The organism is Pseudomonas citrullilanati, from assembly GCF_030580855.1.
GTDB classification, from domain to species: domain Bacteria; phylum Pseudomonadota; class Gammaproteobacteria; order Pseudomonadales; family Pseudomonadaceae; genus Aquipseudomonas; species Aquipseudomonas citrulli.
Genome location: NZ_JAUQOP010000020.1, coordinates 1 through 97054, shown reverse-complemented (window position 1 = coordinate 97054; position 97054 = coordinate 1). Strand labels below are relative to the sequence as shown.

Sequence of the window (97054 nt, the reverse complement as noted above, 5' to 3'; positions counted from 1 at the left end):
GGAACGCCTGCCGCTGGCGTGCTCAGTGGAAGACTACGAAGCGCTGCTACCGTGGAATTGCACGCCTCGAATATATAGCTGAGTGCTCTGCCCATCATTGGTTAGGTGGGGTTCATGGAGCGCTTACTGAAGAGTGGCATGTTGGCAGATAACAAACACTTCGCCACTATTTGGCCTCAATGCATCATTCAACATGCGTACAACATTCGCTTTGCTTCTAGTGCTCGAATCAATACGAGTAGCTCTAAGCCCCGACGGCAATCGTTGCATAACTACATCGGCCAGCGGAATTGTCGGCAGGAGAATAAAGAATTTTCTTGCCAGAGCTTATAAGGTTTTTTGCTTCGCACAAAAAAATGTGCGTTTTACCGTTACCGGGCAGAGCGAGAGCCAGGTGAACTATCTTTTGTATCAAATATAGGTCCTGATCATTATCGAGCCGCAACATGCCACTCGTTCAGACCCTATGATCCGTCACACGGTAAGCTGGATAAACATTCAGCACAATTTAACTTCAGCTTACAGCGCTACGGCATCGAGCATGCCTTATTATTTTGATGCAATTGTTACAGAGCACATCGTTACTGAGCAAATGCTCCTACACAGACCAACCCAGTCTATTTCTATATAAATGATACAGCCACTATTTAAGATTTTTTGATTTCGCACCCCGAATCGCCTGCTTCTTACCCCATGAACTCCTCTCGCTCCTAGCTGATTCATCCAGATATTGACGTGATCAGCTACCGATCTCACCACCCTACAAGCACATGAACAACGAGTAACTTATCTAGGGGGCTCGATCAAATATATTATTGTTGGCCAGGTGAAGATTTGAGAGTTTTCATATGCCGATGAAATCTCAGACAAATATCTAGGGTGTGCAATGACTTTCTTAATGAAATTCCGGAGCCGGTGTTCGCAAGATGATCTCCGAACATAACATCTCCCCTCCAAATAATCTGCGTCAACACGCTAGACAAAAGATCATTTAGCTTTTTCTAGTCCATCTTTATGGGCTTTCACGTGCTCTATGATCAGCTCCCCTATAACCCGTCCCAGTGTTACGGGGACAGCATTTCCGATCAGCCTTCCAACCTTAGCAAAGCTCACCTTCTCGCCCTCCGGTATGAACGAGTATTCTTTGGGGAACCCCTGCAACATTGCTGCTTCCCTTAGACTAATAGCCCGATCTTGTACTGGGTGTCCAAATCTTCCATTACCGTATCCAAAACACTGTGTAGTGATCGTAGGAGCCGGCGCATCCCATTTCATTCGCCCATATACTGACGGGTACGTAGCACCAGTTTCTTTTGCATGGCATGAAGATCGTAGATCTTCCGGCCAGTCACGCCAGCTACCGCCGGGAACAGAATGCTGTATTCGCAAAAGGTTGGTGGCACTCAGTTTACTAGCTCGGTGAAGACGATCGTTGGGGTCGATTCCTCCCGCAACCAGCGGGGGAAGATCTCCGATTGTTTCCTGCACTGTCTTTTGCTGTAGGGAAAAGTCAGGAATACTTATTGGTCCCAGTTTGGATGCCAGTATCACCAAACGTTTTCTGGTCTGAGGAAGACCAATGGCATCACATTCGACAATGCGCCAGTCAACCCAATACCCCACCAGTCCCGCAAGAAACTCTTTGAATATAGGCTGTTGAGCTAGGGGAGGAACGTTCTCCATCGTCACAACATCAGGCTGAACCTCTCTAATTACCTTTGCGAAATGTTCAACCAACCGCCAATCTTCGTTACGCTTGTCGCCAGCATTTTCGCCATGTTTTTGCTTCGCCGCGCGCGAATATGTAGAAAATGGCTGACAGGGTGCACAGCCTGCGAGCAATTTATACCGTGCACCATTTAGCGACGCTGTGATAACTGCTGAATCAAGCGAAGCCACGTCTGCTTGCAAGAATTTCGCATTAGAATTTCGTTCAATTGGGTACGCGCAGGCCGGGTCAATATCAACGCCTAATTTTACGTCTATTCCAGCAGATTCAAGACCATACGTCAGCCCACCTGCCCCGCAGAAAAGATCAACCGCATGGATTTTTTCAAACTTTGACATCAAACTTGAACCGCCATATATTTTCTTTCATTCACAAATTTTTGAAATGCTTCGATAGCTAACTCCATATAACTGATCGTAATAATTCCAAGCTCTTTTATGTCCCCCAACGAGAGGTCCGCCGCACCATCTTCGAACGTTTTTCTGCCGTGTGCAATTGCATTCCGACGCTCTGCCAAAAATGTCATTGGCGTTTCGTCACCATACTTCGGTGCTTTCTGAAATTTGCGAGCAATATCGCCGGTCAAGCGAAACTGCACCCCTAACCTAGTAGCAAAAGTATATATCACGCTATCGGACCACGTACCCGACGGCTTCTTAAACTTTAAACGTTCGATCGGCGTTTTCTGCAACAACTGCAATGCTGCTTTATGCACAACAGCTAACCTGCTGTCTTCATTACCATCGAGTCCGATAGATGCATTTAAACGCAGCCACTCTTTAAGGGTTTGATGGGCCCAATCGCTCGGCGGGGCGGTTTTGACCGCCCGACCAACCTCGTCAATTGTACGGCTCATGACCGCCTCTACGACATTATAAAGATGAACAATCAAACCAGACTTCATTGTCATCACATGCCGTACGTTCAGCGAAACATCACCTACAGAAATAGACTCGCCGTCGAAAATTCTAAGTTCCAGGGCTTCGGCCAAATTAAGATGATAAAAAAATTCATCTTTACGCTCTGACAGTTCACGAAGTAGGGTAGTCATTGTTCAGTCAAGATCCTTACAACCAAATCAATACGCCCTTCCAACTTTGATCGGACATTTGATCCGTCCGATACAACAACAGCGTCAAAGCCAAGATTCAACATTCGCTCGGTCACGACATTCGGATCTATTTCAAATCCAGGATTTTGACGAAGAACTAATGCGGACCCAATCGCAATGGCTTCGAATCTCACCCGAGGAACGGTATTAGCTCCTGCGACTTTTCGAAATCCGAGTTCGAAGGTCTGAGCAACAAAGTCAAGCATACGGTAAAATTCATTCCGCATACTTTCGATGATGCCTGGGTTCTCCGTAGCAGACACGTTAACGACCTTGAGATAATCGTAAAGAAATTTCTTAGGACGGTCTTTGTAACCTGGGAATCGTCCCTGATCTGTTTCATACGTGTTGAGGTAGGCAAAAAACCTTGTGACCAGTTCTTCACGTTCACGCTGATTAACTGCCTTAGATGAAAGGGGGGTAAGGGCAGCGAATCGTTCATCTTCGGCCAGTTCTAGAATTAAAGTTGTAACAGGGCCTGGTAATGAACCTCTGCGAATTTCCGCTTCGTTGGCAACAGTTCCCATACGGTTGATACGTGCAAACATTTCAGCCCGGGTAGACGGATCTGTGTCAGTGTCCAGGATGATGGTCCGAATCGTAATATCTTCAAGCTTGTTCCGTCGGTCATCTGGCAGATCGTGAAACGCAAAACCGTTCAGTTCTGGAACCAGAACCATGTCACATAGACGCAGCCCTTCTCGAAGGAACGAGCGCATTGCCCGCATCCGTTGGGACCCATCAACGATCTCCATCCTGCCGTTGGAGGTCTGATAGAAAAACATGAAAGGGATCGGCAACCCAATGATCAACGACTCAATGAACTGCGACTTCTGTTCGTCAGACCACGCGAGATTTCGCTGATACTCAGGCACGAAATACCGGTCACTGTTGTCATCACTGAACCGACTGACATACATAGCTACTGGATATTCGGCGACTGTAAATTTGACCTGACGAGCGGCCACCGATACCGCATCCTCCGCCTGCCGTTTCGCTTCTTCCGTGAGTGCAACCTTCCGTGCTCTTGCCATGCAATTCAACCTCTCATCATCAAATCGAGAGCAACGCCGTAGAACCCTTCCTAGGCAACCCCCACAATGAGTCGATTGTACAGTACCCAATGGGATGGCCGACAGGACCGGTGCCCTGGAGGTGAGCCGGAGACATGCCGTGCATCTGTACCGGTTGCTTTGCGCAGCAGATTGGACATATGCGGGTCGATTGCATCCCCAAATATTACGCACCAGATTACGTACAATGGCTACGTACAACGACCAAAATGCAAAAACGAAAAACCCCTGCAAATCAATGATTTGCAGGGGTTTATACGTATGGCGGAGAGATAGGGATTTGAACCCTAGGTACTGTCGCCAGTACAACGGATTTCGAATCCGTCCCGTTCGGCCACTCCGGCATCTCTCCAGTGGCGCGCATCATACCAGCACATTCGCCGGAAGCGAACCCCCGAGCGAAATTTTTTCCGTGCTATCAGATGCTTGCGTCGATTACAGCGGCACGCCCAGGCGCTGGGCGACTTCTTCGTAGGCTTCGATGACGTCACCGAGGCCTTGGCGGAAGCGGTCCTTGTCCATCTTCTTCTTGGTGGCCTTGTCCCAGAGGCGGCAGCCGTCCGGGCTGAATTCGTCACCCAGGACGATGGAGCCGTCGCTGAACACGCCGAATTCGAGCTTGAAGTCCACCAGCAGCAGGCCGGCGTCGTCGAACAGCTTGCTCAGCACGTCGTTGACCTTGAGGGACAACTCCTTCATGCGCGCCAGTTGCTCGGCGGTGCCCCAACCGAACGCCACGACGTGGGATTCGTTGATGAACGGGTCGCCCTTGGCGTCGTCCTTCAGGAACAGTTCGAAGGTGTAGGGGTTGAGCTTCATGCCCTCTTCCACGCCCAGGCGCTTGACCAGGCTGCCGGCGGCGTAGTTACGCACGACGCACTCGACCGGGATCATGTCCAGCTTCTTGACCAGGCATTCGTTGTCGCCCAGCAGCTTGTCGAACTGGGTCGGCACGCCGGCGGCTTCGAGCTTCTGCATGATGAAGGCGTTGAACTTGTTGTTCACCATGCCCTTGCGGTCCAGCTGTTCGATGCGCTTGCCGTCGAACGCCGAGGTGTCGTTGCGAAACAGCAGGATCAAGCGGTCGGCGTCGTCGGTCTTGTAAACCGACTTGGCTTTGCCGCGGTAGAGTTCTTCACGTTTTTCCATGATGGGCTCCGCTTGCTAAGTAGTGGGCTAGGCGATATGTCGCCAGTCGAGCCCTGAATCTTGATCGGCCAGTTGCAGCCAGTCCGGGTCGCACCCGAGGGTGTCGACAAAACATTGCCGGGCCAGCTGCGGCAGGTTGTTCTTGCTGCTCAGATGGGCCAGGACCAGGTGTTGCAGGCCTTGCCAGCCCAACTCGGCCACCAGGAACGCGGCCTGGTGGTTGTTCAAATGTCCGTGCTCCCCGCCAACCCGCTGCTTGAGGAAGTACGGGTAGTACCCGCGCGCGAGCATGTCGCGGCAATGGTTGGACTCGATCATCAAGGCATCGAGGTCCCGGTAACTGTCCATCACCCTGTCGCAATACGAACCCAGGTCGGTCAGCAAGCCGAAACGCCGCTCGCCGTCGCTGAACACATACTGCGTCGGCTCGCGGGCATCATGGGCCACGCTGACCACGCTGATGTCCAGGCAGCCGATGCGCAATTGCTCGCCGCCGGCCACGAAACCTGCCGGCTCGATGGGCTTGCGCAGGCCGCCGAGGGTTCCACGGCTCAGGTACACCGGCAGATTGTAGCGCCGAGACAGCAAACCCACGCCATGCACGTGGTCGGCATGTTCGTGGGTCACGAGTATCGCGCTCAGTTGCGCCGGATGCACCCCCAGGCGCAACAGGCGCTTCTCGGTTTCCCGCAGGGAGAAACCACAATCGACCAGTACATACGTACCGGCGCTGGCTACCAGCGTGCCGTTCCCCTGGCTACCGCTGCCGAGAACGGCAAAACGCATCGGATCAGCCCAGGTTGTCCTGAATCACGCCCAACACCTTGCGGGCCACTTCGGCCGGCGCCACGGTGTTGATGTTCTTCTCGACGGTGACCTGGACGTTGTCGCCCACCTTGCTCAGGCGAACCTGGTAGCGCTCGGCACGGGCCTCGACTTCTTCCTTGTCCGGCTTGCTGCCGAACAGGCCACTGAAGAAGCCCGGCTTCTCGTCTTTCTTCTCGGCTTTTTCGGCCAGGTTGATGTAGTACAGGCCCAGGCTGCGGTTGATGTCCTCAACCCGCCATTCGCCCTGCTCCAACGCACGGCCGACGCTCGACCAGGCGCGGTCCAGGTCGGAGCCGACGTTGAGCACCGGGTTGCCGCTGCCGTCTTCGCTCAGGCTGACGCGGCTCGGGGTGTCGTAGTCGCGGGTGGCCAGCATCGAGACCGAACCACCTTGCTCGGCGGTACGGCTCATGCTGGCAAGCATGTCATCCACCAGGGCGGCATCGAGGCCGGTATTGACCGAACGGTTGGTGAAGGCTACGTCGGCGCTGCTGCCGGCGGGACGCTCGGCGCTGACCACGTAGATTTCACTGGTGTTGCGCTGCACGCCCGGCTCGATACGCACCCGCACCCGGGTTTCGGCGTCGGACGCGACACCGGCGGCGCTCAGACGCTTGCCCATGGCCGCGGACAGTTCGTCGGCACGCTGCCAGGTGGTGGTGAACTCGCCGGTCTGCGGGCGTTGTTCATCCAGGCGGAAACCGTTGTCCTGGAAGAACTGGATGGCCACGGGCCAGACTTCAGCCGGTGGATGCTGGCCCATGACCCAGCTGGAATCGCCACTCTTCTGCAAGGTGTAGTCGCTGGCATCGGCCACGGCCGACAGCGGCTGCGGACGCGGAACGACGTATTCGCCCTTGGCGGTGTCGTCGGCGACGTTGCGCGGGATCGGCAGCAGCGGATCCAGGCGCTTGGCGACATTGACGTCTTGCGGCAGTTGCATCGGTGCAGTCTGTTGCGCTTGCAGGTAATCGCTACCACGGTCGCGGAAGTAACCTTCCGGCCCCCAGATCCATCCGCAGCCGCTGGTGCTGGAGATAATCAAGGCAAGTGCGGAAAGTCCGGCCATTCGCTTCATGCGTTGTACTTCCTCAATTAAACCAGGACGCCGGACTGGCGCATGGCCTGCCGCAGCGGTTCATGACAGGTGTTGCTCAGCCAGGTGAGTGGCAGGCGGATACCTTCGTGCATCAGGCCCATTTCGACCAGGGCCCATTTCACCGGAATCGGGTTGGCCTCGATGAACAGGTCCTTGTGCAGCGGCATCAGTTTTTCGTTGATGGCCCGCGCGGTCTCGGCGTCGCCCTTGAGCGCAGCTTCGCACAGGTCGGCCATTTCCCGCGGGGCGACGTTGGCGGTTACCGAGATATTGCCCTTGCCACCCAGCAGGATCAGCTCGACGGCGGTCGGGTCATCCCCGGACAGCACGACGAAATCCTGGCTGACGCCATCGAGGATGGCCTTGGCGCGCTTCATGTCGCCGGTGGCTTCCTTGATGCCGATGATGTTCGGCACGGTGGACAGGCGGATCACGGTCTCGGCCTGCATGTCGCAGGAGGTGCGGCCGGGAACGTTGTAGAGGATCTGCGGGATGTCGACGGCTTCGGCAATGTGCTTGAAGTGCTGGTACAGGCCTTCCTGGGTCGGCTTGTTGTAGTACGGGACGACCAGCAGGCAGGCGTCGGCGCCGGCTTCCTTGGCATTGCGGGTCAGTTCGACGGCTTCGCGGGTGGAGTTGGCGCCGGTGCCGGCGATGACCGGGATGCGACCATTGACCTGCTTGACCACGGCACGGATGACTTCGATGTGTTCGTTGACGTCGAGGGTGGCGGACTCGCCGGTGGTGCCGACGGCGACGATGGCATGGGTGCCGTTTTCAAGGTGGAAGTCCACGAGTTTGCTGAGGCTGGCCCAGTCAAGATGCCCTTGTGCATCCATGGGTGTGACCAGTGCCACCATACTGCCCGCAATCATGAAACCGCTCCTGCCGGAAAAAGAGAGCGGTAATGGTACTGGCGCCAAGATGCTTGTACAAGCGAACTACCATTCCCCTTGGCGATGGTTTTCGCTACCCTTCAGGCTTTGATCGGTACCGATAAGCTCGTACGCCGGTTTCCAGCCTCCGTTTTCGTCGCCACAAGCCCTGATCCTGCGTCTGTCCCGGTCCGTTCCTGCCATCGTGGAACCCGGCGCAACCGCGGACACAAGGCTTGAGCCGTTCGTTCTCCAGGGCCTGGCACCGAACCCGGGCGACACCGGTACCGACCGCTCATCGCTTTAGGAATGCTGCATGTCCACCCCCACAGTCCGCGAACAATTCCTTGTTATCAGTGCCCTTGGCGCCAACCCCATGGAGCTGACTAACGTCCTGTGCCGCGCCAGCCATGAAAATCGCTGCGCCGTCGTGACCTCACGCCTGACCCGTCACGGCGAATGCAGTGCCCTGGTGCTGGAAATCTCCGGCAGCTGGGACGCCCTCGCCCGCCTGGAGGGCAGCCTGCCGGTGCTGGCGAAGAAACACGCCTTCACCGTCAACGTGGTGCGCAGCGCCGCGCTGGAAAACCGTCCCCAGGCCCTGCCCTATGTGGCCTACGTGAGTTCGGCCTACCGCCCGGACATCATCAACGAGCTGTGCCAGTTCTTCATGGACCACCATGTCGAACTGGAAAACCTGACCTGCGACACCTACCAGGCGCCCCAGACCGGCGGCACCATGCTCAACGCCACGTTCACCGTGACACTGCCGGCCGGCACCCAGATCAGCTGGCTGCGCGATCAGTTCCTGGATTTCGCCGACGCGATGAACCTGGATGCGCTGATCGAACCGTGGCGCCCACAAAACCCAATGTAAGGAAGCGTTCATGGCCGTTGCCGTCGACCAACCGGTTACCGATTTCCAGGCACCCGCCACCAGCGGGCAGACCGTCAGCCTCGCGGCCCTGAAGGGCAAGCAGGTGGTGATCTACTTCTACCCGAAGGACAGCACGCCGGGTTGCACCACCGAGGGCCAGGGCTTTCGTGACCTGTACCCGCAGTTCCAGGCCGCCAACACCGAGGTGTTCGGCGTCTCCCGGGACAGCCTCAAGTCCCACGAGAACTTCAAGTGCAAGCAGCAATTCCCGTTCGAGCTGATCAGCGACAAGGACGAGGCCGTCTGCCAGCTGTTCGACGTGATCAAGCTGAAGAAGCTCTATGGCAAGGAATACCTGGGCGTGGATCGCAGCACGTTCCTGATCGACCAGGACGGCGTGCTGCGCCAGGAATGGCGCGGCGTGAAGGTGCCCGGGCATGTGGACGCGGTGCTGGCGGCAGCTCAGGCCCTCAACAAAGGCTGAAATTTTCACTGCCTGTACTGGCGCCATCGCGAGCAAGCTCGCTCCCACAGGGGATTTATTAACACCACAAATCCCCTGTGGGAAGCTCGCGAGAAGGCCATAATCCTCACCCATCGATCCCGCTACAGCAACGGCGCCACCACCGGCTCCTTGCTCGGCCACGCATCCAGCACCGCTTTGAACAGCGTCGCCAGGGGAATCGCGAAGAATACCCCCCAGAAGCCCCACAACCCGCCGAACAGCAGTACCGCGCAGATGATCGCCACCGGGTGCAGGTTCACCGCTTCGGAAAACAACAGCGGCACCAACACGTTGCCGTCCAGGGTCTGGATGATCCCGTAGACCGCCATCAGGTAGATGAACTGGTCGCTCCAGCCCCATTGGAACAGCGCGATCAGCGCCACCGGCACGGTGACCACGACGGTGCCCACGTAGGGCACCACCACGGAAACGCCCACCAGCAACGCCAACAGCGCGGCATAGTTGAGCCCCAGCGCCACGAAACCGATGTAGGTCACGCCGCCGCAGATGAAGATCTCGATGACTTTGCCGCGAATGTAGTTGGCGATCTGGCGATTCATTTCCTGGGCCACCCGAGTGATCAGCGTCCGCTCCCGAGGCAGGTAGCCGCGGACCCAGCGCCCGATCATTTCCCGGTCCTTGAGAAAGAAAAACACCAGGATCGGCACCAGCACCAGGTAGATCATGATGTTGACCAGCAGCGGCAGGCTGGACAGCGAGAACGTCAGCGCCCATTGGCCGAACTTGCCAATCTGTCCGCGCACCACGTCGATGGTCTGCAGCACCTGCTCATCGGACACCAGGTGTGGATAGCGCTCGGGCAGCAGCAACAGCAGCGACTGCCATTTGGCGAGCATCCCCGGCAACTCGTTGAACAACGTCACCAACTGATGCCAGAGCAGCGGCACGATCACCACGATGAACAGCACCAGCAAGCCCATGAACAGGGCGAACACCAACCCGACCGCCACGGCGCCCGGCAGGCGCAAGCGCTCCAGCGTGGTGACCAGGCCCTGCATCAGGTACGCCAGCACCATCCCCGCCAGCACCGGCGCCAGCATGCCGCCCAGGGTGAGCACGGCGGTGAAGGCCAGGAACAGCAGGACAGCCAGGACCACCGCCTCTTCATCGGAGAAGTAGCGTTGAATCCAGTCGCGTAACACTTTGAACATTAAAAATCCTTAAGAAGCGCCATCGGTTGCTCAGGCTTTTTTCAGCCAGTAACGGTAAACGCCGTTCTCGTCTTCTTCGCGCAGCAGCGTATGACCGGCCAACCGGGCGAAGGTGCGGAAGTCACGCTGGGAACCTGCGTCCGTGGCGATGACCTTGAGCACCGCGCCACTGGCCAGCCGATTGAGTTCCAGCTTGGCCTTGAGCAATGGCAACGGACAGTTCAGGCCGCTGGCGTCCAGTTCGGCATCGTGGGCTACAGCATCGGTCATCGGTTCGCTCCGCGGCAGGGTCGTTGGGCCGCCTAGAATATCTGGTCCCGGGCCCGGTGTCCGGCTACAGTAGGGTCTTTGTCGACTAAGGCTTCGTGCATGACATTTCTGCGCCCTACCCTGCTGACGCTCGCCTGCCTGCTTGCCTCACCGGGCTTCGCCGACGACCTGCCGTCACTTGGCGACGCCAGTTCTGCCATCGTCTCGCCGGAACAGGAACACCAACTGGGTCGTGCCTGGCTGGCCCTGTTGCGCAGCCAGGTGTCCCAACTCAACGATCCGCAGCTCAAGGATTACGTTGAAACCAGCGTCTACAAGCTGGTGGAAACCAGCCAGGTCAATGACCGGCGCCTGGAGTTCATCCTGATCAACAGCCCGCAACTCAACGCCTTCGCCGCCCCGGGCGGGATCGTCGGGGTCAACGGCGGCCTGTTCCTCAACGCCCAGACCGAAGGCGAGTACGCGTCGGTGATGGCCCACGAACTGGCGCATTTGTCCCAACGCCACTTCGCCCGCGGCGTCGAAGCCCAGCAGCGCATGCAAGTGCCGATGATGGCGGCGCTCCTGACCGGCATCGTGATTGCCGCCGCCGGTGGCGGTGACGCCGGCATCGCCGCCATCGCCGGCACCCAGGCAGCCGCCATCCAGGAACAACGGCGCTTCTCCCGCCAGAATGAACAGGAAGCCGACCGCATCGGCATCCTCAACCTGGAGAAGGCCGGCTACGACCCGCGCTCCATGCCGACCATGTTCGAGCGCCTGATGCGCCAGTACCGCTTCGACGCCCGGCCGCCGGAGTTCCTGCTGACTCACCCGGTGACCGAATCCCGCATTGCCGACACCCGCAACCGCGCCGAACAGGCCAAGCCGGGGGGCATCGAGGACAGCGTGCGCTATCAACTGATCCGCGCACGCGTGCAGTTGATCTATGAAGAAACCCCGGGCCTGGGCGCCAAGCGCTTCCGGGCACAACTGGATGAAAACCCGAAGAACGACGTGGCACGCTACGGCCTGGCGATCGCACAAATAAAGGGCGGCCAGTTGAACGAGGCCCGTGAGAACCTCAAGCCGTTGCTGGCCAAGTCCCCCAACGAGATCATCTACAACCTGGCCCAGGTCGACCTGGACATCACCAGCAACAAGCTGGCGGACGCGCAATCGCGGGTCGACCGGATGCTGACGCAGTACCCGGGCAACTACCCCCTCAACCAGGTGCGCGTCGACCTGCTGCTCAAGCAGAACCGCCCCGCCGATGCCGAGAAGGCCCTGGAAACGCTGCTCAAGTCCCGTCCGGACGATCCGGACGTCTGGTACATGGTGGCCGAGACGCGCGGCTTGTCGGGCAATATCATCGGCCTGCACCAGGCGCGCGCCGAGTACTTCGCCCTGGTTGGCGACTACCGCCAGGCCATTCAGCAACTGGACTTCGCCAAACGCCGCGCTGGCACCAATTTCCCGCTGTCGTCACGCATCGACGCCCGGCAACGGGAGCTCATGGAGCAGGAGCGCATGGTCAAGGACATGATGGGCTAAGGGCCTGCGGGACTATTCGCAGACAATAAAAAACCGCCTCTCTCGAGGCGGTTTTTTATTGAGCACCCTAACCGGTCATTCGGCCAGCTTGAAGGTGATGAAGCTGGCGCGCCCCTGGCGCAGGACCCGCATCGACACCGAACGATTCTTCGGCAACGCCTTGGCGATATCGGTGAACTCCTTGGCGGAACCGATGGCCTGGTTGTTCAGGTGGGTGATGATGTCGCCCGGCTGCAAGCCGATCAGGGCCGCAGGACCATCCTGCACTTCCTTGATCACGACGCCGCCCTGGAGCTCCAGGGTGCGCTTTTGCTCTTCGGTCAGCTCGGCCACTGCCACGCCCAGGCGATTGCTGCTGCGCTCGACGCCGGACTTAGGCTGCGAATCCAGCTCCTTGCCTTCCTCGGGAATGGCCCCGACGGTCAGCTCGACATTCTTACGCTTGCCTTCGCGGATGACTTCCAGGTTGGCCTTGGCACCGGCCTTGAGGGCTCCGACCAGGTGCGGCAGGTCGGCGGACATGATGATCGGCTGGCCGTTCATGCTCAGGATCACGTCACCCACTTGCAGGCCACCCTTGGCTGCCGGCCCGCCTTCCTGGATCTGCGCCACCAGCGCGCCGGCGGGTTTCTCCAGCCCGAACGACTCGGCCAGGTCCTTGTTCACTTCCTGGATGACCACGCCCAACCAGCCGCGGCTGACCTTGCCCTCGCTTTTCAGCTGGCTCGACACGTCCATGGCGACGTCGATCGGAATGGCGAAGGACACGCCCATGAAGCCGCCCGAACGGGTGTAGATCTGCGAGTTGATACCCACTACTTCACCGTCGAGGTTGAACAGCGGGCCGCCGGAGTTGCCGGGGTTGATCGGCACGTCGGTCTGGATGAACGGCACGTAGTTCTCGTTCGGCAGGCTGCGCCCGATGGCGCTGACAATGCCTTGGGTCACGGTGTGGTCGAAACCGAACGGCGAACCGATCGCGACGACCCATTGGCCGGCCTTCAGGTCCTGGGATTTGCCCAGCTTGAGCACGGGCAGGTCCTTGCCTTCGATTTTCAGCAACGCCACGTCGGAACGTGGATCAGTGCCGACCAGCTTGGCCTTGAGCTCACTGCGATCGGCCAGGCGCACCAGGATTTCATCGGCATCGGCGATCACGTGGTTGTTGGTCAGGATGTAGCCGTCAGGCGAAATGATGAAGCCTGAGCCCAAGGATTGCGCCTCACGCTGGCGGCCACCACCTGGCGAGCGCGGCTGCGGCGGCATCCCGCGCTCGAAGAACTCGCGCAGCATCGGCGGCAGGCCTTCGAGGTCCGGCATCTGCTGGTCCGATACCCGGCGATCCGGCAGCTTCTGGGTCGTACTGATGTTCACCACCGCGGGCGACGCCTGCTGGACCAACTGCGTGAAATCAGGCAACTCGGCCGCCACGGCAGGGACGGCCTGGCCGAGCACAAGCACGGTGGCAAAGATGGAGAGATAGGTTTTCAAGCGTGGTATCGACATACGGCTCCCGTTACGACGAGCATGGTTAAGCGATATGGAGCAAGCAATACCAGGGAAAGATACGCCGGTATTTTTGTTCCGCAAACAGACAAGGCCAGGGCCCAGCGGCTCTGACCTAATAGAAAAAAAACCGTTTCTTTGCAAATGAAAATGCTGACAGGAAGTTTCGGCATTTCGATCAAACCCCGGCGCCATCAGCCTTGTGCGCATTCGGGCCACCCAGCCAATTCGCTACTGGGTCGCCTTGACATCGGACCGCATGGAGAGCGCGATCCGCTCCGCCGTACCGATGGGAATCTCGCCCACCACCGTGACCATCATTTCGCCCTGGGGCGTGGTGAGTCGACGGGAAACGGCGGCGGTCGGGCCGAGTTGAGTCCGGGTATCGGTGGCGTTGGCCCCGTTCAACGGCTCGAGGAACACCGAGAAGCGTGCCAGGCCATCATCGTACATCAGGCTGTTGACCTGGACATTGGTGTCCGGATCCTTGCGCGCCGTGCTGCTGGTCAGCTCGAAACCCGGCGGAAGCCAGTCCGAATGCCAGGTAGCCTTCACCGCAGCGGCCTTGTCCGGAGCCTGTACGACCACCTTGCAATCGGCCGTGGCCTGCAAGTCGGCCTCGGCCGGCGCGGCCACGTTCAGGCGAGTGAACTGGAAACGCTCGAGCAACTGCCCCTTGTCATTGAGCAGCAACGATTTGAGCGGCAGGCCCGTCTCTTTGTCCAAGTGCAGTTCGAAGCCATAGCGATGCTGGTCCTTGGGCTTCAATTCGACGATCACCGCCGCACGCCCAGCCACGCGCGACTTGCCAATGACGGCAAGGTCGTACCAGTTCTTGAGTTTTTGCGGATCGAGAGTCCGTGCGGAACCGTCGGGCGTGTTGCCCAGCCCCGCGATCAAGGAGCCGCTGACGCATTGGGTACGTCCATCAATGCGCACGACTTCCTGTGCCGAGCCGTCGAGCTGGAGTAGCCGCTCGCGGACCTTGCCATCCTGGACGCGATGCCAGATGTTGTGGGTAGAGAAACTACCGTTGCGCTCATAGACGAAAGTGCCCAGGAAGCTTTGCTGCTGCTCGGCCAGGCCCAGGCGATTCAACCAATCCTGAGCCTCATCGGCGTAGGCTGGAACCGTACACCAGCCTCCCAGCAAAAGCGCGAATAAAGGTATGGCGCGCAATGGTTGTCCTTATTAACGGTTTTCCATACTGGCTGCACGGGCATAAGGCAGCGCGCTTTCAGTACCTTTCAACGCCGCTTGCTGGGCATGCTGGCGCAGGTAGTTGGGCAGGCGCTGGTCATGCCAGCCGGGTTGGCCTTGCAGCACACCGTTGGTCATCGGACCGGTCGCTTCCGAACCTTCGCTGTAGCCGGCCAATACCGCCGGGCCCTTGACCTGCGGAGCGGCCAGGACAGGCTGGTTGGATTGCTGCGCCATTTGCACGCCGGCAATTTCATCCTGGTTGTACAGGCGCACACCGGCCAATACGGCGACGGTGACCGAGGCGGCAACGGCCAGGCGACCCAGGCTGCGCCATGGTCCGCGGGAGGCTTTCGCCGGTACGGCTTCATCAGCCAATGCAGCAGAAACGGCCGCAGCGATGTCCAGACGCGGAAGCAGCAGGTCCTTGTGCATGACAGCCCGGGCGATCTGGTAACGAGCCCAGGTCTCACGGGTTTCAACATCGTCGAAGGCATTCAATACCCGACGCAATTCCAGTTCGTCCGCTTCGTTATCCATCACTGCGGACAGCGATTCCTGCAGGGCTTCACGACTCATGGCGTTCCTCTCTTGGCTGTCGCCGCTGTCTTTAGTTTTCCTGCAACAACGGTTGCAGGGCTTTATCGATGGCCTCCCGAGCGCGGAAGATCCGGGAGCGCACGGTACCCACCGGACACTGCATGACGCTCGCAATGTCCTCGTAACTCAGACCGTCGAACTCGCGTAAAGTTAAGGCCGTACGCAAATCTTCGGGCAGTTGCTGGATGGTTCGATGGACAGTGCCCTCGATCTCATCCCGCAGCAATGCGCGTTCCGGGGATTCGAGGTCCTTGAGGCCGTGATCGCCATCGTAGAACTCTGCATCTTCAGAACTTACATCGCTATCCGGCGGCCGGCGGCCGCGTGAAACCAGATAGTTTTTCGCCGTGTTGATGGCGATGCGGTAAAGCCACGTATAGAACGCGCTGTCGCCGCGAAAGTTACCAAGTGCACGGTAGGCCTTGATGAAGGCCTCCTGCGCAACATCCTGCGCTTCATGGGTGTCGTGCACGAACCGCACGATCAACCCGAGAATTTTGTGCTGGTATTTCAGCACTAGCAGATCGAAAGCTCGCTTGTCGCCACGTTGTACGCGCTCGACCAGCTGCTGATCCTCTTCCTGGGTTAGCATGAACACTCCTCGATAAGCTCGAAGGAGGCTTGCATTACTAATTGTCCGGGCTTGCAAACATAGACTCGGGCTTTTCGCAAAAGTTCTCCCCCTTTCAAGCAAGTTTCCGGCGCGCTCTGATCTCGGCACGGACGAAAAACGCAGCACGAGATTCCCCGGCTGCGCGAATAATCTGTCGCCAGGCCTGCCGGCAAGGATTTCAGCCGAAACCCCGCACACCCAACGCTGCTCCCTTTTGCAGACAACCGTCTATTGAACGTAGGCGGCTGGCAAAAGTTCCCACTATTTTATAGCGCCGTGAAGCGGACATTAGCCCACTGTGACGGGATTAACCGCGCTCTGTCCTCGAAACAGCCGCCTTGTCGCCTTCCCGGCCAAATCGCGATCCGACGAAGCGTAGCGCTTTCCAGCCAGGGCTGGTACCACATTGCCATGATACGCCTGGCTATTGTGCCGGTCCCCCCCTCTATATACTAGTGGGCTGCGCGGCTGTGTGACCCGTTGAAACGGTGTCCTGTGCCAACCCCGACCCGGGTCGCCTTGAGCGGAAACCATTCGAATGAGCCAACAGTTCCAACATGATGTTCTGGTAATCGGCAGCGGTGCCGCCGGATTGAGCCTTGCCCTGACCTTGCCGGAGCACTTGCGCATCGCCGTGCTGAGCAAGGGCGACCTGGCCAACGGCTCGACATTCTGGGCCCAGGGCGGCGTCGCGGCCGTGCTGGACGACACCGACACCATCGAGTCCCATGTCGACGACACCCTTAACGCCGGTGGCGGCCTGTGTCACCCGGACGCGGTGCGCTTTACCGTCGAGCACAGCCGCGAAGCCATCCAGTGGCTGATCGACCAAGGCGTGCCGTTTACCCGTGACGAACAATCCGGCAACGAAGACGGCGGTTTCGAGTTCCACCTGACCCGCGAAGGCGGTCACAGCCATCGACGCATCATCCACGCGGCCGATGCCACCGGAGCGGCGATCTTCAAGACCTTGCTCGCCCAGGCCCGGCAACGGCCTAACATCGAGTTGCTGGAACAGCGCGTCGCGGTCGACCTGATCACCGAGAAGCGCCTGGGCCTGGAGGGCGATCGCTGCCTCGGCGCCTACGTGCTCAATCGCGGTACCGGCGAAGTCGACACCTACGGCGCACGCTTCGTCATCCTCGCCTCCGGTGGCGCCGCGAAGGTCTACCTTTATACCAGCAACCCCGATGGCGCCTGCGGTGACGGCATCGCCATGGCATGGCGCTCGGGCTGCCGAGTGGCGAACCTGGAGTTCAACCAGTTCCATCCCACCTGCCTTTACCACCCCCTGGCCAAGAGCTTCCTGGTGACCGAGGCCCTGCGTGGCGAAGGAGCGCACCTGAAACTGCCCAATGGCGAACGCTTCATGCCACGCTTCGACCCCCGTGCCGAACTGGCGCCACGGGACATCGTCGCCCGGGCCATCGACCATGAAATGAAGCGCCTGGGCATCGACTGCGTCTACCTGGACATCAGCCACAAGCCCGAAGCCTTCATCAAGAGTCATTTCCCGACGGTCTACGAGCGCTGCCTGGAATTCTCCATCGACATCACCAAGCAGCCGATCCCGGTGGTGCCGGCGGCGCACTACACCTGCGGCGGAGTGATGGTCGACCAACAAGGCCGCACCGACGTGCCGGGCCTGTACGCCATCGGCGAAACCAGCTTCACCGGGTTGCACGGCGCCAACCGCATGGCCAGCAATTCGCTGTTGGAATGTTTCGTCTACGCCCGCTCGGCGGCGGCGGACATCCTGCAACAGTTGCCGCAGATCGCCATTCCCGCCGCCCTGCCCTCATGGGATGCCAGCCAGGTCACCGATTCCGACGAAGACGTGATCATCGCCCACAACTGGGACGAACTGCGGCGCTTCATGTGGGACTACGTGGGTATCGTGCGCACCAACAAGCGCCTGCAACGGGCCCAGCACCGGGTGCGACTGTTGCTGGATGAAATCGACGAGTTCTACAGCAACTACAAGGTCAGCCGGGACCTGATCGAGCTGCGCAACCTGGCCCAGGTGGCCGAGCTGATGATTCGCTCGGCCATGGAGCGCAAGGAAAGCCGGGGGCTGCATTACACCCTCGACTACCCGGACCTGCTGCCCGAGGCGCTGGACACTATCCTGGTGCCGCCCACCTACGTCGACTGAACTTGAGCCGCACCCGCAGGCGCCGATGCACATCCGGCGCCAGCGCGTCGCGCGGCACGCACAGCGAGCGAACCCGCCACTCGCCCCGCAAGCGAAAACGCAGCACGACGATCAACGGCAACGCCAGGCTGTCGGGGCGCAACTGCACGGGCTGCCAACCTTCGGCCCTGTTCCACAGGTGCCAACCGGCCGCGTCGCAGCGCAGGCCACTGAAGGCCTGTCGATGGGTCAACAGGACTTGTCGCGGCAGGACCCAGGCACCATGGGCCAGGCACAACGCCATGCCAAGGGCGGCAAACAGGAACGGGACAGCCAGCAGGAGCAACGAACCCAGGGCGACCGCCTGGGCCAGGAGATAGGCCGCCAGCAGTTGCCCGGAGGCCTGCCAGCGGCATTCGAAGCGGTTACTTTGGCTGGACACGGTCCAGGATCATCCGGACCATGCGCTGCAGCTCTGGATCCTCGGATTCGCTGCGCTCCATGAACCAGCCGAACATGTCCTGGTCCTCGCATTCGAGCAGGCGGACATAGCACGCACGGTCCACTTCATTGAGATGGGGGTAGACCTCTTTCACGAATGGCACCAGCAACACGTCCAGCTCAAGCATGCCGCGACGGCTGTGCCAGTAGAGGCGATTCAGTTCAACATCTTCGACCATGGAGCGCTCCTCAAATAGAGCGCAAGTATACAGGCCCCGCCGTGGCGGAACAGACAGCATTGGTCGGCCACCACCGATCCTTTGTGAACTACCCATTTCAAGGGCGCCCCCTTATGATGTCCACCAGACTTTTTACCCTGCGATGACCCATGGCTGATTCCGCTTTTTTCTGCACCCTGTCCCACGAAGGCGTTCTCGCGGTCCGCGGCGTGGATGCCGGCAAATTCCTGCAAGGCCAATTGACCTGCAACCTCAATTACTTGAGCGATAGCCGTGCCAGCCTCGGCGCCCGCTGCACCCAGAAAGGCCGGATGCAATCGAGCTTCCGCATCCTGCTCGAAGGCGACGGCGTGCTGATGGCGATGGCCAGCGAACTGCTCGAGCCGCAACTGGCGGACCTGAAGAAATACGCGGTGTTCTCCAAATCCAAACTCACTGACGAAAGCGCCGCCTGGGTTCGCTTCGGCCTGGAAAACGCCGATGACGTGCTGGCCAGCCTGGGCCTCGCACTGCCGGCTGATACCGACAGCGTGGTGCGCCATGAATCGCTGATCGCCGTGCGGGTTTCCCCCGGCCGGGCCGAACTGTGGGCTCGCGCCGAGCAGGCGCCAGTGCTGAAAAGCCAGTTGGCTGCGGCACTCGCCGAGGCTGACCTGAACGCGTGGCTGCTCGGCCAGGTCCGCGCCGGGATCGGCCAGGTGATGCCGGCCACCCGCGAGCTGTTCATCCCGCAGATGCTCAACCTGCAAGCCGTTGGCGGCGTGAGCTTCAAGAAAGGCTGCTACACCGGCCAGGAAATCGTCGCGCGCATGCAGTACCTGGGCAAGCTCAAGCGGCGCTTGTATCGCCTGCGACTGGACGCCAGCGAACTGCCCGAGCCGGGTACCGCGCTCTTCTCCCCGACCCACGGCAGCACCATCGGCGAAGTGGTGATCGCGGCGCGAGCCGGGCAAGACATTGAACTTCTGGCGGTGTTGCAGGCCGAAGCGGCGGAAGATGGCAACCTGCACCTCGGTGCCCTGGAGGGCCCGGCCTTGCAGCTGCTGGACTTGCCTTACGAGCTGGACCGCGACCGCGAGATCCAGCGCTGATCGCAGCATTTTGTCGCAACACCCTAGAGAACCGAAATGAGCGATTTGGCGGAGAAGGTCCAACGGGATTTGGTGGAGGCCATCGATAACGATGACCTGGTGTTGCCAACATTACCGGAAGTGGCCCTGCAGATTCGCCGGGCCGCCGAGGACCCGGAAATCAGCGTGAGCAACCTGAGCAAAGTGATCGGTCGCGACACGGCGCTCTCGGCTCGCCTGATAAAAGTGGTCAACAGCCCGCTGCTTCGCGCCACCCAGGAAGTCACCGACCTGCACACGGCCATCACCCGGCTGGGGGTCAACTACAGCAGCAACCTGGCCATCGGCCTGGTCATGGAGCAGATTTTCCATGCCCGTTCCGAGGTGGTCGAACAGAAGATGCGCGAAGTCTGGCGCAAGAGCCTGGAGATCGCCGGCGTCAGCTATGCACTGTGCCGCGGCTACACGCAGCTCAAGCCCGACCAGGCGGCATTGGGCGGCTTGGTGCACCAGATCGGCGTGCTGCCGATCCTCACGTATGCCCAGGACAACAATGAATTGCTGTCCGACCCGGTCAGCCTCAACCACGTCATCGAGACGATCCACCCGGTGCTGGGGGACAAGTTGCTCAGTGTCTGGGAGTTTCCGGAGCGGCTGGTGAAGTTGCCGGGGTTGTACCTGGACTTCAGCCGGGATACGAAGCAGGTGGATTACGTCGACCTGGTGCAGGTCGCGGCGCTGTACTGCTACAAGGACACCGATCATCCCCTCAGCAAGATCGATGTGTTTGCCGTGCCAGCCTTCAAGAAGCTGGGCATCGACCCGGATAACAAGGATCGGTGCGCGGATATCGAAGAAGCGCGGTCGATGTTCTATTAAGCAGCCCATGAATTTGGGCCAGGCACGGAACTTGTGGCGAGGGGATTTATCCCCGCTGGGGTGCGAAGCGCCCCCCAGAATTTATCTGTCACCGCAGTGTGCCAACCGAGCTGCAGGGGACGCTTCGCGTCCCAACGGGGATAAATCCCCTCGCCACAACGGTGCTCACACAAATCAATCTGTGCCGGGTATAAAGCTCACCCGCACCTTCAGCCCGCGCGCCTGCCCATCATGCAAAGTGATCTGCGCCAGGTGGGCACGGCAGATTTCGCCGACGATCGCCAACCCCAGGCCGGAACCGGCTACTTGCTGGTTACGCCGATAGAAGCGCTCGAACACCCGATCACGCTCGTGCAGGGGAATGCCCGGACCGTCGTCTTCCACCTCCAGCACCGCCGGCGCGGTGACCCGCAGGATCACGTTGCCACCGGAGGGCGTATGCGCCAGGGCATTGTCCACCAGGTTGCTCAGCAATTCGTTGAGCAAGGTCGGCTCGCCCCGCAGCCACACCGGCTCATCGGCTTCCAGGGCCAGCGCCACGCCCCGGGCGTGGGCCAGCGGCGCCATGGCCATGCCCAGCTCCCGGGCCAACTGGCTCATGTCGAGCAACTGCGCGCCGCCCTCGGCGATGGCCCGGGCGCCGTTTTCGACCCGCGCCATGGACAGCAACTGGTTCGCCAGGTGGGTCAAGCGATCGGTGCCCTGGGCGGCGGTTTCGAGGGTTTCACGCCAGGTCGCCGGCTCACTGGCGCGCAAGCCCAGTTCCAGGCGCGCCTTGAGCGCGGCCAACGGCGTGCGCAGTTCATGGGCGGCATCGGCGATGAACTGCGCCTGGCGTTCGAATTGCCCGCGCAGTCGCTCGGTGAAGTGGTTGAGGGCCCGCACCAATGGCCATAGCTCATGCTGGACTTCCACCAACGGCAGCGGGCGCAGATCATCCGGCTGACGCTCTTCCACCGCCGTGCGCAAGCGTTCCAGCGGGCGCAGTGCGGCACTGACGGCAAACCACACCAGCAACAACGCCCCCACCGCCAGCATGCCAAGGCGCAACAGGGTGTCGGCCATCAGGCTGCGGGCCATGCTGACCCGTGCCTCTTCGGTCTCCGCCACGCGAATCTCCGCCATGCCGTTCATGTTCGGCTCGCTCACGGCTTTGAGCAGGCTCACCACCCGCACGTTCTGGCCCTGGTAACGGGCGTTATAGAAACGCGCCAGGGCCGGGTAATCATCGGTGCGTGGCGTACCGGGCGGCGGGCCGGGAAGGTTTTCGTAGCCGGAGATCAACTGCTTGTTGATGTCATTGACCTGGTAGTAAATGCGCCCGGCACTGTCGTAGGCGAAGGTGTCCAGCGCCACATAGGGCACGTCCGCGCTGAGACTGCCGTCGCGCTGCGAGAGCCCGGCGGCGATGGTCCGGGCCGATGCCAGCAACGTGCGGTCATAGGCGGTGTCCGCGGCTTCGCGACCGTTCCAGTAGGCGCTCAGGCCGCTGGCGAGCATCAGCACCACCAGCAGCAATGCGAGGTTCCAGAGCAGCCGCCAGCGCAGGCTGTCGGGCTTATGCATCGCGGTTTTCCAATAGGTAGCCCAGGCCCCGGAACGTCACGATGGCGACGGCGTGGCCGTCGAGTTTCTTGCGCAAGCGATGGACATAGATTTCGATGGCATCCGCGCTGGCCTCCTCGTCCAGGCCGAACACCTGGGCGGCCAACTGCTCCTTGCTCATCACCCGGCCCGGCCGGGCGATCAAAGCCTCCAGCACCGCCTGCTCGCGGGATGTCAGCGTCAGCAACTCGTCGTCGAGGGTGAAGCGACGGGTGTCCAGGTCATACACCAGTCCGCCACAGCGCTGCTGGCGTTCGCCGCCCAGAACGCTGCGCCGCAGCAACGCCTTGACCCGCGCTTCCAGTTCGGTGAGTTCGAAGGGCTTGGCCAGGTAATCGTCGGCCCCCAGGTTCAGGCCATGGACCCGGTCCTTGACGTCGCTGCGGGCGGTCAGCATCAACACCGGCAGGGTCTTGCCGCGGGCCCGCAGGCGTGCCAGCACTTCGAAACCGTCCATGCGCGGCAGCCCGACATCAAGGACGGCCACCGCGTACTCCTCGCTGCCCAGGGCCAGGTCCGCAGCCACGCCATCATGCAGCACATCCACGGTCAAACCGGTGCTCTTGAGCGCCTGGGCGACGCTCTCGGCGAGCTGCAGATGGTCTTCGACGAGCAGAACACGCATGGGTTATTCCTCGATTCAGGGATGGCCGGCGCCATTCTTTGGCGCGGAGTTTACAGCCGCAACGCCCACTGTGAAGCCCAAAAACCGCTTGAAAGCTATTGAAAGGTTAGCGAAAGGTTCGGCCGTTAGAGTCCTGGGACGGACAGTTTCGACTGCCGGTCGCGATGCCCATTTGCGAACGAAAAACGCCTCGAAGCGTTTTCGCCGATAAGAACAATAAAAGCGGAGTGTTCACCATGCTGTCCCTGCAGCGCCAGGCCCCAGTGCCTGCCCACCCATGCCGCTTCCAACAGACCGTCCTGGCCAGCATTCGCGCTGCCCGGCCTGCCGTTGTTCCCCCTCGACAATCCCTGCCACGACTTGTGTCCGCCATCGATGGGCACGGCAAGGATCTGGCATCGCCCCATTCGCACCACACACAACAACAACTCCTGTGGAGACAACAATGAGCTTATCACTGCGTAAAGTAGCCCTGGCCGCCGGTTGCCTGATGTTCGCCGGGCAGTTGCTCGCCGAACCGAAGCGCCCCGAATGCATCGCACCGGCCTCCCCCGGCGGCGGTTTCGACCTGACGTGCAAGCTGGCGCAAAGCGCGCTGGTCAACCAGAAGCTGCTGACCAAGCCGATGCGCGTCACCTACATGCCCGGCGGTGTCGGCGCGGTGGCCTACAACGCAGTGGTCGCCCAGCGCCCGGCCGACGCCGGCACGCTGGTGGCCTGGTCCAGCGGTTCGCTGCTGAACCTGGCCCAGGGCAAGTTCGGTCGTTTCGATGAAAGCGCCGTGCGCTGGCTGGCCGCCGTCGGCACCAGCTATGGCGCTATCGCGGTGAAGAGCGATTCGCCCTACAAGACCCTCGACGACCTGGTGCAGGCCCTGAAGAAAGACCCGAGCTCGGTGGTCATCGGTTCCGGCGGCACCGTGGGCAGCCAGGACTGGATGCAGACCGCGCTCATCGCCAAGGCGGCCGGGATCAACCCTCGCGACCTGCGCTATGTCGCCCTCGAAGGCGGCGGCGAGATCGCCACCGCCTTGCTCGGCGGGCACATCCAGGTCGGCAGTACCGACATCTCCGACTCCATGCCCCACATCCAGAGCGGTGACATGCGCCTGCTGGCCGTGTTCGCCGAAAAACGCCTCGACGAGCCGGAAATGAAAGACATCCCGACCGCCAAGGAACAGGGCTACGACATCGTCTGGCCGGTGGTACGCGGCTTCTACCTCGGGCCGAAGGTCAGCGACGAAGACTACGCCTGGTGGAAAGACGCCTTCGACAAGCTGCTGGCTTCCGAGGAGTTCGCCAAGCTGCGTGACCAGCGCGAGCTGTTCCCGTTCGCCATGACCGGCCCGGAACTGGACACCTACGTGAAGAAGCAAGTCGCCGATTACAAGGTGTTGGCCAAAGAGTTCGGCCTGATTCAGTAACCGTCTCTGATCTCGCGGCGGCGTCGGCTCTCCCGGCGCTGCCCAGGAGTTAGTCATGCTCACCCTCCAACGTATTTTTGCCGCGGTGCTGTTGCTGGCCTGTATCGGCCTGGCGCTGATGGCCTGGCCCTACCAGGCGGCCTTTTCCTACGAGCCGGTCGGCCCGCGGGCCTTTCCCTTGTTGATGCTGGGGCTGATGGGCCTGGCGTTGCTGTACATGGTGTTTCGTCCCGCCCCCGTGGTGCACAGTGAAGACGACCCGCAACTGGACCGTGAAACCCTGCAGAAAATCGGCATCTGCGTGGTGTTGCTGCTGGTGTTCGCGGGCACCTTCGAACCTCTGGGCTTCATCCTCTCCAGCATCCTGATCGGGGTGCCGATGGCGCGCCTGTATGGCGGCCGCTGGGTGCCGAGCGTGGTGATCATCAGCCTGATGGCGATCGGTCTCTACCTGTTGTTCGACAAGCTGATGGACGTCCCCCTGCCCCTGGGCCTGCTCGACGTCCTGGAGAATTGATATGGATACCCTGAATTATCTCGGCCAGGGTTTTGGCGTCGCGCTGACGCCTTACAACCTCGTCACCGCCTTGACCGGCACCCTGATCGGCACCGTGGTCGGCTTGTTGCCGGGCCTGGGCCCGATCAACGGCGTAGCGCTGCTGATCCCGATCGCCTTCGCCCTCGGCCTGCCGCCGGAGTCGGCGCTGATCCTGTTGGCCGCCGTGTACCTGGGTTGCGAATACGGCGGGCGTATCAGCTCGATCCTGCTCAACATCCCGGGCGAAGCGTCCACCGTGATGACCACCCTCGACGGCTACCCGATGGCCCGCCAAGGCCTGGCCGGGGTGGCGCTGTCGCTGTCGGCCTGGAGTTCGTTCATCGGTGCGCTCATCGCCACCTGCGGCATGGTGCTGTTTGCCCCGCTGCTGGCGAAATGGGCGATCGCCTTCGGCCCGGCGGAATATTTCGTCCTGATGGTGTTCGCCATCGTCTGCCTGGGCGGCATGGCGGGCGATCGTCCCCTCAAGACATTTATCGCGGCGCTGATCGGCCTGTTCCTGTCCAGTGTGGGGATCGACGCCAACAGCGGCGTGTACCGTTTCACCGGTGACAATATCCACCTGACCGACGGCATCCAGTTCGTGGTGCTGGTGCTCGGCCTGTTCTCCATCAGCGAGATCCTGTTGCTGCTGGAAAAAACCCACCGTGGCCAGGAAGCGGTCAAGGCCACCGGGCGGATGATGTTCAACTTCAAGGAAGCGGCGTCGGTGTTCGTGGTGAACCTGCGTTGCGGCCTGCTCGGCTTCATCATGGGCGTACTGCCAGGCGCGGGCGCGACCCTCGCCAGCGCCGTGGCCTACATGACCGAGAAACGCATCGCCGGGGCCAGCGGCACGTTCGGCCAGGGCGACAAGCGTGGCCTCGCCGCGCCGGAAACCGCCATCGGTGGCGCGGCCTGCGGTGCGCTGGTGCCGATGCTGACCCTTGGCGTTCCCGGTTCGGGCACCACGGCGGTGATGATCGGCGCGCTGTCGCTGTACAACATCACCCCCGGTCCGTTGCTGTTCCAACAACAACCGGACATCGTCTGGGGCCTGATCGCGTCGTTGTTCATCGCCAACGTCATGCTGGTGATTCTCAACATCCCGATGATCCGCGTGTTCACCCGCATCCTGGCCGTGCCGAACTGGGCGCTGGTACCGGTCATCGCGATCATCACCGGCATCGGTGTCTACGCGGTGCACGCCACCACGTTCGACCTGTTCCTGATGATCGGCATCGGCATCTTCGGCTACATCCTGCGCAAGCTGGACTTCCCACTGTCGCCGGTGCTGCTGGGCTTCATCCTTGGCGGGCTGATGGAGCAGAACCTGCGTCGTGCGTTGTCGATTTCCAACGGTGCGCTGGAGATCCTCTGGTCGAGCCCGATCACCTTCGGTTGCTGGATCCTGACGGCGATCATGCTGTTCATGCCACTGCTGCGGATCTGGCGTCGCCGCGCCGCCCAACGACGCGCCGTGGCCAATGTCTGAAGCCACTTTCAGACACTGGTGGGGAACACCGCTGGTCGGCCTGGCCGGCGGTTACCTGGCCAGCCTGATCGGCTGGCCCCTGCCCTGGATGGTCGGCTCGTTGCTGGCGATCATCCTGGTGCGCTGCCTGACCCCTTGGCAGTTGAAAGAAATTCCCGGCGGCCGCAAATGCGGCCAATGGGTGGTGGGCATCGGTATCGGCCTGCACTTCACCCCGCTGGTAATGGAGCAGGTCCTCGGCCATTTCGGCCTGATCTTTTTTGGCGCGCTGATCACCAGCGTGTCCAGCGTGGTGAGTGTCTGGCTGATGCGCCGCACCGGCGAGGACCGCGCCACCGCTTTCTTCTCCAGCATGCCGGGCGGCTCCGGCGAAATGGTCAACCTCGGCGCCCGCAACGGCGCCGACCTCAGTCGCGTCGCCGCCGGCCAGAGCCTGCGGGTGCTGGTGGTCGTGCTGTGCGTACCCGCGGCGTTCAAGTACCTGTTGGGCGAAGGTTCCCCGGCCCAACACGCCACGACAGTGGACTGGCTATGGCTGGCGCTGCTGTTTCCGGCGGGCGCACTGCTTGCCTGGGCCTGGGAGCGCCTGCGCCAACCCAACCCGTGGCTGTTCGGACCACTGCTGGTGAGCGCGGCCGTGAGCATCGGCTGGGACCTGCATATCGGCTTGCCCAATGGCGGCAGCCAGGTGGGCCAGTGGCTGATCGGCAGCGGCCTGGGTTGTCACTTCAACCGGCAATTCTTCCGCCGGGCGCCGTCGTTCATGGGGCGCACCCTGGTCGGCACCGTGTTGACGATGTTGATCGCCACCCTCGCGGCCCTGGGCCTGAGCACGCTGACCCACCTGGACCTGCGTTCACTGACCCTCGGCATGATGCCCGGCGGCATCGCGGAAATGAGCCTGACGGCGGAGACACTGCAACTGTCGGTGCCCTTGGTGACGGCGTTGCAGGTCATGCGGCTGTTGTTCGTGCTGTTCCTGGCGGAGCCGTTGTTTCGGTACTGGATGCGGCGACCGGGTTCGGACTTGTAGACCGAGTGCCTTTCATCGCGAGCAAGCTCGCTCCCACAGTTGATTTTCAGTGGCCACTGGTTAAGTGTTCACAACAGAATCCACTGTGGGAGCGAGCTTGCTCGCGATAGGATCAGCCCGGCTAGCCCATCAAACCGGGGGCAACCGCCAATCGATCGGCTTCTCGCCATGCTGCTGAAGAAATTTATTGGTCCGGCCGAAGTGCCCACAGCCGATGAAGCCTCGGTGGGCCGACAGCGGCGACGGGTGGACCGAAGTCAGCACCAAGTGCTTGGTCGCATCGATCAACTTCTGCTTGCTTTGGGCATGGGCGCCCCACAGCAGGAACACCAGGTGCGGCTGGTGCTCGCTGACCACTTCGATGACCCTGTCGGTAAAGTGCTGCCAACCTTTCTTGGCGTGGGCGTTGGCATTGCCGCGCTCGACGGTCAGGGTGGTATTGAGCAGCAACACACCCTGGTCGGCCCAACTTTGCAGGTAGCCGTGGTTGGGAATGTCGATGTTCAGGTCGCGCTTCAACTCCTTGTAGATGTTCACCAGCGACGGCGGCGTTGGCACGCCCGGCTGTACCGAGAAGCATAGGCCATGGGCCTGGCCCGGGCCGTGGTAAGGGTCCTGGCCGAGGATGACCACCTTGACCTTGTCCAGCGGCGTGGAATTGAGCGCGTTGAAGATCAGCGATGCCGGTGGGTAGATCTCCTTGCCGGCGGCGTATTCCCGGCGCAGGAATTCGCGCAACTCTGCCATGTAGGGCTGGTCGAACTCGGCACGCAGTGCCTGCTTCCAGCTCGGTTCGAGTTTGATACGGTCATCAGCAGTCATGATTGCACCCGGTAAAAACAATGGGCGCACCCTAGGAAAGCCTACATGGCTTGTCAATTGATCTGACACAGAACCGGCACTTTCCCACGCAACGGTCATACTGAACATTCAAATTTCGGATCGAGGTCACGATGAATCTGCACTTCGAAGAACTGACGGGCATCACGGGAGCACGCATCGGCGTCGCCACCCTGGATGCCGAAAAAACCCTCAACGCCCTGTCCCTGCCGATGATCAGCGCCCTGCGCGATCGTCTCGATGCCTGGGCCAGGGAGCCGCAAATCGTCTGCGTGCTGCTGCGTGGCAACGGCGCCAAGGCGTTCTGCGCCGGCGGCGAAGTCCGCAGCCTGGTGGAGGCCTGCCGGGCCAATCCCGGGGAAGTGCCGCCCTTGGCCGCGCAGTTCTTCGCGGCCGAATACCGGCTGGATTTCAACCTGCATACCTACCCCAAGCCTTTGCTGTGCTGGGGACACGGTTATGTACTGGGCGGCGGCATGGGGCTGCTGCAAGGCGCGAGCACACGCATCGTCACCCCCAGCAGCCGCCTGGCGATGCCGGAGATCAGCATCGGCCTGTACCCGGACGTCGGCGCCAGTTGGTTCCTGTCGCGCCTGCCGGGCAAGCTCGGCTTGTTTCTCGGCCTGACCGGCGCCCACATGAACGCCCGGGACGCCATCGACCTGGGCCTGGCCGACCGCTTCCTGCTGGACGAACAGCAGGACGCCCTGATCGAAGGTTTGTTGCAACTCAACTGGCAGGAACAGACCGGGATGCAGCTCAATAGCCTGTTCAAGGCCTTGCAGCAGGAAGCCGTCGCGCAATTGCCCGAAGCCCAGTGGTTGCCGCGTCGGCAGAAAATCGATGAGTGGCTGGATGTCAGCGACGTGCGCTGCGCCTGGAAAGCCCTGGCCCTGTTGGTGGATCACCAGGACCCGCTGATCGCCCGGGCGGCAAAGACCCTGACGGAGGGCTCGCCCCTGACCGCTCATCTGGTCTGGGAACAGATCGCCCGTGCCCGGCACCTGTCCTTGGCCGAGGTGCTGCGGATGGAATACACCTTGAGCCTCAACTGCTGCCGCCATCCGGAATTCAGCGAAGGGGTGCGGGCCCGCTTGATCGACAAGGACCACAAGCCCCATTGGCACTGGCCCGACATCAACCATGTCCCGGAAGCCGTGGTGCAGGCGCACTTTCACAAGGTGTGGGAAGGTCGTCACCCATTGGCGGACTTGTCCAATGAATAACGCCCTTGTGGGAGCGAGCCTGCTCGCGAAGGCTTGATCATTCCAGGCACAAAAAAAACGGCGCTCGATGCGCCGCTTTGCATTGCGGGATCAACGGTGGCCGCCCCTTCCACCATGATCGCCACGCCCGCGATGATCATGCCCACCTCGGTCGTCATTCCAGCCACCCCGGTCATGGCCGCCCCAACCGCCCCGGTTGGGATAAGGCCGGTACGCCGCCCGCGGTGGCGCGTAGTAGCGTGGACCGGCTGGGTAGTAGCGCGGTGCCGAGTAATAGCGCGGTGCCGGTTGGTAATACCGCGGTGCGTAGTAGCCACGCGGAGCCGAATAATAACCCCCGCCACCGTAATAGACCGGTGCCGGTGAAGTGTAGACCTCTGAACGGTAGTAGCTCGAGTCTCCATCGTAGTAAGGCGCGCAGGCCGAAAGAGTCAAACCGAGAAACGCAATGAGCAGCAGTCGTCGATACATGGCGGCCTCCTGGACCGCGAATGGGCCACATCAGCGACGCTGATGGGCGGCAGTCATCTTTGGGTGACTGACGAATATTCAGACAGCAAAATCGGAATCTGGTGCGATATGGCAATAACTAGAAACATGTAGCTTTTTGCCAACCGTCGCCCTGCTTTCTCCGTGTTTACAAACATGCGAATCAAGGCGCCTTTTCCTACAGTGATTACTAAACTGATTACATTGGATCTCTGCCCAGGGAATCGCCATGTCGCTCCGTTCGTCGTTGTATTTCCAGCGCAAACCGCTGCTGGCCGTGATGGCGCTGGTGGGTACAGGCTTCCTGGTCACTTCATCGCTGGGCTATTACGCTGCCCACGCCTCGGCACGAGAAAACCCACTCAAGGCCCTGTACGTGAACCTGTTGATCGGCCTGCTCGTGACGCTGGCCGTGCTGTTTATCCTCGCTCGGTTGATCGACCGCTACCAACACCGCCTCGACGCCCAGGCCATCCTCGACAGCCTGACCGAGTTGCCCAACCGCCGAGGCTTCGACTTGCTGGCCGTGCAGGCCTTGCACGAAGCCCAGCGCGAACCCAGGCCATTGACCGCCGTGTTGTTGGCGCTGGACGACTTCAAGTCACTGGAAAGCATCCACGGCCATGTGGCCTGCGACCAACTGCTGACCGGTTTCGCCCGCGACCTGACACAAAGCCTGCGGCACTCGGACATTGTCTGTCGCTGGAGCGCCGAAGCGTTCGTGGTACTGCTCAAGGACACCGACGGACAGACTGGTCTGAAAATCGCTGAGAAAATTCGCCAGCACATCGAAAAACAGCGCTATTTCTGCAGTGGGAAACAGTTATTGGTCACCGTCAGCATCGGTCTGACCACGGTGCAGGACGAAGACACCTTGCACAACCTGCTGTCCCGGACCGATCATGCACTGCAACGCGCCCGGCAAGCCGGATGCAATCGAACCTGTGTGGAAATGCCTCGCTCCAGCTATGAATAAACCCGACCTTTGCCCCGCCTGCGGCGGCGCCAACGACTGCTCCCTGGCCGATCCGGGAACCGCCGACCGGGCCTGCTGGTGTTTTAGCGTGAACATTGACCCGGCCATACTCGAAGCATTGCCGGCAGAGGTGCGGGATCAAGCCTGCCTGTGCCCACGCTGCGCCCAGGTCCAGGCCCAATTGCGCGCCAAGCCCCGTCCGATCGCGTAAGCTGCGCGCCTTTTTCCTGGCCTGGACTGCCCATGCGCGTCGACCGTTTTCTCAGCAACCTGCCCCGCTTCAATCGCCAGCAGGCCCGCCTGTTGCTGGTGGCGTGCCGGGTGCGGATCGACGGCCAGACCGTCACCGACCCCCATGCCCAAGTGCGTGAATTCAGCCGCGTCGAGGTCGATGACGAGGTGCTGCAAGCGGGCCGGCCGGCGCGTTATTTCATGCTGCACAAACCCACCGGTTGCGTCAGCGCCACGCGCGACCCGCAACACCCGACGGTGCTCGACCTGCTCGACGAGCCGGACAAGGACGACCTGCACATCGCCGGGCGCCTGGACTTCAATACCACCGGCCTGATGCTGATCACCAATGACGGCAGTTGGTCGCGACGCCTGACCCAACCGCAGACCAAGCTGCCCAAGGTCTATTACGTCGAAACCGAGCGCACCATCACCGCCGAGTACGCCGACACCTTCGCGCGGGGCCTGTATTTCGCCTTCGAAGACCTCACCACCCAACCGGCCGGGTTGACACTGCTGGGGCCGACGTCCGCGCGCTTGAGCATCGTCGAGGGGCGTTATCACCAGGTCAAGCGCATGTTCGGCCACTTCGACAACAAGGTGTTGCGCCTGCACCGCGAGCGCATGGGCCCCTTGGTGCTGGACCCGGCCCTCGAACCGGGCCAGTACCGCGCCCTGGACCCTGGCGAAATCAGCCTGATCTGAATTCGTTGCCGCCCGGCAGACGGGTCGAACAATTTTCCCATCAGTACTTGCGCAACGCTCGCCCCCCTGCTTGAATCAAACCGTCGGCCGAAATGTGACCGATGAGTCACCACATTCTTCCAAGAAACTTTTTGCCGGCGGGAACCCTCAGGTTCCGCCTTGTCCGCCCGGCAAACTGCCCGCCTATAACAACACCCGTCGACCGCTGTCATGGATCGACATGGGCCTTATCTTCCAGGCGTATGCCTACCTGTCACATTGCCCGTGCAATCTCATTGCGCGCATACCCGCTTGCCAGGAGTCTTATGACATGAGGCCAGAAATCGCTGTGCTGGATATACAAGGTCAGTATCGGGTTTACACGGAGTTCTATCGCGCAGACGCGGCACAAAAGACCATCATCCTGGTCAACGGCTCGATGGCCACCACCGCGTCGTTCGCACAAACCGTCAAGAACCTCCACCCGCAATTCAACGTCGTGCTGTACGACCAACCCTACGCGGGCAAGTCCAAGGTCCACAACCGCCACGAGAAAATGCTTACCAAGGAGGTCGAAGGACAGATCCTCCTGGAACTGATCGATCACTTCGCCGCCGAGCACGTGCTGTCGTTTTCCTGGGGTGGCGCCGCTGCATTGACCGCCCTGGCCCAACGCCCGCGGCGGATTGAAAAAGCGGTAATCAGTTCGTTCTCGCCGGTGCTCAACGCACCGATGCGCGACTACCTGGAGCGCGGCGTGGACTACCTGGGCAACCTGGACCGCGATCGCGTCGGCCATCTGGTCAACAGCACCATCGGCAAGCATTTGCCGCCGCTGTTCAAGCGCTTCAATTACCGCCACGTCAGCAGCCTGGCCGAACATGAATACGGCCAGATGCATTTCCACATCACCGACGTGCTCCAGAGCGACCAGCAGTGCTACCTCAACGCGGCGAAGAAAATCAACGTGCCCGTGCTGTTCGTGAACGGCGAATGGGACGAATACACCTCGGCCGACGACGCCAGGCTCTTCGCCAACCACGTGCAGCACAGCACCTTCAGCACGCTGCAAGCCACCGGGCACTTCCTGGACATGGAACACAAGGCCGCCTGCCGCGATAGCCGCAATGCCTTGATGAAGTTCCTCACACCGGGACACCACGAAAGCCGACCGCGTTATAGCTACGTGCAGGGCTACCATGCGGTGGCGATCTGAAACGCAATCGTCGCGAGCAGGTCCCGCACAGCCTTTTTTGGCAGGGGGACTTGCTTGCGAACGATCGCTCTGTTTCGAGGCTTGGGATGGGAGGTAGGCGCGCCGTGGGCAAAGAAAAACTTCTCATGTGCGCTGACATCTGGTACAAAGTCAGCCGCTCTGGGCAGGTGCCACATCGAAGGCACGGCTCCAGCTTCTCCAGCTGCAACGAGGGGTCTGGCAAGACACCCGTTACGAGCGAGACAGGCACGCAAAGCGGGTATAGTTTAGTGGCAAAACGAAAGCTTCCCAAGCTTTAGTTGAGGGTTCGATTCCCTCTACCCGCTCCACTTCATGCTGCCTTTTTCCGTTTGATCCTCCCTCCAAATGAGCCAATGCAGATCATTCGATCCTGCATCCACGGCCTTGGTCCGCCCTGCCTCACCCCCCAGGCAAATGCCCCAGCGGCAACGCCCCCGGCGTCTTCACCGTATGAATCGCGAAATTGCTGCGGATATCACTGACACCCGGCAACTTCAGCAACTGCCCCGTCAGGAAGCGGTCGTAGGCGCGCAGGTCCGGCACGACCACTTGCAGCAGGAAGTCCGATTCGCCTGACACCAGGAACGCCGAGATCACTTCCGGCAACGCCGTCACGGCCTGGCGGAACGCTTCGGCTTGTTCGTCGTTATGCCGCTCGACCTTGACCCCGACGAAGATCGTCAGGCCCAGGCCGACTTCGTCGCGGTCGAGCACTGCCTGGTAGCCGCGAATCACCCCGGCTTCTTCGAGCAGCCGCACGCGGCGCAGGCACGGTGAAGCGGACAGGCCGATTTCGTCGGCCAATTGCACGTTGCTCAGGCGACCGTCGCGTTGCAGGGCGGCGAGGATCTTGCGATCGAAGGCATCCAGTTTCATGAATTGGCAGTTTCCAATGAAATGACTCAAATAACTGGCAGATTATGCCAATTCCATTGGCTTTAGAAGCTGACTTCGCAACCACCTGCCCCACCCATCGGCCCTAGACTGGCCCTGTCAAATCAACGTTGGAAGGGGGGTGCGACATGGTGGAACTCGGGGTGTTCTTGATGGCGTTGACGGTGGTCTTTCTACTACCGGGGCCGGACATGATCCTGTTGCTGCAGACCGGCGCCAGCCAAGGCAGGGGCGCCGCATTGGCGACGGCGGTGGGCCTGGCTATCGCCCGGGGTTGCCACGTTGCATTGGCGGCGCTGGGCCTCGCTGCCTTGTTCAAGACCGCGCCGTGGACGTTCGATGCGGTGCGCATCGCTGGCGCCACCTACTTGTTATGGATTGGCGTGCAGTGCCTGCGCAGCCCCTTGCTGCCGAACCTGGGCGATGACACGCCGCAGGCCGGGGCATCGCGCTGGCCCCAGGCGATCCGGCGCGGCCTGTTGACCAATTTGCTCAACCCCAAGGCCTTGCTGTTCTGTTCGGTCCTGTTGCCGCAGTTCATCGATCCGCAGGACGGGCCGGTGCTGGGCCAGTTCGCGACCCTGGGCGGGGTGCTGGTCGGCGTCGGTCTGTTGTTCGATAGCGCCTATGCGCTGGCGGGTGTGGCGCTGGGCCGCTGGTTGCGGCGCTCGCCTTCGGCCCAGCGCGTGCAGCAGTGGTTGTTTGGCAGTCTCTTGATCGGGTTCGCCGTGCGCCTGACGTTCGTACAACAGTCATAGCCGAGGCTTTTTCGTGGCGAAGGCCCTCCCCTCGCCACGCCATCGGTCGACATGAAAAAAATAATTTCGACGGCCGCAGTCTCCGTAAAAGCCTGGGCGTGAATACCATTGCCCCCGGCAACCACATCCTGGCGCAACGTTCGTTAGCGCCTCGCCCTTCCCCGCTAATACCACTTGCAGCCCACCTTTTCCGGCTGCGCCATACACTACGATAAGTACGCCACTTGCCGCGTTGACATGGTATTTAAGTGGTATTAGCTTCCCACCCCACTCACCGAGCGAAAACACACCAACAACCGCATCGGACACCCCCATGAACGACATCCTGGCCTTGCGCCCTGACGACACCCAACCCACGCCGCTGTACCTGCAACTGGCACGCAACCTGGAGTCGGCCATTCATGCCGGCCAGTGGAAAGCCGAGCAGGCGATGCCGTCCGAGCGCAGCTTGAGCGAGCAACTGGGGATTTCCCGCGTCACCGCTCGCAAGGCCCTGGAGGTGTTGTTCGAACAGGGATTGATCCGCCGCAACCAAGGCTCGGGGACGTTCATCACCCCTCGCCTGGAGCAACCGCTGTCGCGTCTTTCCGGGTTCAGCGAGATGCTGCGACTCAAAGGGTTCGTGCCCGGGTCGCAATGGCTGGAGCGGGAGATCACCCTGCCCACCCATGAAGAACTGATCCGCCTGGGCCTGTCGCCCACCGACAAGGTCGCGCGCCTCAAGCGCCTGCGCAAGGCCGACGACACGGTCATGGCCATCGAGATGAGCACGTTGCCGGCCGCCATCATTCCCAGGCCCGACGCCGTGGGTGATTCGCTCTACGCCTTCCTCGACGGCATCGGCAAACCGGTGGTGCGCGCCTTGCAACACATCCAGGCCATCAACGCCTCGGACGAATTCGCCGCCCTGGTGGGCATCGCGCCCGGCACCGCCATGTTGCTGATGACCCGAGTCGGCTACCTGGAAGACAACACGCCCATTGAAGTCACCGACACCTATTGCCGCAACGACTATTACGACTTCGTCGCAGAACTGCGGCGCTAGCTGAACAGAGAACGCCCATGACCGAAGACAATATCCTCAGCGCCAACGGCTGGGTTCGCGGCCGGCTGGTCCACGCACACGGCAGGATCGTGGCCATCGAAGGCGAGCCTTGCGACCCGGCAAGCAATGACCTGCCCTACCTGTTGCCCGGTTTCATCGACCTGCACGTCCATGGCGGCGGCGGCCGGGACATCATGCAAGGCGCCGCGGCGTTCGAAACCATCGCCCGCACCCACGTGCGCTTCGGCACGACTTCTCTGCTGGCCACCACCATGACGGCGCCCAGCGAGGAGATCGCCGGCGTCCTCACGGCCCTCGGCGAATTCTGCGAACAGCGCCGCGCCGGCTGCGCCCGGGTGCTGGGGGTGCATCTGGAAGGCCCCTATATCAATCCCGGCAAGCTGGGGGCGCAACCGAACTTCGCCCACACCGCCCTGCTGGCCGAGGTCGAGGGCTACCTGGCCCTGGCCCCGATCCGGGTGATCACCATCGCGCCGGAAATCGCCGGTCACGATGCCTTGATCCGCACCCTCAGTGGCCGCGGCGTGCGCATGCAGATCGGTCATACCCTGGGCAGTTACGAAGAAGGCGTCGCGGCGCTGGCTGCCGGCGCCACCAGTTTCACCCATTTGTATAACGCCATGAGCCCGCTGCATCACCGCGAGCCCGGCATCGTCGGCGCGGCGCTGGCCCATGCGCGCTATGCCGAGTTGATTCCCGACCTGCTGCATGTGCACCCCGGCGCCATGCGCGTGGCCCTGCGCGCGATCCCTTGCCTGTACTGCGTCACCGACTCCACGGCGGCCGCCGGCATGCCCGACGGCGAATACCAATTGGGCAGCCACACCGTCACCAAATGCCTGGGCGGCGTACGCCTGGCCGACGGCACCCTGGCCGGCAGCACGCTGACCATGGACCAGGCCCTGCGCAACCTGGTGAAGATCGGCCTGCCCATCGCCGAAGCCTCGCAGCGCCTGTCGCAGTTTCCCGCCGATTACCTCGGCCTGCCCGAGCGCGGTCGCCTGCACACCGGCGCCTGGGCCGATTGCGTGCGCCTGGACCGTGCCCTGAACCTGACCGATGTGATGGTCGAAGGAGAAGCCATTGACTTCAACGATGCTTGAAGAGGCCCTGGCCTCCCATGAAGCGGTCGCCCGCCAGTTGCAGCAATTGGACCCGACCCTGCAGGAACTCGCCGGGCGCCTGCGCCGCCAGCCGCCGCAAGTGGCGATGACGGTGGCCCGGGGCAGCTCCGACCACGCCGCCAGCTACTTCGCCTACCTGACCATGCAGCAGTTGGGCTTGCCAGTGGCGTCGCTGCCGATGTCGGTGGTGACCATGCAGCAGGCGCCGCTCAAGGTCAGCGGCCAGGTGGCGTTCGGTTTTTCCCAGTCGGGGCAGAGCCCGGATCTGGTCAACAGCCTGCGCCTGTTGCGCAAGCGCGGCGCCTTGAGCGTGGCCCTGGTCAACGCGACCGACTCCCCGCTTGAAGCGGCGTGCGAATTCAGCGTGCCGCTGTGCGCGGGCGTCGAAAGCAGTGTCGCCGCCACCAAGAGCTTTATCGCCACCCTCAGCGCCAGCGCCCGGTTGGTGGCCCATTGGAAGGACGATGCCGAGTTGCTGGAAGCCGGCAACGCACTGCCCGACGGCCTGCGCGAAGCGGCCCGCCAGGATTGGCAGCCGGCCATCCAGGGCCTGCGCGACTGCCAGCGGTTGATGGTGATCGGTCGCGGCGCCGGGTTCGCCATCGCCCAGGAAGCGGCGCTCAAGTTCAAGGAAACCTCGGCCATCCAGGCCGAAGCCTTCAGCAGCGCCGAGGTCCGCCACGGCCCCATGGCGCTGATCGATGAAAACTACCCGTTGCTGGTCTTCGCTCCGCGCGGTGCCGAACAGGCCGGGGTGTTGAGCCTGGCCGCGGACATGCGCCAGCGCGGCGCCCGGGTCCTGCTCGCGGCGCCCGATGACATCGCCGAACGCGACCTGACCCTGGTGCGTGCCGAACATCCATCCCTGGATCCGATCCTGGCGATCCAGAGCTTCTACCCCATGGCCGCCCACCTGGCCGTGGCCCGGGGCCTGGACCCCGACCAGCCACGGCACTTGCACAAGGTCACCCGGACCCACTGAGCCGACGGTTTCCTCCAATAACAAGCTATGGAGAGCGCGCCATGCACAACAACAATAATGAACTGACCCTCAGCGCCCCGCTCAGCGGCCCCGTGCTCACCCTCGCCAATGTCCCGGACGCGGTGTTCGCCAGCGGCGCCATGGGCGACGGGATCGCCATCGACCCGCTGAACGACACCCTCTACGCGCCCTGCGACGGCGAAGTCATCCACATCGCCCGCACCGGCCATGCCGTGACCTTGCGGGCCGACAACGGCGCCGAGCTGCTGTTGCACCTGGGGCTGGACACCGTCGAATTGCGGGGCGAGGGATTTTCCATGCTGGTCAAGGAAGGTGCGCGAGTCCACAACGGCCAGGCGCTGATGCGCTACGACGTGGACAAGGTGGCACTGCGTTGCAAGAGCCTGGTCAGCCTGTTGGTCATCATCAACGGTGAACGTTTCCAGGCGCGCCCGATAACCCTCAGGGAGGTGAAAGTCGGCGAGCCGCTGCTGCACATCGTTGCCACCCAACCCGGTGTAGACCCAGACGTGGATCCGGCCCTTGGCAGCGAGGTTTCCGGCCAGGTGCGCATCGTCAATCGCGGCGGCCTGCATGCCCGACCGGCGGCACTGGTGCGCCAGACAGCGCAGAAATTCCAGAGCCATTCGCAACTGCATTTCGGCGGGAAGTCGGCCCCGTGCGAGAGCGTCATGGGACTGATGGGATTGGCCATCACCGAACACGCAGACGTGCGCGTCAGCTGCCGCGGCAGCGACGCCGAAGCGGCATTGCGCGCGCTGCTCGCGGTCTTGTCCACCGTCCCGGCCGGGCAAGCCCATAACCCGCGGGCGGAAGTTGCAACACCGCGCCATGCCCCTGAAGCACGCAGCGCCGAACCGGGCGTGCTGCATGGCGTGTGTGCCGCCCCCGGGCTGGTGGCGGGGCCGCTGGTGCGGTTGCAAGGCATTCAATTGCCCGACGACCCTGGCGGCCACGATGCCCAAGCGCAACGGCAGCGGCTGGACGCGGCCTTGACGCAAGTGCGCCGCGAGATCCACCTCACACTGGAGAACGCCAGGGCCCGACGCAACGCTGACGAAGAGGCGATCTTCGCGGCGCACCTGGCGCTGCTGGAAGATCCGCTCCTGCTGGACGCCGCTTACCTGTCCATCGACCAGGGCCAGGCCGCGACGCACGCCTGGAGCCAATCCATCGACGTGCAATGCCAGGTATTGCAAGAACTGGGCAGCACACTGCTGGCCGAACGCGCCAACGACCTGCGCGACCTGCGCCAGCGCGTCCTGCGGGCGTTGCTGGGGCATGCCTGGCAGTTCGACGTGCCGGCCGGCGCCATCGTCGCCACGCAGGAACTGACCCCTTCGGACCTGCTGCACCTCAGCAACCAGGGCGTGGCCGGCGTGTGCATGGTCGAAGGCGGCGCCACCTCCCATGTGGCGATCCTCGCCCGTGGCCAGGGCCTGCCCTGCCTGGTGGCACTCGGCAGTGAGCTGTTGGCCCGGGAGCAAGGCCAACCGGTGGTGCTGGACGCCGACGAGGGCCGCCTCGAACTGACGCCCACGGCCGAACGCCTGGTCCAGGTGCACGAGAAACGGGCGCGACGACAGGCCCGGCACACCCAACAGCAGGCCCTCGCTCAGACTTCGGCGCACACCCTCGACGGCGTGGAGATTGAAGTGGCCGCCAATGTCGCGTCCAGCCAAGAAGCCACCCAGGCGTTGGCGAATGGCGCCGATGGCGTGGGCCTGTTGCGCACCGAATTCCTGTTCGTCGACCGCCCTACCGCGCCTGACGAGCAGGCCCAGCGCCAGGCCTATCAAGCCGTGCTCGACGCCATGGGCGATAAACCGGTGATCATCCGCACCATCGACGTCGGCGGCGACAAGCAACTGGACTACCTGCCACTGCCCGCCGAAGCCAACCCGGTCCTGGGCCTGCGCGGTATTCGCCTGGCCCAGGTGCAGCCGCACCTGCTGGACCAGCAACTGCACGCCTTGCTGCAAACCCGTCCATTGCAGCGCTGCCGGATCCTGTTGCCGATGGTGACCGAGGTCGACGAACTGCTGCATATCCGCCAGCGCCTCGAAGCCCTCGCCACGGAGCAGGGCCTCGACGAACGCCCGCAACTGGGGGTCATGATCGAAGTACCGGCAGCTGCACTGCTGGCCGGGCAACTGGCCGAACACGCCGACTTCCTGTCGATCGGCACCAATGACCTTTCCCAGTACACCCTGGCCATGGACCGTGACCACGCCGGTCTCGCGGCCCGAGTCGATGCCTTGCACCCGGCCCTGCTGCGATTGATCGAGCAGACCTGCCTCGGCGCCGCGAAACACGGACGCTGGGTCGGCGTATGCGGCGCGTTGGCGTCCGATCCCGTGGCGACGCCGATCCTGGTGGGCCTGGGCATCCGCGAGTTGTCGGTCAGCCCGCCGCAGATCGCTGAAATCAAGGACCGTGTGCGTCACCTCGACGCCGCCCAATGTCGGCGCCTGAGCCGCGAACTGCTGGACCTGGGCAGTGCCACCGCCGTACGCCAGGCCAGCCATCGGCACTGGCCCCTGGACTGAACCTCGTCGAACAACAATAAAGGAAGAGACGCCATGTACCAGCACTTCATCGAAGGACTGCAACGCCTCGGCCGGGCGCTGATGCTACCGATCGCCATCCTGCCCATCGCGGGCCTGTTGCTGCGCCTGGGCGATACCGACCTGCTCGACATCGCGATCATCCACGATGCCGGGCAGGCGATCTTCGCCAACCTGGCGATGATCTTCGCCATCGGCATCGCGGTGGGCTTCGCCCGGGACAACAATGGCACGGCGGGGCTCGCCGGCGCCATCGGCTACCTGGTCATGATTGCGACGCTGAAGGTGCTCGATGCGAGCATCAACATGGGCATGCTCGCCGGGATCATCAGCGGCCTGTTGGCCGGGGCGCTGTACAACCGCTTCAAGGACATCAAGCTGCCGGAGTACCTGGCGTTCTTCGGTGGCCGACGCTTCGTGCCGATTGTCACCGGGTTCAGCGCCGTGGGCCTGGGCGTGGTGTTCGGCCTGGTCTGGCCACCCATCCAGCACGGCATCAACGGCTTCGGCACCCTACTGATGGAAAGCGGCAGCCTCGGCGCCTTCGTGTTCGGCGTGTTCAACCGGCTGCTGATCGTCACCGGCCTGCATCACATCCTCAACAACATGGCCTGGTTCATCTTCGGCAGCTTCACCGACCCACACACCGGCGCGGTGGTCACCGGCGACCTGACCCGCTACTTCGCAGGCGACCCCAACGGCGGCCAATTCATGACCGGCATGTTCCCGGTGATGCTCTTCGGCCTGCCCGCCGCGTGCCTGGCGATGTACCGCAACGCCCTGCCCCAGCGCCGCAAGGTCATGGGCGGGATCCTGTTGTCGATGGCATTTGACCTCGTTCCTGACCGGCGTCACCGAACCGGTGGAATTCGCCTTCATGTTCCTCGCGCCCCTGTTGTTCCTGCTGCATGCCTTGCTCACCGGGTTGTCGATGGCGATCACCAACCTTTTGGATATCCACTTGGGCTTCACCTTCTCTGGCGGCTTCATCGACATGATTCTGGGCTGGGGCAAATCCACTCATGGCTGGCGAGTGCTCCCCGTGGGCCTGGTCTACGCGGTGGTCTACTACGGGGTGTTCGACTTCTGCATCCGACGCTTCGACCTGAAGACGCCAGGCCGCGAAGACGTACCGAGCGGCGACAAGCCGGTCGTCGCCCAAGGCCAACGGGCCAGTGCCTACATCGAGGCCTTGGGCGGCGCAGACAACCTGATCACCATCGGTGCCTGCACCACGCGCCTGCGCCTGGACATGGTCGACCGCAACAAGGCCTCCGACACACAGCTCAAGGCCCTGGGCGCGATGGCCGTGGTCCGTCCCGGCAATGGCGGCAGCCTGCAGGTGGTGGTAGGCCCAATGGCCGACAGCATCGCCGATGAAATCCGCCTGGCGTTGCCTGCCGGCGCCGGTCAACCGAGCGCCGCACCGGTGGCAGAGCTCGAAGCAACGCCTGCCAACCCGGTATCTGCCGCACAAGCGCAGCAATGGCTGGACGCCCTGGGCGGGCATGGCAACGTGCTGCAAGTCGACTGCGTGGCGACGAGCCGGTTGCGCGTACGCCTGGCCGAGGCAAAAGGTATATCGCAAAGCCAGCTCAACGCGCTGGGATGCCTGGGCATCAGTCCGTTGGACGGTGGCGTATGGCACCTGCTGCTGGGCGAAAAGGCCGCCGGCCTATCCCTGGCGCTGCAAGCCGCCACCTTGGATCGCAAGGCCAATGTGAACGCCTGACCTCCACACAAGCCGGCTCGCACCCACCGCAGGTGAAGGCATGTGGGAGCGAGCCCGCCCGCGAAAACACGCCCCTGTGCACGCATTCACCCCACTGCCCATCACATCTCGCAATACAGCCACCGCCCCTTCCCGCCCGCCTTGCCTCGCAAGGCTTCTAGACTTTTTTCTGAATCGACCATGACCTCCCGAGGCGCACCTTGGTAGTTATAGTGTTGATCATTTCTCATTGGTAGGTATAGTAACCATCCAGCACCACACGGAGGTGATGTGAATAGCCGATTCTTGATCAGTCAGATTGTTGCGGACGGTTGGTACCTGGTGCGCGTTCGAGGCAGCCACCACCACTTCAAGCACCCGACCAAACCCGGCCTGGTCACCGTGCCCCATCCCAAGAAGGATCTGCTCAGAAAGACGGCCATCAGTATTCTGCAACAGGCCTTGCTCCAGATGCCCTGTTGCCCCGCAGTCCCGGAGGACGATTGACATGCTTTACCCGATTGCGATTTCCATGGGTGATGAAAACCACGCCTGGGGCGTGGAGGTGCCGGACATTCCCGGTTGCTTTTCCGCTGGCGACGATTTGGACGACGCCATGGCGATGGCCCGCGAGGCCATCGAAGGGCATTTCGAGATCCTCGCCGAAGACGGCTCGCCGATCCCCTCGGCCAACACCGTGACCCTGCACGCGGCCAATCCGAAATACGCCGGCTGTGCCTGGGCGCTGGTGGACATCGACGTGACCCGCTACCTGGGCAAGGCGCAAAAACTCAACATTACCCTGCCCGGCTACCTGCTCAACCGTATCGATGAATACGTGTTGCACCATCCCGAGGAGAAGAGCCGCTCAGGGTTCCTCGCCTCGGCGGCGCTGAAGGTGTTGCAGCAAGGACGTTGAGCGATCGACGAACACCACCCTGAGGTGATGGAGTCATGCCGTCTATTTCTTCTCCGACCCGGACTCCTGCATCTGCACCGAAGACCGGGTGCCGTCGGTGTTGTCCTTGGTCTCGTTGCCGGAGTTGTCGAAGCAGCCTTGCAGGGCGACGAGGCAACAGGTGAGGCAAAAGGTGCGCGCGAGGTTCATGGTTGTACTCCAATGCGAGGGACTTAGGCTCTGTCCGAATGTGCCTGCGCGAAGGCCAGACAAGGCGAAACGGGGCGAGGAAGCGCAGTGCACTGGAGTACATGAGCATTCCGAGCCCCATTTCAACGCAGTATGGGCGAGTGCAGACACATTTCAGACAGGGCCTAAGGAGTGACCTGCCGGCTGGGCAATTGGTTTCGATGGTTTAGGGTCACCGGGGAAAAACCTGTGTCCGCTGACAACGCCTAAATGTAAGCAGAATTTTCACCACGTCATTGCTGTCACATCAGACAGGAGCATTCCATAAGGAACACAGCAATGACCTTCGCAAAAATCGCACAAAAACTGGCCCTCTGGGCAGGGAGTCCAAAGACCTTCCTCGGAGCCATCGTGTTGTTGGTGCTCTGGGCACTCAGCGGCCCGTTCTTTCAGTTCAATGACACTTGGCAACTGATCATCAATACCTCGACAACCATCATTACCTTCCTCATGGTGTTCCTGATCCAGAACACGCAGAACCGCGACACCGACATCCTGCACCTCAAGGTGGACGAGTTATTGCGGGCGACCAAGGAAGCGCAGAACGCCATGCTCGGTCTCGAATCACTGGACCTCAAGCAATTGGAAGCGCTGAGGAAGCACTACCAGGGCATGGGCCAGGGCGAAGCCAAGAACCTGGAAGGCCTGGAGGAAAAGCACAAGGTCGACCTGAACCAATGCTGACCGGGATTGCGCGAGCAGGATGACCCCGCTCGCAATGAATCGCCTCTCAAGGCAATGGATTGCCCCCCGTCACACCGAACACCTCCCCGGTGATGTAGCTCGACTCCTGCGACGCCAGCAGCACATAGAGCGGGGCACATTCGGCCGGCTGGCCGGGGCGCTTCATCGGAACCTGGGAGCCGAAGGTGGGAATTTTCTCCTGCGGTTGTCCACCGCTGGGTTGCAACACGGTCCAGATCGGCCCCGGGGCCACGGCGTTGACCCGAATCCCCTTGCCGATGACCTGCCCGGCCAGGGCCTTGGTGAACGCTACGATCGCCGCCTTGGTGGTGGCGTAGTCCAGCAGCGTCGCGGACGGATCGTAGGACTGGATCGACGCGGTATTGATGATCGTCGCCCCCGCCGGCATCAACGGCACCGCGGCCTTGCAGAGCCAGAACATCGCATAGATGTTGGTCTTCATGGTGTCATCGAATTGCGCGGTGGTGATGTCGGCAATGTCCTTCTGCGCCTCTTGTTTGCCAGCCACGTTCACCAGGATGTCCAGGCCGCCCAGTTGCTCGTGGGCGCGCTTGACCAGTTGCACGCAGAATCCTTCGTCCTTGAGATCACCGGCGATGGCGACGGCTTTGCGGCCTTCGGCTTCGATCAATTCAACGACCTGGCGTGCATCGCGCTCCTCGCTGGGCAGGTAGTTGATGGCAACATCGGCGCCTTCCCGGGCATAAGCGATGGCCGCCGCCCGTCCGATCCCCGAGTCCGCGCCGGTAATCAGCGCCTTGCGGCCTTCCAGGCGGCCAAAGCCTTGATAGCTTTTTTCACCGTGGTCGGGCTTGGGCACCATGTCCTGGTCGATGCCCGGCGGTGATTGCGGCTGGTCCGGGAAAGGCGGACGGGGGTATTGGGTGAGCGGGTTTTGCATCGCGTATTGGTTCGGTTCTCGGCGGGTAGACATCGAGGGTCTCCTTTTCAGCGGGCGAGATGAGCCAGGGCGCATGCGCCCCGGCCTGAAGGTGAAGCGTGGTGAGAATCAGCGACTGGCTTGCAGCGCCCTGGCCTTCTCGAGATGGGTTTGCAACTTGGGCAGGGTTTCATCGGCGAAGGCCTTGATCTCCGGCACCTCGGTGGTCTGGGCCTGCTCCTTGATCTGGGCGATGGCCTCTTCGGTGGCCTTGACCTGGCTGGCGGCATAGGCGGCCTCGAACGACTCGCCCTCTTGCACCTGCGGCATCAGGGTCTTGGCCTTGTCGGCCACTTCCTCCCGGGGCGCGACGGGCAAGTCGAGCTTCTTGGCGATCTTCGCCAGGTGTTGGTTGGCGGTGGTACGGTCGTTGATCACCATGATGGTGTAATCCTTGACCTCCCTGGACTCGGCCTTGCCGTGGGCCATGCGACTGGCCTCGATGTCGGCCATGCCCTTGGCCGAAGCGTCATCGATGAATTCGGCAGGCGATTGCGCCCAGGCACTGTTGGCACCCAGGCCCATCAACACGACGACACTGGTGGTGCGAAAAAAGGTGGCCATCCGGTTCATGGTCGCGCCCTCCTCAGATAAAGATTCGACAGCGCCCCCCAACGGGGCCTGCCTGGGTTTCGAAAGGAGAAAGGGCTGAAAAGTTTGATTTAAGTGCCTCACCGCGACGAACGGCGACCCTGCACTCAGATGCCGGATGCCCGATGGTTATGCCGCTTGGCGGCGTACATCGCCTCGTCGGCATGGCGAAACAACGTCACGTCCTCGATGCCATGGTCCGGGAAACAGGCGACCCCGATACTCGGCTCGATGCTCAGGCAATACCCGTCCAGGTGCAGCGGCTGGCTCAGCACCTGACGGATTTTGTCCTGCACGCGATGGGCATCCTCCAATGCCTGGATGCTGTGGAGCAGCACCACGAACTCATCCCCGCCAATGCGTGCCACGGTGTCGGCGTCCCGTATGCACCCTTTGAGACGGCTGGCCACCGCTTGCAACAACAAGTCGCCCACCCCGTGGCCGTAGGTGTCGTTGATCTGCTTGAAGCGGTCGAGGTCGATGTACAGCAGGGCCATGCGCCCCGACACGGCCCGGGCGCTGGCCAACGCGGCCTTGAACCGGTCACGCAATAGCTCGCGGTTGGGCACCTGGGTCAGCTGGTCGTACTGCGCCATGTGCTGCAACCGAGCATGCAGTCGCTGGCGTTCGATGGCGATGGTGATCTGCGCGCAGACGTATTGCAGCAGCTCCTTGTCCTGCTCGGTGTAGCGCTCATTGTCCAGCGCGCTCTTGACGATCAGCGCCCCCATCGTGCCGTTCTGCGAGTTCAACGGCACGCCGAGCCAACAGGGCGCGTCCGGCTCCGCCACGAGGTCATGGAAGCCCGCCGGCAGTGCGCTGCAACCGGGCGTCAGCAAGAGGGGCTGGCCACTGCGGATCACTTCGGCGCACAAGCGCCCGGTGACCGTGCCGGGCAATTCCGGCTGCTGTTCCAGGTCGTCGACGTGATAGGCAAAGTTCAGCTGCGCGCACTGCTCGTCGTACAGCGCCACCGAGAAATTCAACGCCGGCAGCCATTCACCGATGATCTGGTGGACGCGCTTGAACAGCGCCAGCAGGTCCGCCGCTCCATGGGCAGCCTCGGAAATCGCATACAACGCGGCCTGTCGCGATTCGGCCAACTTGCGCTCGGTGATGTCCCGCGCCACGGCGATCCGCAATCGGTCCACCGGCGACCAGCGCGCCGACCAGAGGATATGCACCACCTGGCCATCCTTGCGCAGGTAACGGTTCTCGAAATTGAGCTTGGGCTCGCCGTCCATGATCTCCCGCGCCGCCTCCAGCGTGCGCTGGCGATCGGCGGGGTGCACCAGGTCGATCATGGCCCGGCCGATCAATTCCTGCGGGGTGTAGCCGAAAATGCGCTCGCAGGCGGCACTGACAAAGACAAAGCGCCCCTGGCCATCGACCGCGCACACGGCGTCCAGCATCAGGTCAAAGTAACTGGCCAGCGGCGCGGAGTTGGCGGTGTCCATGGGGCGGGAGGCCTTCCGGATAATGCAGCGTGAACGAAACCGGCAGGCGGCAAAGGGCCGCTATCGATGAGGATAGCCTAGACGATCGGGATGAAACCGGGCCACTTGCATCCCTGGACAACCTTCGGGAAACAAGACGGGCCAGACGCAACGGGCCAAGGGCAACGAGGCATTGCCAAGCTCCGACTGCGTCGATGGATTCCCCATGCAGGGTCCTAGGCAAGATCCTACGCAGAAGTCTCCAGTAACATTCAAACATGCCGGAAACGGCCGATTCAAAGCCCTGCCTGAGGCGCTGTAAAGTCTGGAAAAACACCCCCTGCAACACCCCACGGACAGCATCGTCAACCAAGGAATGTAATCGCGCCATGACGCCGACCGCACAATCGCCCCATCGCTTCAGCAACTACCGCAAAGTCATTGCCCTCGCCGACCCCAGCTGGCAGGGCGCCGAAACCGGAAGAATCTCGGGGCTGGATGTCGAGGTCAAGGGCCCCAATACCCTGGTGGACCAACACGGCCGGACCTTCCATCACTTCTGCACCACGTCGTACCTGGGCCTGGATTATCACCCTGCGCTGCTGGACGGCGCGATGACCGCCCTTCGCGAAACCGGCACCCTGCGCATCGCCAACTCAAGGAATCGTTGCCAACTGGCGATCCTCGACCAGTACGAGACCCGGCTGTCGGAGCTGTTCGGCGCCAGTTGCCTCAGCGCCCTCTCTTGCAGCGCGGCGAGCGCCGGTATCCTGCCGCTGCTGGCCAGCGGGGCGTTCACGGATGACGCGGCGCCGGTGCTGGTGTTCGACAAGCACGCACACTATTCGATGAACCACCAAAAGGCCGCCTGCGCCGATGAAACCCAGGTCATCACCTGCCCGCACAACGACATGGATTTCATCGAAGACCTGTGCAAGCGGCAGCGCAACGTGGCGTATGTGGCCGACAGCGCCTACAGCATGGGCGGGTTGGCGGACCTGGACAGCCTGCTGTATCTCAAGCAGCGCTACGGCCTGTTCCTCTACCTGGACGACTCCCACGCCCTGTCGGCGGTCGGCGAAGGTGGCGCTGGCCTGGTACGTCCGCGCTGGCACGCCCTGGACGAGCGCACCCTGGTGGTCGCCTCGCTGGCCAAGTCTTTCGGCGCCAGCGGCGGGCTGGTCATGTTCGGCAACGAACGGCACAAGGCGCTGGTGAAACGCTACGGCGGGCCAAGCAATTGGTCCCAGAGCCTGAACGCCGCCGCCATCGGCGCCGGCATGGCCTCGATCCGCTTGCACGGTAGCCGCGAATTCAGCGCCTTGCAGGAGCGTTTGCAGGCTAATATCCGTTTGTTCGACAGCCTGGTGCGCACCGCGCAGCACGGCAATCCCATGGCCATTCGCCTGGTGCCCTGCGGTGAAGCAGCCCTGGCCAACCGCCTGGTGGTCGAACTGGCCGAACTGGGGTATTTCACCTCGGCGGTCTTTTTCCCCGTGGTGCCCCAGGGCAAGGCCGCGATCCGCATCACCTTGCGCGCCGACATGGCCCACGAGGTGATTCGCCGCTTTTGCGGGCTGATCACCGACCTGCTGCTGGCCCATGGGCGTGACATCCGCCCCTGAAACGAGCCCTCGATGAACAACCGTACAACCCTGGTCGTCACCTGCACCACTGTCTTCCTGGCACAACTGGGCATGAGCATCTACTTGCCGGCCGTGCCCGATATCGCCCGGGACCTGGGGGCCGACGCGTCGCGGGTTTCCTGGGGCCTGTCGGTGTACCTGGTCGGCATGGCGCTGCCCATGCTGCTCTGGGGCAGCCTGAGCCAGCGCCTGGGGCGCAAGCCGGTGTTGCTCGCGGCGCTGGGGTTGTACGGCGTCGCCAACCTGGCCCTGCCCCTGGGCACTGGCGTCGAGGCCTTCCTGGCGCTGAGATTGCTCCAGGGCGTGGGCGCCAGCGGCATCTCGGTGATGGCGCGGGTGCTGATCCGCGACAGCTTCAGCGGTGACCTGCTGGCCAAGGCGCTGTCCTGGATCTCGATCGCCTTCGTGATCGCCCTCGGCATCGGCCAGTACCTGGGCTCGCTGATCCAGGCCGCGTTTGGCTGGGAGGCGATCTTCCATGCCATGGGCGCGGCGAGCCTGGCCATGGCGGCGATCGTGTCCCGGGCCAGGTTCCCGGTCCTGGCGCAAGGCGACGATGGGCGATCAGCGTGGCGCATCTACGGGCAGATCCTGCAAAGCAGGCGCTTCCTGCTGCCGGCGTTGGCGGGCGGGTTGGGGTACGGCGTCATCGTCGCCTTCAATACCGCGGCGCCGCTGATCCTGCAGGAGCGCTTCCACTGGACGCCCATCGAGTACGGCCTGTTGGGCTGGCCCATCAGCGCGGCGTACCTCTTCGGCGCGTTGGCGGTGAATGCGGGCGTCTTGCGCACCGGGCAACGACGGATGATGGGCTGGGGCATCGCCCTGGTGCTGGGCGGTGGCGCGACCATGCTCGCGGGCAGCCTGGTACCAGGTGGCACCGCGCTGCTTTTCTGGTTGCCTTACTGCTTCGCGGTGTTCGGCCAGTCGCTGAACTACCCCATCAGCCTGTCCCTGGCCAATGCCGGCTCACCGGTGGCCGGTGCCTACGCCATGGCGCTGAGCGGCTTCCTGCATCAACTCATGGCAGCCCTGGTCGGCGCCCTGGCGAGCCTGCTGTTGAGCCAGCAGGCCTGGCCGTTGGCGACGCTGTGCACCTTGCTGGGCGTGGCGGCGATGGCTTGTGTGAGGTCCATGCCGCCACGAACCGATTAAAACGCGCTGCGGAAAATTTCCTCGATCTGACGCTGGTCCGCCGCCCGGGGATTGGTCAGGCCGCAAGCGTCCTTCAGCGCATTGGCGGCCAGCACCGGCACGTCATTGAGGCGTACGCCCAGTTCACGCAGGCCAGCCGGGATATCCACGTCCCGGGCCAGGCTGCGGATCGCCGCGATGGCCGATTGCGCCCCCTCTTCCGGGCTCGCGCCGCGCGTCTCGACACCCATGGCCTGGGCCACATCACTCAAACGGGCCGCGCATACCGCAGCGTTGAAGCTCTGTACATGAGGCAGCAACACCGCGTTGCAGACACCGTGGGGCAAATCATAGAAACCGCCCAGTTGATGGGCCATGGCGTGCACGAACCCCAGCGAAGCGTTATTGAACGCCATGCCTGCGAGAAACTGCGCATAGGCCATGTTTTCCCGCGCCTTCACGTCATTGCCGTCGCGCACGGCCAGGCGCAGGTTGTTGCTGATCAAGGTGATCGCTTTCAGGGCGCAGGCATCGGTGATCGGCGTGGCAGCGGTGGACACGTACGCCTCGATCGCGTGGGTCAGCGCGTCCATGCCGGTGGCGGCCGTCAGCCCCTTGGGCATCGCGACCATCAGTGCCGGATCGTTCACCGACATCAGGGGCGTCACGTTGCGATCGACAATGGCCATTTTCACGTGGCGCGTCTCGTCGGTGATGATGCAGAAGCGGGTCATCTCGCTGGCCGTGCCGGCGGTGGTGTTGATGGCGATCAGTGGCAACTGCGGCTTGCTGGAGCGGTCCACGCCTTCATAGTCGCGAATCTGCCCGCCGTTGGTGGCACAGAGGGCAATGCCCTTGGCGCAGTCATGGGGCGAACCGCCGCCCAGCGACACCACGAAGTCGCACTCGCTTTCCTTCAGCAACCCCAATCCCAGCTCGACGTTGGCGATGCTCGGGTTGGGCTTGGCGCCGTCGAAAATCACCGCGTCGACGTCCTGGACGGCCAGCAGCTCGGCCACCTTGCCGGCCACGCCAGCCTTGGCCAAGCCGGCGTCGGTAACGATCAAGGCCTTGCGGAAACCGTAGTTGCGAATGGCGCTCATCGCCTCGTCGAGGCAACCCAGGCCCATGATGTTCACGGCTGGAATGAAAAAGGTGCTGCTCATGGGACACGCTCCTGGAAGAGACCGGATCGGTAGGGGCATACAGGATTGACCGATCAGTCACGGCGTTCCTTGATCTGGCTCAAGAGTTTGTCGTGATAAAGTCGCGCCCTGCCTTTGCCACGTTTTGGATGAGTTTTCGCGATGACCGATTTCCAGGAATACGACGCCCGGCTTGAAGATTGGGCGGCCCTGCAGGCCAGCACCGACTTCAGCGCCCTGCTGCTGGGCAATGGTGCCAGCCGCGCCGTGTGGGACGATTTCGGCTACGACTCGCTGTTCGAAAACGCCCGTACCGTCGAGGAAAAGCCCCTGAGCCCGTCGGAACTGAGTGTGTTCGATGCGCTGCAGACGCGCAGCTTCGAGCAGGTGCTCGGGGCACTGAAGACCACCAGCCGGGTCAACAAGGCCCTGGCCGTCAGCTCCGCCGCCCCGCGCAACCGCTACTACGCGATCAAGGAAGCGCTGATCAATACCGTGCACGCCGTGCACATTCCGTGGCGCCTGGTGCAGCCGTCGATGCTGGCGACGCGCAGCCAGGCGTTGAGCCGCTACCGGACGGTGTTCACCACCAACTACGACCTGCTCAACCACTGGGCGATCCAGCACGCGCCGGACACCCTCACCGATCTGTTCGTGGGCAACGATCACCATTTCGACTTGAGCCAGGCGGACACCGACAAACCGCGCCTGCTGTACCTGCACGGTGGCTTGCACCTGGTGCGTAACCAGGACGGCATGGCGCGCCGGCTGAGTTCCACCGAAGGGACGTTGCTGGGCAGCTTTGCCATCAACAACACCCTCAAGACCCTCGACGATGTGCCGCTGTTCGTCAACGAGGGCCCGAGCCAGGACAAGCTCAAGACCATCCGCAGCAGCGACTACCTGTCGTTCTGCTACGACCAGTTGCTGCATCACGGCGCCAACCTGTGCCTGTTCGGCCATGCCCTGGGCGAGCAGGACCGGCACATTATCGACGCCCTTCGCCAGGCGGCGCCCAAGGTCATGGCGATCTCGATCTACCCACGCAGCCAAGCGTTCATCCAGCACCAGAAGCGGCATTACGCCAAGCTGTTCCAAGGGTTGGCCATGGAACTGAGATTCTTCGACGCCAAGAGCCATCCCTTGGGCGACCCGGAGCTGGCGGTGCCGGTCGAGGTTTAGGGGGGAGGCGCGAACCTGCTCGCGAAGGCGGTGGATCAGCTTGATCTTATGGGGATGTACCGCCGTCTTCGCGAGCAGGCTCGCTCCCACAGCGTTACAGGTAACCGTCCGCCCGCAGCAGGGTTTCGAGGCAATGCTCGGTGACGTGATAGAACGCCTTGAGCGCCTGGATCCTGGCCAGCAGCTCGGTCGGGTCGGTCGGCTCGGCGCGCTTGACCGCCAGGATCATCTTGTTCTTGTTGGTGTGTTCCAGGGAGATGAACTCGAACACCTTGGTGTCGTAGCCGCAGGCTTCCAGGAACAGCGCCCGCAGGCTGTCGGTGACCATTTCCGCCTGCTGGCCCAGGTGCAGGCCGTATTGCAGCATGGGCTTGAGCAAGGCCGGGCTCTGGATCTGCAGGCGGATCTGCTTGTGGCAGCACGGCGAGCACATGATGATCGAGGCGCCGGAACGAATGCCCATGTGGATCGCGTAGTCGGTGGCGATGTCGCAGGCGTGCAGGGCGATCATCACGTCCACCGCGCTCGGCGCGACGCTGCGCACGTCACCGTGCTGGAAGCTCAGGCCCGGATGCTCCAGGCGCCCGGCCGCTTCGTTGCACAGCTTGACCATGTCTTCGCGCAGTTCGACCCCCGTGACCACGCCCTCGGCCTGCAAGGTGTTGCGCAGGTAATCGTGGATGGCGAAGGTCAGGTAGCCCTTGCCCGAACCGAAATCCGACACCCGCACCGGCTTATCCAGGGCTAGAGGCGAAGACGTCAGCGCATGGCTGAACACCTCGATGAACTTGTTGATCTGCTTCCACTTGCGCGACATCGCGGGAACCAGCTCGTGCTTGTGGTTGGTCACCCCCAGGTCGGCCAGGAACGGCCGGCTCAGGTCGAGGAAGCGGTTCTTCTCGCGGTTGTGCTCGCCGGACGGTACCTCACGCAACTGCTGGGGCTTGCTGCGGAACAGCGAGCTCTTGCCCTTCTTGCTGTATTCCAGCTGCGCCTCGTCGGTGAGCGCCAGCAGATGCGCGTTCTTGAACGACGCTGGCAACAGCGCAGCGACGTTGTCCACCCCTTCGGCCACCGGGAAATTCTTGGTGATGTCGCGGGTCTTGTAGCGGTAGACGAAGGTCAGGCACGGCTGTTCCTTGACCGTCAGGGGCTTGATGATCACCCGCTGGAGGTCCGCTTCGTCCCCGGCATACTTGGCCAGCACCAGTTTGATGAAGGCGTTCTGCGCCAGACTGCTGCGCAGCAGCTCGATGAACTGGGCGTGATGATCCGGCGCAGGACGGGCGGGGGTGGCGGTAACGGACATGGACAAGCGGCCTCGGGGCGGGGCGAATCGAAGAAAGGTGGGTATTTTAGGGGGGATGGGGGCCGAGGGCACGGGGAAATTCAATTGTGGCGAGGGGATTTATCCCCGCTGGTCTGCGCAGCAGACCCAAACCAGGAGTCCCCCCTTACATAACCGGTCGTCGATTTTATTGGGGGCTACGCCCCCAGCGGGGATAAATCCCCTCGCCACAGCTCATTCATCCCACAGAAACCACTCACTCCAACAGTGTCCAGCGGGAAAACGTCTAGCCCAGCACCACCAAGCGATTGGGCAGCTCATTGCGCTCATGGGTCACTGGCACGTGCTCCTTGAGCAAGCGGCCGCAGGCTTCGATGCACGTCACAAAACCCTCCAACGTCTGGCCTTGGCGCACCTGCTGGGTGAATGCGCGAACGATGGCATCCCAGTGCCTGTTGTCGAGTCGCTTGGAAATGCCTTCGTCCACCAGGATCTCCACGTAGCGCTCGGCTTCGCAGACGAAGATCAACATGCCCGTACCGCCCACCGTATGGTGCAGGTTCTGTTCGAGAAACTGCCGGCGCGCCAGGTTGGAGGCGCGCCAATGCCGTACGGAACGGGGGATCAGGTGGGTGGTGATGCGGGGAATGCGGAACACCAGGCACAAGCCGATGAAACTGAGCCACTGCACCAGCAACAGGCTATGCATTGCCAGCCAGCCCGTGAGGTAATGCACCACGCCGGGCACCACCAGGGCGAACAGGCTGGCCCACAGCAGCGGGATATAGGCATAGTCGTCGGCACGGGCGGCGAGCACCGTGACCAGTTCGGCGTCAGTGTCCTGCTCGACCCGGGCAATTGCCTCGGCCACCTTGCGTTGTTCGTGTTCAGTCAGTAATGCCATGGTTGGAAATGCCCGTTCATTATTATTGTCACCAACTGCCCGACGAACCGCCGCCTCCGAAACTGCCACCGCCACCGCTGAAGCCTCCATCCCCGCCGCTGGAGCCTCCGTCATCATAACTGCTCCCGCTTGAGCTGCTGGAGCTGCGGGAGCTGCCACTGCCGCTCGTGGTGGGCAGGATGCCGAGCACCTGGCCGACCATCACCGTGGTGATGACCAGCATCACCAGCAGCACGAACAGCCATGGGTGTCGCTGGACGAAATCGCCCTGCTCCTCGTCCGAGCTGTACACCGCTGTCGGCGCGGGTTCATCCAGCGGGCTGCCACCGAGCACCACCAGCATTGCCGCCACGCCGTCACTGATGCCCTTGTTGAAATTGCCGGTCTTGAACGCCGGGGTGATCACCTGGTGGATGATCACCGAACTCTGGGCATCGGTCAGGCGATCCTCCAGGCCGTAGCCCACCTCGATCCGCAGTTTACGGTCGTCGCGGGCGACGATCAGCAGGGCGCCGTTGTTCTTGTCCTTCTGCCCGATGCCCCAGTGGCGCCCGAGCAGGTAGCCGAAGTCCTCGATCCTGGCGCCTTGCAGGTCAGGCACCGTGACGACCACCACCTGTTCACCGGTCGCCTGCTCATGGGCCTGGAGCTGCGCCTCCAGTTGCGTGCGCGTCGCCGGTTCGAGCAACTGGGCGGTGTCCACCACGCGCCCGGTCAGCGGCGGGAAACTCAACTCGGCCTGGGCCGTGAATGCAAATACCCAGAGCAACAGCACCAGGCAAAATTTCAACACTCGCATCGGAACTCCTGTGTGGGAGCGAGCTGGTGTGGGAGCTGAGCTTGCTCGCGATGAAGGCACCTCGGTCTTTCTAATGACCGCGTTATCGTTCATCGCGAGCAAGCTTTGCTCCTACATTTTTTCAGAATTTCACTTGCGGCGCTTTGTCGGCATCGGGGCTGGTGGCCTCGAAGGTCTGGCGGATCGGCAGGTCGCTGTACAGCACGCTATGCCACAAGCGTCCCGGGAAGGTACGGATCTCAGTATTGTATTTCTGCACCGCCAGGATGAAGTCGCGCCGGGCCACGGCGATGCGGTTCTCGGTGCCTTCGAGCTGCGACTGCAGGGCCAGGAAATTCTGGTTGGCCTTGAGGTCCGGGTAACGCTCGGACACCACCATCAACCGGCTCAACGCACCGGAAAGCTGGTCCTGTGCCTGCTGGAACTGCTTGAGTTTCTCCGGGTTGTCCAGGGTGTTGGCATCGACCTGGATCGACGTGGCCTTGGCCCGGGCCTCGATCACGGCGGTGAGGGTTTCCTGCTCGTGCTGGGCATAGCCCTTGACCGTTTCGACCAGGTTGGGAATCAGGTCGGCACGCCGCTGGTACTGGTTCTGCACCTGGCCCCAGGCAGCCTTGGCTTGTTCGTCCAGGGTCGGGATGTCATTGATACCGCAACCGGCCAGCAGCGAAGTGAACAGTATCAGTGCCAGCATTCGCAGGCCGCTGCGGTGGTTCAGTCGTAGATTCATCAGGTGAAGCTCTCCCTTGCATGACATTGAAAAACACCGCCACCTATCGCCTCGGCGTCTAGGGCATAATCTGCCGCCGCACTGGATTGAATCAGGGCGATGGGCTAAAAGATGCGCGGCGCGAAACTAAGTTCAGCCCGCTGGGCTCGAAAGTGTGCTGTATTTGACCGAACAACAATAGCCGCTCCTCACATTTTGGCTGACGGCGTGTCCTGATTACGCCTTTGAGCCTGCGAGAAAACTATTCATGAAGAAGCTGTGTTTGCTGGGCCTGTTTGTCAGTCTGGCCAGTCAATCCGTATTAGCCGATAACCTGCCAGCCCCCATAGAGAACAAGGACGCTTTCATCAGCAACCTGATGAAACAAATGACCCTCGAGGAAAAGATCGGCCAGTTGCGCCTGATCAGCATCGGCCCGGAAATGCCCCGGGAGATGATCCGCAAGGAAATCGCCGCGGGGAACATCGGCGGCACGTTCAACTCCATCACTCGCGATGAAAACCGTCCGATGCAGGACGCGGCCATGCGCAGCCGGTTGAAGATCCCGATGTTCTTCGCCTATGACGTGATCCACGGCCACCGCACCATTTTCCCGATCCCCCTGGCCCTGGCGTCGAGCTGGGACATGGACGCCATCTACCACTCCGGCCGCATCGCTGCCCAGGAAGCCGCCGCCGACAGCCTGGACATCACCTTCGCGCCGATGGTCGACATCTCCCGCGATCCGCGCTGGGGCCGGACGTCCGAAGGCTTTGGCGAAGACACCTACCTGGTGTCGCGCATCGCCGGGGTGATGGTCAAGGCGTTCCAGGGCAACGGCGCCAATGCCGCCGACAGCATCATGGCCAGCGTCAAGCACTTTGCCCTGTACGGCGCCGTTGAAGGCGGCCGGGACTACAACACCGTGGACATGAGCCCGGTGAAAATGTACCAGGACTACCTGCCCCCCTACCGTGCCGCCATCGATGCCGGTGCCGGCGGGGTGATGGTCGCGTTGAACTCCATCAACGGCGTACCGGCCACGGCCAACACCTGGCTGATGCACGACCTGCTGCGCAAGGAATGGGGCTTCAAGGGCCTGGCCGTCAGCGACCACGGCGCGATCTTCGAACTGATCAAGCACGGCGTTGCCCGGGACGGACGCGAGGCGGCGAAGCTGGCGATCAAGGCCGGCATCGACATGAGCATGAACGACTCGCTGTATGGCAAGGAGTTGCCGGGGCTGCTCAAGTCCGGCGAGATCGAGCAGAGCGACATCGACAACGCGGTGCGCGAAGTGCTGGCCGCCAAGTACGACATGGGCCTGTTCAAGGACCCGTACCTGCGCATCGGCAAGGCCGAGGACGACCCGGCCGACACCTATGCCGAAAGCCGCCTGCACCGCGCCGACGCCCGTGACGTGGCGCGCCGCAGCCTGGTCCTGCTGGAAAACCGCAACCAGACCCTGCCCCTGAAGAAAAGCGCGAAGATCGCCCTGGTCGGCCCCCTGGCCAAGGCGCCGATCGACATGATGGGCAGTTGGGCCGCCGCCGGGCGTCCTGCGCAATCGGTCACGCTGTTCGACGGCATGACCCGCGCCCTGGGCGCCGAGTCGAAGCTGGTCTACGCCCGCGGCGCCAACATCACCGGCGACAAGAAGGTGCTCGACTACCTGAACTTCCTCAACTTCGATGCCCCGGAAGTGGTGGACGACCCGCGCCCGGCCCAGGTGCTGATCGACGAAGCGGTGAAGGCCGCCAAGGACGCCGACGTGGTGGTGGCGGCCGTGGGTGAATCCCGTGGCATGTCCCATGAGTCGTCGAGCCGCACCGAGCTGAACATCCCGGCCAGCCAGCGCGAGCTGATCAAGGCCCTGAAGGCCACCGGCAAACCGCTGGTGCTGGTGCTGATGAACGGCCGTCCGCTGTCGTTGCTCGAAGAGCAGCAACAGGCCGATGCGATCCTGGAAACCTGGTTCAGCGGCACCGAGGGCGGCAACGCCATCGCCGACGTCCTGTTCGGCGACTACAACCCTTCAGGCAAGCTGCCGATCACCTTCCCACGCTCGGTCGGGCAGATTCCGACCTACTACAACCACCTGAGCATCGGCCGCCCGTTCACCCCCGGCAAGCCGGGCAACTACACCTCGCAATACTTCGACGACATCACCGGCCCGCTCTACCCGTTCGGCTACGGCCTGAGCTACACCGAGTTCAGCCTGTCGGACATGGCCCTGTCATCGACCACGCTGAACAAGACCGGCAAGCTCGACGCCAGCGTGACGCTGGAAAACACCGGCAAGCGTGATGGCGAGACCGTGGTGCAGTTGTACATCCAGGACGTCACCGGCTCGATCATCCGCCCGGTGAAAGAACTGAAGAACTTCCGCAAGGTGATGCTCAAGGCCGGCGAGAAGAAAGTCATCCACTTCACCATCACCGAAGACGACCTGAAGTTCTTCAACGCCCAGCTCCAGTACGCCGCCGAACCCGGCAAGTTCAACGTGCAGATCGGCCTGGACTCCCAGGATGTGAAGCAGCAGAGCTTCGAGTTGCTCTGACCCCCAGGCAACACCCCAGCCCCTGTGGGAGCGAGCTCGCTCGCGATGGCGACAGGTCAGTCACATGGATATCGACTGACCCTGCGCTATCGCGAGCAAGCTCGCTCCCACAATGGGTACTGGGGGAACTCACTTTTTTTGACCACAGAAAGATCTCCTGTGGAAGGTGTTTTGATTAGCCCCGCCGATCCAACAGGTTCACCACCACCCGATCCACCAACCCCCACACCCGCTGCTTGAACCGCTTCCACAATGGCCGGCGCTGCCAGGCGTCGAGGCTGACTTGCAGGCTTTGGGTGAAGTCGCGCTCGAAACTCGCCGCCACCGCCTGGCTCAGGCCGGGGTCGAGGGCTTCGAGGTTGGCCTCCAGGTTGAAGCGCAGGTTCCAGTGGTCGAAGTTGCACGACCCGATGCTGACCCAATCGTCCACCAGCACCATCTTCAGGTGCAGGAAACACGGCTGGTATTCGAAGATCTTCACCCCGGCCTTGAGCAATCGCGGGTAATAGCGGTGCCCGGCATAGCGCACGGAGGGGTGGTCGGTGCGCGGGCCGGTGAGCAGCAGGCGCACGTCGATGCCCCGCGCCGCAGCCTTGCGCAAGGACCGCCGGACGTTCCAGGTCGGCAGGAAATACGGTGTCGCCATCCAGATGCGTTTCTGGCCGCTGTTCAGTGCCCGGGACAACGATTGCAGGATGTCGCGGTGCTGGCGGGCGTCGGCATACGCCACCCGGCCCATGCCCTCGCCCGCAGGCGGGACACGGGGCAGGCGCGGCAAGCCGAAGTTGGAAGCGGGCTTCCAGGCGCGTCGATGCCGGTTGGCGAGCCACTGCCGATCGAACAGCAACTGCCAGTCGAGCACCAGCGGGCCGACGATTTCCACCATCACCTCATGCCATTCGCTGCGATCGTCCAGCGGGTTCCAGAATTCATCGGTCACGCCGGTGCCACCCACCACCGCCAGACGCTGGTCCACCAGCAGCAGTTTGCGGTGGTCGCGGTACAGATTGCGCACCCAGCGCCGCCAGCTCAGGCGGTTGTAGAAGCGCAACTGCACGCCGGCGTTGATCAACCGGTTGCGCAGGCCCAGGGTGAACGCCAGGCTGCCATAGTCATCGAACAGGCAGCGCACGCGAACACCGCGCTCCGCCGCCTGGACCAGGGCCTGGACCATCGCCTCGGCACAGTGCCCCGCTTCCACCAGGTACAACTCCAGTTCGACCTGTTCCTGGGCTCGGGCAATTTCCACCAGCATGCGCGGGAAGAACTGCGGCCCGTCGATCAACAGCTCGAAGCGATTGCCATCGCGCCAGGGGAATACCGGGCCGCTCACGTCAGCGCGCCGTAAAGATCAGCACCGCATTCACCGGCACCGAGAGGCTGATGGCCGACAGACCGGCGAGGTTGCGCAATTTTTCCAGGCCCGGCGCCAACCCGAAATCCGCCGCATCGAGCACAACCGGCTCCAGGGTCACCACCTGGAAGCGTCGCTCATCCAGGCGCGTTGCCAGCAACTCGACGTTGTATTCATGCTGTTTGCCATGCAGGCCCACCGTCAGCGGCAGGCGCAATTCCAACTGCGCGCCGTTGGCCAGGTCCTGGATCGGCGCCAGGTCGATCTGCGCGGTGGCGGTTGCTTCGGCGAATTGCTTGATCTCGAACAGTTCGGCGCGCATGCGTTCGTCCCGCAGGGGAACGCCGCTGTTGATGGAGTCCAGCTCCACCTCCAGGCGGGCCAACCCGTCGGGCTGGACTTGACCATGCAGCACCAGGAAACGCTGGACCTCGGAAACATTGCCGTTCTTGCTGCTGATAAATGACAGTCGCGACGACTCGCCGTCCAGGTACCAGTTGGCCTGGGCTGGCAGCGCGGCGCAGGCCAGCAGCAAGGTCGCGATGGCGTGGGAAAGAGACCGCTTGAACATACACACTCGGCAGACAGGGAAACCTGTGGCGAACCTTAACCGGGCCGAGGGCGCTTGCAAACAGTCTGTTTCAACAACCGCCCGGCATACAGTTTCCTGTGGCGAGGGGATTTATCCCCGCTGGGTTGCATAGCAACCCCCAAAAGCCTATCAACCACCGCAATGACACGTCGGACACAGGGGTCACTTCGCAACCCAACGGGGATAAATCCCCTCGCCACAAGACCTGCGTCGTTCCAAGACTACGGCTCCAACCGACACCCCTGCCGCGGCCCAAGCCACCGCGCGCTGTGGCTACGGCCCAGGCCGCTGACGGTGATGCGCTTGGCCTCCGGGGTTTCGAGGAACGCGCTGATGGGCACCGACTGTTTCACGTAGCCACGGCAATAGTCGGCCGGCTGTTGCATCACGTAGCGGCACGAGCAGTATTCCTTGGCGGTGTAGGCGCTGATGATGTCCGGAAAGGCCCGCAGCGCCGTGCGCTCGCGCCAGATCCAGCCGGCCAGGGCGACGAACAGCGCCGCCAACAGGATCAACAGCCAGCGACGCTTCATGGCTGCACCGTTGCGGCGAACGCCGCCAGGGCGCGCTTGAGCAGTTCGTTGTGGCGATAACGACCGTCGCGGTCGTCACCGTAGCGCACGATCACCAGCTTCGCGCTGGGGATGATGTACAACGCCTGGCCCCAATGGCCCAGGGCGGCGAACGTGTCTGGCGGCGCGTCGGGCCAGGGATGGATGGCCGGGTCGGCGGCGCGATTGAGCCACCAATGCCCTCCGGGAACCGCTTCGTCCTGGCCCGCCTGGAAGCCGGCAAACGGCTCGCGGTTGAAGGCGACCCACGTCTTGGGGACCCATTGCCGCTCGCCCCAGCGCCCGTCGCGCTGCATCAACAGCCCCACGCGGGCCAGGTCCCTTGCCGTGAGATAGGCGTAGGACGAACCGACAAACGTGCCGCTGGCATCGCTTTCCCAAGTGGCGTGGCGAATGCCCAGCGGCTCGAACAGGGCCGTCCAGGGGTAGTCGCCATAACGCTGCGGCCCGACGATGGTCCTAAGCGCCGCCGCCAGCAGGTTGCTGTCGCCGCTGGAATAACGGAACGCCTGCCCCGGCGGGCTGTAGCTGGCATGCGCTGCGGTGAACGTCGCCATGTCCTGGCGCCCGCGGGTGTAGAGCATCGCCACCACCGACGAATTGAGTGGCGCGTATTCGTAGTCCTCCTGCCAGTCCAGGCCGGACGCCCAGTGGAACAGGTCCGCCAGGGTCATCTGCGGCTGCTTGTCCAGGGCCGGGACATACCGCGCGGCCGGATCCTGCAGATCGAACAGCCGCTCCCCGTAGGCTACGCCGAACACCGTCGCCATCAGGCTTTTGCTGATGGACCAGGTCAGGTGCGGGGTGTCGGCGCTGTTCGGCCCGGCGTAGCGTTCGTAGACCAGTCGGCCGTCCTGGATCACCACCAGCGCGTCGGTGCGGATGCCCTCGCGGCGCGCATCGTCCCGGGGCGGGAAGGCGTATTGCTCCAAGGCTTCGAGGGCCGGCCCGCTCGGGGTCGGGCCAGTTGGCCATTGCTCGCTGGGCCAGTCTTCGGCGTGGGCGCTCAGGTTAAGCAACAGCAGCGGGATCAGGAACCAGCCTCTGGACATGCTTTGGGCTCGCAGGATTGAACCTTCAGAGCCTATTCAAATTTGATGACAGTTCAGTACTTGTGTCGACAGTACCGACGCCATCGCGGGCAAGCCTTGCTCCCACAGGTTCAATACTAAATGACAGTCTGTTGTAGACCTGTGGGAGCAAGGCTTGCCCGCGATGAGGCCCATCAACCCAATGAAGACTCAAGCGCCTTGGCCAACCGCTTGGCCCGCGCGCCCGCCGCCATCTCCATCACGCCTTTATCCCGCGTCCACATCTCACGCCACGTAACAGGCCCAACGGCCAGGGCTGCGTTGACTTCGCCATCGAGCCCCTGGAACTGAGCGAACAACCCGCCCAGCAGCACGTGCCCGGCCGCGCTGGAAGGGTTATGTCGACTCACCTCTGCGCAGCCGGCAAGCAGCGCCAGCAGGCGCAGTTGCAACGCCTGGGGCCAGGCGCACTCCTGCCCGACGCCATACAACCAGGCGGTCATGGCGCTGAGCACATAGAGGTCTTCCAGGGTGCGAAACGGTTTGACATAGGCCTCCCAGCCTTCGCCAGCGAGCAATTCGCACAGCGCGCCGTCGAGCTTTACGCGGCCGTGGCTGATGTCGGGCATCAACGCGATGGCCGGGAGTGTCTCCAGGATCACGCCGGGTTCGCCCGGGTAGACCACCGCCAGGCTCAACCGCGGCGCTTGCCCCGGCGGTTCGCAGCGAGCGGCAATCAGCAGCCACTCGGCGGCGTCGCCGGCGGTGACGAAATCCTTGCGCCCGCTCAGGCGCAAATCGTCGAGGCGGGTTTGCATGTCCGCCGGGCGCAGGCTGCGCTGCTCGGTGGCACACAACGCGCCCAGGCTCTGGGGCGCACTGGGCCAGAGCACGCGCAACGCCGCCTGGTAGCCCACCAGGAATGCCAGCCCGGGCGTCGCCATCAAGCGGGCGCCGGCCACCGCCAGGTCGAACGGCGTCACCGGCCCCAACCGTTGCAGCAAGGTCGCATAGCCCTCGGCCAGGTCCGGATGGGCAGGCAGGCGTTCACCGCGTTCGATCAGGGTGGTCCAGGGCATGGAGCGGCTCCTCGAGGGCTGTCATATAAGCATCACCAAAGCTTCATGGCGATGACACCGGGGCTACATAGCCTGACTTTGCACAACATGGCTGCATAAAGAAAGTCGATTGGCTGCAACCCAAAGACGGGTGCACAGCCCGCACGGAGATTCGCTATGACCCAGATCGCCCGCATCAGCGACACCGGCAATGAACGCCGCCTGCAAGCCGAACGCCTGATCGGCGCCCAGGCCTTGCAAGAAGCCCAGGCCCTGCGCTTCAACGTCTTCAGCGGCGAATTCAACGCCAAGCTCAAAGGCGCGGAACTGGGTCTGGACATGGACGACTATGATGTTCACTGCGCCCACATCGGCGTACGCGACCTGAACACCGGCCGCCTCGTGGCGACCACCCGCCTGCTCGACCACCAGGCCGCCAGCAGCCTGGGCCGGTTCTACAGCGAAGAAGAATTCAGCCTCAATGGCCTGGTCCATCTCCAGGGCCCAATCCTGGAGATCGGCCGCACCTGCGTCGACCCGGCCTACCGCAACGGCGGCACCATCGCGGTGCTCTGGGGCGAACTGGCCGAAGTCCTGAACGAGGGCGGCTACAGCTACCTGATGGGGTGCGCGAGCATTCCGATGCAGGACGGCGGCATCCAGGCCCAGGCGATCATGCAACGCCTGCGCGAACGCTACCTGTGCACCGAACACCTGCAAGCCGTGCCGAAAAAACCGCTGCCGGCCCTCGACGTGCCTTCCAATGTCATCGCCGAGATGCCTCCCCTGCTCAAGGCCTACATGCGCCTGGGGGCGAAAATCTGCGGCGAGCCCTGCTGGGACGAGGACTTCCAAGTGGCCGACGTGTTCATCCTGCTCAAGCGCGACGAACTCTGCCCGCGCTACGCTCGTCACTTCAAGGCAGCCGTGTGATGAGTCGGTTGCGCGTGTACGCGCGAATCGCGCGAGTGTTGCTGGTGGTGACGCTGGGCCTGGGCATGGCCAGCATCTTCGGCCTGTTCGAACGCCTGGGGATCGCCAACTCCATGGTGCGACGCCAGCGCTGGTCGCGTTTTTTCATGGCCCGGCTGAGTCACGCCCTGCCGTTTCGCGTCACCGTCCACGGCCAGTTGCCGCAACGGCCGATGCTGTGGGTCAGCAACCACGTGTCCTGGACCGACATCCCGCTGCTGGGCATGCTCACGCCGCTGTCGTTCCTGTCCAAGGCCGAAGTGCGCACCTGGCCGGTGGCCGGCTGGCTGGCGGCCAAGGCCGGTAGCCTGTTCATCCGTCGCGGCTCGGGCGACAGCCAGTTGATCCGCAAGCAGATGAGCCGCCACTTGGAGCAGCACCACCCGCTGCTGATGTTCCCGGAAGGGACCACCACCGATGGCCGTTCGTTGCGCACCTTCCATGGTCGCCTGCTGTCGGCGGCCATCGATGCGGACGTGGCGTTGCAGCCGGTGGCGATCCGTTACCTGCGCAATGGCGAACCTGATTCGCTGGCACCGTTCATTGGCGACGACGACCTGTTGTCGCATCTGATGCGGTTGTTCGCCAATGATCGGGGCGAGGTGCACATCCATCTGCTGCAACCCATCGCCTGCCAGGGCCAGGAGCGCGCGGCCCTGGCATTCCAGGCCCAGCAGGCGGTGCACAAGGCACTGTTCGGCACGCTCCCCGAGAAACAGCAAGCGCCGGTGCGGCCTGCGGCGATTGCGGCCTGAGCAGGCCCCACTGTAGACACCGCTGTGGGAGCGGGCTTGCTCGCGAAGGCGGCTCAACATTCAGCAGGGATGTTGACTGACCCAACGCTTTCGCGAGCAAGCCCGCTCCCACACTTAGTTTCGTGGTGTGGCTTGGCTCAACGCAAAATCCTGAAGCTGCGGATAGAACAAGCGGAAATCCTCGCTCAACGGCTCGTACAGCCTGACCAACTCGTCCATCGCCCCCGCCAGTTCCTCCGGCCGGGACAGGCGTCGGGAAATCCCGCGCAGGACCTGCCCCAGCACCTCAAAGGACCGGTAGGAACCCAGCCAGTCATCGGCCGCCATGTACGGCGCGATCTGCGCCAGGCGTCCCGGTAGTTGTGGCTCGGTACTGAGCACCTGGTACACCCGGGCGGTGAAATCCACCAGCGGCCCTTCGCCGTACTCCGCCCAGTCCCGGGCCAGGCAATGGTCGAAGAACACATCGAGCACGATCCCGGCGTAGCGCCGGCGCACCGTGGAAAAACGCGACAGGGCGCCCTCCACCAACGGATGGCGATCGGTGTACATGTCGATGCGCCGGTGCAGGGCGATGGCCGCTTCGATCTGCGGCGCGTACTGCCCCTGCAACGGCCCCTTGACGAAGTCGCCGTAGAGACTGCCGAGCAGTTGTTCGCGGTCCGGGCCGCCGAGGTGCAGATGGGCGAGATAGTTCATGGCTGGCAGCTTAGCACCCTCGTCCCCATATCGTTATAACCCGATATAGCGATTCGTTCGGTGCTCAGATCAAATCCATATTGGTATATCGCGAAGTAACGATTTAAGGTTCGCCTCATCGCGATATAGCGTTTTACCACTTGAGCCCATTACGAACTGCCCTCATGAACCTTGACCTCGACGACATAATAAAAGCCCTGGCGCACCCAGTACGGCGAGACATCCTCAACTGGCTGAAAGACCCCAAGGTCCAGTTCCCCGAACAATTGCACAACCACGAATTCGGTATCTGCGCCGGCCAGATCGACCAGCGCTGCGGCCTGTCGCAGTCCACGGTGTCGGCGCACCTGGCGGTGTTGCAACGGGCGGGGCTGATCACCAGCCAGAAGGTCGGTCAATGGCATTTCTTCAAGCGCAACGAGGAAGTGATCCAGCAGTTCCTCAAGCAAATGAGCCAAGAGCTCTGACCTGACAAGGACCCCGACATGCCCCTTTCACTCCTCATCCTCGCCCTGAGTGCCTTTGCCATCGGCACCACCGAGTTCGTCATCATGGGCCTGCTGCCCGATGTGGCGGCCGACCTGGGTGTCTCGATCCCCGGCGCCGGCTGGCTGGTGACCGGCTATGCCCTGGGCGTGGCCATCGGTGCGCCGTTCATGGCCCTGGCCACCGCCCGGTTGCCGCGCAAGGCCGCCCTGGTGGCACTGATGGGCATCTTCATCATCGGCAACCTGCTCTGCGCCATCGCCAGCGACTACAACGTGCTGATGTTCGCCCGGGTCGTCACCGCCCTGTGCCACGGCGCGTTCTTCGGCATCGGTTCGGTGGTGGCCGCCGGCCTGGTGGCGCCCAACAAGCGCGCCTCGGCCGTGGCCCTGATGTTCACTGGCCTGACCCTGGCCAACGTGCTGGGCGTGCCATTGGGCACGGCGCTGGGCCAGGAAGCCGGCTGGCGCTCGACCTTCTGGGCAGTGACCGCCATTGGCGTGGTGGCCCTGATCGGCCTGATCCGCTTCCTGCCGGCCAAGCGTGATGAAGAAAAACTCGACATGCGCTCGGAGCTGGTCGCCCTCAAGGGGGCGGGCCTGTGGCTGTCCCTGAGCATGACCGCGCTGTTCTCCGCCTCGGTGTTCACCCTGTTCACCTACGTCGCCCCGCTGCTCGGCGAGGTCACCGGCGTATCGCCCCGTGGCGTGACCTGGACGCTGGTGCTGATCGGCCTCGGCCTGACCCTGGGCAACATCATCGGCGGCAAATTGGCGGACAAGAGCCTGGCGAACACGCTGATGGGCGTCTTCATCACCATGGCCGTGGTGTCGACGGTACTGAGCTGGACCAGCGTGGCGCTGATCCCCACCGAGATCACGCTGTTCCTCTGGGCCACCGCCTGCTTCGCCGCCGTGCCTGCCCTGCAAGTCAATGTGGTGACCTTCGGCAAGGCCGCGCCGAACCTGGTCTCCACCCTGAACATCGGCGCCTTCAACATCGGCAACGCCCTGGGCGCCTGGGTCGGCGGCAGCGTCATCGCCCACGGCCTGGGCCTGAGCGCCGTGCCCCTGGCCGCCGGCGCGCTGGCGGTGCTGACGCTGCTGGTCACGCTGATCACTTTCCGCCAGGGCGCCAACCCCGACCTGGCACCGGCAACTCGTTGACTTCTACCCTTCCACTTTCGAGGTTGTAATTCATGGCGACTCTTTTCGACCCCATCAAACTCGGCGACATCGAGCTGAAGAACCGCATCATCATGGCCCCGCTCACCCGCTGCCGTGCCGACGCGGGCCGCGTGCCCAACGCACTGATGGCCGAGTACTACGTGCAACGGGCCTCCGCCGGCCTGATCCTCAGCGAAGCGACCTCCGTCACGCCGATGGGCGTGGGCTACCCGGACACTCCCGGCATCTGGTCCAACGACCAGGTACGCGGCTGGGCCAACGTGACCAAGGCCATCCACGGCGCCGGCGGCAAGATCTTCCTGCAACTGTGGCACGTCGGCCGGATCTCCCACCCGTCGTACCTGAACGGCGAAACCCCGGTGGCCCCCAGCGCCATCCAGCCCAAGGGCCATGTGAGCCTGGTGCGTCCACTGGCTGACTACCCGACGCCGCGCGCCCTGGAAACCGCCGAGATCGCCGACATCGTCGACGCCTACCGCGTGGGTGCCGAGAACGCCAAGGCCGCCGGTTTCGACGGCGTGGAAATCCACGGTGCCAACGGCTACCTGCTCGATCAGTTCCTGCAAAGCAGCACCAACCAGCGCACCGACCAATACGGCGGCTCCCTGGAAAACCGTGCCCGCCTGCTGCTGGAAGTCACCGACGCGGCCATCGAAGTCTGGGGCGCCGGCCGCGTGGGCGTGCACCTGGCACCTCGCGCCGATTCCCATGACATGGGCGACGAGAACCGCCTGGAAACCTTCAGCTACGTCGCTCGCGAACTGGGCAAGCGCGGCATCGCCTTTATCTGCTCGCGCGAGAAAGAAGGCGACGACAGCATCGGCCCACAACTCAAGCAAGCCTTCGGCGGCCCGTACATCGCCAACGAACGCTTCACCAAGGACAGCGCCAACGCCTGGCTGGCCGAAGGCAAGGCCGATGCGGTCGCCTTCGGGGTTCCGTTCATTGCCAACCCGGACCTGCCGGCCCGCTTGAAAGCCGACGCGCCGTTGAACGAGCCGCATCCGGAAACGTTCTATGGCAAAGGACCGGTGGGCTACATTGATTATCCGGTGATGTAAGTCCGACAAGTACGCAATTAAAAAAGCCTCGACTCGAAAGAGCCGGGGCTTTTTTTATAGCTGTAAAACAACACACGCAACTGTCTCCCGCCGCAATATCAAATAACAAGACCACCTTTAGCCAGCATGGACTCCAGCTCGCCATAGCGTTAATAATCATTCCGCACACATCGTCCACTTCAACCATGGACGAGTACTTGCACTTTCATTGATCCAATTATCAAACCCAACAATCAAGCACACCCAGCCCGCAGGTTATTACTTGCGAGCCGTGTATTTATGAGAGACACCTTGTCATGAACATTTTGAACAACCTTATCCTTGCCCTGCTGCTGGGCCCCGCCATGGTTGCCTACAGCGTGGCCAACACCGAAGTGACCGTGGAAATAGCCAACGATACCCGCGGCACATTGAAAATGAACAGCCTGTTAACCGACCCGCCCCAGGCCGATAACTTTGTCCTTGATGTCCACGACATCGCCCCCCACACCACTTACCGATTCAGCATAGAGCACTTCAGGCATTACACTTATCCCGGCACGGGCTGGAAACCGACGCTAAAGAAGATCAAACCCATTGAACTGGTCATCAACTATGAAATGAAGAACTTCAACTTCGAATGCCAACTGCATACCCGTCTCCAGGTGCCTATTGTTCCTGGCGTGTTGGAACCCAGTTACCAGCCGGACTGGAAAAGCAGGACGGCCTACACCGGCAATGGCGAATACAGGTGCAGGTCGGAAATCTCCCGGAAGATGCTCGAGCCGCCGTTCAACTACGCGGTCCGCCTGGTTGTCGAACCCGATCGGTAAGCGGTTGGCCAACGCCGGTGCCCCCTCGCCATGAGGTGCGTACATGGGCCCGTCCTCAGGCCGCTGCATGATACGGCCATGGACCGGCGACGCCTTTGAACGTACCTCGCCGGGGCCTGGAGCCGGCGGAATCCAGGCCGACCATGAAACAAATCACCTACAAATTTTGTGTGCGGTCGCCTATCAACCAGGGCGGCATTCAGTTTATAAAAGCTGTTTGGAACACTGGGGGCGAAACAAACCGAAGCAATTGCGCATTTTGTTTCATTTGCGCAGGCTAGGGCTCAGGCGCAGCATGTCCAGCCCGATCTCGACCCAGCGTTCGGCATCACCTGCCAGCGCGAAGCTGTCGGGCGCCAACAGCCACTGGTACAGGATGCCATCGATGTAGGCGTGGATTGCGACCGCGGCCCTCTCCGGGTCCAGGTCCTGCGGCAACTGGCCGCGATTCACCGCGTTGCGCAGCGACAATGCGATGCGCACGTTGCAATCCAGGCTGACCTGGCGTCGCTGCTGGCGCAGGTCGCACATTTCATCGGTGAACTCACACTTATGGAACAGGATTTCATTAATGCGCCGGGTCTTCGGATCCAGGGCCACTTGCTGGAACAAGCGCACCAACAGCTTGCGCACACAACCTAGGGGATCAAGCTCTTGCTCACTCTCACTGGCCCGGGCCAAGTCATCGAGAGGCTCGTGCAACGTATCGAGCATCGCCTGGAGCAGGTCCGCCTTGTTGCTGAAATGCCAATAGATGGCGCCGCGTGTCACGCCGGCCAGCGTGGCGATATCGGCCAGCGTCGTGCGGGCGACGCCCCGTTCGAAAAAGGCTTTCTCGGCCGCTTCGAGTATCTGGCTGCGAGTCTCCAGGGCTTCCTCTTTGGTACGACGAACCATGGCAGTAAACACCTCAATCAGGACGCATCAGCAGTGCTAAAGGATCGACTATGAAAAATGGGGCTACGTTTCATGGAACGCGTTCCCGACCTACGGAGCCTTTGTCAGGCTTTTGTAAAGTCGGATGGTACGCAATTTGGCTGTTTACAAACAACCATGTACGTAAGTATATTTCTTAGCATCCTACTAATTGAAATACGCTGCCTTTTAACCTTTCCACTTTCGAGTGCGCCTGTTGCGCGCCTGGACCCGAGGATTTCCATGCAATTCAAGCCAGCTGTTACCGCTCTGGTTACCGCCATCGCCCTGGCATCGCTGCTCAGCGCATGCAAGAAGGAAGAAGCGGCACCTCCTGCCCCTACCCCTCAGGTCGGCGTCGTCACCCTCAAGGCCCAGCCTTTCACCCTGACGTCGGAGCTGCCAGGGCGCACCAGTGCATTCCGTGTCGCGGAAGTTCGCCCGCAGGTCAACGGCATCATTCTCAAGCGCCTGTTCAAGGAAGGCGCCGACGTCAAGGCCGGCCAGCAGCTTTATCAGATTGATCCGTCGGTGTACGAGGCAACCCTCAAGAGCGCCGAGGCCAACCTGCGCTCCACCAAGTCGATTGCCGACCGCTACAAGCAATTGGTTGATGAACAGGCCGTCAGCCGCCAGGAATACGACACTGCCGTGGCCAATCGGCTGGAGTCGGAAGCCAACCTGCAGACCGCCCAGATCAACGTGCGCTACACCAAGGTCTACGCACCGATCTCCGGCCGCATCGGCCGTTCCTCGGTGACCGAGGGTGCGCTGGTGAGCAATGGCCAGGCCGACGCGCTGGCGACCATCCAGCAACTGGACCCGATCTACGTCGACGTCACGCAAAGCTCGGTGGAGCTGCTGCAACTGCGCCGTGAGCTGGAGAGCGGCCGCTTGCAGAAAGCCGGCGACAACGCCGCCGCAGTCAAGCTGACCCTGGAAGACGGCAGCCAGTACCCACACGAAGGCAAGCTGGAATTCTCCGAAGTGTCGGTCGACCAGACCACCGGTTCGGTGACCTTGCGCGCCGTGTTCCCCAACCCTGACCACACCCTGCTGCCGGGCATGTTCGTCCACGCGAAGTTGCAGGCCGGTGTGAACAGCGCCGCGATCCTCGCGCCGCAACAGGGCGTGACCCGCGACCTCAAGGGCACGCCGACCGCGCTGGTGGTGGGCCCGGACAACAAGGTCGAGTTGCGTCAGCTCAAGGCCTCCCGCACCGTCGGCAGCCAATGGCTGATCGAGGATGGGCTCAAGGCCGGCGACCGCCTGATCACCGAAGGCTTGCAGTACGTACGGCCAGGGGTCGAGGTCAAGGCTACCGAAGCCACCAACGTCAAGAACCCGAACCCGGCCCCCGCTCAGGCAGCTGATAAAGCAGCCGGCGGCAAAGGGGAGTAAACCATGTCGAAATTCTTTATCGACCGTCCGATTTTCGCCTGGGTCATCGCCCTGGTGATCATGCTGGTCGGGGCCTTGTCGATCCTCAAGTTACCGATCAACCAGTACCCGAGCATCGCGCCGCCGGCCATCGCGATCCAGGTCACCTACCCGGGTGCGTCCGCGCAGACCGTGCAGGACACCGTGGTTCAGGTCATCGAGCAGCAGCTCAACGGTATCGACAACCTGCGTTATGTGTCCTCGGAAAGTAACTCCGACGGCAGCATGACCATCACCGCCACCTTCGAGCAGGGCACCAACTCCGACACTGCGCAGGTCCAGGTCCAGAACAAACTGAACCTGGCCACCCCGCTGCTGCCGCAAGAAGTGCAGCAACAGGGTATCCGCGTCACCAAATCAGTGAAGAACTTCCTGATGGTGATCGGCGTGGTGTCGCGCGACGGCAGCATGACCAAGGACGACCTGTCCAACTACATCGTGTCCAATATGCAGGACCCGATTTCGCGGACCGCCGGTGTCGGTGACTTCCAGGTCTTCGGTGCCCAGTACGCGATGCGGATCTGGCTCGATCCGGCCAAGCTGAACAACTACTCGCTGACTCCGGTGGACGTGAAGAACGCCGTCGCGGCGCAGAACGTCCAGGTGTCCTCGGGCCAGCTCGGCGGCTTGCCCGCCCTGCCCGGCCAGCAACTGAACGCCACGATCATCGGCAAGACCCGCTTGCAGACCGCCGAGCAGTTCAAGGCGATCCTGCTCAAGGTCAACCCCGACGGTTCCCAGGTGCGCCTCGGCGATGTCGCCAGCGTCGGGCTGGGTGGCGAGAACTCCAGCATCAGCGCCCAGTTCAATGGTGCCCCGGCGTCCGGCCTGGCGGTCAAGCTGGCCAACGGCGCCAACGCCCTCGATACGGCCAAGGCGCTGCGCGCCACCATCGACAACCTCAAGCCGTTCTTCCCGCAGGGCATGGAAGTGGTGTTCCCGTATGACACCACGCCGGTAGTGAGCGAATCGATCAAGGGCGTGGTTGAAACCCTGGTCGAAGCGGTCGTGCTGGTGTTCCTGGTGATGTTCCTGTTCCTGCAGAACTTCCGCGCCACCATCATCACCACGATGACCGTGCCGGTGGTGCTGCTCGGCACCTTCGGGATCCTCGCGGCGTTCGGCTTCAGCATCAACACCCTGACCATGTTCGGCATGGTGCTGGCCATCGGCTTGCTGGTGGACGACGCCATCGTCGTGGTGGAGAACGTCGAACGGGTGATGAGCGAGGAAGGCCTGTCGCCCAAGGAAGCCACCAAGAAATCCATGGGCCAGATCCAGGGTGCCCTGGTGGGTATCGCCCTGGTGCTGTCGGCGGTGCTGCTGCCGATGGCGTTCTTCGGCGGTTCCACCGGTGTGATCTACAAGCAGTTCTCCATCACCATCGTCTCGGCCATGGCCCTGTCGGTGCTGGTTGCGCTGATCTTCACCCCGGCCCTGTGCGCCACCATGCTCAAGGCGATTCCCAAGGGGGAACACGGTACGCCGAAACGCGGCTTCTTCGGCTGGTTCAACCGTAACTTCGACCGCAGCGTCAGGAGCTATGAACGTGGCGTGGGCAACATGCTGCGGCACAAGGCGCCATTCCTGCTGGCCTACCTGATCATCGTGGTCGGCATGATCTGGCTGTTCACCCGCATCCCGACGGCGTTCCTGCCGGAAGAAGACCAGGGCGTGCTGTTTGCCCAGGTGCAGACACCGGCCGGCTCCAGCGCCGAGCGCACCCAGGTGGTGGTGGATAACATGCGTGAGTTCCTGCTGCGTCCGGGCAAGGACGGCGGCGAAGGCGATGGCGTGGCCTCGGTGTTCACCGTGACCGGCTTCAACTTCGCCGGTCGCGGCCAGAGCTCCGGCATGGCGTTCATCATGCTCAAGCCGTGGGAAGAGCGTAACGCCGATAACAGCGTGTTCAAGATCTCGGCCCGCGCCCAGCAGCACTTCTTCACCTTCCGCGACGCCATGGTGTTCGCCTTTGCCCCGCCGGCGGTGCTGGAGCTGGGTAACGCCACCGGTTTCGACGTGTTCCTGCAAGACCGCGCCGGTATCGGTCACGAGAAACTGATGGAGGCCCGCAACCAGTTCCTGGGCATGGCGTCCCAGAGCAAGGTGCTGACCCAGGTACGCCCCAACGGCCTGAACGACGAACCGCAATACCAACTGGAAATCGACGACGAGAAGGCCAGCGCGCTGGGCATCACCCTGTCGGACATCAACAACACGCTGTCGATTGCCCTGGGCAGTAGCTACGTCAACGACTTCATCGACCGTGGCCGGGTGAAAAAGGTGTACATCCAGGGCCAGGCCAATGCTCGCATGAGCCCGGAAGACCTGAAGAAGTGGTACGTGCGCAACAGTGCCGGGACCATGGTGCCCTTCACCGCGTTCGCCAAGGGCGAGTGGGTCTATGGCTCGCCGAAACTGGCCCGCTACAACGGCGTGGAAGCGATGGAAGTGCTCGGGGCGCCAGCGCCGGGCTATTCCACCGGCGAAGCCATGGCCGAGGTCGAAGCCATTGCCAAGAAACTGCCGGCCGGCGTCGGTATCTCCTGGACGGGCCTGTCCTATGAGGAACGCATGTCGGGTTCCCAGGCGCCAGCGCTGTACGCCCTGTCGCTGCTGATGGTGTTCCTGTGCCTGGCGGCCTTGTATGAAAGCTGGTCGATCCCGATCGCGGTCATGCTCGTGGTGCCGCTGGGGATCATCGGCGCCCTGCTGGCCACCAGCCTGCGCGGGCTGTCCAACGACGTGTACTTCCAGGTGGGCCTGCTGACCACCATCGGCCTGGCGGCGAAAAACGCCATCCTGATCGTCGAGTTCGCCAAGGAACTCCACGAACAGGGCCGCAGCTTGATGGATGCCGCCATTGAAGCTTGTCGGATGCGTCTGCGACCGATCATCATGACGTCCCTGGCATTCGTCCTCGGCGTGGTCCCGCTGGCGATCTCCACGGGTGCCGGCTCAGGCAGCCAGCACGCCATCGGTACCGGTGTGATCGGCGGCATGTTGACCGCCACCATCCTGGCGATCTTCTGGGTGCCATTGTTCTTCGTGACCGTGTCGTCGATAGGCCGCCGCAAACAGGCCGACCAGGACGATACTCCTGAAACTTCCAAAGAGGCTGGCCAATGAGCAAGTCGCTACTGTCCCTGACCATCGCCGCCGTCGTGCTCAGCGGTTGCTCGCTGATCCCCGATTACCAGCGGCCCGAAGCCCCGGTCGCGGCGCAATACCCGCAAGGGCCGGCCTACGAGCCGGCCAACGCTCCCGGCCAGGCCGCCGCCGAGCAAGGCTGGAAGCAGTTTTTCCATGACCCGGCGTTGCAGCAACTGATCCAGGTGGCCCTGGAAAACAACCGCGACCTGCGTGTCGCCGCGTTGAACATCGATGCCTACGCCGCGCAGTACCGCATCCAGCGGGCGGACCTGTTCCCGGCAGTCTCGGCCACCGGTGCCGGCAGCCGCCAGCGTGTGCCGGCGCGTGCCTCGCAGACCGGCGAAGCGGGCATCAGCAGTTCGTACTCGGCCACCCTGGGCATCAGCGCCTATGAACTGGACCTGTTCGGTCGGGTTCGCAGCCTGAGCGAGCAAGCCTTGCAGAGCTACTTCGCCACCGAAGAAGCCCGGCGCAGCACGCAGATCAGCCTGGTGGCCAACGTTGCCAATGCCTACCTGACCTGGCAAGCCGACAAGGAACTGCTCAAGTTGACCCAGGACACCCTGGGTGCCTACGAGCAAAGCCTCAAGCTGACCTCGCGCAGCGCCGAAGTCGGCGTGGCCTCGGCCCTGGACCTGAGCCAGGCACGCACCGCCGTGGAAAACGCCCGTGTGCAACTGGCGCGCTACACTCGCCAGGTCGCCCAGGACGAAAACAGCCTGACCCTGCTGCTGGGCACCGGCCTGCCGGCCAACCTGGCCTCGCGACCGCTGAGCGACGACCTGCTGAGCGAAGTGCCAGCCGGGTTGCCCTCGGACCTGCTGCAACGCCGCCCGGACATCCTCCAGGCCGAACGCAACCTGCTCGCCGCCAACGCCAACATCGGCGCGGCGCGGGCCGCGTTCTTCCCGAGCATCAGCCTGACGGCCAACGCCGGCACCCTGAGCCCGGACCTGTCCGGCCTGTTCAAGGGCGGCTCGGGCACCTGGACCTTCGCCCCGCAAATCAACCTGCCGATCTTCAACGCCGGCAGCCTGCGGGCGAGCCTGGACTACGCGAAGATCCAGAAAGACATCAATGTCGCGCAGTACGAGAAGTCGATCCAGACCGCGTTCCAGGAAGTCTCCGACGGCCTGGCCGCGCGCCAGACCTACAACGAGCAGCTGCAGGCCCAGACCGACTTCGTCGCCGCCAACCAGGATTATTACCGCCTGGCCGAGCGTCGCTACCGCATCGGTGTCGACAGCAACCTGACCTTCCTCGACGCCCAGCGCCAGTTGTTCAGTGCCCAACAATCGCTGATCACCGACCGCCTTGCGCAACTGACCAGCGAGGTCAATTTGTACAAGGCCTTGGGTGGGGGCTGGAATGCCGAGACGGGCAGGAACGAGCCGGTGAAGGAAGAAGCGCCGAAGATGAAGCTGTTCTGATTGATGTTTGAACGCTGAAATACGAAGCCCACCGAGAGGTGGGCTTTTTATTGGATTTCTACACGGCTGTGTGGGAGCAAAGCTTGCTCGCGATGGCGGCCTGATTGCTGGCCGGAGTGCTGTTGATTGGGGCATATCCGTTGCTGCGGTAACGGCCGCTTAGGGTTTCGCCCTTACGGCGACTTACTTTTTTTCAGACGCCAAAAAAAGTAAGCAAAAAACGCTCGCCCCACCACTCGGCACCTCGCCTATGGCTCGGTGTGCCCGAACGCCGGCATTGCGCCGTGGGGCCGCCGCGAAGGGCCATCCATGGCCCAGCGCGGCTACCTCGGCATCCATGCCGAGGTGCCCCACGGCGCAATGCCGGCGTTCGGCCATCGTGGTTAACGGGGCGTTGAGATCAAGATCAAGAGCCAAAGCCAAAGCCAAAGCCACAGCCACAGCCACAAAGCACAGTGATCAACTGAAGTACTGCCATCGCGAGCAAGCTTTGCTCCCACAGCCCTGATAAAACCAGAACCGCCAACATCACTTTGTGCGGCCAGGAGCTTAACGAACTCGGCGGGCTTGCAGTCCCGATCACTGAATGAGCAGCGACTCGAACAAGCTAGAAATGCAGCTTCCAGTGGCAACCTTAAAGCCTCGTCGGAAATTTCACCGCGTCTATCAGACCGACCGCTAATTCTGTATGCGCGCTTGCTCGCCACAGTTATGGATAGCTTGGCTTTGGCTTTGGCTTTGGCTTTGGCTTTGGCTTTTGATCTTAAAGCCCCATTAACCACGCTGGCCGAACGCAGGTATTGCGCAGTGGGCATCCCGGCATGGAGGCCGGGATAGCCGCGCTGGGCCATGGATGGCCCTTCGCGGCGGGCCCACGGAGCAATGCCGGCGTTCGGGGACACCGAGCCATAGGCGAGGTGCCGAGTGGTGGGGCGAGCGTTCTTTGCTTACTTTCTTTGGCGTTTGAAAGAAAGTAAGTCGCCGTAAGGGCGAAACCCTAAGCGGCCGTTACCGCAGCAACGGATATGCCCCCAATCAACAGCACCCCGGCCAGCGATCAGGCCGCCATCGCGAGCAAGCTTTGCTCCCACAGGGAAAATGGGATTCGCTAATCACTTTTTTTGCCGTTCGATAATCGCCCAAAAACCGCCACCGGCAATTGAATCGATCCGGCCCAGACCGTCACCATCCCTGGCACAAAACCAATAACAACAGGTTCGACGCCATGTCCACACGCCCCGCTTCGCCCGGCTGACCTTCAGTCATTCAACCGACCCGCTCCACCTTACCGTCTGCAATCCCGGGATTGCGGCATCGAATCGCGTCGCCCACAACAATTAGAGACACGCCATGAAACCTGCACAGCATTTGTTCCCCAGCCTCATCGCCGTCGCCCTGACCAGCACCGCCCTACCCGTCCTGGCCGCGGAATCAGGCTTCGTCGAGGATGCGAAAGCCACGCTGAACCTGCGCAACGCCTATTTCAACCGCAACTTCACCAACCCCAACAACGCCCAGGGCAAGGCCGAGGAATGGACCCAGAACTTCATCCTCGACGCCAAGTCCGGGTTCACCCAGGGCGTGGTCGGGTTCGGCGTGGACGTGCTGGGCCTGTATTCGGTCAAGCTCGATGGCGGCAAAGGCACCGCCGGGACGCAGTTGCTGCCGGTGCACGACGATGGCCGCCCGGCCGATGACTTCGGTCGCCTGGGCGTGGCGCTCAAGGCCAAGGTGTCGAAGACCGAGCTGAAGGTCGGCGAGTGGATGCCGGTGCTGCCGATCCTACGCTCCGACGACGGCCGTTCCCTGCCGCAAACCTTCCGCGGCGGCCAGGTCACGTCCACCGAGATCAATGGCCTGAGCCTCTACGGCGGCCAGTTCCGTGGCAACAGCCCGCGCAACGACGCGAGCATGGAAGACATGTCGATGAACGGCCGCGGCGCGTTCACCTCCGACCGGTTCAACTTCGGCGGCGGCGAATACGCCTTCAATGAAAAACGCACCCAGGTCGGCGTGTGGTACGCGGAATTGTCCGACATCTACCAGCAACACTATTTCAACCTGACCCACAGCCAGCCCATCGGCGACTGGACCCTGGGCGCCAACCTCGGCTACTTCACTGGCAAGGAAGACGGCAGCGCCCTGGCCGGCGACCTGGACAACAAGACCGCGTTCGCCATGCTCTCGGCCAAGTACGGTGGCAACACCTTCTACGTCGGCCTGCAGAAAGTCGGTGGCGACGATGCCTGGATGCGCGTCAACGGCACCAGCGGCGGCACCCTGGCCAACGACAGCTACAACTCCAGCTACGACAACGCCAAGGAAAAATCCTGGCAACTGCGCCACGACTTCAACTTCGCCGCCGTCGGCGTGCCGGGCCTGACCTTGATGAACCGCTACATCAGCGGCGACAACGTGCACACCGCCACGGTCGACGACGGCAAGGAATGGGGCCGCGAAACCGAACTGGCCTATACCGTGCAGAGCGGCGCGCTGAAGAGCCTGAACGTGAAGTGGCGCAACTCGACGATGCGTCGGGATTTCAGTACCAACGAGTTCGACGAGAACCGCATTTTCATCAGCTACCCGATCAGTTTGTTGTAAAGCCAACAGGGATGGAGGCTGTGACACCGTCTTCGCGAGCAGGCTCGCTCCCACAGGGGGGACCGGGCCGGGTCCAGAATCTGTGTTCACTGAAGACCCAGTGTGGGAGCGGGCTTGCCCGCGAAGGCGGCGACACATTCAGCATCGTCGCCAGCAGAACCACCGCTTTCGCGGGCACGCCCGCTCCCACAGGGGGAATTGGGCCGGGTACAAGATGTGTGTTCACTCAAGACCCAGTGTGGGAGCGGGCTTGCCCGCGAAGGCGGCGGTACATTCAACATCGCCGCAAGCTGACCCGCCGCTATCGCGAGCAAGCTCGCTCCCACAGGCGACCCCGGGGTGTGAGGCTTAACCTCGGGATTCGACGCCCAGTTCGTCCCACACCGACTCGGCCAGGTGGAAGGTGGCGTTGGCCGCCGGGATGCCGCAGTAGATCGCGCTCTGCATGATCACTTCCTTGATTTCGCTGCGGCTCACGCCGTTGTTGGCCGCGGCGCGCAGGTGCAGCTTGAGTTCTTCGTTGCGGTTCATGCCGATCAGCATGGCGATGGTGATCAGGCTGCGGGTATGGCGCGGCAGGCCCGGGCGGGTCCAGATGTCGCCCCAGGCGTGGCGGGTGATCATCTCCTGGAATTCGCTGTTGAACTCGGTCAGGGCATTGAGGCTGCGGTCGACGTGGGCATCGCCCAGTACCGCGCGGCGCACTTGCAGGCCGTCGTCGTAACGTTGTTTTTCATCCACGAGAAAACTCCTCAGTTGCGGCCCGAATCAAGCAGGAAATCCAGCACCCGCGCGCTGAACGCGGCGCCGGCCTGGACGTTGGACAGGTGCGCGGCATGGAACTCGGCGTACTCGGCCCCGCTGACCCGCTCCTGGATGAAATGCCCGCCCGACGGCGGTGTCACCGCGTCTTCGGTACCGGCGATGACCAGCAACGGCACGCGGATCGCCGCCAGTTGTTCGCGGAAATCGGCATCGCGCACCGCCGCGCAGTTGGCGGCATAGCCCTGGGGCGAGGTGGCGGCGAGCATGTCGGTGATTTTCCTGGCCGCCTGCGGATTCGCTTGGGCGAAGTCCGGGGTGAACCAGCGAGCGATCGAGGCGTCACGCAAGGCCACCATGGCCGCCTTGCCGTCACGCAGCACGGTCTCGATGCGCGGGTCCCACACCGATGGGTCGCCGATCTTGGCGGCGGTGTTGCACACCACCAGCTTGTGCAGGCGTTCACCGGCGTTGATCCCCAACCATTGGCCGATCAGCCCGCCCATGGACAACCCGCAGAAATGCACCTGGTCGATGTCCAGCGCATCGAGCATGGCCAGCACATCGTGGCCCAACTGCTCGATGCTGTAGGGCCCCTGCGTGACCAGCGACTGACCGTGTCCACGGGTGTCGAAGCGCAGCACGCGAAAATGTTCGCTGAACGCCGCGACCTGGTCGTCCCACATGTGCAGGTCGGTGCCCAGGGAGTTGGAAAGCACCAGCACCGGGGCCTCTTGCCGCCCATCGAAACGATAGTTCAGTTCGCCGTCGGCGAGTTTGACGAATCCCACAACAGTCTCCTTTCAGGCCTTCAAGGCAAGGTGTTCGGCCACCGCTCGGGCAACCCAGGTGCGGGCCTGGCCGAGGTAGTGGGCAGGGTTGAGCAAATGATCGAGTTCGGCGGCGGACAACTGCGCGGTGACCTGGGGTTCGTCCCCCAGCACCTGGCGCAAATGCCGTTGTTCGGCGACGGCGCGTTTGCAGCATTGCTCCAGCAGATGGTGCGCGGTGTCGCGCCCGACACGTTGGGCCAGGACGATGCTCACCGCCTCGGCCAGCACCAGGCCCTGGGTCAGCTCCAGGTTGCGGGCCATGCGCGCCGCATCCACTTCCAGCCCTTCGGCCAGCAGCCGGGCTTGTTGCAGGGCGCCGGACACCAGGCAGCAGATCTCCGGCAAGGTTTCCCACTCGGCGTGCCACAGGCCGAGGCTGCGCTCATGTTCCTGGGGCATGGCACTGAACAGTGTCGAGACCAACCCGGGCACGCGCGTCGCCGCACTGATCAACACCGCCGCGCCTACTGGATTGCGCTTGTGGGGCATGGTCGATGAACCGCCCTTGCCGGGTGCCGACGGCTCGAACGCTTCACCGGCCTCGGTCTGCATGAGCAGGCTGATGTCGCGCCCCAACTTGCCGAGGCTGCCGGCGATCAACCCGAGCACCGCCGCGAACTCCACCAGGCGATCGCGCTGGGTGTGCCATGGTTGGTCCGGCACGCTCAGTCGCAGCTCGGCAGCCAGGGCCTGGGCGACGGGCAAGGCCTGCTCACCCAGCGCCGCAAGCGTCCCGGAAGCGCCGCCGAACTGCAGCACCAGCAGGCGCGGCTTCAGTTCCGCCAGGCGTTGCCGGCTGCGGGTGATCGCCCCCAGCCACCCGCCGATCTTCATGCCCAGGGTCACTGGCGTCGCATGTTGCAGCCACGTGCGCCCGGCCAGCGGCGTGGCAGCGTAGCGTTCGGCCTGGCGGGCCAGGGTGTCGGCCAACTGCGCCAACTCGCCTTCGATCAAGGCCAGGGCCTGGCGCAGTTGCAGTACCAACCCGCTGTCCATCACGTCCTGGCTGGTGGCCCCCAGGTGCACATAGCGCTCGGCCTCGGCGCTGTCAGTGGCGATGCGCTTGCCCAATGCCTTGACCAACGGGATCGCCGAATTGCCGGCACTGGCAATCGCTTCGCTCAAAGCCGAAAAATCGTACAACTGGGCACGGCAGGCATTCTCGATGGGCGCCACCGCATCCTGGGGGATCAAACCCACCCGCGCCTCGGCCCGGGCCAGCGCCGCCTCGACATCCAGCATGGCCTGGACCCGGCCCGCATCGCAGAACACCTCGCGCATGTCGCGGGCGGTGAAGTAGGCATCGAACAGCTGATTGCCCGGTCGTTCGCTCATAAACAGTCCTTGGGAAAATGGATGCCCTTGTGGCGAGGGGATTTATCCCCGCTGGGCTGCGCAGCAGCCCCAACAGTCGACTCGATCTGCCTGACATACCGAGTGGTGGATCAGGGGCGCTTCACGCCCCAACGGGGATAAATCCCCTCGCCACATAAATCCCCTCGCCACAAGGAGTCAAACAAGCCTTAAAGATCGTGATGCAAATAAGTCGGTTGCTTGGGCAGGCGCAGGCTGAACAGGAACGCCACCACCATCATCACCGTGACATACCAGTAGAAGGCGTTTTCCATGCCCTGGGCCTTCAGGCTCAAGGCTACGTACTCGGCCGAGCCGCCAAAAATCGCATTCGCCACCGCGTAGGCCAACCCGACGCCCAGCGCCCGCACCTCGGGTGGAAACATCTCGGCTTTCACCAGGCCGCTGATGGAGGTGTAGAAACTGACGATCGCCAGCGCCAGGGTAATCAAGATGAACGCCAGGAACGGGCTGGCGATGCTCTTGAGGGTCAACAGGATCGGCACCGTGCACAAGGCACCCAGGGCGCCGAACCAGAGCATGGAATTGCGTCGGCCGATCTTGTCCGCCAGCATGCCGAACAGCGGTTGCATGCACATGTACAGGAACAGTGCGCCGGTCATGATGTAGCTGGCGGTCTTGGCCGGCAGGCCGGCGGTGTTCACCAGGTATTTCTGCATGTACGTGGTGAAGGTGTAGAAAATCAACGAGCCACCGGCGGTGTAGCCGAGCACGGTGATGAACGCGGCCTTGTGGCTGCGAAACAGCGCGCCGATGCTGCCGGCGTCCTTGTTCTCGCGCATTTCCTTGCTGCTGGTTTCCTTGAGGGAACGCCGCAGGAACAGCGAGATCAGCGCCGCCACGGCACCCACCACGAACGGGATCCGCCAGCCATAGGCCCGCAGCTCGTCTTCACTGAGGAACTGTTGCAGGATCACTACCAGCGACACCGCCAGCAGTTGCCCCCCAATCAGCGTCACGTACTGGAACGATGCGAAGAAACCGCGCTGGCCCTTGAGGGCGACCTCGCTCATGTAGGTCGCCGTGGTGCCGTACTCGCCCCCCACCGACAGGCCTTGCAGCAAGCGCGCGAACAACAGCAGCACCGGCGCCCAGACACCGATGTCCTTGTAGGTGGGCAGGCAGGCGATGAGTAACGAGCCGAAACACATCATCAGCACCGAGATCATCATCGAGTTCTTGCGCCCGTGACGGTCCGCCACCCGGCCGAATATCCAGCCGCCAATGGGCCGCATCAGGAACCCGGCGGCGAACACACCGGCCGTGTTGACCAGTTGCACCGTGGGGTTGTCCGATGGAAAGAACGCCGACGCGAAATAGATCGCGCAGAAGGCGTAGACATAGAAGTCGAACCATTCGACCAAGTTGCCGGACGAGGCGCCGACGATGGCGAAAATGCGCTTGCTGCGTTCTTCGCCGGTGTAGTGGCTGGTTGGGGTGGACATGGGTTATTCACTCTTAGGGAATCAACAAAGTCTAGACACACTTCGTAACAGTCCCGTTCCGCAGTATGGCGTTGCTTATACTGGCCCTGTCGCGGGCAAGCCTTGCTCCCACAGAGATTGCAGCCATCGCTCGGAACCTGTTGTGTATGGCTTGTGGGAGCAAGGCTTGCCCGCGATGGCGCTCCTGCTGGCTCACTCAATAATCGAAGAACACCGTCTCGGCATCCGTCCCTTGCAGGACCACGTTCCACTGGTACACCCCCGACGCATCGGGCTTGGTCACGAGGGTGGCGCGACGTTCCTCGGGCACGCAGGCCAGCAGCGGGTCGGTGTCGTTGGCCGGTTCACCGTCGAAGTAAATGCGCGTCAGCAGGTGCTTGACCAGGCCGCGGGCGAACACCAGCACCACCAGGTGCGGCGCCTGGGTCGTGCCCCCCAGCCCCGGTACGGTGCCGGGCTTGATGGTGGTGAAGCGAAAGCGGCCTTCGGCGTCCACCGGCACCCGGCCGAAACCGTCGAAGCTGGGGTCCAGGGGCTTGTCCTGGTCGTCTTCGGGGTGGGCGTACTTGCCGGCGGCGTTGGCCTGCCAGACTTCCAGCATCGCGTCGTTGACGAACTGGCCATTGCCGTCGAGCACCTGCCCGGTGATCGCCACGCGCTGGCCGAGGGTTTCGGCGCGGGTCAGGTCTTCGCGGTTCAGCCAGGTCAGGCCGATGTGGTAGTAAGGGCCAACGGTATGGGACGTGGTGGCGGTGAGCGTCATCTTATTTCTCCATCGGCGTGGCGTCGCGGCCGCGCAAGACGATGTCCCAGCGATAACCCAGGGCGTAGTGAGGGACGGTTTTTTCCAGGTCGAAACGGGCGATCAGGCGTTCCTTGGCACGGGTGTCCGGCACGCAGTTGTAGATCGGGTCGTATTCCAGCAACGGGTCGCCCGGGAAATACATCTGCGTCACCAGGCGCGTCAGGATGCTCGGCCCGAACAGCGAGAAATGGATATGCGCCGGACGCCAGGCGTTGTGGTGGTTGCCCCACGGATAAGCGCCGGGCTTGATGGTCTGGAACTGGTACCAACCCTGCGCATCGGTGACGGTACGACCGGTGCCGGTGAAGTTCGGGTCCAGGGGCGCGTCATGGTTGTCACGGTCATGGTTATAGCGACCGGCAGCGTTGGCCTGCCAGATCTCCACCAGGATGCCCGGCACCGGTTGCCCGTGTTCATCCAGCACGCGCCCGTGGATGATGATCCGCTCCCCCAGGGGCTCGCTGGCATGCTGGGCCGTGAGGTCGTTATCCTTCTCCTTCACGCGATCGGCGCCGACGGTCGGACCGGTAATTTCCGACAGTGAATGGGGCAGGAACACCAGCGGTTTGGACGGCGAGCGCAGGTTGGTGGACTGGTACGGCGGGTGCAGGTACTCCGGCTGGGTGCCCGCTTGAGGGCGACGATAACCAGGCTTGTCAGTCATGAAGCATTCCTCGGTTTCTTATTAGTAGAACGACGCGTCAGACGCGTTCGATAGCCAATGCCAGGCCCTGGCCGACGCCGACACACATGGTCGCCAGGCCTTTCTTGCCGCCGGTCTTTTCCAGATGGTGCAGCGCCGTCAGCACCAGTCGCGCCCCGCTCATGCCCAAGGGGTGACCGAGGGCAATGGCGCCGCCGTTCGGGTTGACCTGCGGCGCATCGTCCGCCAGCCCCAACTCGCGCAGCACCGCCAGGCCCTGGCTGGCGAAGGCCTCATTGAGTTCGATCACGTCGAAATCGGCGATCGCCAGGCCCAGCCGCTCGGTGAGCTTGCGCACCGCCGGCACCGGACCGATGCCCATGACCCGTGGCGCCACGCCGGCACTGGCCATGCCCAGGACCTTGCCGCGTGGAGTCAGGCCATGTTTTTTCACCGCGTCGGCGGAGGCCAGGATCAGGGCCGCCGCGCCGTCGTTCACCCCCGAGGCGTTGCCGGCGGTGACGGTCTTGTCGGGGCCATTGACCGGCTTGAGCTTGCCCAGCGCTTCCAGGGTGGTGTCGGCGCGCGGGTGCTCATCCTGCTCGACCACGGTCTCGCCCTTCTTGTGGGCGATGCGTACCGGCACGATCTCTTCGGCGAAGAAGCCCGCCGCCTGGGCCGCCGCCGTGCGCTGCTGGCTGCGCAGCGCGAAGGCATCCTGGTCGGCGCGGGATACCCCGTAGTCATCGGCCACGTTGTCTGCGGTCTGTGGCATCGCGTCCACGCCGTACTGGGCTTTCATCAACGGGTTGATGAAGCGCCAGCCGATGGTGGTGTCTTCCAGCTTCATGTTGCGCGAGAACGCGGCGTCGGCCTTGCCCATCACGAATGGCGCACGGGACATCGACTCCACGCCGCCGGCGATGGCCAGTTCCATTTCACCGCTGGCAATGGCGCGGAACGCCGTGCCGACGGCGTCCATGCCCGAGGCGCAGAGGCGGTTGAGGGTCACGCCGGGAATGCTCGGCGGCAGGCCCGCCAGCAGCAGGGCCATGCGCGCGACGTTGCGGTTGTCCTCACCGGCCTGGTTGGCGCAGCCGAGGAAGACCTCGTCCACCGCGTCCCAGTCCACCGAAGGGTTGCGCGCCATCAGCGCCTGGATCGGCACGGCCGCCAGGTCATCGGCGCGCACGGCAGCGAGACCACCGCCGAAGCGGCCGATGGGGGTACGAATCGCATCGCAGATATAGACGTCGCGCATCAGGCTTCTCCCGGTGCCTGGCCGTGGGCCGCCGCCGTGCGAGCTTCCAGGTCGCGCAGGGCGCGCAGCTCGACGTCGGTCGGTTCGGCGGTGGTGTGTACCTGGTCGGCGAAGCGGATCGCCCAGCCGGTCGCGGCAATGACTTGCTCGCGGGTCACGCCGGGGTGCAAGGCGGTGACCACGAATTCATGGCTGCCGGCTTCCGGTTCCATGATGCACAGGTCGGTGATGATGCCCACGGGGCCCGCACCCGGCAGGCCCAGGCGCTTGCGTGAGTCGCCGCCCTCACCGTGGCCGACCGAGGTGATGAAGTCCAGCTTGTCGACGAACGACCGCGCCGATTGCTTGAGGATGATCAACACGCTCTTGGCCGACCCGGCGATTTCCGGTGCGCCACCGGCACCCGGCAGGCGGACTTTCGGCTGGTGGTAATCGCCCACCACGGTGGTGTTGATGTTGCCGAAACGGTCGACCTGGGCCGCGCCCAGGAAGCCGACGTCGATGCGCCCGCCCTGCAACCAGTAGCGAAAGATCTCACCGGTAGGGACCACGGTGTCGGCGGTTTCCGCCAGCTCACCGTCGCCAATGGACAGCGGCAGCACGTCAGGCTTGGCGCCGATCGGGCCGGATTCATAGATCAGTACGACATCCGGCGCCGACGTCAGCCGCGCCAGGTTGGCCGCCTTCGACGGCAGGCCGATGCCGACGAAGCACACGGCGTTGTTCTTCAAGCGACGGGCCGCGGCGACGGTCATCATTTCATTGGTGGAGTACGTCATTGTTTCGCCTCCGAAGCGGCAGCCAGTCGAGCCTGGAATTCGGGGAAGTCCCGGGTGCCACGGATGAATTCGTCGATCCAGGCGGTAAAGGTCTCACGGTCGCGGGCGATGGGGTCCCACGCCTGGTAGAACCGGTTGTCACGCTCGGTGTAGCCGTGGGCGTAGGACGGGTGCGCGCCACCGGGTACCAGGCAGACCGCGCTGAGGGCCCAGGTCGGCAGGACGCAGGCGTTCATCGGCGCGTTCAGGTCGTCGACGATTTCTTCCACGGTGACGATGCAACGCTTGGCGGCCAGGGCGGCTTCCTTCTGCACGCCGAGGATGCCCCAGAGCAGCACGTTGCCCTTGCGATCGGCTTTCTGCGCATGGATCACGGTGATGTCCGGGCGCACCGACGGCACCGCGGCCAGGACTTCCCCGGTGAACGGGCAGGTCACGCTCTTGATCAGCGGGTTGACCTTGGGCAAGTCGGAGCCCGCGTAGGCCCGCAACACCGCGAACGGCAGGCCGGATGCACCGGCGACGTAGGCATTGGCCAGGTCGGCGTGGCTGTGTTCTTCGATCTCCAGCGGCTGTGGCCACTGCTTTTCCACCGCGTCGCGCAGCCGGTGCAGCGAACCCACGCCGGGGTTGCCGCCCCAGGAAAAAATCAATTTGCGCGCACAGCCGGCACCGATCAACTGGTCGTAGATCAGGTCAGGGGTCATCCGTACCAGGGTCAGGTCTTTCTTGCCCTGACGAATGATTTCATGACCGGCCGCAGTCGGAATCAAGTGCGTGAAGCCTTCGAGCGCGACGGTGTCGCCGTCGTTGACGAACTGCTTCACCGCGTCGTGCAGCGAAAGGATTTCAGCCATGGTGCAGGCTCCCGTTTTCCAGTAGACCGACATGAAGAAAAAGGCGCGAGGTTCAGCGCCGGAGTGACTGAAGAGTAAGCCGCGGGAAAACGCCAAACAATCCGATAATCGACTGAGTGTTCGTTTATCGAACGGATTGTTGTTTGGCTATCTATTTATCAAAGTACACAGAGCCCCTGTGGGAGCGAGCTTGGTCGCGATGGCGATGTGTCAGAGACCGATACCTGTCTGATCCACCGCTATCGCGAGCAAGCTCGCTGCCACAGGTATTCCATCGCAGGTTATATCGTGGGCTCAGGTCGCATCCGCATGGCTGACCAGGCCCTTGATCACTACCGCCGTGGTCGCCAGGGCCGCTGGGATGACCAGGGCGGTCAGGACCTGTTCGAAGTTCCAGCCCAGGCCCAGCAGGGTCGCGCCCATCCAGGCGCCGAGGATGGCGCCGAAACGACCGATGCCGAGCATCCACGACACGCCGGTGGCCCGGCCCTGGGTCGGGTAGAAACGCGCCGCCAGGGACGGCATCGCCGATTGCGCGCCGTTGACGCACATGCCGGCCACCAGCACCAGCGTGGCGAGCAAGGTGATGTGCCCCAGGCTCTGCCCCACCGCGTAGGCGAATACCCCGGCCATCAGGTAGAACAGGCCGATGACCTTGTGCGGGTTGAACCGGTCCATCGCCCAGCCCACGCCCACCGCGCTCAACACCCCGCCGAACTGGAACAAGGCGCCGATGAACGCGGCCTGCTCCATGCTCGCGCCGCTGTCGCGCATCAGGGTCGGCAGCCAACTGGTCAGCAGGTAGACGATCACCAGCCCCATGAAATAGGTCAGCCACAGCAACAGCGTGCCGGCGCTGTAGGTCCCGGAAAAAATCACCGCCAGCACGTTGCGCGCCTTCACGGTTTTCTGTTCCGGCACGCTGAAGCTCGCCGCCTGCGCAACCGTATGCGGTTCGATGGGCGCCAGGGTCTTGCGCACTTTGTCGGTGCCGCGATTGCGCACCACCAGGTAACGCGCCGATTCCGGCAACCAGAGCACCAGCACCACCGTCAGGAGCAACGGCAGGATCCCGCCGATCATCAACAGGCTGTGCCAGCCGAACGCCGGGATAAGCTTGGCGGAGATGAACCCACCGCCGGCCATGCCCAGGTTGAAGCCGCAGAACATGCTGGTCACCAGCAGGGATTTCTTGCGTTCCGGGGTGTATTCCGACAGCAAGGTGGTGGCGTTGGGCATCCCGGCCCCCAACCCCAGGCCCGTGAGGAAGCGCAGCACCAGCAGTTGATCGACATTGGTGCTGTAGGCCGACGCCAGGCTGAATGCCCCGAACAACAGCACCGCGCCCACCAGTACGACTTTTCGCCCGAAGCGGTCAGCCAAGGGCCCGGAGCCCAGTGCGCCGAAGACCATGCCGATCAACGCGGCGCTCATGACCGGGCCGAGGCTGGCGCGATCGATCCCCCAGTCCTGGGACAAGGCCGGGGCAATGAAGCCCATGGCCGCGGTGTCGAGGCCGTCGAGGAAAACAATCAGGAAACAGAGGATCACTACCCGCCACTGGTAACGCGAAATGGGCTGGGCATTGATGAAGGACTGCACGTCGAGGCAGTGGCCTACGGAGGTCTGGGGCTGGTTCATCGCGTCTCTCATTATTATTGTGTCGAGTCGCCAACCAGGACCGAGCCAGGCTCCAGCACACCGGATGACGCTGGCGCGACATTAATGAGGCCGGGCAAACACCGTCAATTCGCCCGGAGCGTCTCTGTGCGTTTATCGAACAGCTTAGGTGAACAGTTGCGCGCTCAGGTCGCGACTGGCCCCCAGCAAGCCCGGCAGGAACCGCTGTTCCAGCTCATTGCGGCTGACACGCCCGGCATGGGTGCTGACGTTCAACGCCGCCACTACCTGGCCGGAAGCGTCGTACACCGGCACGGCAATCGAGCGCAGGCCCTGCTCCAATTCCTGGTCGACGATGCACCAACCCTGCTGCCGCACTTGTTGCAGGCATTCGAGCAAGGCTTCGGGCGTGTGCAGGGTCCGGCTGGTCTTGGCTTGCAGGTCGGCGTGATCGAGGTAATCGCGCAACGACGCATCGTCCAGGGCTGCCAGGAGAATCCGGCCCATGGACGTGCAATAGGCCGGCAACCGACCGCCGACGGACAGGTCCACCGAGATCAGTCGCTGGGTGGTGGCCGACCGGGCGATGTAGAGGATGTCGTCGCCTTCGAGGGTCGCCATGTTGCAGGCTTCGTGAAGTTGCTCGCTCATGCGGTCGAGGTACGGCTGGGCGGAAACGGCCAGGGGCGTCGAGGACAGGTAGGCGTGGCCGAGGGTCAGTACCTTGGGCAGCAATGAATAGGTGCGCCCGTCAGTGGTGGCGTAGCCCAGCTTGATCAAGGTATGCAGGCAACGCCGGACGGCAGCCCGGGGGATTTCCGTGCGATGGCTGATCTGGGCGATGGTCAGGTGCCGCTTGCGCTCTTGGAAAGCCTGCACCACGGCCAGGCCACGGGCCAGGGACGTCATGAAGTCCGGGTCCCCGGTCAGGGCCTGGATCCGCTTGGCCGGGGAAGCCACGATCGGCGGCGCGACTGAAGTGAAGGCATTGCGCAATTGGTCGTTCATGGTCTGATCCTTCCCCGGATGGACGGCTATTACAGGCGGCAGCCTGGCAGCCAAGCAAGGGCCAGGCGCCGACAGCGTTCGATTATCGAACCACGGACCGATAATCGCAATCGTCGCACGTCCATCGGCACTTATTTCGGATCCGATACAAAGTTGGTCGAGTGCAATGGCAATTCTCCAGCCCCCGGTATATTGAACTTGTCGCGCCGCTTGGCGTCAGGATACCGACGGCGTTGAAAAAACCGTGGCTTCAAGTTGCACATACAACTATTGATTCACACTAGAGCAACATCGTTAACTTTTGCCGATAGTGTTATTCGACGGGACCGCTATAATGCCCTCCAGCGACGGAACGGCCCTCAACCGCTCCCGTGCGCCGGCGCTATAGTCCTGCTAGAGTGCCCGAAGCGTCTAATGACCGCTTCCCGTAACGGCAACACACGAATCCCTGATGCTACGTCAGCTATGAGCTCTGGTGCCGTGGCCGTCTGCATGCCTACATGCAGTGCGTATCACCAGATTAAATTTCTATTCATTAGGTACAACTGTGACGAAAGAAGAACTGCGCGCGGAACTTGAGCGCCAGGAACAACGTTACAAGGAAGTTTACGGCGGAGAGATCACCACCTACGCCGCACAACCTGAACCGGAACGCAAACCCTGGCGTAAGCGCGCCACCGTTCAAGACCAGGCGTTCACCCAGGAACTTCAAAAGATGGAAAAGGAACTCAAGGCCGAGGAGCACTGACGCTCGGGCGTGACGTTCTTGCAGCGGAGTGCGGCCTACACCCTAGGCCGCAGGCTGATACTGGTCGCCCGCCACAAGCGGGCTGCCCGCCTCACGCCCGTCGGTCGGAAGTGTTCGAAGCCGACCCTCTTTCAGATATTTCATACAAGCACGTGGGATGAATTTCGCCCCTCCTAGCGTCCCCTGCCGTTGCGCCTTGGCCCCGGAAACAAAGGGTTGCGAACCCCGCCAGACGCTGGCCCCCGCAAGGTTTCCTACAAATTATTTCGTTGAAGAATGTTACCGATGAGCAGGCAATGCATCGATTACCATGGTTTTCTGGCATAATCGCGCCCCCTTACGACCGGGTCAGAAAACCTTCATGATCGATTTATTCAGCGGACTGGATGCTTGGGTGCTTGTGAGCCTCTTGCTCGCCCTGGCTTTTGTCCTCGCCTTCGAGTTCATCAACGGCTTTCATGACACCGCTAACGCGGTTGCCACTGTTATCTACACCAAAGCGATGCCGCCGCACCTGGCGGTGTTCTTTTCCGGGGTGTTCAATTTCCTCGGCGTGCTGCTGGGTGGCGTGGGGGTGGCGTACGCCATCGTCCACCTGTTGCCGGTGGAGCTGCTGATCAACGTGAACACCGGCCACGGCCTGGCGATGGTGTTCTCGCTGCTCGCGGCGGCCATCACCTGGAACCTGGGCACCTGGTACTTCGGTATCCCGGCGTCCAGCTCCCACACCCTGATCGGCTCGATCCTCGGCGTGGGCCTGGCCAACGCGCTGATCAACGACATCCCGTTGGCCGACGGGGTGAACTGGCAGAAGGCGATCGATATCGCCGCCTCCCTGGTGTTCTCGCCCATGGCCGGTTTCCTGATCGCCGCCCTTGTGCTGATCGGCCTGAAATGGTGGCGCCCGCTGTCGAAGATGCACAAGACGCCGGAACAGCGCCGCAAGATCGACGACAAGAAGCACCCACCGTTCTGGAACCGCCTGGTGCTGGTGATCTCGGCCATGGCCGTCAGCTTCGTCCACGGCTCCAACGATGGCCAGAAAGGCATCGGCCTGATCATGCTGGTGCTGATCGGGATCGTGCCCGCGCAGTTCGTACTCGACCTAAGCAGCACGACCTACCAGATCGAGCGGACTCGCGACGCGACCCTGCACCTGAGCCAGTTCTACAAGCGCAACAACGAGTCACTGGGCGAATTCCTCGCCCTGGGCAAGAGCGTGGAAGGCGATCTGCCGGAGAAATTCCGCTGCAACCCGCAGCAGACCGAACCGACCATCAACGCGCTGCTCGACACCCTCAAGGGCGTGTCGGACTACCATTCGCTGCCGTCGGAAAGCCGCATCGAAGTGCGTCGCTACCTGCTCTGCCTGGACGACACGGCGAAGAAGGTAGGCAAGTTGCCCAACCTGGCGGCCCGTGAAAAAGACGACTTGAACAAACTGCGCAAGGACCTCACCACCACCACCGAATACGCCCCGTTCTGGGTGATCCTGGCGGTGGCACTGGCCTTGGGCCTGGGCACCATGGTCGGCTGGAAGCGCGTGGTACTGACCATCGGCGAGAAGATCGGCAAGCAAGGCATGACCTATGCCCAGGGCATGTCGGCGCAGATCACCGCCGCGTGCATGATCGGCATGGCGAACATCTTCAGCCTGCCGGTCTCCACCACCCACGTGCTGTCGTCGGGCGTGGCCGGCACCATGGTCGCCAACAAGAGCGGCCTGCAAGGTGGCACGGTGCGCAACATCCTCCTGGCCTGGGTGCTGACCCTGCCGGCGACGGTGGCGCTGTCGGCCGGGTTGTTCTGGCTGGCCTCCAAGGCCCTGGGCAGCTGATTCCAGCGACTGAAAAAAAGGTGCGACCCTGGCGGTTCGCACCTTTTTTTGTGCCTGAAATGCTTGATCCCGATTATCACCTGTGGGAGCGAGCCTGCTCACGAAGGCGGTGGCACGGTTAGCCGCAGCAGCGACAGGCACTGCGCTTTCGCGAGGAGGCTAGCTCCCTGGCGCCCAGGCGTGAGTCAAAAAACGCGCACAAAAAAAAAGGGCGACCGAAGTCGCCCAAAATGCCTTGCGTGCTCGTTGTAACTGGAAAGACTAGGGCTTTCTGCGCTTGTGGGCGTCTTTCCAGATGAATAATCCGAAACCTGCGAAAAACACGAACATGAGGCCGACCGTCAACACACCGGCAAACACCACATTATCGAAAAACATGACTGGCCTCCTGGTCTTGTCCCTGTTGCGATGGGTTCAAGTTAACCAATCAGGCCCGGATGGAAATTGACCGGGGTCAATAACGCCCGCGACGGGGCGAAAAGGTGGGGAAATAACTGATCTGCATCAATGGATCGAGGGGGTTCAGCGCTTTTTCGGTTTGTTTTTCGGCTTTTTCTTTGGCTTGGCCAGGGGCATCGCCTGCTCGAACGCCTGGCGAACTTCGTTGAGGCGCTTGTCGTTGAGGTCATGAACGCGCTTGGCGCGCTCAGCGCTGAGGTCGATCAGTTTGGCGTCTTGGCTCATGGCGTGTCGGCATCGTGCAGTGGAAATCGGATGCGCCCATGATGCGGGCTGTGGACGGCGTTGACCAGCCTGCGTCGTCGGCCGACGGGGGTCAGATCTGGATATCGACCCACAGGCCCTGACGCGACTCTTCTTCCATCAGCGGCACCACCGGCACGGTATTGTCGGCATTAAGCTCAGTGCCTGGTACGGCCAGGTGCTCCTCAGGGTCTTCGTCAGCTTCGCGGCGACGGCGGTCGCGTTCCTGCTGGCGACGTTGCTCCTCGCGCAGCAACAGCGCACCCTCTTCCGGGTCACGCTTTTGCAGGTCGATGGTGCTCTCGCTGGAGCTTTGCTGCACCGGCACCACGGGCGGTATGTCCGGTCGCGGGCGAACCGGATCCTGCTGCGAAGTGACGGGCACGGTGCTCAAAGGGAGCGTGGGTAGCAACATAAAGGTCTCCTGTCTTCAGGTTGTCGGCTGTGGGCGTGGCAGCTTGAACCGCCGGTCTGAAACTTGTGACCCAGTTGGCATTGCGACAAAAGCCGGGGCCGAGCCTGTTTGATCGCTGGGTACGCTTAAGTTCCGTCCCCTCGGCTGACGAATCGTTCCCCTGGCGACGCGGCGCGTGCGTAAATCCTTTGGTCTGAAGGATCATTCCGTTAAGATAACCGGCTTTTTCAAGGCGGGAGTCAGGCAGCATGGCGCAGCAGTATCAACCGGGGCAACGCTGGATCAGTGACAGCGAAGCCGAGCTGGGTTTAGGCACCGTTCTGGCACAGGATGGCCGCTTGTTGACCGTGCTCTACCCGGCCACTGGCGACACTCGCCAGTACGCGCTACGGAATGCGCCCCTCACTCGCGTGCGGTTTTCGCCGGGCGATGTGATCACCCACTTCGAAGGCTGGAAGATGACCGTGCGGGAAGTCGACGACGTCGATGGATTGCTGGTCTACCACGGCCTCGACGGGCAGAACGAAGTCGTGACGCTGCCGGAAACCCAGCTGTCGAACTTCATCCAGTTCCGCCTCGCCAGCGACCGTCTGTTCGCCGGCCAGATCGACCCGCTGGCCTGGTTCTCCCTGCGCTACCACACCCTGGAACACACCAGCCGCCAGTTGCAGTCTTCGCTGTGGGGCCTTGGCGGCGTGCGCGCCCAGCCGATCGCCCACCAATTGCACATCGCCCGAGAAGTGGCCGACCGCATTGCACCGCGCGTGCTGCTGGCGGACGAAGTGGGCCTGGGCAAGACCATCGAGGCCGGCCTGGTCATCCACCGTCAGTTGCTGTCCGGCCGCGCCAACCGCATCCTGATCCTGGTACCGGAAAACCTCCAGCACCAATGGCTGGTGGAAATGCGCCGGCGCTTCAACCTGCAAGTCGCGCTGTTCGACGAAGAACGCTTCATCGAAAGCGATGCCAGCAACCCGTTCGAAGACACGCAGCTGGCCCTGGTGGCGCTGGAATGGCTGGTGGACGACGAGAAGGCCCAGGACGCGCTGTTCGCTGCCGGCTGGGACCTGATGGTGGTCGACGAGGCCCATCACCTGGTGTGGCACGAAGACCAGGTCAGCCCGCAGTACGCGCTGGTCGAGCAATTGGCCGAGACGATTCCTGGCGTGTTGCTGCTCACCGCGACCCCGGAACAACTGGGCCAGGACAGCCACTTCGCCCGCCTGCGCCTGCTGGACCCGAACCGCTTCCATGACCTCAAGGCGTTCCGCGCCGAGAGCGAGAACTATCGCCCGGTGGCCGAAGCCGTGCAGGAGCTGCTGGACAAGGGCCGCCTCTCGCCGCAAGCCCACCAGACCATCCTGGGTTTCCTGGGCAACGAAGGCGAAGCCTTGCTGACCGCTGTCAACGATGGCGATGTCGAAGCCAGCGCCCGCCTGGTGCGCGAACTGCTGGACCGCCACGGCACCGGCCGCGTGCTGTTTCGCAACACCCGCGCCGCGGTGCAGGGTTTCCCGGAGCGCAAGCTGCACGCCTACCCGCTGCCGTGCCCGGACGAATACCTCGAATTACCACTGGGCGAACATGCCGACCTGTATCCGGAAGTCAGCTTCCAGGCGCAGCCGGACGCCAACGAAGAACAACGCTGGTGGAAATTCGACCCCCGCGTCGAGTGGCTGATCGACCAGCTGAAAATGCTCAAGCGCACCAAGGTGCTGGTGATCTGTGCCCACGCCGAAACCGCCATGGACCTGGAAGACGCCCTGCGCGTGCGCTCCGGGATCCCGGCCACGGTGTTCCACGAGGGCATGAACATCCTCGAGCGCGACCGTGCCGCCGCCTACTTCGCCGACGAAGAGTTTGGCGCGCAGGTGCTGATCTGCTCGGAAATCGGCAGTGAGGGACGCAACTTCCAGTTCGCCCACCACCTGGTGCTGTTCGACCTGCCCTCCCACCCGGACCTGCTGGAACAGCGAATCGGCCGTCTCGACCGGATCGGCCAGAAGCACACCATCGAGCTGCACGTGCCGTACCTGGAAACCAGCCCGCAGGAGCGGCTGTTCCAGTGGTACCACGAGGCGCTGAACGCCTTCCTCAACACCTGCCCGACTGGCAACGCCTTGCAGCACCAGTTCGGCCCGCGCCTGCTGCCGTTGCTGGAAGAGGCCGACGATGGCCAATGGCAAGCGCTGATCGACGAGGCCCGCGCCGAACGCGAGCGCCTGGAGAGCGAGCTGCACACCGGCCGCGACCGCTTGCTGGAACTCAATTCCGGCGGTGCCGGCGAAGGTGACGCGCTGGTGGAGGCCATTCTCGAGCAGGACGACCAGTTCGCCCTGCCGATCTACATGGAAACCCTGTTCGACGCGTTCGGCATCGACAGCGAGGACCATTCGGAAAATGCGCTGATCCTCAAGCCGAGCGAAAAGATGCTCGACGCCAGCTTCCCGCTGGGCGATGACGAAGGCGTGACCATCACCTACGATCGCAACCAGGCGCTGTCGCGCGAAGACATGCAGTTCATCACCTGGGAGCACCCGATGGTGCAAGGCGGCATGGACCTGGTGCTGTCCGGTTCCATGGGCAACACCGCGGTGGCGCTGATCAAGAACAAGGCCCTCAAGCCCGGCACGGTGTTGCTGGAATTGCTCTACGTCAGCGAAGTGGTCGCCCCGCGTTCGCTGCAACTGGGCCGTTACCTGCCGCCAGCCGCCCTGCGCTGCCTGCTGGACGCCAACGGCAACGACCTGGCCGCCCGGGTCTCGTTCGACACCCTGAACGACCAGCTGGAAAGCGTGCCCCGCGCCAGCGCCAACAAGTTCATCCAGGCCCAGCGCGACCAGCTCACGCCGCGAATCAACGCCGGGGAAGAGAAAGTCGCCCCGCGTCATGCCGAGCGCGTGGCCGAGGCCCAACGCCGCCTGGCTGCCGACATCGATGAAGAACTGGCGCGCCTGACCGCCCTGCAAGCGGTCAACCCGACCGTACGCGACAGCGAACTGGATGCCCTGCGCCAACAGCGCGAACAGGGCCTGGCGATGCTGGAGAAGGCGGCGTTGCGCCTGGAAGCGATCCGGGTGCTGGTGGCAGGCTGACAAAACCAACTGCTCGAATCACTCGTGACAGAACGCTTTTGTGGGGGGGGGGGGGGGGGGGGGGGGGGGGGGGGGGGGGGGGGGGGGGGGGGGGGGGGGGGGGGGGGGGGGGGGGGGGGGGGGGGGGGGGGGGGG

At 62.7% G+C, this 97054-nt stretch carries 89 protein-coding genes, 2 tRNA genes and 2 pseudogenes; 42 read left to right on the top strand and 51 right to left on the bottom strand.

Features of this window, described 5'->3' with window-relative positions; genetic code table 11:
- Positions 1-987: 987 nt before the first annotated feature.
- The 8 genes from Q6A48_RS15075 to dapA form a co-directional block, all read right to left on the bottom strand.
- Complete coding sequence (locus Q6A48_RS15075; RefSeq protein ID WP_304554902.1) at positions 988-2067, bottom strand: DNA cytosine methyltransferase; 1080 nt, start codon at positions 2065-2067, stop codon at positions 988-990.
- Entirely contained in the window at positions 2067-2780 is a 714-nt protein-coding gene (locus Q6A48_RS15070; protein WP_304554901.1) for an MAE_28990/MAE_18760 family HEPN-like nuclease, read from the bottom strand. The genes Q6A48_RS15075 and Q6A48_RS15070 overlap by 1 nt, the downstream gene beginning before the upstream one ends.
- A complete protein-coding gene (locus tag Q6A48_RS15065) occupies positions 2777-3874 on the bottom strand; it encodes a DUF262 domain-containing protein (RefSeq protein ID WP_304554900.1) in 1098 nt (365 codons plus the stop codon). Before Q6A48_RS15065 ends, Q6A48_RS15070 begins: the two co-directional genes overlap by 4 nt.
- 301 nt (positions 3875-4175) lie before the next feature.
- Positions 4176-4265: transfer RNA gene (locus Q6A48_RS15060), tRNA-Ser, on the bottom strand.
- 83 nt (positions 4266-4348) lie between these two features.
- Complete coding sequence (gene purC, locus Q6A48_RS15055) at positions 4349-5062, bottom strand: phosphoribosylaminoimidazolesuccinocarboxamide synthase (protein WP_181286686.1); 714 nt, start codon at positions 5060-5062, stop codon at positions 4349-4351.
- A 27-nt stretch (positions 5063-5089) separates the two neighbouring features.
- Positions 5090-5848 carry an MBL fold metallo-hydrolase gene (locus Q6A48_RS15050; protein ID WP_042731975.1) on the bottom strand — a complete coding sequence of 253 codons (759 nt, stop codon included), beginning with the start codon at positions 5846-5848 and terminating at the stop codon, positions 5090-5092.
- 4 nt (positions 5849-5852) lie between these two features.
- Positions 5853-6968, bottom strand: coding sequence for an NlpB/DapX family lipoprotein (gene bamC / locus Q6A48_RS15045; protein ID WP_304554899.1), 1116 nt, complete (start codon positions 6966-6968; stop codon positions 5853-5855).
- Between the two features lie 17 nt (positions 6969-6985).
- Positions 6986-7864, bottom strand: coding sequence for a 4-hydroxy-tetrahydrodipicolinate synthase (gene dapA, locus Q6A48_RS15040; RefSeq protein ID WP_304554898.1), 879 nt, complete (start codon positions 7862-7864; stop codon positions 6986-6988).
- A 316-nt stretch (positions 7865-8180) separates the two neighbouring features.
- On the opposite strand from dapA, the gene Q6A48_RS15035 reads away from it, so the two are divergent.
- Both Q6A48_RS15035 and Q6A48_RS15030 read left to right on the top strand, forming a co-directional pair.
- The gene (locus tag Q6A48_RS15035; protein ID WP_003184325.1) at positions 8181-8741 is read left to right on the top strand and encodes a glycine cleavage system transcriptional repressor; all 561 of its coding nucleotides are present in this window, start codon (positions 8181-8183) and stop codon (positions 8739-8741) included.
- A gap of 10 nt (positions 8742-8751) precedes the next feature.
- The gene (locus Q6A48_RS15030; RefSeq protein ID WP_304554897.1) at positions 8752-9225 is read left to right on the top strand and encodes a peroxiredoxin; all 474 of its coding nucleotides are present in this window, start codon (positions 8752-8754) and stop codon (positions 9223-9225) included.
- Positions 9226-9347: 122 nt separating this feature from the next.
- On the opposite strand, the gene Q6A48_RS15025 is transcribed toward Q6A48_RS15030, so the two are convergent.
- Together Q6A48_RS15025 and Q6A48_RS15020 are read right to left on the bottom strand one after the other, a co-directional pair.
- Positions 9348-10418 (bottom strand): AI-2E family transporter, encoded by a 1071-nt coding sequence (locus Q6A48_RS15025; RefSeq protein WP_304554896.1) that lies wholly within the window; start codon positions 10416-10418, stop codon positions 9348-9350.
- A gap of 30 nt (positions 10419-10448) precedes the next feature.
- Entirely contained in the window at positions 10449-10688 is a 240-nt protein-coding gene (locus Q6A48_RS15020; RefSeq protein WP_304554895.1) for a sulfurtransferase TusA family protein, read from the bottom strand.
- 99 nt (positions 10689-10787) lie between these two features.
- Between Q6A48_RS15020 and Q6A48_RS15015 the strand changes: the two genes are divergently transcribed.
- On the top strand, positions 10788-12221 hold the full coding sequence (locus Q6A48_RS15015; RefSeq protein ID WP_047739241.1) for a M48 family metalloprotease: 1434 nt from the start codon (positions 10788-10790) through the stop codon (positions 12219-12221).
- 75 nt (positions 12222-12296) lie between these two features.
- Here Q6A48_RS15015 and Q6A48_RS15010 read toward each other — a convergent pair whose 3' ends face one another.
- The 4 genes from Q6A48_RS15010 to rpoE all read right to left on the bottom strand — a co-directional run bounded on the left by Q6A48_RS15010 (position 12297) and on the right by rpoE (position 16119).
- Positions 12297-13727: a DegQ family serine endoprotease gene (locus Q6A48_RS15010; protein ID WP_304554894.1), complete on the bottom strand. Its 1431-nt coding sequence runs from the start codon at positions 13725-13727 to the stop codon at positions 12297-12299.
- Positions 13728-13958: 231 nt separating this feature from the next.
- A complete protein-coding gene (locus Q6A48_RS15005; RefSeq protein WP_304554893.1) occupies positions 13959-14906 on the bottom strand; it encodes a MucB/RseB C-terminal domain-containing protein in 948 nt (315 codons plus the stop codon).
- A 12-nt stretch (positions 14907-14918) separates the two neighbouring features.
- Entirely contained in the window at positions 14919-15506 is a 588-nt protein-coding gene (locus Q6A48_RS15000) for a sigma-E factor negative regulatory protein (protein WP_304554892.1), read from the bottom strand.
- A gap of 31 nt (positions 15507-15537) precedes the next feature.
- Entirely contained in the window at positions 15538-16119 is a 582-nt protein-coding gene (gene rpoE / locus Q6A48_RS14995) for an RNA polymerase sigma factor RpoE/AlgU (protein WP_003172477.1), read from the bottom strand.
- 559 nt (positions 16120-16678) lie between these two features.
- Here rpoE and nadB point away from each other — a divergent pair.
- A complete protein-coding gene (gene nadB / locus Q6A48_RS14990; RefSeq protein WP_304554891.1) occupies positions 16679-18295 on the top strand; it encodes an L-aspartate oxidase in 1617 nt (538 codons plus the stop codon).
- On the opposite strand, the gene Q6A48_RS14985 is transcribed toward nadB, so the two are convergent.
- On the bottom strand, positions 18264-18716 hold the full coding sequence (locus Q6A48_RS14985) for a protein YgfX (protein ID WP_304554890.1): 453 nt from the start codon (positions 18714-18716) through the stop codon (positions 18264-18266). The genes nadB and Q6A48_RS14985 overlap by 32 nt on opposite strands.
- Positions 18700-18954 carry an FAD assembly factor SdhE gene (locus tag Q6A48_RS14980; protein ID WP_003184348.1) on the bottom strand — a complete coding sequence of 85 codons (255 nt, stop codon included), beginning with the start codon at positions 18952-18954 and terminating at the stop codon, positions 18700-18702. The genes Q6A48_RS14985 and Q6A48_RS14980 overlap by 17 nt, the downstream gene beginning before the upstream one ends.
- A 149-nt stretch (positions 18955-19103) precedes the next feature.
- Here Q6A48_RS14980 and ygfZ point away from each other — a divergent pair, with 149 nt between their 5' ends.
- Together ygfZ and Q6A48_RS14970 are read left to right on the top strand one after the other, a co-directional pair.
- Positions 19104-20045: a CAF17-like 4Fe-4S cluster assembly/insertion protein YgfZ gene (gene ygfZ, locus Q6A48_RS14975; protein ID WP_304554889.1), complete on the top strand. Its 942-nt coding sequence runs from the start codon at positions 19104-19106 to the stop codon at positions 20043-20045.
- 36 nt (positions 20046-20081) lie between these two features.
- Entirely contained in the window at positions 20082-20903 is an 822-nt protein-coding gene (locus Q6A48_RS14970) for an HDOD domain-containing protein (RefSeq protein ID WP_304554888.1), read from the top strand.
- 174 nt (positions 20904-21077) lie between these two features.
- Here the strand turns inward: Q6A48_RS14970 and tctE are convergent, their stop codons facing one another.
- Both tctE and tctD read right to left on the bottom strand, forming a co-directional pair.
- Positions 21078-22469 (bottom strand): sensor histidine kinase, encoded by a 1392-nt coding sequence (tctE, locus tag Q6A48_RS14965; protein ID WP_304554887.1) that lies wholly within the window; start codon positions 22467-22469, stop codon positions 21078-21080.
- Complete coding sequence (gene tctD / locus Q6A48_RS14960) at positions 22462-23133, bottom strand: response regulator (RefSeq protein WP_304554886.1); 672 nt, start codon at positions 23131-23133, stop codon at positions 22462-22464. The genes tctE and tctD overlap by 8 nt, the downstream gene beginning before the upstream one ends.
- Before the next feature lie 445 nt (positions 23134-23578).
- Here tctD and Q6A48_RS14955 point away from each other — a divergent pair, with 445 nt between their 5' ends.
- Genes Q6A48_RS14955 through Q6A48_RS14940 form a run of 4 tightly spaced genes read left to right on the top strand, consistent with a single transcriptional unit; the run spans position 23579 to position 27622 of the window.
- Positions 23579-24556: a Bug family tripartite tricarboxylate transporter substrate binding protein gene (locus tag Q6A48_RS14955; protein WP_304554885.1), complete on the top strand. Its 978-nt coding sequence runs from the start codon at positions 23579-23581 to the stop codon at positions 24554-24556.
- 55 nt (positions 24557-24611) lie between these two features.
- Positions 24612-25073, top strand: a complete 462-nt coding sequence (locus Q6A48_RS14950; RefSeq protein ID WP_304554884.1) for a tripartite tricarboxylate transporter TctB family protein — start codon at positions 24612-24614, stop codon at positions 25071-25073.
- A 1-nt stretch (position 25074) separates the two neighbouring features.
- The gene (locus Q6A48_RS14945; RefSeq protein ID WP_047701778.1) at positions 25075-26589 is read left to right on the top strand and encodes a tripartite tricarboxylate transporter permease; all 1515 of its coding nucleotides are present in this window, start codon (positions 25075-25077) and stop codon (positions 26587-26589) included.
- Positions 26582-27622: an AbrB family transcriptional regulator gene (locus tag Q6A48_RS14940; RefSeq protein WP_304554883.1), complete on the top strand. Its 1041-nt coding sequence runs from the start codon at positions 26582-26584 to the stop codon at positions 27620-27622. Before Q6A48_RS14945 ends, Q6A48_RS14940 begins: the two co-directional genes overlap by 8 nt.
- A 129-nt stretch (positions 27623-27751) precedes the next feature.
- Here Q6A48_RS14940 and ung read toward each other — a convergent pair whose 3' ends face one another.
- On the bottom strand, positions 27752-28444 hold the full coding sequence (gene ung, locus Q6A48_RS14935; RefSeq protein WP_304554882.1) for a uracil-DNA glycosylase: 693 nt from the start codon (positions 28442-28444) through the stop codon (positions 27752-27754).
- 131 nt (positions 28445-28575) lie between these two features.
- On the opposite strand from ung, the gene dspII reads away from it, so the two are divergent.
- Positions 28576-29688: an enoyl-CoA hydratase/isomerase DspII gene (dspII, locus tag Q6A48_RS14930; RefSeq protein WP_304554881.1), complete on the top strand. Its 1113-nt coding sequence runs from the start codon at positions 28576-28578 to the stop codon at positions 29686-29688.
- 90 nt (positions 29689-29778) lie between these two features.
- Here the strand turns inward: dspII and Q6A48_RS14925 are convergent, their stop codons facing one another.
- Entirely contained in the window at positions 29779-30159 is a 381-nt protein-coding gene (locus Q6A48_RS14925) for a hypothetical protein (RefSeq protein ID WP_304554880.1), read from the bottom strand.
- A 382-nt stretch (positions 30160-30541) separates the two neighbouring features.
- On the opposite strand from Q6A48_RS14925, the pseudogene Q6A48_RS14920 reads away from it, so the two are divergent.
- From Q6A48_RS14920 to Q6A48_RS14900, 5 genes and pseudogenes are all read left to right on the top strand, one after another.
- Positions 30542-31153 (top strand): annotated as a pseudogene (locus tag Q6A48_RS14920) (GGDEF domain-containing protein); the annotation flags it as partial.
- The gene (locus tag Q6A48_RS14915) at positions 31146-31364 is read left to right on the top strand and encodes a cysteine-rich CWC family protein (RefSeq protein WP_304554879.1); all 219 of its coding nucleotides are present in this window, start codon (positions 31146-31148) and stop codon (positions 31362-31364) included. The pseudogene Q6A48_RS14920 and the gene Q6A48_RS14915, both read left to right, overlap by 8 nt.
- Before the next feature lie 32 nt (positions 31365-31396).
- Positions 31397-32089, top strand: a complete 693-nt coding sequence (locus tag Q6A48_RS14910) for a pseudouridine synthase (RefSeq protein WP_304554878.1) — start codon at positions 31397-31399, stop codon at positions 32087-32089.
- Between the two features lie 310 nt (positions 32090-32399).
- Positions 32400-33284: an alpha/beta fold hydrolase gene (locus Q6A48_RS14905; RefSeq protein WP_304554877.1), complete on the top strand. Its 885-nt coding sequence runs from the start codon at positions 32400-32402 to the stop codon at positions 33282-33284.
- Positions 33285-33539: 255 nt separating this feature from the next.
- Positions 33540-33613 (top strand) — tRNA-Gly (locus Q6A48_RS14900).
- Positions 33614-33704: 91 nt separating this feature from the next.
- On the opposite strand, the gene Q6A48_RS14895 is transcribed toward Q6A48_RS14900, so the two are convergent.
- Entirely contained in the window at positions 33705-34181 is a 477-nt protein-coding gene (locus tag Q6A48_RS14895; protein ID WP_304554876.1) for an Lrp/AsnC family transcriptional regulator, read from the bottom strand.
- Positions 34182-34327: 146 nt separating this feature from the next.
- Between Q6A48_RS14895 and Q6A48_RS14890 the strand changes: the two genes are divergently transcribed.
- The 8 genes and pseudogenes from Q6A48_RS14890 to Q6A48_RS14855 all read left to right on the top strand — a co-directional run bounded on the left by Q6A48_RS14890 (position 34328) and on the right by Q6A48_RS14855 (position 43347).
- The gene (locus Q6A48_RS14890) at positions 34328-34957 is read left to right on the top strand and encodes a LysE family translocator (RefSeq protein ID WP_304554875.1); all 630 of its coding nucleotides are present in this window, start codon (positions 34328-34330) and stop codon (positions 34955-34957) included.
- A 313-nt stretch (positions 34958-35270) separates the two neighbouring features.
- Entirely contained in the window at positions 35271-36002 is a 732-nt protein-coding gene (locus Q6A48_RS14885; RefSeq protein ID WP_304554874.1) for a GntR family transcriptional regulator, read from the top strand.
- Positions 36003-36019: 17 nt separating this feature from the next.
- A complete protein-coding gene (gene nagA / locus Q6A48_RS14880) occupies positions 36020-37126 on the top strand; it encodes an N-acetylglucosamine-6-phosphate deacetylase (RefSeq protein WP_304554873.1) in 1107 nt (368 codons plus the stop codon).
- The gene (locus tag Q6A48_RS14875) at positions 37107-38129 is read left to right on the top strand and encodes an SIS domain-containing protein (RefSeq protein WP_304554872.1); all 1023 of its coding nucleotides are present in this window, start codon (positions 37107-37109) and stop codon (positions 38127-38129) included. Before nagA ends, Q6A48_RS14875 begins: the two co-directional genes overlap by 20 nt.
- 41 nt (positions 38130-38170) lie before the next feature.
- On the top strand, positions 38171-40699 hold the full coding sequence (gene ptsP, locus Q6A48_RS14870) for a phosphoenolpyruvate--protein phosphotransferase (protein WP_304554871.1): 2529 nt from the start codon (positions 38171-38173) through the stop codon (positions 40697-40699).
- Positions 40700-40732: 33 nt separating this feature from the next.
- A pseudogene (gene nagE / locus Q6A48_RS14865) lies at positions 40733-42449 on the top strand (N-acetylglucosamine-specific PTS transporter subunit IIBC).
- Between the two features lie 270 nt (positions 42450-42719).
- Entirely contained in the window at positions 42720-42935 is a 216-nt protein-coding gene (locus Q6A48_RS14860) for a type II toxin-antitoxin system HicA family toxin (protein WP_304554870.1), read from the top strand.
- A gap of 1 nt (position 42936) precedes the next feature.
- On the top strand, positions 42937-43347 hold the full coding sequence (locus Q6A48_RS14855) for a type II toxin-antitoxin system HicB family antitoxin (RefSeq protein WP_304554869.1): 411 nt from the start codon (positions 42937-42939) through the stop codon (positions 43345-43347).
- Between the two features lie 42 nt (positions 43348-43389).
- Here Q6A48_RS14855 and Q6A48_RS14850 read toward each other — a convergent pair whose 3' ends face one another.
- The gene (locus tag Q6A48_RS14850; protein WP_304554868.1) at positions 43390-43536 is read right to left on the bottom strand and encodes a hypothetical protein; all 147 of its coding nucleotides are present in this window, start codon (positions 43534-43536) and stop codon (positions 43390-43392) included.
- Positions 43537-43854: 318 nt separating this feature from the next.
- Here Q6A48_RS14850 and Q6A48_RS14845 point away from each other — a divergent pair, with 318 nt between their 5' ends.
- A complete protein-coding gene (locus Q6A48_RS14845) occupies positions 43855-44259 on the top strand; it encodes a low affinity iron permease family protein (protein ID WP_304554867.1) in 405 nt (134 codons plus the stop codon).
- A 46-nt stretch (positions 44260-44305) separates the two neighbouring features.
- On the opposite strand, the gene Q6A48_RS14840 is transcribed toward Q6A48_RS14845, so the two are convergent.
- From Q6A48_RS14840 to Q6A48_RS14830, 3 genes are all read right to left on the bottom strand, one after another.
- Positions 44306-45214: an SDR family oxidoreductase gene (locus Q6A48_RS14840; RefSeq protein ID WP_304554866.1), complete on the bottom strand. Its 909-nt coding sequence runs from the start codon at positions 45212-45214 to the stop codon at positions 44306-44308.
- A gap of 75 nt (positions 45215-45289) precedes the next feature.
- Positions 45290-45793, bottom strand: coding sequence for a DUF4142 domain-containing protein (locus Q6A48_RS14835; protein WP_304554865.1), 504 nt, complete (start codon positions 45791-45793; stop codon positions 45290-45292).
- A gap of 125 nt (positions 45794-45918) precedes the next feature.
- Positions 45919-47268, bottom strand: a complete 1350-nt coding sequence (locus Q6A48_RS14830; RefSeq protein ID WP_304554864.1) for a sensor domain-containing protein — start codon at positions 47266-47268, stop codon at positions 45919-45921.
- A gap of 368 nt (positions 47269-47636) precedes the next feature.
- Between Q6A48_RS14830 and Q6A48_RS14825 the strand changes: the two genes are divergently transcribed.
- Complete coding sequence (locus Q6A48_RS14825; RefSeq protein ID WP_304554863.1) at positions 47637-48872, top strand: aminotransferase class I/II-fold pyridoxal phosphate-dependent enzyme; 1236 nt, start codon at positions 47637-47639, stop codon at positions 48870-48872.
- A gap of 12 nt (positions 48873-48884) precedes the next feature.
- A complete protein-coding gene (locus tag Q6A48_RS14820) occupies positions 48885-50048 on the top strand; it encodes a multidrug effflux MFS transporter (RefSeq protein WP_304554862.1) in 1164 nt (387 codons plus the stop codon).
- Here Q6A48_RS14820 and yiaY read toward each other — a convergent pair.
- Complete coding sequence (gene yiaY, locus Q6A48_RS14815) at positions 50045-51193, bottom strand: L-threonine dehydrogenase (protein ID WP_304554861.1); 1149 nt, start codon at positions 51191-51193, stop codon at positions 50045-50047. The two genes, Q6A48_RS14820 and yiaY, sit on opposite strands and share 4 nt — an antisense overlap.
- A 141-nt stretch (positions 51194-51334) precedes the next feature.
- Between yiaY and Q6A48_RS14810 the strand changes: the two genes are divergently transcribed.
- Positions 51335-52354 carry a DUF4917 family protein gene (locus Q6A48_RS14810; RefSeq protein ID WP_304554860.1) on the top strand — a complete coding sequence of 340 codons (1020 nt, stop codon included), beginning with the start codon at positions 51335-51337 and terminating at the stop codon, positions 52352-52354.
- A gap of 94 nt (positions 52355-52448) precedes the next feature.
- Here Q6A48_RS14810 and Q6A48_RS14805 read toward each other — a convergent pair whose 3' ends face one another.
- From Q6A48_RS14805 to Q6A48_RS14790, 4 genes are all read right to left on the bottom strand, one after another.
- Entirely contained in the window at positions 52449-53663 is a 1215-nt protein-coding gene (locus Q6A48_RS14805; protein ID WP_304554859.1) for a class I SAM-dependent methyltransferase, read from the bottom strand.
- A 265-nt stretch (positions 53664-53928) separates the two neighbouring features.
- Complete coding sequence (locus tag Q6A48_RS14800) at positions 53929-54546, bottom strand: TPM domain-containing protein (protein ID WP_304554858.1); 618 nt, start codon at positions 54544-54546, stop codon at positions 53929-53931.
- A gap of 28 nt (positions 54547-54574) precedes the next feature.
- Complete coding sequence (locus Q6A48_RS14795) at positions 54575-55345, bottom strand: TPM domain-containing protein (protein ID WP_304554857.1); 771 nt, start codon at positions 55343-55345, stop codon at positions 54575-54577.
- 121 nt (positions 55346-55466) lie between these two features.
- Positions 55467-56075 carry a LemA family protein gene (locus tag Q6A48_RS14790; protein WP_304554856.1) on the bottom strand — a complete coding sequence of 203 codons (609 nt, stop codon included), beginning with the start codon at positions 56073-56075 and terminating at the stop codon, positions 55467-55469.
- Between the two features lie 247 nt (positions 56076-56322).
- Between Q6A48_RS14790 and bglX the strand changes: the two genes are divergently transcribed.
- The gene (bglX, locus tag Q6A48_RS14785) at positions 56323-58614 is read left to right on the top strand and encodes a beta-glucosidase BglX (RefSeq protein WP_304554855.1); all 2292 of its coding nucleotides are present in this window, start codon (positions 56323-56325) and stop codon (positions 58612-58614) included.
- A gap of 175 nt (positions 58615-58789) precedes the next feature.
- Here the strand turns inward: bglX and Q6A48_RS14780 are convergent, their stop codons facing one another.
- The 5 genes from Q6A48_RS14780 to Q6A48_RS14760 all read right to left on the bottom strand — a co-directional run bounded on the left by Q6A48_RS14780 (position 58790) and on the right by Q6A48_RS14760 (position 63242).
- Entirely contained in the window at positions 58790-59947 is a 1158-nt protein-coding gene (locus Q6A48_RS14780; RefSeq protein ID WP_304554854.1) for a phospholipase D-like domain-containing protein, read from the bottom strand.
- A 1-nt stretch (position 59948) separates the two neighbouring features.
- The gene (locus Q6A48_RS14775) at positions 59949-60539 is read right to left on the bottom strand and encodes a YceI family protein (RefSeq protein WP_304554853.1); all 591 of its coding nucleotides are present in this window, start codon (positions 60537-60539) and stop codon (positions 59949-59951) included.
- A 242-nt stretch (positions 60540-60781) separates the two neighbouring features.
- Entirely contained in the window at positions 60782-61093 is a 312-nt protein-coding gene (locus tag Q6A48_RS14770) for an amidase (protein WP_304554852.1), read from the bottom strand.
- The gene (locus tag Q6A48_RS14765; protein ID WP_304554851.1) at positions 61090-62184 is read right to left on the bottom strand and encodes a serine hydrolase domain-containing protein; all 1095 of its coding nucleotides are present in this window, start codon (positions 62182-62184) and stop codon (positions 61090-61092) included. Before Q6A48_RS14765 ends, Q6A48_RS14770 begins: the two co-directional genes overlap by 4 nt.
- 173 nt (positions 62185-62357) lie before the next feature.
- On the bottom strand, positions 62358-63242 hold the full coding sequence (locus tag Q6A48_RS14760; RefSeq protein WP_304554850.1) for an acyl-CoA dehydrogenase family protein: 885 nt from the start codon (positions 63240-63242) through the stop codon (positions 62358-62360).
- A 156-nt stretch (positions 63243-63398) separates the two neighbouring features.
- On the opposite strand from Q6A48_RS14760, the gene olsB reads away from it, so the two are divergent.
- Positions 63399-64154: an L-ornithine N(alpha)-acyltransferase gene (olsB, locus tag Q6A48_RS14755; RefSeq protein WP_304554849.1), complete on the top strand. Its 756-nt coding sequence runs from the start codon at positions 63399-63401 to the stop codon at positions 64152-64154.
- Complete coding sequence (locus tag Q6A48_RS14750) at positions 64154-64948, top strand: lysophospholipid acyltransferase family protein (protein ID WP_304554848.1); 795 nt, start codon at positions 64154-64156, stop codon at positions 64946-64948. Before olsB ends, Q6A48_RS14750 begins: the two co-directional genes overlap by 1 nt.
- A gap of 114 nt (positions 64949-65062) precedes the next feature.
- Here Q6A48_RS14750 and Q6A48_RS14745 read toward each other — a convergent pair whose 3' ends face one another.
- Complete coding sequence (locus Q6A48_RS14745) at positions 65063-65647, bottom strand: acyl carrier protein phosphodiesterase (protein ID WP_304554847.1); 585 nt, start codon at positions 65645-65647, stop codon at positions 65063-65065.
- A gap of 164 nt (positions 65648-65811) precedes the next feature.
- Between Q6A48_RS14745 and Q6A48_RS14740 the strand changes: the two genes are divergently transcribed.
- From Q6A48_RS14740 to Q6A48_RS14725, 4 genes are all read left to right on the top strand, one after another.
- Positions 65812-66114 (top strand): ArsR/SmtB family transcription factor, encoded by a 303-nt coding sequence (locus tag Q6A48_RS14740; protein WP_304554846.1) that lies wholly within the window; start codon positions 65812-65814, stop codon positions 66112-66114.
- Between the two features lie 18 nt (positions 66115-66132).
- Positions 66133-67299, top strand: coding sequence for an MFS transporter (locus Q6A48_RS14735; RefSeq protein WP_304554845.1), 1167 nt, complete (start codon positions 66133-66135; stop codon positions 67297-67299).
- A 32-nt stretch (positions 67300-67331) separates the two neighbouring features.
- On the top strand, positions 67332-68381 hold the full coding sequence (locus tag Q6A48_RS14730) for an alkene reductase (RefSeq protein ID WP_304554844.1): 1050 nt from the start codon (positions 67332-67334) through the stop codon (positions 68379-68381).
- A 296-nt stretch (positions 68382-68677) separates the two neighbouring features.
- Positions 68678-69193 (top strand): hypothetical protein, encoded by a 516-nt coding sequence (locus Q6A48_RS14725; RefSeq protein ID WP_304554843.1) that lies wholly within the window; start codon positions 68678-68680, stop codon positions 69191-69193.
- Between the two features lie 264 nt (positions 69194-69457).
- Here Q6A48_RS14725 and Q6A48_RS14720 read toward each other — a convergent pair whose 3' ends face one another.
- A complete protein-coding gene (locus Q6A48_RS14720; RefSeq protein WP_304554842.1) occupies positions 69458-70090 on the bottom strand; it encodes a TetR family transcriptional regulator in 633 nt (210 codons plus the stop codon).
- Between the two features lie 261 nt (positions 70091-70351).
- Between Q6A48_RS14720 and Q6A48_RS14715 the strand changes: the two genes are divergently transcribed.
- The 4 genes from Q6A48_RS14715 to Q6A48_RS14700 all read left to right on the top strand — a co-directional run bounded on the left by Q6A48_RS14715 (position 70352) and on the right by Q6A48_RS14700 (position 78735).
- Positions 70352-71509 carry an efflux RND transporter periplasmic adaptor subunit gene (locus Q6A48_RS14715; protein WP_304554841.1) on the top strand — a complete coding sequence of 386 codons (1158 nt, stop codon included), beginning with the start codon at positions 70352-70354 and terminating at the stop codon, positions 71507-71509.
- Between the two features lie 3 nt (positions 71510-71512).
- Positions 71513-74677, top strand: coding sequence for an efflux RND transporter permease subunit EmhB (gene emhB / locus Q6A48_RS14710; protein WP_304554840.1), 3165 nt, complete (start codon positions 71513-71515; stop codon positions 74675-74677).
- The gene (gene adeC / locus Q6A48_RS14705; RefSeq protein ID WP_304554839.1) at positions 74674-76131 is read left to right on the top strand and encodes an AdeC/AdeK/OprM family multidrug efflux complex outer membrane factor; all 1458 of its coding nucleotides are present in this window, start codon (positions 74674-74676) and stop codon (positions 76129-76131) included. The genes emhB and adeC overlap by 4 nt, the downstream gene beginning before the upstream one ends.
- A gap of 1350 nt (positions 76132-77481) precedes the next feature.
- Entirely contained in the window at positions 77482-78735 is a 1254-nt protein-coding gene (locus tag Q6A48_RS14700) for an OprD family porin (RefSeq protein ID WP_304554838.1), read from the top strand.
- Positions 78736-79083: 348 nt separating this feature from the next.
- Here Q6A48_RS14700 and pcaC read toward each other — a convergent pair whose 3' ends face one another.
- The 11 genes from pcaC to pcaR form a co-directional block, all read right to left on the bottom strand.
- Positions 79084-79476 carry a 4-carboxymuconolactone decarboxylase gene (pcaC, locus tag Q6A48_RS14695; RefSeq protein WP_304554837.1) on the bottom strand — a complete coding sequence of 131 codons (393 nt, stop codon included), beginning with the start codon at positions 79474-79476 and terminating at the stop codon, positions 79084-79086.
- Positions 79477-79487: 11 nt separating this feature from the next.
- Positions 79488-80288, bottom strand: a complete 801-nt coding sequence (pcaD, locus tag Q6A48_RS14690; RefSeq protein WP_304554836.1) for a 3-oxoadipate enol-lactonase — start codon at positions 80286-80288, stop codon at positions 79488-79490.
- Positions 80289-80300: 12 nt separating this feature from the next.
- Positions 80301-81665, bottom strand: a complete 1365-nt coding sequence (locus tag Q6A48_RS14685) for a 3-carboxy-cis,cis-muconate cycloisomerase (RefSeq protein ID WP_304554835.1) — start codon at positions 81663-81665, stop codon at positions 80301-80303.
- 188 nt (positions 81666-81853) lie between these two features.
- The gene (locus Q6A48_RS14680; RefSeq protein ID WP_304554834.1) at positions 81854-83149 is read right to left on the bottom strand and encodes an MFS family transporter; all 1296 of its coding nucleotides are present in this window, start codon (positions 83147-83149) and stop codon (positions 81854-81856) included.
- Between the two features lie 196 nt (positions 83150-83345).
- Entirely contained in the window at positions 83346-83912 is a 567-nt protein-coding gene (gene pcaG / locus Q6A48_RS14675) for a protocatechuate 3,4-dioxygenase subunit alpha (RefSeq protein WP_304554833.1), read from the bottom strand.
- A 1-nt stretch (position 83913) separates the two neighbouring features.
- Positions 83914-84618 (bottom strand): protocatechuate 3,4-dioxygenase subunit beta, encoded by a 705-nt coding sequence (pcaH, locus tag Q6A48_RS14670; protein ID WP_304554832.1) that lies wholly within the window; start codon positions 84616-84618, stop codon positions 83914-83916.
- 37 nt (positions 84619-84655) lie between these two features.
- On the bottom strand, positions 84656-85861 hold the full coding sequence (gene pcaF, locus Q6A48_RS14665; RefSeq protein ID WP_304554903.1) for a 3-oxoadipyl-CoA thiolase: 1206 nt from the start codon (positions 85859-85861) through the stop codon (positions 84656-84658).
- Complete coding sequence (locus Q6A48_RS14660) at positions 85858-86637, bottom strand: CoA-transferase subunit beta (RefSeq protein ID WP_304554831.1); 780 nt, start codon at positions 86635-86637, stop codon at positions 85858-85860. Before Q6A48_RS14660 ends, pcaF begins: the two co-directional genes overlap by 4 nt.
- Positions 86634-87494, bottom strand: a complete 861-nt coding sequence (locus Q6A48_RS14655) for a CoA transferase subunit A (protein ID WP_304554830.1) — start codon at positions 87492-87494, stop codon at positions 86634-86636. The genes Q6A48_RS14660 and Q6A48_RS14655 overlap by 4 nt, the downstream gene beginning before the upstream one ends.
- 294 nt (positions 87495-87788) lie before the next feature.
- On the bottom strand, positions 87789-89135 hold the full coding sequence (pcaK, locus tag Q6A48_RS14650; RefSeq protein WP_304554829.1) for a 4-hydroxybenzoate transporter PcaK: 1347 nt from the start codon (positions 89133-89135) through the stop codon (positions 87789-87791).
- Positions 89136-89279: 144 nt separating this feature from the next.
- Entirely contained in the window at positions 89280-90122 is an 843-nt protein-coding gene (gene pcaR, locus Q6A48_RS14645; protein WP_003184507.1) for a pca regulon transcriptional regulator PcaR, read from the bottom strand.
- A 547-nt stretch (positions 90123-90669) separates the two neighbouring features.
- Here pcaR and Q6A48_RS14640 point away from each other — a divergent pair.
- Positions 90670-90870, top strand: a complete 201-nt coding sequence (locus Q6A48_RS14640) for a hypothetical protein (RefSeq protein WP_245138175.1) — start codon at positions 90670-90672, stop codon at positions 90868-90870.
- A gap of 361 nt (positions 90871-91231) precedes the next feature.
- Positions 91232-92707: an inorganic phosphate transporter gene (locus Q6A48_RS14635; RefSeq protein WP_304554827.1), complete on the top strand. Its 1476-nt coding sequence runs from the start codon at positions 91232-91234 to the stop codon at positions 92705-92707.
- Between the two features lie 261 nt (positions 92708-92968).
- Here Q6A48_RS14635 and ccoM read toward each other — a convergent pair whose 3' ends face one another.
- The 3 genes from ccoM to Q6A48_RS14620 all read right to left on the bottom strand — a co-directional run bounded on the left by ccoM (position 92969) and on the right by Q6A48_RS14620 (position 93824).
- Positions 92969-93085, bottom strand: coding sequence for a cytochrome c oxidase subunit CcoM (ccoM, locus tag Q6A48_RS14630; protein WP_285229303.1), 117 nt, complete (start codon positions 93083-93085; stop codon positions 92969-92971).
- A 144-nt stretch (positions 93086-93229) separates the two neighbouring features.
- A complete protein-coding gene (locus tag Q6A48_RS14625; RefSeq protein ID WP_172679726.1) occupies positions 93230-93391 on the bottom strand; it encodes a hypothetical protein in 162 nt (53 codons plus the stop codon).
- Between the two features lie 91 nt (positions 93392-93482).
- Positions 93483-93824 (bottom strand): aspartate-semialdehyde dehydrogenase, encoded by a 342-nt coding sequence (locus Q6A48_RS14620; RefSeq protein ID WP_304554825.1) that lies wholly within the window; start codon positions 93822-93824, stop codon positions 93483-93485.
- A gap of 248 nt (positions 93825-94072) precedes the next feature.
- Here Q6A48_RS14620 and rapA point away from each other — a divergent pair, with 248 nt between their 5' ends.
- Entirely contained in the window at positions 94073-96919 is a 2847-nt protein-coding gene (rapA, locus tag Q6A48_RS14615; protein WP_304554824.1) for an RNA polymerase-associated protein RapA, read from the top strand.
- Positions 96920-97054 lie beyond the last annotated feature (135 nt).

Coding starts and splice junctions, on each gene's coding strand:
- Q6A48_RS14885 (WP_304554874.1), top strand. CDS start 35,271: ATGAACGACATCCTGGCCTTGCGCCCTGACGACACCCAACCCACGCCG.
- dspII (WP_304554881.1), top strand. CDS start 28,576: ATGAATCTGCACTTCGAAGAACTGACGGGCATCACGGGAGCACGCATC.
- Q6A48_RS14745 (WP_304554847.1), bottom strand. CDS start 65,647: ATGAACTATCTCGCCCATCTGCACCTCGGCGGCCCGGACCGCGAACAA.
- ptsP (WP_304554871.1), top strand. CDS start 38,171: ATGCACAACAACAATAATGAACTGACCCTCAGCGCCCCGCTCAGCGGC.
- Q6A48_RS14660 (WP_304554831.1), bottom strand. CDS start 86,637: ATGACGTACTCCACCAATGAAATGATGACCGTCGCCGCGGCCCGTCGC.
- Q6A48_RS14970 (WP_304554888.1), top strand. CDS start 20,082: ATGAGCGATTTGGCGGAGAAGGTCCAACGGGATTTGGTGGAGGCCATC.
- Q6A48_RS14855 (WP_304554869.1), top strand. CDS start 42,937: ATGCTTTACCCGATTGCGATTTCCATGGGTGATGAAAACCACGCCTGG.
- Q6A48_RS14810 (WP_304554860.1), top strand. CDS start 51,335: ATGACCGATTTCCAGGAATACGACGCCCGGCTTGAAGATTGGGCGGCC.
- Q6A48_RS14770 (WP_304554852.1), bottom strand. CDS start 61,093: ATGAAGCGTCGCTGGCTGTTGATCCTGTTGGCGGCGCTGTTCGTCGCC.
- nadB (WP_304554891.1), top strand. CDS start 16,679: ATGAGCCAACAGTTCCAACATGATGTTCTGGTAATCGGCAGCGGTGCC.
- Q6A48_RS14795 (WP_304554857.1), bottom strand. CDS start 55,345: ATGCGAGTGTTGAAATTTTGCCTGGTGCTGTTGCTCTGGGTATTTGCA.
- Q6A48_RS14680 (WP_304554834.1), bottom strand. CDS start 83,149: ATGTCCACCCCAACCAGCCACTACACCGGCGAAGAACGCAGCAAGCGC.
- Q6A48_RS14725 (WP_304554843.1), top strand. CDS start 68,678: ATGAACATTTTGAACAACCTTATCCTTGCCCTGCTGCTGGGCCCCGCC.
- emhB (WP_304554840.1), top strand. CDS start 71,513: ATGTCGAAATTCTTTATCGACCGTCCGATTTTCGCCTGGGTCATCGCC.
- Q6A48_RS15000 (WP_304554892.1), bottom strand. CDS start 15,506: ATGAGTCGTGAAGCCCTGCAGGAATCGCTGTCCGCAGTGATGGATAAC.
- nagA (WP_304554873.1), top strand. CDS start 36,020: ATGACCGAAGACAATATCCTCAGCGCCAACGGCTGGGTTCGCGGCCGG.
- Q6A48_RS14625 (WP_172679726.1), bottom strand. CDS start 93,391: ATGAGCCAAGACGCCAAACTGATCGACCTCAGCGCTGAGCGCGCCAAG.
- rapA (WP_304554824.1), top strand. CDS start 94,073: ATGGCGCAGCAGTATCAACCGGGGCAACGCTGGATCAGTGACAGCGAA.
- Q6A48_RS15025 (WP_304554896.1), bottom strand. CDS start 10,418: ATGTTCAAAGTGTTACGCGACTGGATTCAACGCTACTTCTCCGATGAA.
- pcaR (WP_003184507.1), bottom strand. CDS start 90,122: ATGAACGACCAATTGCGCAATGCCTTCACTTCAGTCGCGCCGCCGATC.
- Q6A48_RS14720 (WP_304554842.1), bottom strand. CDS start 70,090: ATGGTTCGTCGTACCAAAGAGGAAGCCCTGGAGACTCGCAGCCAGATA.
- Q6A48_RS15070 (WP_304554901.1), bottom strand. CDS start 2,780: ATGACTACCCTACTTCGTGAACTGTCAGAGCGTAAAGATGAATTTTTT.
- Q6A48_RS14895 (WP_304554876.1), bottom strand. CDS start 34,181: ATGAAACTGGATGCCTTCGATCGCAAGATCCTCGCCGCCCTGCAACGC.
- Q6A48_RS14740 (WP_304554846.1), top strand. CDS start 65,812: ATGAACCTTGACCTCGACGACATAATAAAAGCCCTGGCGCACCCAGTA.
- Q6A48_RS14685 (WP_304554835.1), bottom strand. CDS start 81,665: ATGAGCGAACGACCGGGCAATCAGCTGTTCGATGCCTACTTCACCGCC.
- Q6A48_RS14730 (WP_304554844.1), top strand. CDS start 67,332: ATGGCGACTCTTTTCGACCCCATCAAACTCGGCGACATCGAGCTGAAG.
- Q6A48_RS14840 (WP_304554866.1), bottom strand. CDS start 45,214: ATGTCTACCCGCCGAGAACCGAACCAATACGCGATGCAAAACCCGCTC.
- Q6A48_RS14620 (WP_304554825.1), bottom strand. CDS start 93,824: ATGTTGCTACCCACGCTCCCTTTGAGCACCGTGCCCGTCACTTCGCAG.
- Q6A48_RS14890 (WP_304554875.1), top strand. CDS start 34,328: ATGGTGGAACTCGGGGTGTTCTTGATGGCGTTGACGGTGGTCTTTCTA.
- Q6A48_RS14830 (WP_304554864.1), bottom strand. CDS start 47,268: ATGGACACCGCCAACTCCGCGCCGCTGGCCAGTTACTTTGACCTGATG.
- Q6A48_RS14925 (WP_304554880.1), bottom strand. CDS start 30,159: ATGTATCGACGACTGCTGCTCATTGCGTTTCTCGGTTTGACTCTTTCG.
- Q6A48_RS14825 (WP_304554863.1), top strand. CDS start 47,637: ATGACGCCGACCGCACAATCGCCCCATCGCTTCAGCAACTACCGCAAA.
- Q6A48_RS15035 (WP_003184325.1), top strand. CDS start 8,181: ATGTCCACCCCCACAGTCCGCGAACAATTCCTTGTTATCAGTGCCCTT.
- Q6A48_RS14715 (WP_304554841.1), top strand. CDS start 70,352: ATGCAATTCAAGCCAGCTGTTACCGCTCTGGTTACCGCCATCGCCCTG.
- Q6A48_RS14845 (WP_304554867.1), top strand. CDS start 43,855: ATGACCTTCGCAAAAATCGCACAAAAACTGGCCCTCTGGGCAGGGAGT.
- Q6A48_RS15030 (WP_304554897.1), top strand. CDS start 8,752: ATGGCCGTTGCCGTCGACCAACCGGTTACCGATTTCCAGGCACCCGCC.
- dapA (WP_304554898.1), bottom strand. CDS start 7,864: ATGATTGCGGGCAGTATGGTGGCACTGGTCACACCCATGGATGCACAA.
- Q6A48_RS14805 (WP_304554859.1), bottom strand. CDS start 53,663: ATGTCCGTTACCGCCACCCCCGCCCGTCCTGCGCCGGATCATCACGCC.
- pcaK (WP_304554829.1), bottom strand. CDS start 89,135: ATGAACCAGCCCCAGACCTCCGTAGGCCACTGCCTCGACGTGCAGTCC.
- tctE (WP_304554887.1), bottom strand. CDS start 22,469: ATGCATAAGCCCGACAGCCTGCGCTGGCGGCTGCTCTGGAACCTCGCA.
- Q6A48_RS14950 (WP_304554884.1), top strand. CDS start 24,612: ATGCTCACCCTCCAACGTATTTTTGCCGCGGTGCTGTTGCTGGCCTGT.
- Q6A48_RS14835 (WP_304554865.1), bottom strand. CDS start 45,793: ATGAACCGGATGGCCACCTTTTTTCGCACCACCAGTGTCGTCGTGTTG.
- Q6A48_RS14905 (WP_304554877.1), top strand. CDS start 32,400: ATGAGGCCAGAAATCGCTGTGCTGGATATACAAGGTCAGTATCGGGTT.
- Q6A48_RS15015 (WP_047739241.1), top strand. CDS start 10,788: ATGACATTTCTGCGCCCTACCCTGCTGACGCTCGCCTGCCTGCTTGCC.
- olsB (WP_304554849.1), top strand. CDS start 63,399: ATGACCCAGATCGCCCGCATCAGCGACACCGGCAATGAACGCCGCCTG.
- Q6A48_RS14760 (WP_304554850.1), bottom strand. CDS start 63,242: ATGCCCTGGACCACCCTGATCGAACGCGGTGAACGCCTGCCTGCCCAT.
- Q6A48_RS14735 (WP_304554845.1), top strand. CDS start 66,133: ATGCCCCTTTCACTCCTCATCCTCGCCCTGAGTGCCTTTGCCATCGGC.
- Q6A48_RS14945 (WP_047701778.1), top strand. CDS start 25,075: ATGGATACCCTGAATTATCTCGGCCAGGGTTTTGGCGTCGCGCTGACG.
- pcaH (WP_304554832.1), bottom strand. CDS start 84,618: ATGACTGACAAGCCTGGTTATCGTCGCCCTCAAGCGGGCACCCAGCCG.
- Q6A48_RS14850 (WP_304554868.1), bottom strand. CDS start 43,536: ATGAACCTCGCGCGCACCTTTTGCCTCACCTGTTGCCTCGTCGCCCTG.
- pcaG (WP_304554833.1), bottom strand. CDS start 83,912: ATGACGCTCACCGCCACCACGTCCCATACCGTTGGCCCTTACTACCAC.
- ccoM (WP_285229303.1), bottom strand. CDS start 93,085: ATGTTTTTCGATAATGTGGTGTTTGCCGGTGTGTTGACGGTCGGCCTC.
- adeC (WP_304554839.1), top strand. CDS start 74,674: ATGAGCAAGTCGCTACTGTCCCTGACCATCGCCGCCGTCGTGCTCAGC.
- Q6A48_RS14790 (WP_304554856.1), bottom strand. CDS start 56,075: ATGAATCTACGACTGAACCACCGCAGCGGCCTGCGAATGCTGGCACTG.
- Q6A48_RS15065 (WP_304554900.1), bottom strand. CDS start 3,874: ATGGCAAGAGCACGGAAGGTTGCACTCACGGAAGAAGCGAAACGGCAG.
- Q6A48_RS14980 (WP_003184348.1), bottom strand. CDS start 18,954: ATGGTCGAAGATGTTGAACTGAATCGCCTCTACTGGCACAGCCGTCGC.
- Q6A48_RS14800 (WP_304554858.1), bottom strand. CDS start 54,546: ATGGCATTACTGACTGAACACGAACAACGCAAGGTGGCCGAGGCAATT.
- Q6A48_RS14940 (WP_304554883.1), top strand. CDS start 26,582: ATGTCTGAAGCCACTTTCAGACACTGGTGGGGAACACCGCTGGTCGGC.
- bamC (WP_304554899.1), bottom strand. CDS start 6,968: ATGAAGCGAATGGCCGGACTTTCCGCACTTGCCTTGATTATCTCCAGC.
- rpoE (WP_003172477.1), bottom strand. CDS start 16,119: ATGCTAACCCAGGAAGAGGATCAGCAGCTGGTCGAGCGCGTACAACGT.
- ygfZ (WP_304554889.1), top strand. CDS start 19,104: ATGGCTGATTCCGCTTTTTTCTGCACCCTGTCCCACGAAGGCGTTCTC.
- Q6A48_RS14910 (WP_304554878.1), top strand. CDS start 31,397: ATGCGCGTCGACCGTTTTCTCAGCAACCTGCCCCGCTTCAATCGCCAG.
- Q6A48_RS14635 (WP_304554827.1), top strand. CDS start 91,232: ATGATCGATTTATTCAGCGGACTGGATGCTTGGGTGCTTGTGAGCCTC.
- Q6A48_RS15010 (WP_304554894.1), bottom strand. CDS start 13,727: ATGTCGATACCACGCTTGAAAACCTATCTCTCCATCTTTGCCACCGTG.
- Q6A48_RS14655 (WP_304554830.1), bottom strand. CDS start 87,494: ATGGCTGAAATCCTTTCGCTGCACGACGCGGTGAAGCAGTTCGTCAAC.
- Q6A48_RS14775 (WP_304554853.1), bottom strand. CDS start 60,539: ATGTTCAAGCGGTCTCTTTCCCACGCCATCGCGACCTTGCTGCTGGCC.
- Q6A48_RS15050 (WP_042731975.1), bottom strand. CDS start 5,848: ATGCGTTTTGCCGTTCTCGGCAGCGGTAGCCAGGGGAACGGCACGCTG.
- ung (WP_304554882.1), bottom strand. CDS start 28,444: ATGACTGCTGATGACCGTATCAAACTCGAACCGAGCTGGAAGCAGGCA.
- Q6A48_RS14750 (WP_304554848.1), top strand. CDS start 64,154: ATGAGTCGGTTGCGCGTGTACGCGCGAATCGCGCGAGTGTTGCTGGTG.
- bglX (WP_304554855.1), top strand. CDS start 56,323: ATGAAGAAGCTGTGTTTGCTGGGCCTGTTTGTCAGTCTGGCCAGTCAA.
- Q6A48_RS15020 (WP_304554895.1), bottom strand. CDS start 10,688: ATGACCGATGCTGTAGCCCACGATGCCGAACTGGACGCCAGCGGCCTG.
- purC (WP_181286686.1), bottom strand. CDS start 5,062: ATGGAAAAACGTGAAGAACTCTACCGCGGCAAAGCCAAGTCGGTTTAC.
- yiaY (WP_304554861.1), bottom strand. CDS start 51,193: ATGAGCAGCACCTTTTTCATTCCAGCCGTGAACATCATGGGCCTGGGT.
- Q6A48_RS14820 (WP_304554862.1), top strand. CDS start 48,885: ATGAACAACCGTACAACCCTGGTCGTCACCTGCACCACTGTCTTCCTG.
- Q6A48_RS15075 (WP_304554902.1), bottom strand. CDS start 2,067: ATGTCAAAGTTTGAAAAAATCCATGCGGTTGATCTTTTCTGCGGGGCA.
- Q6A48_RS14915 (WP_304554879.1), top strand. CDS start 31,146: ATGAATAAACCCGACCTTTGCCCCGCCTGCGGCGGCGCCAACGACTGC.
- Q6A48_RS14955 (WP_304554885.1), top strand. CDS start 23,579: ATGAGCTTATCACTGCGTAAAGTAGCCCTGGCCGCCGGTTGCCTGATG.
- Q6A48_RS14700 (WP_304554838.1), top strand. CDS start 77,482: ATGAAACCTGCACAGCATTTGTTCCCCAGCCTCATCGCCGTCGCCCTG.
- Q6A48_RS14765 (WP_304554851.1), bottom strand. CDS start 62,184: ATGTCCAGAGGCTGGTTCCTGATCCCGCTGCTGTTGCTTAACCTGAGC.
- tctD (WP_304554886.1), bottom strand. CDS start 23,133: ATGCGTGTTCTGCTCGTCGAAGACCATCTGCAGCTCGCCGAGAGCGTC.